Here is a 115343-nt window from a genome sequence, read left to right as displayed (position 1 = left end):
GCGGGAAAGACCGCCATAGCTCTGAACATGGGGGCCACCATCTCCTCGGCCCACCGCGGGATGAAAGTAGCTGCGTTGTCGATTGACCCACTGGGAAATCTCACAGACCGCGTGCGCAAGGTCAGCGATCAGACCCCCGCCTCGGTAATGTCTCTGGCTTCGGACCAAGACCTGAACCGCGCCTCTGATGTGAGCAGCTACCTGCTCACCGACAAGTCCGGGCTACGGGTTCTCGGTGCCAGCACCGCCGACGGTGCGGGGTTCCTGACCGCGGAGAAACTGGAGCGGGCACTGGGCGAACTGTCCAAGTGGTTCGACCTGTCGATTCTCGATTTCGGCCTCAATATCGACTCGCAGGTGTATCACCAGGGCCTGGCTCAGACCGACCAACTGGTGCTGGCAGCATCCACTGCCGCCGACTCGATCGACGAGTTGCACGTTCTGATCGAAACATTGAAGCGGTTCGGTGGGCGGTACGTGGAGCTGCTCAGAGATGCGGTGGTCGTGTTCACTCAGACGCGACCGGGCAAGGGCCACATCGACGTGGCAGCCGAGCGGGACCGGATCCACACCTCCTACCAACTCCCAGTCGTCACCATCCCGTGGGATGAACACATCAGCGAGGGCGGTCCGATGAGCCTGGACCTGCTTGACGAGGACACCCGGCTGCCATTCGTGTGGCTGGCGGCGGAGGTGATGAGCCGACTCCCTGCCGACTAACCGATCCACCCACACCACCACACAGAACCCGAGACCATAGAAGGAGTTTCCCGTGACTGACACCATCAACGAGACCTACGTCGGCACCGACCAGGACGCCGCCGACGCGGCACGACTGGCCGAGGGTCTGCGTACCTTGCGCGAGCTGCGCAGCTTCTACGACCAGTCCACCGCCGACCTCGAGGCCGGACGTGAGGCCGGTCGGGTGCGCGTGGCCGAACTTCAGGCTGAGGTCGACGCCGACATCGCCAAGTTGGCCGACATCGTCAACGAGGCAGCGGTCGAGTTCAACAACGCCGCTTCCGAATTGGTGGAGACCGGCTTCGCCAGCCCGAAGGTGCTCACGGGCAAAGGCCTGGGAACGCTGCGGGTCAAGAAGTCCTGACCGGCGCATGTCCGACCTGGCCACTGCCTTGTCAGCTAGGCCAAGGATGAGCCCGACGCTTTTGAACGCATCCTCGAATCACCTTCCTGGTCACCGTGACTTCGAGAGCGAGCAGCTGTCGGACTAAAGGCCGGTTCCGACGATGCCCCATGGACCCGTGACGGTCTGTGGGGCATCGTCGTTTTCAGAGGCCGGGCGAGGCTCCACACCGGGCCTACATTTTCAACAGCGCCGTGGCTTAAGCGGTTTCGGTGCCGAGGAAACACCCAGCATCGCCACGCGCCGGCCCAGTGTCCTGTGCCGTACCCAACACGATCGCAACAGCGCACTCAGAGGTACGCGGCAAGATTCGGCGGCCGGGCAACCGCGGCCGTGAGCCAACCGACCGCGCTCCCTCTCCCGATAGCTGGTCAACGAACTGCAACTCGTGTTAATCTCTATTTTAGAGATCCAGGAGGATTGAGATGACCGCAGTCGACCTCGCCACCGGCCATGACCCGGTGAATCATCCGTCGCACTACACCAACCATCCAAGCGGTATCGAATGCATCGAGGTCACCCGCCAACTCAGCTTCGACCCGGGAAACGCCGTGAAGTACGTATGGCGTCGCGGCGACAAGGGAAATCCGCTGCAGGACCTGGAGAAGTCGCTCTTCCTCCTCGCCGACGCGCGCAACCACGCACCAAAGTTGCGCCGTGTTCCCCGCAAGGCCGCCAAGTTGCTGCTGCAGGTCGCCGACGCTGAAACCGACGCCGACGCCGCGATGTTCTATCGCGCCGTGGCAGGTCGACGCTGGGCGGACGCAGAGGCGGCGGTGCTTGCACTGCGAGACGCTCTCGCACACGCGCCGGCGCAGATCTGACGAGGAGACACCGTGTCAGACGCCGGAACCGGCAACCTCGCCGTCATCGATATCGAAACCACCGGACTCGACCCGAGACATGACCTCATCCTCGAGCTCGGTGTTGTCATCATCGACAACACACTGCGTGAAGTCGACCATCGCAGCGTGCTCCTAGTGACCGACTCCACCACGGCCTGGGCGTCGCGCATTCAACAGCGCTGGAACAGCTTCATCGTGACTACAGGCGCCGCAGCAGGTTCCGCGACTACCCGTCGCGACGATGCGGGACTCACCATGGCGCAGGCCATGCACCTGGACAACGGATTGATCGCTGACCTCCTGAACCCTTGCGGATTCCTCGCCCCCACGGACCTGTCCAACTCCAACCGGGTCGTGTCGCCCAGCCGACGGAGCGGGGCCCGAGAAATCCGCAAGTTCCTTGACGAACACCAGATCACTCAACCGGTTCCGATGGTCGGCAGCTCCGTCCGTTCGTTGGACGGTCCGTTCCTGGAACGGCATATGCCGAAGTTGTTCTCACGCTTCAACCACCGCACGATCGACGCCTCAGCCCTACTCGAACTGGCGCGGTTCATAGACCCGGACAGGCACGCCGCACTCACCAACGCGGTCGCCCCCTCCATGCACCGCACCGTCAGCGACTGTCGCCGATCCCTTGATTTCATCCGAGCCTTCGCCGTCCAGTACGGGATCGGCGACCTCGCCTCCCCCGAGGCGTAGGCACATGAGCGCCGGCGCCGACGGGATCCGCCCTCTTACCTACGCCACAGGCGGGCCGCCCGGAATGCAGCCAGGCGACGCCCCGAACACGTTCTGGCACAAGACCGAGGTCATCTTTACCGACGGATCACTGACCGTGCTGGTGTGGCCCGACCCAACACCTGCCGGCGATATCGACACCTACCTGCGCACGGTAGCGTGCCGCCTCCCCGCACAGACGCTGATGTTGAGCACCAGCACAGCCGGCCACGGGAAGACGAGGTAATACCGCCATGCCCATCGCACATGGACTGAAGCCCCGCCAGCAACGCATCCTCACCCGTGACGGAACATCACTAGCAGTGTCCCAGTGGGGCAGGCCCGACGCCCACAGCACCGCGGTGTTTCTACATGGACTGTGCCTGGACCGCACCGCGTGGGACGCTCAGATCCACGCGGTGACAAAGCGCTTCGACGGACGAGCACGCGTCATCGGATATGACCATCGTGGTCACGGAGAATCGTCGTCCACCCCCATCCATACCTATAACGTCGACCAGCTCGCCGACGACCTCGACGACCTCCTCATCGCCGTCGACCCCGTTGGACCAGTCACCCTGATTGGCCATTCGCTCGGGGCGATGGTCGCATTGACCTACCTGTCACGCATCTCCCACAGGTGCACCGCCGAAGTACGCGGACTGGTGTTGTGCGCTACTGCATCCGGTCGGATTGCACGACACGGAGTCGGCCAGCTGCTGAACCTTCCGGTCCTCGACGGGCTCGTCGAGATCGCCAGCCACATCCCGCCCCGCGCCGCCGCGGCCGTTACGACACCACTTCGTCTAGTCCTCGACCAGCTCAGCACCCACGGTGGGATCAATCAGCGAGGGCTGAGCTCGGTGGTCTCCAGCGCGCTGGCCAACACATCGCTACGCACTGCGGTCGGATTCCTGCCCAGCCTGCGCGACTTCGATGTTCACACCGCACTGACAGGCATTCGTGCTCACACCACGGTGCTGTCCGGAGGACTAGACGTCCTTACCCCTACGGCACATGCGGAGGAAATGGCCGCCACCATTCCCGGAGCTGTGCATCTACACGTCCCGTGGGCCGGACACATGCTGCCTCAACAGGTTCCGAGCCTTGTCGGCAAGGCGATCATCGATACGATCGCTGCTTCCGAATCCACACTAGAACGCACAGCGCAGGTGTGCTGACCGCGCCAACATCAGGCAGCTTCGCCGCGAATCAACCGTTCAGCTTCAACAACCGGGATGAACCGGCGCCGGCCGATTTTGATGCTGCTCAGCTCACCGGTGCCCATCAGTGTGTAGATCAACGACCGTGACACCCCCAGCCACTCTGCGGCCTCTTCAATGGTCAGCACCGTGTCCGGTTCCGCGGGTTGGCGAGACTCCGCCCGCAACGCCTCAGTCACCGCGGCAACGGTGACATGCAGCTCAGCGTTGTTCATGCGATCCATCGTGGCTGACGGGAACCGATGTAGTCCAGCCACAGGACGAGACACGCCGCTAGTAGCCGTCGCCGGACCCGCAGAATCAGCATGTTCGGTGCCGCTTTCTCACGCTCTCGCGGACGACGGGGCCATAGAGGCCCGCGATGTCGGTAAATCCGCACTTCGGAACAGGTTTTCATTCAGTTGTGGTGCCAGGGTTCGGTATCGGTGCACGGCCACTACTGGGTCGACGACATGCGTGGCGACACTCGCGCGTTCGACATCGGCTGGTTCCACGTCGCGATCCAGGGCGCGATGCTTTTCATCAACGACGCGCTAACGCTGCACCACTGACGTCGAACGCATGTGGGCGCAATGACGGGCGTTTCGCCGGCGAGCAACCCGTCGCTGACTTAACAGCCGGTTTTGAACCAGAAGACAGTCCGTACTCGGCTGACCGCCCGGAGCAATGCGAGAACCGTTAGGTCGATGACGGACGTCGCCGCCGTCATCGGCATCTCAGACTTCAGCTTGCCTCGCCGGCTGCCATGATTCGGTCGATCTCACTCTGGGCGACCCGGCGCGCATTTCCCAGCTTCACGCTGCGAATGTCGCCGGAGCGGATCAGCGAGTAGACGTGTGCTTTGGAGATGCTCAGCTGCTCCGCGGCGTCCTGGACACGCAGCAGTTTCTTCGTCGCCGGCTTGGTCGCCGACTCGCTGGCCACCGCGCGCAGCATCGTCGCCAGCGCCTGCGCCAGGTGGTCGCTGTTGTCGCTGTGGTCACTCATGCACACCATCGTCGGCGGAAAACGCTCCGCGGTCCAGTGGCAGATCTCGACACGCCGCACCACCGCTACGCGGAACGATGCCTTGCATGCAGTACTGGCATATCTACTGGCAACAGCAGCGCGGGTACGTGACAAACAGACGTCAGGCTGGCGAGGGACGCTTGCCCAGGGCCTGGCCGTAAGACGCCATTCCCTGCGCCACAGCGTCATCCTGACTGTGGGCGTAGGTCCGCTGAGTGAACGAAGCATCGGTGTGCCCCAGAACCGCAGCAATTACCGCCATGGGAACTCCGTTGAGGTGCATCAGTGTTGCCGCAGTGTGCCGGGCATCGTGCAGCCGGACATGCGGAAGCCCCGCAGCGGCGAGCACGTCCTTCCAGAGATAGCTCAACGTGGTCGGGTAGTACGCTTTTCCGAGTTCGCCACTGACCACGTAGTCCTCACCCTTCCACTTATTACCGACCGCCTTCTTCTCCGCGGCCGCTCGTTCACGAGCTCGCTTGAGAACCGGGAGGAGGGTCGACGGAAGAGGCAGCGTCCGACGCCCGGCGTCCGTCTTAGTGTCAGCGACCACCGCGCCGGCGTCGCTATGCACCCGCTGTCGGGCCACGGTCAAAGTGGCGGCTTCCAGGTCAATGTCACTCCACTTGAGCCCCGCCAGCTCACCGCGGCGCAGACCTGTTTGTACGGCCAGGTGGTGCAGGTGCTCGAGCCGATCCTGGGTCCTCTCCAGATAGTCGAACAGCTGCTGTACTTGGGCAACAGTCAGGGTGTCCTTGTCGCGATCCCCCCGCGCCGGCGGTTTGACCAACGCCGCGGTGTTGCGCATCACCGTGCCGTCCTCGAGCAGCCGCGCGTAGACCGCCCGCAACCGCGACAACATGTGGCGCACCGAGGCCGCATCCCAGGGGCCGCAGGTGTCGCTGGCGACCTTGGGCATCTTCCCGGATTTGCGCCAATTGCCGGACGGCACCGCTTTGGTTGCGATGTCAGCGACGAGCTTCTCGATCTCGTCGCGGCGCAGTTCCTGCACCGGCCTGTCCCCGAGACGCGCGATCGCCGGCCGCAGCACTGCGGCATAGGCGGTGATCGTGTTGGGTCGCGCCGGCAGCGCATCAAGGTAGGCGTCGGCGGCCTGGCGCAATGTGATGCCATCAGGTGACACCTGCACCCCACGGGCACGGTCGCCGCGCTCGGCGGCATATGCGTCGATTGCGTCTTGCAGTTTTGCGAACCGCTTCTGTTTCTGCTTGCGTTTCCCACCCACGCGACCGACCTCGATGCGCACCTCGTATCGGCGCGTTCCGGAAGGGTAGGTGATCACCTTCACGTAGTCAGGAATGCGGGCCACGAGTGGGAACTCTAAGCGAATAAATGACCTTGAGTGTGAAGTGGTGTGAAGTGGGTTCCGCAAAGGTCCAGCCCCAGATACCAGAAAACCCCCTCCGATGCTGGTCGGAGGGGGTTTTCATGGTCGGGCTGACAGGATTTGAACCTGCGACCACTTGACCCCCAGTCAAGTGCGCTACCAAGCTGCGCCACAGCCCGCTTGCTTCCGGCTTGCACCGGCAGCGAGTCGAAAGCTTACCGTAGAGACTCGCTTTCGCCCCAATCGCTCCCCCGTTGTGTCACCGCGTGGCGGTGTCCGGCTCGTCTGCCAGCTCTTCTTCGGCGGGCTCCTCGGCGTCGAGCTCCTCGGGCAGGTATTCCGGCGCCCGGGAGGTCCGCCAGGCGTACAGCACCAACCCCGCCCATGTGACCGCGATCGTGGCGTAGATGGCCGTCGAGGCCGCCCCGTGAATGCCGAAGTACTTCAGCAGCTTCTGCGCATTGGTCAGCACGATCACGCCGCCCACCGCGGTACCCAACAGCGCAGGGCTGATCTTCGACACCAACCAGGCCGCCAGCGGTGCGGCGATGACGCCGCCTGCCGCCAAGCCCGCCACGATCGGCAGGTTGTGCAGGAAGTCGGCCCGCAGGCCCACCAGGAAGCCCAGCGAGGCCGACACTGCGACGAGGAACTCCGAGGCGCTCACCGAGCCGATCACGGTGCGCGGCGCGGTCTTGCCCTGCGACAGCAGCGTGCTGGTGGTCACCGGACCCCAGCCGCCGCCACCGGAGGCGTCGATGAAGCCGCCGAACAATCCCAGCGGGGTCAGGAACTTCGCGGTGTGCGAAGTGCGGCCCCCACGGAAAACCGGTGGCGATCCCAGTGAAAACCGCAGCAGCACATACACACCGATACCGAGCAGGATCGAAGCCATGAGCGGCGCGGCGTCCTCTGTCGACAGCGAGGACAGCACCGTCGCACCCAGGAACGCGCCGATCGCGCCCGGCACTCCGAGCTTGAGCACGATGCCCCAGTCGATGTTCTTGAACCGCCAGTGCGACAGGCCCGATGCCAGCGTCGTGCCCACCTCGGCCAGATGCACCGCGGCGCTGGCCTGCGCCGAGGCCACCCCGCTGAGCACCAGGAGGGTCGAGGCGGTGACACCGAAGGCCATACCGAGCGCACCATCGACCAACTGGGCCCCGAGGCCGACGAGGGTGAAGATCAGAAGCGAACGCATGGGTTCGGCTGCTTTCGATTGTGGTCGCCGGGCGACCTGATGACTGACGGGCGCGGATCAGATGCGCGCGCGACACCATTCATCGAAAGCCATCAACCGGCGCGACGGCCAGAACGGCTCGAGAGCAGCAAGGGCCGACGGTGCGGTGCGGTATGCGCGTTCGGCCACCGGTCGCCCCTCTCCCTCGTCATTAGACAGACTGAGCAAGCCTACAAGACTGCGGGCCGGATCCCGCGAAAGGGCTCACACAGTGAGCAACCGGTACAGCCCGATCAGGCCGACCACCACGATCACGGCCCGCAACGCATTCGGCGACAACCGGCGGCCGTAGTGGGCACCGAGGAATCCACCGATCAGCGAACCGACCGCGATCAGGCCCGCCGCCTCCCAGCTGATCCGGTCGAACGCGACGATCGTGTAGGCCAGCGCCGCCACGATGTTGACCAACAGCGACAGCAGATTCTTGGCGGCGTTCATCCGCTGCATCGACTCGGGCAACAGTGCACCCATCACCGCGATCAGCAGGATTCCCTGGGCCGCGGTGAAGTAGCCGCCGTAGACACCCACGGCGAACGTGCCGATCACCAGCACCACCATCCGGCCCGAGCTGACATGGTCGGCCGACTGGCCGGACGCCTCGGCTCGCTGCCGCGCCCATGTCTGGATCCGCGGGCCGACGACCACCAGGACCAGCGCCAGGATCAGCAGGATCGGCACCACCGTCACGAACACTTTTTCGGGTAGGTGCAGCAGCAGCCAGGAGCCCAGGCCGGCACCGATCAGCGAGCCCGGGATCTGCCAGCGCAGCCGCTTCCACTGGCCGCGCAGTTCCCGCCGGTAGCCCCAGGTGCCCGAAACCCCGCCCGCGACCAGGCCGACGGCATTCGACATCGTCGACGTGACGGGCGGTATCCCCAGCGCCACCAGCGTCGGGAAGGTGATCAGTGTGCCGGACCCGACGATGGCGTTGATCGCTCCCGCGCCGACGCCGGCCAGAGCGATCAGGATCATGTGGGTGACAGACACTCGGGCCACCCTATCGGCCGGCCCTGTGTACGACGCGTCACGCCGGGCGCCACCCAGCGCGCACGAATCGCTAGCGCTTCTTCGGCGCGCCCCTCTTCTCGCGGACCCGGACGTTGATCCGCACCGGGCTGCCGTCGAAACCGAACTGCTCACGCAGGCGACGCTCCAGGAACCGGCGGTAGCCGGCCTCGAGGAACCCTGAGGTGAACAGCACGAAGGTCGGCGGCCGGGTGGCCGCCTGAGTCGCGAACAGGATCTTGGGCTGCTTGCCGCCACGCACCGGCGGCGGCGTCGCGGAAACGACCTCTTTGAGGAAGTTGTTGAGCTGGCCGGTCGAGATCCGCTTGTCCCAGGACGCCAGGGACGTCTCCAGGGCCGGCACCAGCTTCTGCACCGCCCGCCCGGTCATGGCCGAGATGTTGACCCGCGGCGCCCACTGCACCTGCACCAGTTCCCGGTCGATCTCTTTGTCCAGCAGGTACCGCCGGTCCTCGTCGACCAGGTCCCATTTGTTGAACGCGATGACCAGTGCCCGCCCGGCCTCGATCACCATCGACAGCACCCGCAGGTCCTGCTCGGTCAGCGGCTGGGAGGCATCGATCAGCATGATCGCCACCTCGGCCGCATCGATCGCGCCGTGGGTGCGTACCGAGGCGTAGAACTCGTGCCCGCTGGCCTGCCCGACCTTGCGGCGCAGACCAGCGGTGTCGACGAATCGCCAAGTCTTGCCGCCCAATTCGATCAGCGAGTCAACCGGATCGACCGTGGTGCCTGCGACGTCGTGCACCACCGAGCGCTCGTCGCCGGCCAGCCGGTTCAGCAGCGAACTCTTGCCGACGTTCGGCTTGCCCACCAGCGCCACTCGGCGCGGGCCGCCGCCACCGCTGCCGCCCACCTCCGAGACCTCGGGCAGCTTCTCCATCACCGTGTCGAGCAGATCGGCCACGCCACGACCGTGCATGGCGCTGATCGCGTGCGGCTCACCGATACCCAGCGACCACAGCGCCGCGGCGTCGGACTCGCCGCGCTGCGTGTCGACCTTGTTGGCCGCCAGGAAAACCGGCTTGCCCGACTTGCGGAGCATCCGGGCCGCCGCCTCGTCGGCCGACGTCGCGCCGACGACCGCGTCGACCACCAGGATGATCGCGTCGGCGGTGCGCATCGCCACCAGTGCCTGATCGGCCACCAGCTGCTGCAGGCCCTTGGCGTCGGGTTCCCATCCCCCGGTGTCCTGCACCATGAACCGGCGGTTGAGCCAGTTGGCGTCATAGGACACCCGGTCGCGGGTCACCCCGGGAATGTCCTGCACGACGGCTTCACGCCGTCCCAGGATCCGGTTCACCAGAGTCGATTTCCCGACATTGGGCCGGCCGACGACAGCCACCACCGGAGGCGGCGCGGCGGCCTCCTCCAGAACCTCGGCAACCTCGTCGCTGAACTCCCAGTCACTCTCGTCCGACCAGGTGCCGTCACCATCAGAGTCGCTCATCGGCGCACCCCCGCATGCTGGGTCACCAGGTCGAGAAGGTGTGCCACGACCTGTGTTTGGTCCATATCGCTGGTGTCGACCACCAGCGCATCCTCGGCGGCGCGCAACGGTGAGACGGCCCGCGTGGAATCCAGGTGATCGCGCCGCTGCACGTCGGCGAGCACGGTCTCGTAGTCATCGGCCAATCCGCTCGCGATGTTCTGGGCGTTGCGGCGCCGGGCCCGCTCCTCGGCCGACGCGGTCAGGAAGATCTTGACGTCGGCCTTGGGCAGCACCACAGTGCCGATGTCGCGGCCCTCGACCACGACGCGCCCACCCGAGGTCGCCAGCTCGCGCTGCAGATCGACCAGCCGGGCACGCACCGCAGGCACCGCGGAAACGGCCGACACCGCACGGGTCACCTCGTCGCCACGGATCTCGTCAGAGACGTCCTCGCCGGCCAGGTATGCCCGGTCCTCACCGGGATCCGAACCGACACCGATCACCGCACCTGAGGCCACCGCGTCGATCGCCTCGGCATCGTCCAGGTCGGCCCCGGCCCGCAGCACCGCCAACGTCACGATGCGGTACATCGCGCCCGTGTCCAGGTAACTGGCTCCGAGGGCCTGCGCCAAACCTCTTGAAACCGAAGACTTTCCGGTTCCCGCCGGTCCGTCGACCGCCACCACCAGAGATCCGCTCACATTCCCACCGCCTGATAAAGCTCGCCGACTTCCTTGCGGCTGAGCGCCCTGATACTGCCCGGCCGCTGCTCACCGAGCGTCACCGAACCGATGTCGGTGCGGACCAGTTCCTGCACCGGGAAGTCCACTGCGGCCAGCATCCGCCGCACGATGCGGTTGCGACCCTCATGCAGGGTGACCTTCACCAGGGTCTTGCCCGGCACCGTGTCCACCACCGCGAAGTCGTCGACATGAGCCGGGCCGTCATCGAGTTCGACACCGGCGCGCAGCTTCTTGCCGAGCCCGCGCGGCACCGTGCCGATCACCGTCGCCACATAGGTCTTGGGGATCTCGTAGGACGGGTGCATCAGCCGGTGGGCGAGCTCCCCGTCGTTGGTCAGCAGCAGCAGGCCCTCGGTGTCGGCATCGAGCCGGCCGACGTGGAACAGCTTCTTGTTGCCCCGAACCCGGTGCTCCACCAGGTCTCCGACGCACGGGCGGCCCTTCTCGTCGGACATCGTGGACAGCATGCCGCGCGGCTTGTTGATCGCCAGGTACACCAGGGTGTCGTCGAGCACGACGCGCGAACCGTCCACCCGGATCTCGGAGACCGCCGGATCGACCCGGGTGCCGAGCTCGGTCACCAGCCGGCCGTCCACCTCCACGCGGCCGTCGGTGATCATCCGCTCGGCCACCCGGCGGGAGGCAATTCCGGCCTGGGACAGGACTTTCTGCAGTCGTACGCCTTCTTCAGCCATGTCAGTCCTTGTCCACGTCGAAGGCCATCGGCTGATTGCTGCCGGATGAGCCGCCGTTGAGTTTGGCGAAACGCGGCTCGTCACCGAGGGATTCGCTCAGATCGTCGATCACGTCGACATCGGGAAGCAGCGGCGCGATGTCGGGCAGGTCAGCCAGCGACGTCAGGCCCAGCCGTTCCAGGAACAACTCGGTGGTGGCGAACGCCGCCGCGCCGGAGTCGGGATCCGTCCCGGCCTCGGTGATCAGGCCGCGCGCCACCAGCGTGCGCATCACCGCATCCACGTTGACGCCACGGACCGCACTCACCCGTGCGCGGGTCACCGGCTGCCGGTAGGCCACCACGGCCAGGGTCTCCAGGGCGGCACGGGTCAGCTTGGACCTGGCGCCGTCGAGCAACAGCCGCTCGACATACGGGGCGTAGCGCGCCCGGGTGTACATCCGCCAACCCCCCGCGGCCTCGCGCAGGTCGATGCCGCTGTCCCGGGCGGCGAAGTCCTCGGCCATCAGGCGCAGTTTGGCCATCACCCGATACGCCGGCTGCTCGGTCGCCGACGCCAGGGCGTCGACCGTCACCGGCGTGTCCACCACCAGCAACAATGCCTCCAGGACGGCACCCAGTTCACCGTCTTCGAGCTCGGGAACCGTCGCCACATCGATGCCCAGCTCATCTCCGACCGGGATCACCTCACCCGGGGCATCATCGGACCGCTCTCCGGAATCGGAGATATCGTCAGTCATTGTTCTCGCTATTCTTCCGCATCAGCGGTTGCCAGATGTTCGCTGGTCGGCCGATCTCCGGTCCACGAAACCTGGAGCACTCCAAGCGGTTCTGGTTGCTCGAATGCTACCGCCCTGGCACGGAACAGTTCGAGCAGTGCCAGGAAGCGCCCGACGATCTGCAATCCGTCCGTGCATTCGGCCACCAGTTCGGAGAATGTGGCCCACTCGCCTATCCCGCGCTGTTCGAGCAGGGCGATGATCCGGTGCGCCTGCTCGGGCACCGACACCTTGGGTGCATGAATGTGGTCGATGCCGACCGTCGGCACCGGCCGCGGGGTGAACGCGGCGGCCGCGATCTCGGCGAACTTGCCGGCATCGACGCCGAGCATCACCTCGGGCAGCAGGTCGGAGAACCGGTCCTCCAGCGACACCGCGCGCGGGTAGCTGCGCAGCGCCGCGGCCTCCAGCTCGGCGAACATCAGTGCGACGTGTTTGAACGCCCGGTACTGCAGTAGTCGCGCGAACAACAGGTCGCGGACCTCGAGCAGGGCGAGGTCCTCCTCGTCGTGCACCTCGCCCGACGGCAGCAGCCGGGCCGCCTTCAGGTCGAGCAGCGTGGCCGCGATCACCAGGAATGTCGTGGTCTCGTCGAGTTCGAGACGGGGCCCGATTTCCTTCGTGTAGGCGATGAAATCATCGGTGACCTGGTGTAATGCCACCTCTGTGACGTCGAGACGGTGCGCGAAGATCAGCTGCAGCAGCAGGTCGAACGGTCCCTCGAAGTTGGTCAGCCGGACCTGGAAGCGGTTCTGCTGGTCCTCGGCAGTCGGCTCGTCCCCGACCGCGGCATCGGGTTCGGCACCATCGGTGGTCGGGGTGTTCAGGACATCGTTCACGCGCCGAACCGGTCGATGACTTCGCGCGCCAGCGATCGGTAGGCCACCGCACCTCCGGATTTGGGTGCCCAGGTGGTGATCGGCTCGCCGGCCACGCTGGTCTCCGGGAACCGCACGGTCCGGGTGATCACGGTGTCGAACACCAGGTCGCCGAACCGCTCCACGACGCGAGCCATGACCTCGCGCGCGTTGACCGTGCGCGGGTCGTACCGGGTGACCAGGATGCCGCTGATCGACAGTTTCGGGTTGAGCCGGTCGTGCACCTTGTCCACGGTGTCGGTCAGCAGGGCCAGCCCACGCAGCGAGAAGTACTCGCATTCGGTGGGGATGATCACACCGTCGGCGCAGGCCAGCCCGTTGACCGTGAGCAGACCCAGTGATGGCTGGCAGTCGATCAGCACGTAGTCGTAGCGGTCGAGGATCGGGTACAGGGCCCGGGCCAGTGACTGCTCGCGGCCCACCTCGTTGACCAGCTGGATCTCGGCGGCCGACAGGTCGATGTTGCTGGGCACCAGGTCCATCCCGCTGACCCGGGTCTTGATCACGACGTCGTCGATCGACACCCGCGGTTCGACCAGCAGGTTGTGCACCGTGTGCTCGAGTTCGTAGTGCGGGACCCCGAGGCCCGCCGACAGCGCGCCCTGCGGGTCCAGGTCGACCAGCAGGACCCGGCGGCCGTATTCGGCCAGGCTGGCGCCCAGGTTGATGGTCGAGGTGGTCTTGCCGACCCCGCCCTTCTGATTGCACATGGCGATGACCTTGGCCGGGCCGTGCGTGGAACGGGGCCGCGGTTCGGGAACGTCCCGTGGTGGCCGCCCGGTCAGACCGAGTTCGGGCGAGCTGTGCTCGAAGAGGCCGTCGTGTGCGCTGTCGTCGGTCATACCCCACCACTACTGGTCAGGTATCCCGCAGTCTCGGCGCACATATCCCGGCAAGTTTAACGTCGTCATGCAGCCAGAACGGGCAGACCCGCGGGCAAACAGGCGCATATGGTGTGCGTCATGAGTCTCAAACAGCGGCTGCCGCTGTTGCGGTGGTCGTTCATCCGGATGGGAATCGGCGCCAGACACTTCGCCCGAACCGGGCAGTGGGGCGACGGACGGGAGGCCGCGGCCGCCGATTACGTCGTGGCCAACGCCCGCGCGGGCGACCTCGACGACGTCATCGCCACCATCGACAAGTTCGCCTACGAGAAGTCATTTCTGATCAACGTCGGCGACGAGAAGGGCGCGCTGCTCGACGCCGCCGTCGTGCGGGCCAGCCCGCGGCTGGCGCTGGAGCTGGGCACTTATTGCGGTTACGGCGCTATGCGCATCGCCCGCGCCGCACCCGGCGCCCGGGTGTTCTCGGTCGAGTTCTCCCCCACCAACGCCGACATCGCGCGACGCATCTGGGCACATGCCGGCGTCGCCGACCGGATCACCTGCGTGGTCGGGACCATCGGCGACGGCGGAGCCACGCTCGACGCCCTCGCAGCGGGAGGGTTCGACGCCGGCGGCCTGGATTTCGTGTTCCTCGACCACGACAAGAACGCCTACCTGACCGATCTACAGAGCCTGCTGGAGCGCGGCTGGCTGCACCGGGGCTCGATCGTGGTCGCCGACAACGTGAAACTGCCGGGAGCACCGAAGTACCTGGCCTTCATGAACGACCAGCAGGGCTCCCTCTGGGATACCAGACATCACAAGACGCACGCCGAGTACCAGACCCTGCTGCCGGACCTGGTCCTGGAGTCGGAGTACCTGGGCGGTTGACGCGCCGGTGCCGCGCCGTCAAGGGTGTGGAGACGCGTTTGACGTGGAACTGACGCTGGATTTGTGCGAGAAGCGGTGTGCGTGGATTCAAAGTCAACGGCCGAACTCTGGCCGCACGTCACAATTGCCACACCAACAACACCCTAACTGCGCGGCATTGCGGTCAACGCGCCCGCGGGTGCGCGCCCGCCCAGACCTCACGCAGCGTGTGCACGGTGACCATGGTGTAGATCTGCGTGGTGGTCACCGAGGCGTGCCCCAGCAATTCCTGCACGACGCGCACGTCGGCGCCGCCGTCGAGCAAGTGGGTCGCGAACGAGTGCCGCAACGTGTGCGGTGACACCGCCGACGTGATCCCGGCCCGCTCTGCCGCGTCCTGCAACACCTGCCAGGCGCTCTGCCGGGACAACCGGCCACCGCGGGCGTTGAGGAAGATCCCCGGGGTGCCCCGTCCGCGCCGGGCCAGGTCGGGACGCCCGCGCACCAGGTAGGCGTCGAGGGCGCTGACGGCGGGACGGCCGATGGGCACCAACCGTTGCTTGCCGCCCTTGCCGCGCAGCAGCACCGACCGCGCCTGGGTGTCGATGTCGTCGATGTCGAGTCCCACAGCCTCCGAGATGCGCGCCCCGGTGGAGTAGAGCAGTTCCAGCAGCGCCCGGTTGCGCAGCGTCAGCGGACCGTCGGCCTCACTGTCCCCGCCGGCGGCCTCGAGTAACGCGAGCACCTCGTCGAGGCTGAGACTCTTGGGCAGCCGCCGGCTGGGTGTGGGTGGTTTCACCCCGCGGGCGACATCGAGTGCGGTGATGCCCTCGGCCGTGGCGAACCGGTGCAGGCCACGGACCGCCACCACGGCCCGGGCAGCCGAAACCGCCGACAGCGCAGTCACTCCCGACTCAGGGTCGCCTCGGCGCAGTGCGATCAGGAAGTCGCTGACATCGGCCTCGGCCACCTTGGCCAGATCGTCGATTCCGCGCTGGGTCAGGTGCTCGGCATAGCGGCGCAGGTCGCGGCGGTACGAGCTCAACGTGTTGGCAGCCACGCCCCGCTCGATCGTCAGGTGATCGAGGTAGCCCCGGAACTGGTCGTCGAGGGCCGATCGGAGGGGGGCCGGCGTCGTCATAGCAGCCCTTTGCGCCTTCTGAACGCTGTCGGCCGGTCTGTCCACGGCGCCTCGACCGGCCTCAGGGCATCCGCACCGCTCATCGTGTGTGCCGCCAGAATGCCCGCCACCGCAATGCCGTTCACGATGTCACCGGAGAACACCCGGCGGACGGCTTCCTTCAGGGGCACCCGCTCGACCACCATGTCGGCTTCCTCGTGCTCGGCCTCGGGACGTTCGACCTCGGTCAGCCCGGTGGCCAGGAAGACTCGCACGCTCTCGTCGGAGAAGCCGGGTGTCGAATCGAGATCGACCAACACCCGCCACTGCTCGGCGGCCAGGCCGACCTCTTCGGCGAGTTCGCGGGCCGCGGTCACCTGCGGTGGTTCCCCACCCAGGTCGAGTAGGCCCGCGGGCAGTTCCCAGAGCCGACGGCCCAGCGGGTGCCGGTACTGGTACACCAACACCAAGTTGTCGTCGTCATCGAGCGCGACCACGGCCACCGCACCGTAGTGCTCGACCACCTCGCGCCGGGCCGAACCTCCGCCGGGCATGCTGACCTCATCCGCACGCAGCGCGAAAATGTTTCCGACATAGACGGTTTCGCCGGCCAGGGTCTCGAAGTCGTGTTCAGCCAAGAGAAGCGGCTTCGTCCACCGGACTCGCGCCGTCCTCGACTTCCCCGGCCTCCTCGTCGAAATGTTCGGGAAGGTCCATGCCGGGCAACCGCTCCTCGGCCTTGTAGTCCAGCGCGGCGCCGATGAACGCGGCGAACAGCGGATGCGGCCGCGTCGGCCGGCTCTTGAGCTCCGGGTGGGCCTGGGTGCCGACCAGGAACGGATGGATCTTCGAGTCGTACTCCACGAACTCCACCAGGTGCCCGTCCGGCGAGGTTCCGCTGAACTTCAGTCCGCTCTCGGCGATCCGATCGCGGTAGGCGTTATTGACCTCGTAGCGGTGCCGGTGCCGTTCGGACACCTCGGTGGCCTGATAGGCCTGCGCCACAATCGAACCCGCTTCGAGTACGGCGGGGTACGCGCCCAGCCGCATGGTGCCGCCCAGATCGGCCTCGCCGGCAACGGCGTCCTTCTGATCGGCCATCGTGGAGATCACCGGATCGGGCGTCTTCGGATCGAACTCGGCCGAGTTGGCACCGGCGATGCCGACGGAGCGCGCCGCTTCGATCACGATGCACTGCAGTCCCAGACACAACCCGAGCACCGGCAGGCCGCGCTTGCGCGCGAAGCCGATCGCCCCCAGCTTGCCTTCGATTCCGCGGATGCCGAACCCACCGGGGATGAGGACCCCGTCGACATCGGACAGCGCGGCCGCCGCACCGGCGTCGGTCTCGCAGTCATCGGAGGCCACCCAGCGGATCTCCACCTTGGCGCGGTGTTTGAAGCCGCCGGCGCGCAGCGCCTCGGCCACCGACAGGTAAGCGTCGGACAGGTCGATGTACTTGCCCACCAAGGCGATCCGAACCGTCTCCTGAGGCTCGTGAACCCGGCGCAGCAGGTCGTCCCACTCCGACCAGTCCACATCGCGGAACGGCAGGTTGAGCCGGCGCACCACATACGCGTCGAGTTCCTCGCGGTGCAGCACCTTGGGGATGTCGTAGATCGACGGTGCGTCAGGGGTGGAGATGACGCCGTCGATGTCGACGTCGCACATGAGCGCGATCTTGTTCTTGAGCGGTTCGGGGACGTCACGGTCGCACCGCAGGATCAGGGCGTCGGGGGTGATGCCGATGCTGCGCAATGCGGCCACCGAGTGCTGCGTCGGCTTGGTCTTGAGCTCACCGGACGGGGCGAGATAGGGAACCAGCGACACGTGCAGGAAGAAGCAGTTGTCCCTGCCGACTTCATGGCGCACCTGACGGGCGGCCTCCAGGAACGGCAACGACTCGATATCGCCTACCGTGCCGCCGATTTCGGTGATCACCACGTCGGGGCGCTGTCCGGACGAGTCGGGCTCGGCCATGGCCAGGATCCGGCTCTTGATCTCGTCGGTGATGTGGGGAATCACCTGCACGGTGTCGCCCAGGTACTCGCCGCGGCGCTCCTTGGCGATCACCCTGGAGTACACCTGGCCGGTGGTCACGTTGGCCGACTGGGACAGGTTGCGATCCAGGAACCGCTCGTAATGGCCGACGTCGAGGTCGGTCTCGGCGCCGTCCTCGGTGACGAACACCTCACCGTGCTGGAACGGGTTCATGGTGCCCGGATCGACGTTGAGGTAGGGATCGAGCTTCTGCATCGTCACCTGCAACCCTCGCGCGGTCAGCAGTTGACCGAGGCTCGATGCGGTCAACCCCTTACCGAGCGATGACGCCACACCACCGGTGACGAAGAGGTGTTTGGTGGCGGTGTGCGGGTGCTTGCGTAAGGCGGGCAAAAGCATCCTCCGTGACGACGGGCAGGGAATCGAGAAACTGCTGTGGCCTGCCGACCCACGGAATCTCACCTTAACACCGACGCCGACAAGCCGTGGCTGGCGCGCCGAGCAGTTGAGAGGTCGAGCCGCGTTACTGCGGGATGGTCACCGACGTGGCGCCCTGCCCGGTTCCGTACTTGCCGGGCTTGCCGCCACTGACGAGATCACCAAGCGCCAGCACGGCGGTGATCTGACCTGCGCTGGAATCGGCGTCGTCCACTGTGCTCACCATCGCGGCCAAACCGGCATCTGACCTGGTCACGGCCACCGAACCGGTTCCAGAAGCCGACCCCGAGCGGCCGGCGAGCACGGTGCCGGTGCCGTGCGGCGCCAACCCCGCGGCGAACCGGGCCATGGTTGCGCCCCGATTGCCGCCGTCCTCGCCGAGCCCGCCTCCGGTCACGATCAGCGCAGTGTTGGCCGCGCCGATGTGCGGATCGTCATAGGTCAGGAACCCGGTGTCACGCAGCGCGGCGAGCACTGTCTGACGCTGGGTGTCGTCCACAGGTGCGGCGGCCGGGTTCTTGTCGATCAGCAGCGTGATGCCCAACAGGTCACCGGCTTGCGACCCCTGGTCCACCGCCGCGGTGCTCAGCTGTTTACCGGCAGGCACGATCGGCGAGTTGACCACCGACAGCAGCTTGTCGGCCGAATTCGCCTCGACGAATTCCTGGGAGAGCGCGACCTTGCCGGTCACGGTGCCGCCCGCGTCGCGGACGAACCGTGACATGGCGTCGACGTCAGCGTCGACGGCGTCCGGCGTCCGGAACACCACGACCGACTTGTCCTTCAATGCGTCGCGCACCATTCGAGGCGCCATCTGTGCATCGAATTCGCCTGCGGCATTGAGCTTTTCGTTCAGCGCGTTCTTACCGTCGGTCAGGGTGTCGATCTGGTGCTGCAGTTCCTTCTTGTCGTCACGAAGACCCGAAAGCACGGTGTTCGACAACAGCCCCGAACCCAGGGCCACCCCGATGGCCAGCGCCAGGAACACCGCCGCCAGGGAAATCGCGTGCGCACGTAGCGTGATCACAGCTCACCGACCTGTTCAGCTGACGAGACCCTGTACCCAGAGCGTGAATCGGTTCCAGTAGTCGACCGCCCAGTCGAGCACGGCACCGTCGGCCCGGGACACCCACAGCGCGACGACCACCGCCACCAGCATGGCCAGCACCAGCAGTGCGATCGCCCCGCCGGACACCCGGCTGCGGTAAAGCGTCGCCACCGCCTTGGCGTCGACGAGCTTCTCCCCGACCTTCAACCGGGTCAGGAACGTCGACGGGTTGCTGCGCTGGCGGGAACGGTCGAAGAACTCCTCGATCGAGGCCGTGTGACCGGCCGTGACGATCAGCGACGCCCCGTGGTGGTCGCACAGCAGCAGGGCCAGGTCCGCTGCCGATCCGGCGGCCGGGAAGGTCATCGCGCCGACTCCGAGATCCTGGATGCGCTCCAGACCGGCGGCATGGCCGTCGGCGTCTGCGGGCAGCACCACCTGGGCGCCGCAGCGCAGTACCTCGACGCTCATCTTGTCGGGGTCGCCGACGATCAGCGCGGGCCGGTATCCGGCCTTGCGCAGCACGTCCGCGCCGGCCCCGACGCCGACCAGCACGGGCTGGTACTCCTTGATGAACGGCTTGAGCGCCTTGAGGTCCTCGGCGGCGTCGGGCTCCTCGGCGACGATCACGACGTGCCTGCGGTGCAGGTCGACGTCGACGTTGGGGATTCCGATGCCGTCGATCAGCAGCGGGCTCTCGCTGCGGATGAACTCGATGGTGTTGCCGGCGAATGCTTCGAGGTGCGCCACCAGACCGCTCTTGGCGTCATGCATCAACTCGTGGATCTCTTGGTCGTTGCGCTCGGTGCCCACCGCGATGCGCCGGTCACCGGAGTAGACCCCGCCGTTGTTCAGCCGGATCCGCGCCCCGTCCTTGATCTTCTTGAAGACATCCGGCCCGGCCTCGTCGATGAGCACCACACCGTTGGCGACGAGCACTTCTGGTCCCAGGTTCGGGTAACGCCCCGAGATGGACGGAGAGGCATTGACGACGCCTGCGATCTGGGCTTCCACCAGTGCATCTGCGGTGATCCGGTCCAGATCCTGGGCGTCGAGAACCACGATGTCACCAGGGCCGACGCGGCGCAGCAGCCGATCGATGTCGCGGTCCACTCGAGCAGTGCCGGTCACTCCCGGACGTGTGCTGGCATTGCGGGTGAGCAGCGTGGCCATCTTCATGCGCCGATTCTGTCGGGCATCGCCGGTCAGTCGGCGGAGGCGCGCCGTAACACCAGCCTCACAAGTTGGCTTTCGTCACATCAGTAACACGCTTAGGGTCTCAATCCCGCTTCGCCGCATAGTGCCGCGCAGCCTTCGCACGATTGCCACAGGTGGCCATCGAGTGCCAGCGCCTGGCCCCGTTTTTCGAGGTGTCGTGGAACCAGAGGATGCAGTGCGGATGGGCGCACTGCTTGATCCGTTCGGGCGCCTCACCCAGCAACCGCAGCAAGTCGTCCGCGGCCAGCCAGCCGGCGAGCCATTCGGGCTGCGACACCTCGGCGTTCTGGGCGGGTCCCGCAGCCGTGAGCGTGCGCCGGATCCGGCCGCGTTCCAGCACCTCATTCAGCCCATCGGCAGACCCGGTCTGCAGGGCTTCAAGGATGGCCTCGCGGGCCGAGACCAGGGCCCTGCGCGCCTTCTCGTCCGCTTCGCAGCGGTCCTCCAGACCGTTGGCCAGCAACCAGCACCGCAGACCCTCGACGTCCGCGAGAAGATCCTGTGGGCCATCTGCCGACATCCACCGGGTGTTCAGCAGATCCAGCGCAAGGGGTTCGCCGACATGCGGGCGCGGATCACGCATACCTGAGGGTAACCACGGGCCGCCGACGGCAAGAGTCACCCGCCGAACTAACCATCGAAATATCGTTAGATGGTTGACGAACCCTCCATCACCGTTCTAACCTTTCTAAGCAAGTACATCGGTTAGCCATACAGGAGGACTGCATGACCGGGACCATCACGCCCCAGCTCGCCGCCGGACACGTCGGCATCAACGTCACCGATCTGGACCGCTCCGTCGCCTTCTACCGAAACGCGCTGGGTTTCGAGCCGCTGGCCGTCAACGGCGAGGGCGAACACCGGTATGCCTTCCTCGGCACGAACGGGACGCTGCGGCTGACCCTGTGGCAGCAGAGCAACGGCCGGTTCTCCACAGAAACACCCGGCCTGCATCACCTTTCGTTCGAGGCGGCCAGCATCGACGAGGTGCGGACCGTCGAGGCGGCGCTGAAGGCACTGGGCACCGCGTTCGCGCACGACGGCGTCGTCGCCCACGGCGAGGGGGCCGCATCGGGCGGCATCTTCTTCACCGACCCGGACGGGACCCGGCTCGAGGTGTACGCCCCGAACGGTGCGCAGACCGCTCCCGCACCAAACGGAGCGGCCCCCACCTGCGGATTCTTCTGAGCCGGGCAGGTGACCATGTATCACTCGGGTGAGTTGGCAGTGCAGCGGCGGATGGGACAGGAGGCCATCGCCACCCGCGTCGGTCGCATGATCCGCACCGAAGTTCCGGCGGCCGCTGCCGAGTTCCTCGCCGAGCAGCCGATGATCGTGATCGCCGCAGCCGACGACGACGGCCGGGTGTGGACCAGCTTGATCGCTGGTCCACCCGGCTTCGTCCACGCCGACGATCCGCGCACGATCCTGCTCGACGCGCTGCCCGCGCCGGACGATCCGGTCCGCGATGCGCTGCTAGGCCGACAGCAGATCGGGATGATCGCCATCGAACCGCAGACCCGGCGCCGGATGCGGGTCAACGGCTCCACCGAGCCGGCGGGGACGGGCCTGCGGATCCACACCGACCAGGTGTATTCGAACTGCCCGAAATACATCTCGCGCAGGGACATCACCGAGGTGCGGTCCAGCACGGAGCCGCCCGGCGTTCACCGTGGCGAGTCACTGACCCCGCGGCAGCAGGAGATCATCGCCACTGCCGACGCCTTCTTCATCGGGTCAGCGGATGCGACCGGCAATGCCGACGCGTCCCACCGCGGCGGCAATCCGGGCTTCCTGCAGGTGCTTTCACCCCGGCAGCTGCGCTGGCCGGACTACCGCGGCAACTCGATGTTCATGACGCTGGGCAACATCGAGGCGAACCCGCGGTGTGGCCTGTTGGTGGTCGACTGGTCTTCCGGATCGACGCTCCAGCTCACCGGAACCGCTGAAATCAACTGGAATGAAGCCGATTCGAGCGCCGGCGCCCAATGTGCCGTCGACTTCACCGTCGATGAGGTGGTGGAGCTGACCCACGTCAGCCCACTGCGGTGGAGCACCGCCGAGCTCTCGCCGGCCAACCCGGGCCCGGCCTAGGGCGCGCTGCGCTCCTGCTGCGCGGCCTCGAGCAGCTCCCTGGCGTGGGCCCGGCCGCTGTCGGACTCCCCCAACCCCGCCAGCATCCGGGCCAATTCGGCGACCCGGTCCTCGTCGTCGATCCGGCGCACACCGCTGGACTTGGCTCGGCCATTGCCGCTGTCGACCACCAGGTGGGCGTCGGCGAAGGCCGCGACCTGAGGCAGGTGGGTCACCACGATGACCTGGTGGGTGCGGGCCAGCCGGGCCAAGCGGCGGCCGATCTGCACCGCCGCCCGGCCGCCGACTCCGGCATCGACCTCGTCGAACACCATCGTCGTACCCGCCGTCGACGCCGACAGCACCACCTCCAGGGCCAGCATCACGCGGGACAGCTCACCGCCGGAGGCGCTCTTGGCCAGCGGCAGCACGTCGGCGCCGCGGTGCGCGGTGAACCCGAACTCGACGGCGTCCACGCCGTCGTGACCGGCGTGCAGCATCTCGCCGTCGGGCATGGTCACCGGCGCGGAGTCGTCGGCGCGCGCAGGCATCGGAGCCACGCCGATGGTGAACACCGCATTGGCCATGGCCAGCCCGGCCAGTTCCGCGGTCACCGCCTTGGCCAGCCCTTTGGCCGCTTTGGACCGGGCCTTGGTGAGTTCGCCTGCCGCCGCGACCAGTTGGCCCTCCAGCTCGGCGACCTTACGGTCCAGGGCAGCCAGGCTCTCCTCGGACACGTCGAGCTGCGCCAACCGTTCGGCAGCCTCGCGCGACCACGCCAGCACCCCGTCGATGTCGGCGGCATATTTGCGGGTGAGGGTGCGCAGCTCGGCCTGCCGCGCCAGTTTGGTCTCCAAAGTGCTCGCGTCGCTGGGCAATTCGGACAGATAGTCGCCGAGCTCGCCGGACACGTCACCGATCACCGCCATCGCCTCGGCCAGCCGACCCCCCAGCGCCTGCAGCGCCGAGTCGTCGGTGGACTCCAGCGCCGCCTGCGCGCGGCCAACACCGTCGGCGGCCGACGTGGACTCCGGCGTGGGTTCGTCGAGCTCGCCGGCCAACGCGAAGCGGGCGGTCTGCGCGGCTTCACGCAGCGCATCGAGTTCCGACAACCGGCGGATGTCGGCGACGATCGCCTCGTCCTCACCGGGTTCCGGTGCGACCGCGTCGATCTCGTGGATTCCGAAACTGAGCCGGTCGGCCTCCTGGGCCAGTTCCCGGGCCCGCCTGCGACGGTCGGTCAGGTCGCGACGCGCCGCCAGCCACTCGTCACGGATGCTGCGGTAGCGGGCCAGCGGCTTGTCGACTTCGGCGAACCGGTCCAGTGCGGCCCGCTGCTCGTCAGGACGCATCAACCGCAGCTGGTCGTTCTGGCCGTGCAGGGTCAGCACCTCGGCGGTGAAGCTGCTCAGCGATTTGGCCGGCACACTGCGCCCACCCAGATACGCCCGCGACGGCCCGGCCCGACTGACCGAGCGGGCCGCGATCACGCTGCCGTCGTCGTCACGTTCGGCTCCGGAGGAATACAGGATCTCCTCGACTCGCCCGGTCACGTCCTCACCGAGTTCGATTGTGCTGAACCGGCCTTCCACCACGGCGCGGTCGGAACCCGAACGCACCCTGGTCGCGTCCGCCCGCGCCCCGCCGAGCAGGTGCAGGCTGGTCACCACCATGGTCTTACCGGTACCGGTCTCCCCGGTCAGCACCGTCAGTCCCCGGTCGAACTCCGCGGTGGCAGCGCTGATCGCGCCCAACGACTCGATACGAATCTCTGACAGCACAGGTATCTACTGTCCCCGCCATCCGGTGACCGGCAACCGGAACTTGCGTACCAGCCGATCGGTGAACGGCGCCGAGTCCAGCCGTACCCACTTCAACGGGGTGCCGCAGCGTTCGACTTCCAACCGACCACCGGCGGGCACCACCATCTCCCGGCGACCGTCGCAGAACACCAGGGCATCGTTGCCGGATGCCTCGATCTCGATGGCGATACTGGCCAGCGGGCTAGTCACCATGGGCCGGGCGAACAAGGCGTGGGCGTTGTTGGGTACCACCAGGATCGCCTCGAGGTCCGGCCACAGCACCGGGCCACCCGCCGAGAACGCGTAGGCGGTGGAGCCCGTCGGGGTCGACACCAGCACCCCGTCGCAGCCGAACGACGAGACCGGCCGGCCGTCGACCTCCAACACCACGCCGAGCACTCCCAGCCGCGGCCCCTTCTCCAGGCTGGCCTCGTTGAGCGCCCACCCGCGGTTCACCACGTCGGATCCCACCCGCACCGCGATGTCGAGGGTCATGCGTTCCTCGACGCGGTAGTCGCGCTCGATGACGCGCTCGAGCACGTGGTCGATGGCTTCGGCCTCCGCCTCGGCAAGGAAGCCGATTCGGCCGAGATTGACTCCCAGCACTGGGATCTCGACGTTGCGCGCGAGCTCGGCGGCCCTCAGGAACGTGCCGTCCCCGCCGAGCACCAGCACTAGTTCGCAACCTTCGGCCGCGCGCTCCTCGGCATCGACCACCTGGATGTCGACCCCGAGTGCGCGCATGTCATCCGGCGCCAGGTGCAGCGGTCCGCGGTCCACGGCCTCCGCAGAGAGAACCTTCAGACCAATGCCGTTGTCGCCGAGCACCTTTTCCACTCGACGGGCAACTTCGGTCGCCTCATCCCTGCCCGTGTGCACCACCAGCAGAATCGTGCGTTCAGCCGTCATTGCGGCCCCTCCTCGACGGCCCGTCGCACTGCCTGCTCCAGCGACTCGCCATCCAAGGGCCGGTCGCTCTGGGCACGCAGGTGCAGGAAGTACTCGACATTGCCCGATGGTCCCGGGAGCGGGCTGGCCGTCACATCGACAGCATGCCACTGCAACGCGGCTGCCCTGCGGGCGACCGTGCACACCGCGTCGATGCGCAACTCGGGATCGGATACCACGCCGCCCGCGCCCACCCGGTCCTTGCCGACCTCGAACTGCGGTTTCACCATCGGAACGATATCGGCGTCGGCCGATGCACAGGTCGTCAGCGCCGGCAGGACGGTGGCCAGTGAAATGAACGAGAGATCCGCCACGATCAGCTGCACCGGCCCGCCGATCGCCTCCGGGGTCAACTCACGCACATTGGTGCGTTCCAGCACGTGTACCCGTTCGTCGGACCTCAACGGCCACGCCAACTGGCCGTAACCCACGTCGGCGGCCACCACCTCGGCCGCACCGCGGTCGAGCAGGACCTCGGTGAAGCCCCCGGTCGAGGCACCGGCGTCGAGGCAGCGACGGCCCTCGACGACGACGTCGAACGCGTCGAGCGCACCGATCAGCTTGTGCGCACCCCGCGAGACCCACGCGCGTTCCGCGGAGGCGATCACCGTGATGTTGGTGTCCGGCGCGACCGCAGTCGCCGGTTTGGCGGCGGGCATGCCATCGATCCGGACGCGGCCGGCCTCGATCAGTTCGGCCGCCTGCTGACGTGACCGGGCCAGGCCCCGCCGCACCAGCTCGGCATCAACGCGAGCGCGCCGCGCCACCGGCGCTCACCTTTCGGTCGCCTGCGGTCCGCCCGGCTGCCCCCTGTCGACGGATTCAAGGGCCTGCACGAGCAGATCGTGGGCCTGCTCGAGCCGGGCAGCCACCACGTCGATGTCCATGCCGTCGAGTGCGGAGGGGTCCACCGCCGGGTCCGGCACGTCTGCCAGCACTGCAGCGACCTGCGCACGCAGTTGGTCGGGATCGGTAGTCATAGCGACACTCACGCTAGTCGATGGGTGCCGACAGCAACGACCACCGTTGCAGCGCATGGCGCGCTGTGTCGTCGCCGGCGGAGACCGTCAGGGCGTCGTGCCCCAGGTCCGCGCCCCACACCGCGTGCGCCGTGGCCCGCACCACCGACAAGTCGTCTTGGGGATCCTGCCCGGTCGCGTGTACGACCACCGTGTCGGTGTCGACGTCGATCCGCCAGGCCGAGTGGGGTCCGATACGGAGCGTGTCGGCGTCGGCATGCAATCCCCGCAGATCCGCGGCGAGGTATCCGGGACGCTCCGCGGCCACGGCATGTACCGCCTCGCTCGCGGTGCTGACGCCGGTGAGCACCATCAGGCTGGGCAGCCCGGCGGCAACGGCCCCCGCGATGTCGGTGTCGAGCCGGTCCCCCACGACCAGCGGGGTTGTGAACGTCCCCCGACTCAGCGCGTCGTTCATCAGCGTCGGTTGGGGCTTGCCGGCCACTAAGGGCGCCTGCTCGGTCGCCGCACGCAACGCGGCCACCATCGAGCCGTTGCCCGGCAACAGCCCACGTTCAGAAGGCAACGTCAGATCGACGTTCGCGGCGACCCACAACGCCCCGGCCCGGATGGCGAGCGCAGCCTCGGCCAGATTTGGCCATGCGGTCTCCGGCGAGTGGCCCTGCACCACCGCGACCGGATCCTCGTCGAAGGTGCGGACGGGACGCAGGCCGACAATGCTGACCTCGTCGGCAAGCGCGTCAGTTCCCACGACCAGAACCGGTGCACCGGGCGACAGATGATCGGCCAGCAGGTGCGCCGCGCTCTGCGCGCTGGTCACCACATCGTCGGAGGCGGCGGTGAACCCGAGTTCACGCAAGTGCTCGGCGACCTGCTCAGGTGCCCGAGACGCGTTGTTGGTGACATACAGCACCCGGGCGTCCAGACCGGCCAGGCTCTCGATCGCACCGACTGTGGGCTCGTGCCCGCGAAACACCGTGCCGTCGAGATCGAGCAGCAGGCAATCATGTTGCCGCGCAAGCGTCGTCACGTCAGGAAAGCTCCGTGATCCGGTCTTCCGCGTCGGTGATGCCGTCGATGTCCGCCTGCTCCGCGTGGACGAACCACTGCAGGGCCTCCTCGGTACGACCGAGCGCCAGCAAGGTGTCGGCGTACACGTAGAACAGCCGAGCGGCCGTCTGGCCCACGCTGGTCGGGTCGAGCTGCGGCGTGGACAGGATCGCCAATGCCTGCTCGAACTGCCCGAGATCCGAACGTGCGCCGGCCGTGACGATGCGCAACTCGTCGGCATCCTCACCGGTGAGCGCGGCAGCCTCGTCGCTGCGGGCCAGTTCCAATGCCCGCTCGGGCCGTCCGACACCGCGTTCGCAGTCGGCGATCATCGGCAGCAACGCGGACTTGCTGCCCATCCGCCGGGCCGCGCGCAATTCGGCGAGAGCCTGTGCCCAGTCACCGCTGTGATAGGCAGCGATGCCGACGGCCTCACGTACCACCGCGATCCGGCCGGCCCGATTGCGGGCGGCGCGGGCGTGGGCGAGCGCAGCGTCGGGATCTTCATCGAGCAGCTTGCCGGCCATCACGAGATGACGGGCAACGAAATCCGCCGTGGTCTTGTCCAGCGTCACCAGTTCCCGACGCACGTCAGGGGCCAGTTCCTTGGCTTCGACATCGGCCGGCAGCCTCGGGCCGTCGGGCCTGGTATCGCCATCTGCACTCGGCTGCGCCGGACGAGCCCGGCCCGGCCCGGAAGTCCTGGGCGCGCCGGAACGTTGATCCCGCCCGCGCTGGTCGTAGTGCCGCCGAGGACCCGAATTGTTGCTCGATGTGCGGTCGTTGGATGCACGCCGCGGGCGCCGCTCTGCGTCGCCTTGTCTGTCTCCGACCACGTGTGCCTTTCTACCCGCCCTTCCCGCAAAGGATACTGGCAGCAGCCACAGCCGACATAATTATGTGAGCGCCGACGCAGCGGATAATCGCTCGAATTTCAATGGAATTCGAGGAATGAAATCGACAATGAAAAGCGAATCGCCCCCCACGTAAAACGTGGGGGGCGATTCTTAATTTGTGTTCGGCGGTGTCCTACTTTTCCACCCGAGAGGGTAGTATCATCGGCGCTGGCAGGCTTAGCTTCCGGGTTCGGGATGGGACCGGGCGTTTCCCTGCCGCTATGGACCGCCGTAACTCTATTCACTCGTTTTTGAGTGTAAACCTGTGTGTTTTGGTGGTGGGGTGCGGTGTGCACGCCCGACACAAGTGTCGTGTGTGTTTGTGGTGTGGTTGCGTAGCAGATGTGTGTCTTACTGAAACTCATCAAACATTTGGTGTTTGTTGGTTGTTGTAAGTTTTCGGCCGGTTAGTGCCAGTTCCCTGCACCTATTACTAGGCTTCCAGGTCTGGTCTATCAATCCCGTGGTCTGCGGGGGGCCTTATCCCTCTAAAAGGGTGAGAAGCCTGGTCTTGGAGGGGGTTTCCCGCTTAGATGCTTTCAGCGGTTATCCTGTCCGAACGTGGCTATCCAGCGGTGCTCCTGGTGGAACAACTGGTATACCAGAGGTTCGTCCGTCCCGGTCCTCTCGTACTAGGGACAGATTTCCTCAAGCTTCTGACGCGCGCGGCGGATAGAGACCGAACTGTCTCACGACGTTCTAAACCCAGCTCGCGTGCCGCTTTAATGGGCGAACAGCCCAACCCTTGGGACCTGCTCCAGCCCCAGGATGCGACGAGCCGACATCGAGGTGCCAAACCATCCCGTCGATATGGACTCTTGGGGAAGATCAGCCTGTTATCCCCGGGGTACCTTTTATCCGTTGAGCGACACCCCTTCCACTCAGAGGTGCCGGATCACTAGTCCCGACTTTCGTCCCTGCTCGACATGTACGTCTCGCAGTCAAGCTCCCTTGTGCACTTACACTCAACACCTGATTGCCGTCCAGGTTGAGGGAACCTTTGGGCGCCTCCGTTACATTTTGGGAGGCAACCGCCCCAGTTAAACTACCCACCAGGCACTGTCCCTGAACCGGATATACGGTCCGAGGTTAGAGGCCCAATACGATCAGAGTGGTATTTCAACAACGACTCCACCCACACTGGCGTGTGAATTTCACAGTCTCCCACCTATCCTACACAAACCGTATCGAGCACCAATACCAAGTTGTAGTGAAGGTCCCGGGGTCTTTTCGTCCTGCCGCGCGTAACGAGCATCTTTACTCGTAGTGCAATTTCGCCGAGTCTATGGTTGAGACAGTTGAGAAGTCGTTACGCCATTCGTGCAGGTCGGAACTTACCCGACAAGGAATTTCGCTACCTTAGGATGGTTATAGTTACCACCGCCGTTTACTGGGGCTTAAATTCTCTGCTTCACCCCGAAGGGTTAACAGGTCCTCTTAACCTTCCAGCACCGGGCAGGCGTCAGTCCGTATACATCGTCTTGCGACTTCGCACGGACCTGTGTTTTTAGTAAACAGTCGCTTCTCACTGGTTTGTGCCACCCCCTCCCGCTGCCGGCCGCAAGAGCCTTGACGATATGGGGGTCCCCCTTCTCCCGAAGTTACGGGGGCATTTTGCCGAGTTCCTTAACCATAGTTCACTCGTACGCCTTAGTATTCTCTACCTGACCACCTGTGTTGGTTTGGGGTACGGGCCGTGTATGTCCTCGCTAGAGGCTTTTCTTGGCAGCATAGGATCACCGAATTCGCCTCAAACGGCTATGCATCACCTCTCAGGAATATGAAACGCGGATTTGCCTACGTTTCTCCCTACCGGCTTACCCCAGTACAACCACTGACTGGTACGGCTACCTTCCTGCGTCACCCCATCGCTTGACTACTACCCACCGGGGTCCCACGCAGCCCCGTCAACGCCTCACCCCGAAGGGATCGGTCACGACGGTTTTGGATGGTTAGCACAATGGATTCATCATGGACGCACATACACGGGTACGGGAATATCAACCCGTTGTCCATCGACTACGCCTGTCGGCCTCGCCTTAGGTCCCGACTCACCCTGGGAGGACTGGCCTGGCCCAGGAACCCTTGGTCTTTCGGCGGGCAAGGTTCTCACTTGCCTATTCGCTACTCATGCCTGCATTCTCACTCCCACACCCTCCACAGCTAGATCACTCTGCTGCTTCACCGGATGCAGGACGCTCCCCTACCCAACGATAAATCGTTGCCGCGGCTTCGGCGGTGTACTTGAGCCCCGCTACATTATCGGCGCACAATCACTTGACCAGTGAGCTATTACGCACTCTTTCAAGGGTGGCTGCTTCTAAGCCAACCTCCTGGTTGTCTTCGCGACTGCACATCCTTTTCCACTTAGTACACGCTTAGGGGCCTTAGCCGGCGATCTGGGCTGTTTCCCTCTCGACGCACGGAGCTTATCCCCCGCCGTCTCACTGCCACATTCTTGGACTTGTCGGCATTCGGAGTTTGGCTGACGTCAGTAACCCTGTGGGGCCCATCGGCCATCCAGTAGCTCTACCTCCAACAAGAAACATGTGACGCTGCACCTAAATGCATTTCGGGGAGAACCAGCTATCACGGAGTTTGATTGGCCTTTCACCCCTACCCACAGCTCATCCCCTCAGTCTTCAACCTAAGTGGGTTCGGGCCTCCACGCGGTCTTACCCGCGCTTCACCCTGGCCATGGGTAGATCACTCCGCTTCGGGTCCAGAACACACCACTACACCACACACTGTTGTGTGGATACGCCCTATTCAGACTCGCTTTCGCTGCGGCTACCCCACACGGGTTAACCTCGCGACATGTCCCTGACTCGCAGGCTCATTCTTCAAAAGGCACGCCATCACCCCACCACAAAGTGGAGGGCTCTGACGGATTGTAAGCGCACGGTTTCAGGTACTATTTCACTCCCCTCCCGGGGTACTTTTCACCATTCCCTCACGGTACTAATCCGCTATCGGTCACTGGGAAGTATTCAGGCTTACCGGGTGGTCCCGGCAGATTCACAGCAGATTTCACGGGCCCGCTGCTACTCGGGAACACCATTAAGGTAGATGTCAGGTTTTCACGTACCGGGCTCTCACCGTCTACGGCAGGTCATCCCAAACCATTTCCGTTAACCACAACATTTTCTCACTACCCTCCAGTCAGGTAGAACTGGAAAAATAGGTCCCACAACCCCGCACACACAACCCCTACCCGGTATCACATGCATACGGTTTAGCCATCCTCCGCTTTCGCTCGCCACTACTCACGGAATCACTTTTGTTTTCTCTTCCTACGGGTACTGAGATGTTTCACTTCCCCGCGTTCCCTCCTGCACCCTATGTATTCAGATACAGGTAACACGACATCACTCGTGCTGGGTTTCCCCATTCGGACATCCTCGGATCAACGCTCGGTTGGCAGCTCCCCGAGGCATATCGCAGCCTCCAACGTCCTTCATCGGCTCCCAGTGCCAAGGCATCCACCATGCGCCCTTAAACACTTACAACACAAAAACCAAAAAATGAGTTTCAAAAGAAATTGCACATCAACACACAAAAAAGCGACACCCACCCGAAGGCCGGCGCCACACTCCTGCGTGCTAGATGCTCGCAACCACTATCCACAAATCAAACACCACACCCCACCACCAAAGTGAGGCAACAACACACCCCCTGCCCCCAACGGGACAGGACTGCGGGCCTGTTGTCTCAAAGCCCAATAGTGTGTCTGGCAGTTTCAGAAGTTTGTTGTGCACCAAGCCGGCGCCACTACAGCGCTCCAGCTCCTCACGGCTACATCCCCACCAATTGGAGATGTTTATCGTGGTGCTCCTTAGAAAGGAGGTGATCCAGCCGCACCTTCCGGTACGGCTACCTTGTTACGACTTCGTCCCAATCGCCGATCCCACCTTCGACGGCTCCCTCCACAAGGGTTAGGCCACCGGCTTCGGGTGTTACCGACTTTCATGACGTGACGGGCGGTGTGTACAAGGCCCGGGAACGTATTCACCGCAGCGTTGCTGATCTGCGATTACTAGCGACTCCGACTTCACGGGGTCGAGTTGCAGACCCCGATCCGAACTGAGACCGGCTTTGAAAGGATTCGCTCCACCTCACGGCATCGCAGCCCTTTGTACCGGCCATTGTAGCATGTGTGAAGCCCTGGACATAAGGGGCATGATGACTTGACGTCATCCCCACCTTCCTCCGAGTTGACCCCGGCAGTCTCTCACGAGTCCCCACCATTACGTGCTGGCAACATGAGACAAGGGTTGCGCTCGTTGCGGGACTTAACCCAACATCTCACGACACGAGCTGACGACAGCCATGCACCACCTGCACACAGGCCACAAGGGAACCAATATCTCTACTGGCGTCCTGTGCATGTCAAACCCAGGTAAGGTTCTTCGCGTTGCATCGAATTAATCCACATGCTCCGCCGCTTGTGCGGGCCCCCGTCAATTCCTTTGAGTTTTAGCCTTGCGGCCGTACTCCCCAGGCGGGGTACTTAATGCGTTAGCTACGGCACGGATCCCAAGGAAGGAAACCCACACCTAGTACCCACCGTTTACGGCGTGGACTACCAGGGTATCTAATCCTGTTCGCTCCCCACGCTTTCGCTCCTCAGCGTCAGTTACTGCCCAGAGACCCGCCTTCGCCACCGGTGTTCCTCCTGATATCTGCGCATTCCACCGCTACACCAGGAATTCCAGTCTCCCCTGCAGTACTCTAGTCTGCCCGTATCGCCCGCACGCCCACAGTTAAGCTGTGAGTTTTCACGAACAACGCGACAAACCACCTACGAGCTCTTTACGCCCAGTAATTCCGGACAACGCTCGGACCCTACGTATTACCGCGGCTGCTGGCACGTAGTTGGCCGGTCCTTCTTCTATAGGTACCGTCACTTGCGCTTCGTCCCTATTGAAAGAGGTTTACAACCCGAAGGCCGTCATCCCTCACGCGGCGTCGCTGCATCAGGCTTGCGCCCATTGTGCAATATTCCCCACTGCTGCCTCCCGTAGGAGTCTGGGCCGTATCTCAGTCCCAGTGTGGCCGGTCACCCTCTCAGGCCGGCTACCCGTCGTCGCCTTGGTAGGCCATTACCCCACCAACAAGCTGATAGGCCGCGGGCCCATCCCACACCGCAAAAGCTTTCCACCACACCCCATGAAGAGCGCGGTCCTATTCGGTATTAGACCCAGTTTCCCAGGCTTATCCCAAAGTGCAGGGCAGATCACCCACGTGTTACTCACCCGTTCGCCACTCGAGTACCCCGAAGGGCCTTTCCGTTCGACTTGCATGTGTTAAGCACGCCGCCAGCGTTCGTCCTGAGCCAGGATCAAACTCTCCAAACAAAACTCCCCATCCAAAGACGAGGCAGAATTCAATCAGAAAAATCCGATCACAAACAAAAGACACCAACAATCTGGCATCAAAAAAACAGCCACCCATTATGATCGGAAGACGGGGAGTCCCCCAAAATGAGTGGCAAAAAACAACAAACAAAAACCACCAAACACACTATTGAGTTCTCAAACAACACGCCCGAGTTTGTCGCGCAGAAATCCCGCGGCTAAAAGCCGCTGAACTTTACTGCGGGCAGTGAGAATACCCACCGTAATGGGTGTCTCTCTCGGATTTTGTCTTCGCTCTCCGGCGCTTGTCCGTGTCGCTCTGACCTGGAATAAGTTACGTGAGCGCTAACAGCGAGTCAAATCGCCTGGTCGCTCCGACGTTTTCCCAGGTCAGAGCCCGCACGCCGGATGGCCTAGGCGCCCACGCGCTCCACCCCGGCAATGTGCCGCTTGCCACGTCGCAACACGAGCCAACGCTCGTGCAGAAAATCGGAATGCTGTGGTATCCACTCGTCACTTTCGATGCGAATGTTGTTCACGTACACGCCGCCCTCCGCGACGTTGCGGCGTGCGGCTCCCTTACTCGCCGCCAATCCCGTGTTGACCAACAAATCGACGATCGAATCCGGGCCGCCCGGCTTCAGCTCGGCCACCTGCCCATTGCTGGCCTCGCGCAATGCCGCGCCGAGGGTCGATTCGTCCAGGTCGGTCAGCTCGGCCCGGCCGAACAACGCCTGACTGGCCAGCTCGACCGCCGTCGTCGCGCCTTCCCCGTGCACCAGCGTGGTGAGTTCACGCGCCAACCGCTTCTGCGCGGCGCGTTCATGGGCGCGGTTCTGCGTGGCGTCCTCCAGGTCGGCGATCTCGTCGGGCGACAGGAAGGTGAACCAGCGCAGGTAGCCGATCACGTCGGCGTCGCCGGTGTTCACGAAGTACTGGTACCAGGCGTACGGACTGGTCATCTCGGGATCGAGCCACACATTGCCGCCGCCGGTCGACTTGCCGAACTTCTTGCCCTCGGAGTCGGTGACCAGCGGTGTTGTCATGGCGTGGACGGTGGCGCCCAGCTTCTGACGGACCAGTCGGGCGCCGGCCACGATGTTGCCCCACTGGTCCGAGCCACCGATCTGCAGCGCGCAGCCGTGGCGCTGGTGCAGCTCCACGAAGTCATTGGCCTGAAGCAGCATGTAGCTGAACTCGGTGTAGGAGATGCCGTCGCCCTCCAGCCGGCGGCGGACCGTCTCCCGGTCGAGCATCACGTTGACCGAGAAGTATTTGCCCAGGTCACGCAGGAATTCGATGGCGGACAGCTGAGCGGTCCAGTTCAGGTTGTTCTCAACGATGGCGCCGGTGGGGCTGTCGTCGAATTCGACGAAGCGCTCCAGCTGGCCCCGGATACGCCCGGCCCAGTCGGCGACGGTGTCGGCGGTGTTGAGCGTGCGTTCGCCGGTGTCGCGCGGGTCCCCGATCATTCCGGTCGCCCCGCCGGCGAGCACGATCGGCCGGTGCCCGGCCTGCTGGAACCGCCGCAGTGTGAGCAGCGGTACCAGGTGCCCGGCGTGCAGACTGGGCGCGGTCGGGTCGAAGCCTGAGTAGACGGTCATCGGTCCCGTGGCCAGGTCGTTCGCCAGTGCATCGCGGTCGGTCGACTGCGCGATCAGGCCACGCCAGTCCAGCTCATCGAGGATTCCCATCGCTCCAGAAGTCATGCGATCAATCATCGCGTTTCAATCACTGGCGCCGGGCGCCGGGGCACGCGGGCTGCGCCGGTAGGCCGACACCTCTCCCCTGTCCGCCAGCCACAACCGCCATCTACGGTCGGCGGCCTTGCTCACGCCGACCCGTGGGCCGTCGAGCACCGCGCCCGGGTCACCCAACCTCAAGCGGACCGGACTCTCGGCATCGAAAAGGTCAATTCCGTTGTCCTCCATGGTGATTCCCAGGGCAGAACAGAGGTTTCCCGGTCCCCGCGCCAGCGCGGCCGGCCGGATCGCCGGTCCACGGCGGGCGCCGGCAACGTCGGCGCCCTCGCACACCGCGGCCGCCCGCAGCAGTACCGCTCCCGCGACCCCGTCGAATCCGCAGACGACATTCGCGCACACGTGAATGCCATGGCTGCGATAGGTGTACAGGTGCCCGGGCGGGCCGAACATCACGAGGTTGCGTCCGCCCGCACCGCGAAACGAATGCGAGGCGGCGTCGGGCCAGGGCCCGTCGGGCGGGCCGCCGTACGCCTCCACCTCGACGACGACGGCACCGACCCCGCGGCCAGTCAGCTCTGCTCCCAGCAGCCGGCGGGCCGCGAGCAAGGGGTCACCAGTCAACAGCTCGGTGCCCATCTGCAAGCCCACCCGAGCGATTCTGCACTTCTCGACATCCACCGTTGACACCGGCCGCACTTGGGCGCAGTATTCACCACATGATGACTTCATCGGTCGATGAATTCTCCATCGGATTCCCGGTAGGGGCTGCTCCCCCGGCCGTCGACATCGCCGGACTGCAGGTCAACCGTGGTGGCCGGCCCGCGATCCGCGACCTCACGGTGCAGATCGGCGCCGGCACCATCACCGGTCTGCTGGGTCCATCGGGCTGCGGCAAGTCCACCCTGATGCGCAGCATCGTGGGCACCCAGATCGTCGCGGCGGGCACCGTCACGGTGCTCGGACACGCCGCCGGTTCCGCACCGCTGCGCCACCGGGTCGGGTATGTCACCCAGGATCCGACGATCTACGACGACCTGCGGGTGATCGACAACGTGCGGTACTTCGCCGCGCTGTACGGAACGTCGGCGGACTCGGCGACCGAGGCCATCCGATCGGTCGGCCTCGACGACCACCGCACCGCATACTGCGGCAATCTCTCCGGCGGCCAGCGCACCCGGGTATCGCTGGCGTGCGCCCTGGTGTCCGAGCCCGAACTCCTGGTGCTCGACGAACCCACCGTCGGCCTCGACCCGGTGCTGCGCGTGGACCTGTGGCAGCAGTTCAACGAACTGTCCCGCCGTGGCACCACGCTGCTGGTCTCCAGTCACGTGATGGACGAGGCCGATCACTGCGCAGACCTGCTGCTCATGCGTGAGGGCCGACTGCTCGCCCACACCACCCCGGACCAGCTACGGAAGGACACGGAATGTACGTCCCTGGAGGAAGCGTTTCTCACCGTCATCCGACGCAGCGACTCGGGCGCGATCAACCGAGCCGACTGAGCCCGGCGGCCTATCTGGCCACGACCGGCCGGATCCTGCGGCAACTGGCCGCCGACCATCGCAGCGTCGCGATGATCCTGGTGGTCCCCAGTCTGATCATCACCCTGATGTACTTCATGTTCCAGAATGCGCCGCACCAGCCGGGACATCCGACGCCGTTCAACAACGCATGCCTGATCATGCTCGGCGTCTTCCCGCTGATCGTGATGTTCCTGATCACCTCGATCACCATGCAGCGCGAACGTGTCTCGGGAACCCTCGAGCGCATCCTGACCACACCGCTGCGCCGATTCGACCTGCTGGCGGCATACGGCACCGCGTTCTCGATCGCCGCCGCCGCCCAGGCCACCCTGGCCTGCATCGTCTCGTTCTGGTTCCTCGGCCTCGACACCGCGGGCAGCCCGATCTTGGTGTTCCTGATCGCGATCATCAACGCGGTACTGGGCGTGGGGCTGGGCCTGTTGTGCAGCGCGTTCGCCCGGACCGAGTTCCAGGCGGTGCAGTTCATGCCCGTGGTGATCGCACCGCAGCTGCTGTTGTGCGGCATCATCGTGCCGCGCGCCGCGCTACCGGAATGGCTGCAATGGATCAGCAACGTGTTGCCTGCCAGCTACGCGCTGGAAGCCCTCCAGCAGGTCGGCGCGCATCCCGAGCTCACCGCTGTCGCAGCCCGTGACATCGCGATCGTGGTGGGATTCGCCGTGCTGGCGCTAGGTCTGGCCGCTGCCACCCTGCGCCGCCGAACACCCTAGGAAGCCGTGAGTACCGAGATCGATTCCGACCGAGAGCGCAAGCGCCCGGGCCGCCCCGCCGGTCCGTCGGACAGACGAGAGCGCATCCTTGCCAGTGCGCGGGAGCTGTTCTCCCGCAACGGAATAGACAAGACCTCGATTCGCGCCATCGCGGCCGACGCCGGAGTGGACGCGGCCCTGGTTCATCACTACTTCGGCACCAAGACCCAACTGTTCGCCGCCGCGATCCACATCCCCATCGACCCGATGACCGTGATCGGAAAGCTGAAGGAGGTGCCGGTCGAGCAGATCGGGCACACCCTGCCGTCAATCCTGTTGCCGCTGTGGGATTCCGAGATCGGCAAGGGTTTCGTCGCGACGCTGCGCTCCATCCTGGCGGGCAACGACGTATCGCTGGTGCGGTCGTTCCTCCAGGAGATCATCATCGGAGAGATCGGGCCCCGGGTGGACAACCCGCCCGGCAGTTCCCGGGTGCGCATCCAGTTCGTCGCATCGCAACTGGTCGGGGTCGCGATGGCGCGCTACATCCTCGAGCTCGAGCCCTTCGCCACGCTGCCTGCGGATCAGATCGCCGAGACGATCGCCCCCACCCTGCAGCGCTACCTCACCGGTGACCTACCCGGACTCTCCTGAACCGGCCAGATCCAGCAGCCGGCGATGCTCGGCATCGTCCTCGATGGCCACGGCCTCGTCGACCAGGAGAACCGGGATGCCGTCCTCGATCCGGTAGGCCCGCCGCAGCCGGGGGTTGTACAGCCAGTCCGTTCCCGCGAGCAGCAGCGGCCCGCGGTCCTGCGGGCACACCAGGATGCTCAAAAGCTTGTCGTCGACCACCACGTGAAGCTAGCCCAGCGGGATCTGGATGCCGCCACTGGGCTGACCGGTGCCTCCACCCGGAATCGGCGCAATGCCGCCCGGGAACTGGCCCACCCCGGGGTTCAGCCCACTCTGCTGCGGAATCTGAGCCTGGGACTGTGCCTGCAACTTGCGCTGGTACGACAGCGTGCTCTTGAGGGCGTCGATCAACGGCACCTGGTTGGGCCGCTTGTCGAGCGCCTTCGTGATGGCCTCACGGTTGGCGTTCGACGGCTTGTACCCCTGTTGGCGCAGCTTCAGGATGTCGTGGATCAGCGTCGAGACCTGCCCGCCACCCTCGCCGGTGTCGTAGTCCTTGGCGATGATGGACAGCGCTTCGTCGGCGGTCATCTGCCGCGGGGCCGCCGGGGCGTCGGCCGCCGGCGCGTCCGCCTGGGGTGTCGGCTCCGCGGGATCGGCGGCCGCGATGGGCGCACCCACGCCCGCCAGCAGCCCCAGGACCAGCGCGCCACCCGTCACCGCTCCGGTGACAACCCGACGCCAGCTGCTCACATCCGGTCCCGATGTCATCGATCCTCCAGTCGTTCGGCCGTCTGCCGGAGCGTAACAGCGCATTCGTACCGCAGCACGGCGTCGGCTAGTCGGACGCCGGCTCGTCGTCGTGGGCTCCGGCGAGGAGTTCGGCACGGCTGGCCGCTGTCAGCTTCTTGTACGTACCTGTATCGGCATCGAAGTACCAGCAGTTACGCCGGCCGGGCTTCGGGATACCCGCCGCCCGCAGCGGACCGATGAGCGGGCGGTATGACGCGCCGAGCTCCATCTCGGCCGCCACGTGCACCACGTCGGGCGGGTTGCCCGCGGCCAGATCGTCCAGCGCGTGGGTGAGGTCGGCGGTCGGGACGCTGCCGCCCGGACGCAGCGCCAGGGCCGTCACCGCCAGTTGCCGGCCCCCCTCCTCCACGCCGTAGGTGACCGACATGTCGACCGCGTCCAGGCGACCGACCGCGTCGTTGACGCTCGTCGCGAACACCGGCCCCCGATCGGTCCTGATCACCGCACCACGGTTGTCGACCAGCCAGTAGTCGCCGTCCTCGTCACGGCGGAACAGGAACTCGGTAGACACCCAGGTGTCGGCCGGCGCGAACACGCCCCTCTTGACCACGGCCGTCGGATCGACCGGGCCGCGCGGGTGAGCCAGGAGCACACCGACCTCGTTGGCCTCGGCCTTGCGCACGAAGCCCTGCTCGTCCTCCAGGATCAGGTCGTCGTCGGCGTCATAGGCGGCGAGTTCGACGGTGCCGCTGCCCGGCAGCGGACGTCCCTTGCTGCCGATCTTGGCGCCCGAGACGTTGGCCAGCACGGCCTGCCCGTCGGTGGTGGCGAAGAACTCCACGACGTGGGCCGGCTCGAACACGTCGACCACGCGCTTCCACAGCCCGGCGGGCATGCCCGAGCCGATGAACAACCGGACCGGGTGGCTGCCCGTGAGCGAGAACGACGGATCGTCGATGACCTCGCGCAGCATGGCCCAGGTGTAGGACACCACCGTGACGCCGTACTGCCGGATCTCCTGCAGGAACCGATCGGGCTGCAGCCCGCGGGACAGTGCGATGCGCGAGCCGCCGACCACCGCGCCGCCCAGGCTGACCAGCAGCCCGGACTGGTGGTGCAGCGGGGTCAGGCAGTAGACCGTGTCGCCTCGGCCGAGATTGGCCGCCGACGCGGTGCCGAACGCTGACAGCGCCCACCGGAAGTTGGTGATCTGACGGGCCACCTTCTCGCCACCGACCTCACTGAAGGCGACGAAGGCCAGGTCGCGCGCGAGGCCCGGGTTGGGCCGGTACCAGCCGGGCAGCTCGACCACGTCGGGGTCGATCTTCTCCATGTCGACGATCGAGTCGACGTCGTCGTACTTCTCCAGATGCAGATCGCGACTTTCGCCGCCGCCGAGAACCAGCACCCGCGAGTCGAGCTCGCGGGCCACGTCGAGGTGACTCGGATCGGCGATGATCTCGGCCACGCCACCGAGGCGCGCGGCCTCGGCCAGATCCGCCTCGGGCAGCAGCACGGCCACCGCCCCCAACCGGGACAACGCCGCGATCGCGACCAGCGCACTCGGGCGGGTGTCCATCAGGACGCCGACGCGGGCGCCCTGACGCACCCCGACGTCGATCAGGCCGCGCACCACGTTGTTGATCCGGCGGTCCACCGCCTCGTAGGTGTGCACCCGGCCGTCGAACAGCAGCGCTTCACCGTTGGGCGCGCTGCGCGCCTGTTCGCTCATGATCCGGCCCAGCGAGATCCGGGTGTGGTCGTTGACCTGTCCCAGCCGGGCCAGGCGCGGTAGCGTGCGGGCCGTCTCGATCACCAGGGTCCTGGCGTTCTTGTTCGCCGCCACCAACGCGTCGGCAGCCGAACGGGCCACCCCGAACGCCATCTCGGTGGCCGCCGTCGCGCCGTGGGTGACCCGGGTGGAGAACGACACACCACCCTCGGGATGATCGGCCGACTGCAGCCCCATCGGAACCACGCCTTCCGGCATCTGCTCTCCACCAAGCCATTTCACCCACTGGGCCACGGTCGGCCAGGTCTGGGTGGAGGCCTTCGAGCCCACGACCAACCCGAAATGTCCTGCCCTGATCAGATATTCGTAAACATCCGCATCGGGTGCAGCCCGCTTGATACCGCGGACCGCGGCCGGCTGGCCGATATCGTCGACCTCACCGACCACCGCGAGGATCGGGCAGTCGATGTCGGACAGCGTGACCAGGTCACCGTGGACGGAGAAGCCTCCCGTCATCATCCGGTTGTGTGCGATGAACTGTTTGAGCAGTTCGGCGATCGCGGGCCCGGACCACGCGATCCAGCCGTCCGACGACAGGAATCGGCGCTGCTGCTCCCGCGGCAACAGCGCCTCGCGATCGTGCAGCTGACGCAGGAACTCCAGCCGCGACTGCGCGGTCTTGATCGGGTCCAGCATCTGAAATCCGGTGCGGGCCAACCAGCCCGGGATGTCGATGCGGCTGAACACGTGGTCGGCCATGAAATCCGCCGCGCCCGCGGCGACCCCGGCCGGAAGGTTCATCGGCAATGCGGCCAGGGTGTCCACCGGGGACCCGAAGGCGATGATGCTGGCCAGGTCCTTGGACCGCCGGTAGGCCGCGGCCTGGTAGGCGAACATTCCGCCCTGCGAATAGCCGGCCAGGTGCACATCGCGGCCGGTGACCTCTTTGACGATGTCGATGGCCTCGGACAGGGCCACCACGTGGTCGGCGAGGTTGCGCTGCATACCGCCCTCGACCTTGTCCGGTGAGCCGAAGTCGATCACCCACGGATCGATGCCCGCGGCGTGCAGGATGCCGACCGCGCCGTCGTCACGCGTCACGTCCCACATGTCGGCCGACATCATCATCGGATGCACCATCAGCACCGGCGGACGCGGATTCTGGGCACCGGGGCGGACATCCGGCGGGAAGTACCGCCGCAGCCGGTACATCGGCACGCTCTGGATGATCTGGAACGGCGACGGGACCGAGCCGGTCTCCAGTCCCCCGTAGCGCAGCACCTCCAGACCGTTCTGCGCGGTCGCCAGCAACCGCTCGACGGGTCTGGTCACTGCCGAGAAATCCACCAGCTTGCTCCCCACATCGCAACTCGCCCCGACCCCCGATTGTCGAGGTCATCATGGCACAACAGCAACCGATCACCGACTTGATCACCCGGACCTCGGCAGTGGCCCCATGCGATGCCACTGTCACGGCCACCGGCAGATAGGGTCGGCGGCGATGGCACACCTTCTCGGGGGCGAAACCCTGCATCTGGAATACCCCGCCGGGGTGGTGTTCGACTCGGTCACCGTCGGTGTCAGCGAAGGCGACAGGATCGGCATCGTCGGCCGCAACGGTGACGGCAAATCCAGCCTGCTGGCCATGCTGGCCGGACGGCTCGAACCTGATTCCGGACGGGTCACCGTGCGCGGTGGCGTGCGGGTCGGCGTACTCGATCAGGCCGACACCCTCGACGACGCCGACACGGTCGGCCACGCCGTGGTCGGCGATGTGCCCGAACACGAATGGGCCGGCGATCCCCGTGGGCGCGACGTCATTTCCGGCCTGCTCGGCGACCTGCCTTGGGACGCGGAGCTCCGCACGCTGTCGGGCGGACAGCGGCGCCGGGTCGCCCTGGCCAAGCTGCTGGCCGGGGATCACGACGTGCTGGCGCTCGACGAGCCGACCAACCACCTCGACGTGGAGGCGATCACCTGGCTCGCCGGGCACCTCAAGAAGCGCTGGTCCGCGTCGTCCGGTGGGCTGCTGGTGGTGACGCACGACCGCTGGTTTCTCGACGAGGTCTGCACGACCACATGGGAAGTGCACGACCGCATCGTCGAACCGTTCGACGGCGGCTACGCCGCCTACATCCTGCAGCGCGTGGAACGCGACCGGCAGGCGGCCACGATCGAGGCACGCAGACAGAACCTTGCCCGCAAGGAACTGGCCTGGCTGCGCCGCGGCGCCCCGGCCCGCACGTCCAAACCCAAATTCCGCATCGACGCGGCCAACGCCCTGATCGCCGACGTACCGGAGATCCGGGACAAGGTCGCACTGCAGTCCCTCGCGGTGTCACGGTTGGGCAAGCAGGTCGTCGACCTGCTCGATGTGTCGGTGAGCTACGGCGACCGCGAGGTGCTGCACCAGGTCGAGTGGCGGATCGCCCCGGGTGAGCGCACCGGGATCCTCGGCGTCAACGGCGCCGGAAAGTCGACGCTGCTGGGCCTCATCGACGGTTCGGTGCAACCGACCGCCGGCCGGGTCAAACACGGTAAGACGCTGCAGGTGGCGACCCTCAGACAGAGCGTGGACGAGCTTGCGCCCCACCTCGACGATCCCGTGCGGGTGGTACTCGCCAATCTGCGCACCACGTATGTGTTCGGCACCGGATCAAAGGCCCAGGAACTCACGCCCGGACAGTTGCTGGAGCGCCTCGGGTTCTCCAGCGCCCAGTTGTCGACACCGGTCAAGGACCTCTCCGGCGGGCAGCAACGTCGCCTGCAACTGTTGTTGATCCTGCTCGCGCAGCCCAACGTGCTGATCCTCGACGAGCCGACCAACGACCTGGACACCGACATGCTCTCGGCCATGGAGGATCTGCTCGACTCGTGGCCCGGCACGCTCATCGTGGTGAGCCACGACCGGTATTTTCTGGAGCGCGTCACCGACCAGCAGTACGGCATCCTCGGTGGACGTCTGCGACATCTGCCGGGCGGAGTGGACGAGTACCTGCGGTTGCGCGCCGCACACGCGTCGGCGACCGGCCCGGCACCGGAAGGCAGCACTGCAGCGGAAGGGCTGTCCGGCGCCGACTTGCGGGCAGCGCAGAAGGAAGTGTCCGCGCTGGAACGCCGGCTGGAGAAACTGCAGGAACAGATCGACCGCTCCCGGACGGCGATGGCAGACCACGACCAGTCAGATTTCGAGGGACTCGCGGCCAAGGTGGCCGCCATCCGCGCGCTTGAGAACGAAGTCACCGAGGTCGAGGAGCGCTGGTTCGAACTCGGCGAGCAGATCGGCTAAGGGCGCAGCCTGATTCGTAAGTCCTCCGCGGTCTTACGAACCACGCCCAGCTGCTTGGCGACCTGGACCGGCGCGGTGCCGCCCCGTGCGCTGCGCGCGTTCACCGAACCCTCGACGGTCAGCACCTCACGCACCTGCGCGGTGAGCGCGGGGTTGATCGCGGCGAACTCGTCATCGGTGAGCTCGTCGAGCCCGACGCCACGACCCTCGGCGGTCTGCACCGCGCCGCCCGCGGCCTCATGGGCGACCCGGAACGGAACACCTTGGCGCACCAGCCATTCGGCGATGTCGGTGGCCAGCGTGTATCCGGCCGGCGCCAGCGCGGCCATTCGGGCCTCGTCGAAGGTCAGCGTGCCGACGAGGCCGGCCATCGCCGGCAGGAGCAGCTCCAGCTGCGCCACCGAGTCGAAGACCGGTTCCTTGTCCTCCTGCAGGTCCCGGTTGTAGGCCAGGGGCTGCGCCTTGAGCGTGGCCAGCAGACCGGTGAGGTTGCCGATCAGCCGTCCGGACTTGCCGCGGGCCAACTCGGCGATGTCGGGGTTCTTCTTCTGCGGCATGATCGAGCTGCCCGTCGACCAGGAGTCGTGCAGCGTGACGTACCCGAATTCGGTTGTGCTCCAGAGGATGATGTCCTCGGCGAGCCGGGACAGGTCGACCCCGATCTGGGCGAAGATGAACGCCGCCTCGGCGGCGAAGTCCCGCGCCGCGGTGGCGTCGACGGAATTGTCTGCCGCCGAAGCGAATCCGAGGTCTTCGGCGATCGCGTCGGGATCCAGACCGAGCGACGAGCCGGCCAGTGCCCCCGAGCCGTAGGGCGAGACCGCGGTGCGGTCGTCGAAATCGGCGAGCCGGTCGACGTTGCGCAACAGCGGATGAGCGTGCGCCAGCAGATGGTGCGCGAGCAGGATCGGCTGGGCGGCCTGCAGGTGGGTCTTGCCGGGCATGATCGCCGTCGGATGCGCGGCGGCCTGCACGGCCAGCGCGTTGACCACCTCGAGCACGCCGTCGGCGACCCGTCGGACGGCGTCACGCAGCCACATCCGGAACAGGGTGGCCACCTGGTCGTTGCGGGAGCGTCCGGCACGCAGCCGGCCACCCAGATCGGGCCCGACCCGGTCGATCAGGCCGCGTTCGAGCGCACCATGCACGTCCTCGTCGGTGACCAGTGGCTCGAAGCTACCGTCGGCGACGTCGGAACCCAAGCTGTCCAGGCCCGCGAGCAACCCGTCCCGCTGCTCGTCGGTGAGCAGGCCGGCCCGATGCAACACGCGGGCGTGGGCCTTGGACGCCGTGACGTCGTACGGCGCCAGCACCCAGTCGAAATGGGTCGACTTGCTCAGGGCGGCAAGGGCGGCCGAGGGACCGTCGGCGAACCGCCCGCCCCACAGCGAGCCCTCGTTGGTGGTTCCGTCGTTGGTGCTCATGTCACCCTCACTGCTCGGCGAGCGTGCGCGTTTGCGCATCTTTTGCGGCGTGCCGCACAGCAGACACGCACGCTCGCGGTGCTTACTGCTTACAGGCCCAGGTCGCGCTTGGCCGAGATCTTGGAGCTCAGGCCGTGCAGCTGCACGAAGCCCTTGGCCGCGCTCTGGTCGAAGCTGTCGCCCTCGTCGTAGGTGGCCAGGTTGAAGTCGTACAGCGACTCACCCGAACGACGGCCGTTGACGATGATCGCCCCGGCGTGCAGAACCAGCCGGATGTCTCCGGAGACGTGCTGCTGGGTGTGCTCGACGAACGCCTCCAGCGAGCGCTTCAGCGGGCTGAACCACAGACCGTCGTAGGTGAGCTCGCCCCACTTCTGGTCCACACCGCGCTTGTACCGGCCCAGCTCGCGCTCCAGCGTCACGTGCTCGAGCTCGGTGTGCGCGGTGATCAGCACCATCGCGCCCGGTGCCTCGTAGATCTCGCGGCTCTTGATGCCGACCAGCCGGTCCTCGACCACGTCGAGCCGGCCCACGCCCTGGGCGCCGGCGCGGGTGTTGAGCTCCTGGATGATCTCCAGCACGGACAGCGGGCGACCGTCGATCGCGACCGGACGGCCCTTGTCGAAGCTGATGATCAGCTCGTCGGGGGCGTTGAAGTTGACCGTCGGGTCCTGGGTGTAGTCGTAGACGTCCTTGGTCGGCGCGTTCCACAGATCCTCGAGGAACCCGGTCTCCACCGCGCGGCCCCACACGTTCTGGTCGATCGAGAACGGCGAGCGCTTGGTGACGTTGATCGGGATGGCGTTCTCCTCGGCGAACGCAATGGCCTTCTCGCGGGTCCAGGCGTAGTCGCGAACCGGCGCGATGACGTCGAGTTCGGGTGCCAGGGAGGCGAATCCGACCTCGAACCGCACCTGGTCGTTGCCCTTGCCGGTGCAGCCGTGCGCGACGACGGTGCCGCCATGGCTGCGTGCCGCGTCGACCAGGTGCTTGACGATCAGCGGGCGGCTGATGGCCGACACCAGCGGGTAGCGATCCATGTAGAGCGCGTTCGCCTTGATGGTGGGCAGGCAGTATTCGTCGGCGAACTCGTCGCGGGCGTCGACCACGACCGCCTCGACCGCACCGCAGTCCAGGGCGCGCTGGCGCACGACGTCCATGTCCTCGCCGCCCTGGCCGAGATCGATGGCGACGGCGACGACCTCTTTGCCGGTCTCCTTGCCGATCCAGCTGATCGCGACCGAGGTGTCCAGACCTCCGGAGTACGCCAGGATGACGCGTTCGGACATGAGCAATCTCCTTGTTTTGAGCTCTACTTCAAGTTCTCGATGGTGTTGGCAAGTTCGGCCCCGGTCATCGGTTCGCGCGCCACCACCAGGATGGTGTCGTCACCGGCGATGGTGCCGACCACATACGGCAGGGCGGCGCGGTCGATCGCGCTGGCCAGGTAATGCGCCGCCCCGGGCGGGGTGCGCAGCACGGCAAGGTTAGCGCTGGCGTCCGTCGATACCAGCAACTCCCCCAGCAAGCGGGTCATCCGCTCGGTGCCACCGGACACACCCCGCACCGGGCTGCCGTCCTCGGGCACCACGTACACGCCGACGCCGCCGTCGGCGCCGCGCAGTTTCACCGCGCCGAGTTCCTCCAGGTCGCGCGACAGCGTCGCCTGGGTGACCTCGATGCCCTCCTGCCCCAGCAGGGCGGCCAGCTCGGTCTGGCTGCTCACCTGTCTGGACGACAGCAGGGCGATGATGCGGGCCTGACGGCCGGCACGCGTCGGTGCACTCATGCGTTGGTCACCGGTTCTCCAGCAACCAGACCAGCAGAGCCTTCTGGGCGTGCAACCGGTTCTCGGCCTCGTCGAACACCGCGCTCTGCGGCCCGTCGATCACCTCGTCGGTGATCTCGTGACCGCGGTGCGCCGGAAGGCAGTGCAGCACAATGGCTTCCGGGTCGGCGCGGTTGAGAAGCTCTGCATTGACCTGGAACGGGCGGAAGGGGCGCACCCGGTCGAGCCCGTCGTTCTCCTGCCCCATCGAGGTCCAGGTGTCGGTGACCAGTACGTCGACCCCGTCGACCCCGGCCTGTGCGTCATCGGTGACGGACACGGTTGCTCCGGTTTCACTGGCGCGGCGCTTGGCGGCGTCGACGAAGTGCGGGTCCGGTTCGAATCCGGCGGGTGCGGCGATGGTGACGTGGATGCCCGCGGTGACGCCGCCCAGCATCAGCGAGTGCGCCATGTTGTTGGCGCCGTCACCCAGATACGTCATCCTCAACCCTTTGAGGCCCTCGGCCCCTCCCCGGCGCTCGGCCAATGTCTGCAGATCGGCCAGCACCTGGCAGGGGTGGAATTCGTCGGACAGCGCATTGACGATCGGCACGCTCGATCCGGACGCCATGGCGGTCAGCCGCTCCTGGGCGAAGGTCCGCCACACGATGGCGTCGACGTAGCGGGACAACACCGCACCGGTGTCCTCGAGGGTCTCCTCGCGGCCCAACTGGGTGCTGCGGCCGTCGACGACGACGGCATGCCCGCCCAGCTGCGCGATGCCCATCTCGAAGGAGAACCGGGTGCGGGTCGAGTTCTTCTCGAAGATCACCGCGACGCCGCGGGGTCCCTCGAGCGGGCGCCGCGAGAACGGTGCCTTCTTCAGCTCGGCGGCCAGGGCGAGCACCTCGGCCTGCTCGTCGGGCGACAGGTCGTCGTCGCGCAGGAAATGGCGGATCATGAGTCAGCCTCCACAGCGGTGTCGAGAACGGCGGGCAGAGCGGACAGGAAGGTCTCGATCTGCGGTTCGGTGATGATCAACGGCGGCGCCAGCCGGATGACGTCGGCGGCCGCGGCATTGACCAGGAAGCCGGCGTCGCGGGCCGCGGCCTCCACGGCCTTGGCGCTCGGCGCGGTCAGCACCACACCCTGCAGCAGCCCCTTGCCGCGCACGTGGCCGACGAGTGGATGGCCCAGCTCCTCGATGCCGTGGCTCAGGGTCTTGCCGAGTACCCCGGCACGTGCGATCAGGTCCCCGTCGGCGAGTGCCTTCAGTACGCCCAGCGCGGCCGCGGTGCACACCGGGTTGCCGCCGAAGGTGCTGCCGTGCAGGCCGGGGGTGAGCAGGTCACCGGCCGCGCCGATGGCCAGGCAGGCACCGATGGGCAGTCCGCCGCCCAGTCCCTTGGCCAGGGTCACCACGTCGGGAGTGATGCCGTCGTGCTGATGGGCGTAGAACGCACCGGTACGCCCCACGCCGGTCTGCACCTCGTCGAGGATCAGGAGCGCGCCGTTCTTGGTGGTGATGTCGCGGGCGGCAGCCAGATACCCAGCGGGCGGGACGACGACGCCGCCCTCCCCCATGATCGGTTCCAGGAACACCGCGGCGGTGTCCGAATCGACCGCGGCGGCAAGGGCTTCCACGTCGCCGTAAGGCACGTGGGTGACGTTGCCCGGCAACGGCTCGAACGGTGCCTGCTTAGTGGGCTGTCCGGTCAGTGCCAGGGATCCCATGGTGCGGCCGTGGAAGGCGCCTTGGGCGGCAACGATGTTCGTCTTGCCGGTGAGCCGGGTGATCTTGAAGGCCACCTCGTTGGCCTCGGTGCCCGAGTTGCAGAAGAAGACCCGTGCCTGGGTCCCCAGATGCCCCACCAGCGCCTCGGCCAGCGCGATGCCAGGCTCCGTGGCGTACAGATTGGAGGTGTGGCCCAGCGTGTTGAGCTGGGCGGTGACGGCCTCGATGACGGCCGGGTGGCGGTGCCCGAGCAGGTTGACCGCGATACCGCCGAGCAGGTCCAGGTAGGACTTCCCGTCGGTGTCGGTGACCACGACGCCTTCTCCACTGGCCAGGGCCAACGGCGGGGTGCCGTAGTTGTTCATCATCACCGCTTCCCAGCGGTCCTGGAGGGTCATGCCGATACCACCTTGGTTCCGGTTCCTTCATCGGTGAAAAGCTCGACGAGCACACAGTGTTCGACACGGCCGTCGATCACGTGAGCGCTCGGCACGCCACCGGCCACCGCCCGCAGACACGCCTCGATCTTGGGCACCATGCCAGATTCGAGCCTGGGCAGCAGTTGGGTCAGTGCCGCGGTGTCGATCTCGCTGACCAGCGAGGAGCGATCGGGCCAGTCGGTGTAGAGGCCCTCCACATCGGTGAGCATGATCAGCTTCTCGGCCCCCAGCGCCTCGGCGAGCGCGGCGGCCGCGGTGTCGGCGTTGATGTTGTGCACCACGCCGTCGGCGTCAGGGCCGATGGTCGAGACCACCGGGATCCGGCCAGCGGCAATGAGATCCAGCAATGATTCGGCGTTGACGTGTTCGACGTCGCCGACCAGCCCGATGTCGGTGGCCACCCCGTCGACGGTGACGCTGCGCCGCACCGCGGTGAACAGGTGCGCGTCCTCACCGGTGAGGCCCACCGCGTACGGCCCGTGGGCGTTGATCAGGTTGACCAGCTCGCGGCCCACCTGACCGAACAGGACCATCCGCGCCACGTCGAGGACCTCGGGGGTGGTGACCCGGAAGCCGCCCTTGAAATCGCCTGCGATGCCGAGCTTCTTGAGCATGGCACTGATCTGCGGGCCGCCGCCGTGCACCACGACGGGTTTGATACCGCAGTTGCGCAGGAACACCATGTCGGCGGCGAAGGCCGCCTTGAGGGTGTCGTCGGTCATCGCGTTGCCGCCGTATTTGACGACGACGATCTTGCCGTGCAGCTGTTTGAGCCACGGCAGTGCCGAGGCGAGCACCTGGGCCTTGACGCCGCGCTCGATGGCTTGGCTCATGAGCTGTAGGCCGAGTTCTCTTCGACGTAGGCGTGCGAAAGGTCGGTGGTCCTGATGGAAGCACTGCTGCTTCCCGAGGCCAGGTCCACGACGACGACGATGTCCTCGCCGGACAGGTCGACCTCGCGGGCGCCCGGGGCACCGGCCCCGTCGACGCACACCGGAGAACCGTTGAACGACACGCTGATCCGTTCCGGATCGAGCTTGACCGGGGCGATGCCGACCGCGGCCAGGACCCGGCCCCAGTTTGGGTCGGAACCGAACAGTGCGGTCTTGACCAGGCTGTCGCGGGCGATGACGCGCGCCGCGACCAGCGCGTCGTCCTCGGTGTCGGCGCCGGTCACGGTGATGACGACCCGCTTGGTGACGCCTTCGGCGTCGGCCTGCAGCTGCGCGCACAGGTCGTCGCAGACCCGCAGCACGGCCTCGTTCAGATCGTCCTGGCTCGGAGCGATCTCGCTCGCGCCCGACGCGAGCAGCAGCACGGTGTCGTTGGTCGAGCAGCTGCCGTCGACGTCGAGGCGGTCGAAGGTCAGCGCCGCGGCCCGTTTCAGGGCGGTGTCGAGCGCCGCGGCGTCCGCGACGGCGTCGGTGGTCAGCACCACCAGCATGGTCGCCAGTGAGGGTGCCAGCATGCCGGCACCCTTGGCCATCCCGCCGAGGGTCCAGTTCTCCCCCGAATCCACCGAATGGTGCAGCGCAACCTGTTTCGGCACGGTGTCGGTGGTCATGATGGCCCGCGCGGCGTCGTCCCCACCGGTCAGCCCGCCGGCGATCTCGTGCACGATCTCGGTGACGCCGGCCAGCACCTTGTCCATCGGCAGCCGGTCACCGATCAGACCCGTCGAGCACACCGCGACCTCGATGGCGCCGGTCTCGGTGCCCCAGTCGCTCAGCGCGGTGGCCACGGCCTCGGCGGTGGCGTGGGTGTCCTGGAAACCCAGCGGGCCGGTGCACGCGTTGGCGCCGCCCGAGTTCAGGACCACCGCACGCAGCCGGCCGGTGGTCAGCACCTGCTGAGACCACTGCACGGGCGCGGCCTTGATCTTGTTGCGGGTGAACACCCCCGCTGCCGCATAGTCCGGTCCCTCGTTGAACACCAGCGCCAGGTCCGGTGCGCCGGATGCCTTGATGCCTGCGGCGATTCCCGCGGCCCGGAAGCCGGCAGGCGCGGTGACGCCCTGGGTGCGGATCAGCTTGGCAGCCTTGTTCGTTCCGGTTTGCGTCGACTCGGTCAAGGTGCCACTCCCACGATCGAAAGTCCTTCGGTTTCGGGCCAGCCCAGCGCCAGGTTCATCGACTGCACCGCGGCGCCGCCGGTGCCTTTGGTCAGGTTGTCGATGGCGGCGATGGCCACCAGCGTCTTCGCCTGCTCATCGACGGCGACCGCAAGTTGCGCGGCGTTGCTGCCGATCACCGAACCGGTCTTGGGCAGCTGCCCCTCGGGCAACAGGTGGATGAACGGCTCTGCGTCGTAAGCCTTTTCGTAGGCAGCCCGAACCTCGGCCTCCGAGGCCTCGGTGTGGGCGGTGCAGGTGGCCAGTATGCCCCGCGAGGTGGGGATCAGCACCGGGGTGAACGAGACGGTGACGTCCTTGTCGGTGACCGACCGCAGCCCCTGCGCGATCTCCGGGGTGTGCCGGTGCTTGCCTGCGATGTTGTAGGCGCGGGCCGATCCGATCACCTCGGAGCCCAGCAGGTCGACCTTGGCGGACTTGCCCGCGCCCGAGGTGCCGCTGACGGCGACGACGGTGACGGCCGGCTCGACGAGGTCGGCGGCCACGGCGGGAAGCAGCGCCAGCAGTGCGGCAGTGGGATAGCAGCCCGGGACAGCGATCCGCTTGGTGCCCTTGAGCCGGTCCCTGGCGCCGGGCAGCTCAGGCAGCCCGTAGGGCCAGCTGCCTGCGTGCGCTGAACCGTAGAACTTCTCCCAATCGGCGGCGTCGGTCAGCCGGAAGTCGGCACCGCAGTCGATGATCAGGGTGTCGGGGCCGAGCTGCTCGGCCAGCGCCGCGGAATGACCGTGCGGCAGACCCAGGAACACCACGTCGTGACCGGCCAGCACCTCGGCGTCGGTGGGCTCCAGGACGCGCGAGGCCAGCGGCAGCAGGTGCGGGTGATGCTCGGCCATCGTCGTCCCGGCACTGGAGGCCGCGGTCAGCGCCCCGATGGTCAACCGGCCGTCAGCGTAGGCCGGATGCCCGAGCAGCAACCGCAGGATCTCTCCGCCGGCGTAGCCGCTGGCGCCGGCCACCGCTATCGAAGTCATGCGGCAATTCTGCATTGTTATGCATGCAGATGCAAATTCATTAACTGCGCAGATGGCGAGCGTGGCGCCGGCGCACGCAAACCGGCAGAAATGCGTGCACAGCCGCCACGTTCGTGCCGAGAATCTAGCCGCGCAGGACGGCGCCGACCCGCTCGCCGGCCACCGCGACGGCAGCGTCACGGGCGGCGCTGGCCTCGTCCTCGGTCAGGGTCCGGTCGGCAGCCCGGAACCGCAGTGCCAGGGTCAGCGACTTGCGCCCCTCCCCGATCTGCGGACCGGTGTAGACGTCGAACAGCTTGACGTCCTCAAGCAGCTCGCCGGCCCCGTCGCGGACGGCGTCGACAACGGCGGCCGCGGCCACCTCGTCACCGACCACCACGCTGATGTCCTGGAACACCGCCGGGAACGGTGACACCGACGGCGCGGGCAGCGCCTCGACGATCGGCACGGCATCGAGATCGAGTTCGACCGCACAGGCGCCCTTGGGCAGGCCGGTCCGCTCGATGACTGCCGGATGCAGCTGTCCGGCGTAGCCGACGATCGTGTCGCCGACCAGCACCTCGGCGCAGCGGCCCGGATGCCACGGCAGTTCCTGCGCCGCGCGCAGGGTGAAGTCCACCCCGGCCGCACGCCCGATCACGCGCACCGCCTCGAACGCATCGGCGGCCTCCACCGGCCGTCCCTGCCCCCACGGCCCGGCAGGCTCGCGCAGTCCGGCCAGCACCGCCGCCACGTGCTGCGGCTGATGTGGCAACGAGGAATCCAGCCCGGCGATCTCCTCGTCGGTGGGCCGACGGTCGTTCGGGATGCGCTCGACGGACCGGGTCTCGGCCGTCGCATGCACCACCTGCTGGATCGCGAACAGCGCGACATCGGCAGTGCCACGGGAAACGTTGCGGCCCAGGGCTTCCAGCAACCCGGGCAGCAATGTGGTGGCCAGCTGGGGCCGGTCGGCCTCCAGCGGGTTGAGCACGGTGACGACGCGTCGCCTGGAATCTTCAGGCCCCAGGCCCCACGCGTCGAACACCCCGGCAGGCAGGAACGGCGTCGGCAGGATCTCGACGAATCCGGCCAGGGCCAGCGACTTTCCGATCGCGCGGCGACGCTTCTGGACCGCGGTCAGGCCACGTCCGGCCGGCGCCGTCGGCAGCACCGACGGGATGGACTCCAACCCCTCCAGCCGCAGCACCTCCTCGACGAGGTCGGCACGCTGACGCATGTCGGGCCGCCAGCTCGGCGGGGTGACGGTCAATGAAGCGGGACCGCCGGCTTCGACAACAACGGCGCCGATCTGGGTGAGCCGGCGTGCGGTGGTGCCCGCGGCGTATTCGACACCCGCGGTGCGGTCGGGCAGGTCGGCCGGGATCTCGATGGCCGGCTGCGACCAGTCGGTGCGTCCGTCCGCACGCCAATCGGTCAGCGTCGGCGCGACGGTGCCGCCGGCGATCTCGGCGAGCAGGGTCGCGCAACGGTCCAGGGCGGCAACCGAAATGGCCGGGTCCACCGATCGCTCGTAGCGGCGGCCGGCCTCGCTGGCCAGGTGCAGACGGCGCTGGGTCCGCGATACCGCCGCCGGATCCCACACCGCGGCTTCCAGCAACACATCGGTGGTGGAATCCCGAACCTCGGTGGTGCCTGCGCCCATCACGCCGCCGATCGCGGCGGTCGCGACATCGTCGACGATCAGGACGTCGGCGGAGTTCAGGGTGCGCTCGACATCGTCGAGCGTGACCACCTTTTCGCCGTCGCGGGCGAAGCGCACCGTGAACCCACCGGTGATCAGGCTGCTGTCGTGCGCGTGCATCGGGTGGCCGAGCTCGAGCATGACGTAGTTGGTCACGTCGACAGCAGGCGAGATGGCACGGATACCACTGAGCATCAGCCGCCGCTGCAGCCACCACGGCGACACCGCAGCCGGATCGATACCGGTGACGGGGCGTAACCCGAAGCGCTGCACGCCCGTTCCGGGCTCCACGGTCAGCGGCCAGGCCTCCCCCTCTGCGGGCAGCGGCGCCACGTCTGCCAGATCGACGAAATCCAGATCGTGGGCGCACGCGATCTCGCGGGCCAAGCCGCGCACCGACAGGCAGTAACCGCGATCAGGCGTGATCGCCAGGTGGAACACCACGTCGTCCAGCCCGAGGAGTTCGGCGGCCGGGGTGCCGGGTTCGGCGGTGCCCTCGGGCAGCACGAGGATGCCCGATTGGTCGACACCGAGGTGCATCTCCGATGCCGAGCAGATCATGCCGTCGGAAACCCGGCCGTAAGTCTTGCGCGTGGCGATGGTGAAGTCGCCCGGCAAGACGGTCCCCGGGAGTGCGACCACGACCAGGTCGCCTACCGCGAAATTCGTCGCCCCGCACACGATGTCGCGAGGCGCGCCGTCGACATTCTGGATACCGACATCGACCTTGCAGGCGCGGATCGGTTTCTTGAACTCGGTGAGTTCCTCGATCTCGGCGACCCGGCCGACGGTCAGCGGACCGCTCACCGGTCCGGTCGGGATGATCTCCTCGACCTCGTGTCCGATCCGGATGAACGTCTGCTCGAGTTCCTCGACCGAGGCGTCCCAGTCCGGCGCGCCGGCCCGAACGGCCTCACGCAGCCAGCTGAAGGGAATCCGCATCAGGCACCGACCCCGAACGGCAGCGAGAACCGGACGTCGCCCTCGACCATGTCGCGCATGTCAGGAATTCCGTTGCGGAACTGCAGGGTTCGCTCCAATCCCATGCCGAAGGCAAATCCGGAGTAGACGTCGGGGTCGATACCGCAGGCGCGCAACACATTCGGGTTGACCATGCCGCAGCCACCCCATTCGACCCAGCCCGGGCCGCCCTTCTTGCCGGGGAACCAGATGTCCACCTCGGCGGACGGCTCGGTGAACGGGAAGAAGTGCGGACGGAACCGGGTACGCCCCTCCGGGCCGAACTGAGACCGTGCGAACGCGTCCAGCGTGCCGCGCAGATTCGCCATGGTCAGACCCTTGTCCACCGCCAGCCCCTCCACCTGGTGGAACACCGGCGTGTGGGTGGAATCGAGTTCGTCGGTACGGAAGGTCCGCCCGATCGAAACGACATAGACGGGCAGATCGCGTTCGAGCAATGCGCGGATCTGCACGGGCGACGTGTGGGTGCGCAGCACCTGCCGCGACCCGTCGGGGCCGATCTGGAAGGTGTCCTGCTCGCTGCGGGCCGGGTGGTCCGGCGGGAAGTTGAGGGCGTCGAAGTTGAACTGTTCGGTCTCGACCTCGGGCCCCTCGGCCAGTTCCCAGCCCATCGCGACGAAGGTGTCGGCGACATTCTCGGCCAGGATCGTGATCGGGTGCCGGGCGCCCACCGGCTGCCGCGTCGAGGGCAACGTCACGTCGATGCGTTCGGCGACCAGCACCGCGGCGTCGCGCTCGGCGCGCAGCGCGGCCAGCCGCTCGTCGTATGCACGCTGGGCCTCGCCGCGGGCGACGTTGACGCGTTTGCCGGCGTCGGCGCGGTCGGCCTTCGGCAGCGTCGCCAACGCCTGGCGGGCCAGGGCGATCGGGGCACGATCGCCGAGGTGCTCGGTCTTGGCGCGCGCGAGCGCGTCGAGGTCACCGGCCAGCTCAAAGGCATGCCGGGCCGCGCTGACGGCTTTGGTCAGGGCTTCTTCTGAGAGGTCACTGGGCTGCTGAGCCACCCGGCGATCATAGGCGATCGGCTCGTGGCTCCTCGAACGCCTTTACCCTCAGCTACCGGTCCGGGCGTCCCGTCAGTACTCACGGAGTCGGCAACTGCCCCGACGTTTTCACCCGGTACATCACCAGATCGTCGGGCACGCCTTCGGGCTTGGTCGAGAACATCTGTCGTCGTTGACGTTTGACACTCACCCCGAGTTCGGCCAGGTCCTCTTCGGAGATGCCCTCCAGCGTGGTGTGGGACACAACGAGGCCGCCGGTGGCGGCGCGTTCCATCACCCGGGCGGTGATGTTCACATCGACGCCGAGCCAGTCCGACCCGATGCGCTGCGGACGGCCGGTATGGATACCGACCCGCATGCGCGGCGAGTAGCCGTCCATGTCGATGGCTTTCACCCCGTCGAGCGCGATGAGCATCGCGCTCAGGGCGGTACCCGGGTCGGAGAACACGGCCATCATGCCGTCGCCCATGCGTTTGACGATGTGGCCGCGGGCTTCGAGCACCGGCGGCTCGATCACCTGGGCCACCCGCCGCAGCAACCGCAATGTGGCGTCATCGCCGGAGCGCAGCGACCACGAAGAGAATCCGACCAGGTCGGTGAACACCAGGGTCACCTCGGGATTGGCCGGGGTTCCCGAAACACGTTCGGTGAGCGCCTGCCAGACCTGCAATGCGCCCAAACTCACCTCGCGCGAGGCCGCGTCCCGGTCGAGCAACCGGTCAGCCACCCGCGCTGCCGCGCGGGGACCGCCCTCACCCGACGCCGAGAGGCGGTCACCGAAATCCGGGTCCCCGGGCAACGACCGCCTGACCCGCCGGACCAGATCGATGACGGCGGGGCTGCGGTTGGTTCGTTGCACCCACCCCAACGGACCCGGCAATCCGGGTGTCCGCACCGGGCGCTGCTGCGGCGCCTGCTCGACATCCCCGACTCGGCCGGACGGGTCATCGAACGGCTCGCCATCCACAGCGCAAGAGTAAGTGGCGCGCGGACCGGGCGGCAATCACGCCGCGAGCGGGTTTGCCCACACTGTCGGGGCACCACGGAACCGGGCTGGTCACAGCCCTGTGGCGCCACGGTAGCCGCCGAATAACAGTGCGCGACGACGCGCCGCGGCGTCGTAGACAACATACGTTGTCACTACTATCGTTGGGCTCAGCTGTGATTCACGTCATGACGAGTCAACGAGGACGCAATGACCACACGAGCCACGACTGCCGGCCGACACGATCCCCTCGGTCCGGATTCACTCACCTGGAAGTACTTCGGCGACCTGCGCACCGGGATGCTGGGCGTCTGGATCGGCGCGATCCAGAACATGTATCCCGAACTCGGCGCCGGCGTCGAGGAGCATTCGATCCTGCTGCGGGAGCCGCTGCAGCGGGTGGCGCGGTCGGTGTACCCGATCATGGGTGTGGTCTACGACGGCGACCGCGCATCGGACACCGGTGCGCAGATCAAGGGGTTTCACACCACCATCAAGGGCGTCGACGGCCAGGGCCGCCGGTATCACGCCCTGAACCCCGAGACGTTCTACTGGGCGCACGCCACGTTCTTCATGCTGATCCTCAAGACCGCGGAGTATTTCTGCGGCGGCCTCACCGAGGCCGAGAAGCGTCAACTGTTCGACGAGCACGTGCAGTGGTACCGCATGTACGGCATGAGCATGCGGCCGGTGCCGGACAGCTGGGAGGAGTTTCAGGAGTACTGGGACGCCAAATGCCGCGACGAGCTCGAGATCAACCGGGCCACCCTCGACATCTTCACCATCCGGATTCCCAAGCCGTGGTTCGTGCTGATGCCGACCCCGGTGTGGGACCAGCTGTTCAGACCCCTGGTGGGGGCGCAGCGCTGGATCGCCGCCGGCCTGTTCGACCCGGCGGTGCGGGAGAAGGCCGGAATGCGCTGGACCCCCGGCGACGAGGTCCTGCTGCGCATCTTCGGAAAGATGGTCGAGCTGGCATTCGTCGCGGTCCCCGACGAGATCAGGCTGCACCCGCGCGCATTGTCGGCCTACCGCCGTGCGGCCGGGAAATTGCCGGCCGACGGCCCGCTGGTCGAAGCGCCGAGCTTCATGGACCCGCCCCGCGACCGACGGGGCCTGCCCATGCATTACCTGCCCCGGCGCAAGACGCTGCTGGACCGCGCCGGAGCCCTGGTGCACACCACGTTTTCGCTACCGGCGTTGCGTCCGCCGTCGCGCCCGGCCCGACGCCCTGCGGCCTGACTTTTGACACGTGTCTAAGCTGTCGAAATGCTTGATTGGTCTGATGTCGACATAGCTGTCCGGGACGCGGTGCGGGAGTTCGTGGACAAGGAGATCCGGCCCCACCTCGACGAGCTGGAGAGCGGCGACATGGAGCCGTATCCGATCGTGCGAAAGCTGTTCGCCACGTTCGGAATTGACGCGCTCGCCAAGGAGTCACTGGACAAGCGGCTGGCGAAGCTGCGCAGTGGCGAGAGCAAGCCGTCCGGCGCCCGGGGCGGAATGTTCGGCGGCGGGTCACCGGGCATGGGTTTCGTCCTGATCAGCGAACTGTGCCGGGTGTCGATGGGCCTGGTCACCGGGCTCGGCGTCAGCCTGGGCCTCACCGTGTCGACCATCCAGAGCCGCGGCACCCTGGCCCAGCAGGAGCGCTGGCTGCCCGGGCTGGTGACCTACGAGAAGATCGGCGCGTGGGCGATCACCGAGCCCGATTCTGGTTCGGACGCGTTCGGCGGCATGAAGTCCTACGTCACCCGGGACGGGGACGACTACATCCTCAACGGCCAGAAGACGTTCATCACCAACGGTCCCGACGCCGATGTCGTGGTCGTCTACGCCAAGCTCGCCGAGGACACGGCAGGTGACTCCGCTTCGGATCCGCGCAACCGCAAGGTGCTGACCTTCGTGCTCGACCGCGGCATGGAGGGCTTCGAGCAGTCGAAGCCGTTCCGCAAGATGGGCATCCACTCCTCGCGCACGGGCGAGCTGTTCTTCAACAACGTCCGGCTGGGACGCGACCGGCTGCTGGGCGAGACGGAGGGAACCGACGGGCCGGACGAAGGTCGAGCCAGCGCGCGGTCCAACTTCTCGGCCGAACGCATCGGCGTGGCCGCGATGGCACTCGGCGTGATCGAGGAATGCCTGCGGCTGAGCGTCGACTACGCCAAGACCCGGACCCTGTGGGGTCAGGAGATCAGCCAGTTCCAGCTGATCCAGCTCAAGCTGGCCAACATGGAAGTCGCCCGGATGAACGTGCGCAACATGCTGTTTCGCGTCATCGAATCCGGTGAGAAGGGTGCTCCCATCTCCCTCGCCGAGGCCTCGGCGATCAAGTGGTACTGCTCGCAGGCCGCCACCGACGTCGCGATGGAAGCCGTGCAGCTGTTCGGCGGCAACGGCTACATGACCGAGTACCGGGTCGAGCAGCTGGCCCGCGATGCCAAGTCGTTGATGATCTACGCCGGCAGCAACGAGGTGCAGATCACCCACGTGGCACGGGGGTTGCTCAGCTAGCGCTATCCCTGGATCATCTCGCGACCCGGGTGCGCGGCACGCCACCCGGCCATCGCGGTATCCCAGTCGGCACCGTCGAGCGCGGTGAGCGCAGCCGGAAAAAGGCCGTCCTCTTCTTTCGCGATGTGCACATAGAGTTCTTCGATCTCGGCGCGAACCCGCTTCTGGTGGTCGGGATCGGACAGGTCGACAACCTCGAGAAATGCGGCCAGCTCGCGGTGTTCGGCCACCAACGGGTCGATGCGCTCGGCGTACAGCTCGTCGTCGTGCATCACCGCGAACAGCCCGTTCTCCTCACCCTGCCAATGGGAACGCAATTCCTCGAACATCGCCGCCAAGAGCCTGCGGGCCACGTCCAGCTCGCCGCGGTCCAGTGCGCGCACCGCCTCGCGGCCGTGGTCGACGGCCCGTTCATGCTCGGCGATGTAATCCCGCAGCAGTGGCATGTCCCGGCATCCGCAGTATTGGCACATGGCTCGTCCTCCGCATCCGACCCTAGCGGAGTGGCCAGTTGTTGCACGCGAATCGCAAATCCGTATGCAACAACTGGCCACTCGGAGTCAGGACCGCGCCTGCGCACTCTGATACAGGCAGATGGCCGCTGCAGCAGCAACATTGAGGCTTTCCGCACTGCCCCGCATGGGGATCGTCACCCGCACATCGGCGGCAGCGGCGACCTCGGGCGACAGACCATGCGCCTCGGAACCGAACAGCCACGCCGTCGGTACCGTGAGATCAGCGGCGGGCAGCGGCGTCTCACCGTCGAGCGTCGTCGCCAGCACCTGCAGGCCTGCGGCCCGCAACGCGGCGATCAACGCGGCAGTGTCAGGTGCCTGCGCCACCGGCAACCCGAAAATACTTCCCGCAGAGGACCGCAGGCATTTGCCGTTGTAGGGGTCGACACTGTTGCCCGACAGGATCATCGCGTCCGCCCCCATGGCATCGGCCAGCCGGATCAGCGTGCCTGCGTTGCCCGGCTCCGAAGTCTCCACTGCGACCGCGATCAACCGGGGTTCAGCAGCCAGCACATCGTCGAGGGATACCTCCGGCAGCCGGCACACCGCCACCAGGCCGACCGGGGTCACGGTGTCCGACAAGGCTTTCGCCGCACGTTCGGTGACCAACTGCACCGGCGCATCGGCGAGCAGGGCACCGAAACGGTCGAGCGCGTCCTCGGTCGCGAACACCTCGGAAACAAGTCCGCGCCGCAACGCGGCCTCGACGAGGTTGGGACCCTCGGCAAGGAAGCGTGCGGCGCGGCGGCGCCCGATGTGGCGCTGCAGTTTGACCGCAGCCGCCACCCGGGCAGAACGCTCGGTGAGCGTCAGGCGGCCTCGTTCGAGGGCGCGTTGACGTCCTCCGGCAGGGCAGCCTTGGCGACCTCGACCAGCGCGGTGAACGCGGCGGCATCGCTGACGGCGATCTCGGCCAGGTTCTTGCGGTCGACCTCGACACCTGCGGCCTTGAGACCCTGGATCAGGCGGTTGTAGGTGATGTCGTTGGCGCGGGCCGCGGCGTTGATACGCGAGATCCACAGCTTGCGGAACTCACCCTTGCGGGCACGGCGGTCCCGGTAGGCGTAGGTCAGCGAGTGGAGCTGCTGCTCCTTCGCCTTGCGGTACAGGCGGGACCGCTGACCGCGGTAGCCCTTCGAGGCCTTGAGGACTGTGCGCCGCTTCTTCTGGGCGTTGAGTGCGCGCTTCACGCGTGCCATGGGATGTTCCTATTCTCGTTCGGTACGGGGAGCGGCAGTTCTAGCCGTTGAGCAACTTGTTGACACGCTTGGTGTCGTTGGCTGCAACCACGGTGCGGCCATCGAGCCGACGGGTGCGCTTGGTGGCCTTGTGCTCCAGCAGGTGGCGGCGGCCAGCCTTCTGGCGCACGATCTTGCCGGTCCCGGTCTTGCGGAAGCGCTTCGATGCTCCGCTGTGGGTCTTCGCCTTGGGCATGAATCCTCAGTTCTGTCTTGAAACTAGTTCTGCGTAACGTCTGGTTCTTCTGGTGCGGCCTGCTGCCCGCCCGGGCGCTCGGCCTGCTCCGCCGCCTTGGCGCGAGTCTTCGCGCCGCGGTGCGGTGCCAGCACCATCGTCATGTTGCGGCCGTCCTGCTTGGCTGAGGTCTCGACGAAGCCGTACTCGGCCACGTCTGCGCCCAACCGCTGCAACAACCGGTACCCGAGTTCGGGCCGGGACTGCTCGCGTCCGCGGAACATGATGGTCACCTTGACCTTGGACCCGGCTTCGAGGAAGCGGACCACATGGCCCTTCTTCGTCTCGTAGTCGTGATCGTCGATCTTGGGACGCAGCTTCTGTTCCTTGACGACGGTCTGCTGCTGGTTCTTGCGAGACTCGCGCTCCTTGAGAGCCGTCTCGTACTTGAACTTGCCGTAGTCCATGATCTTGCAGACCGGCGGCTTGGCGCCTGGCGCAACTTCGACAAGGTCGAGATCGGCATCCGCGGCGACGCGGAGGGCGTCTTCGATGCGCACAATGCCTACCTGCTCGCCACCTGGTCCGATCAGGCGGACTTCTGGTACACGAATGCGCTCGTTGACGCGGGTCTCAGTGCTGATGGGGCCTCCTATGTTGGGTCTGCTGAGGAGACCCGCCCATCTGCACTTCTGCCCCTGAGAACAGAAAAGCCCTGCTAAAAGCAGGGCCCAATGCCGACCGATCACGGCTTGCGCCGCCTGCACCTCCAGTTCTGGAGCACAGAACCGGCGTCCGAGGACACCGGCGACCGGACCGTTGTACCTTGTGGCCAACGGTGGGAGTGGGACTCCACTTGCTGTCCCTGACATGAGCCGGGACGGTCGCGCATGACAGTCTAGCAGGCATGACGGATCCGACCGAAACGCCCGACGAGGCGACCCCGCAGGACTCGGGCAATCTGGACGGCCCAGCCGTTCGCGAACTCGCCGACATCCCCGCAGTGGAAGTCATCACCCGGGCGGCGGTCATGTTGATGAGCGCCGCGGCCGAGAAGATCGGGCTGTCCGCCGAAGACCCCGAGGATAGCCCGCACCGTGATCTCGACGAGGCCCGCCGGCTCATCACCGCGCTCGCCGGGCTCGTGACGGCATCGGCCGAATACCTGGGACCGCACGCGGGTCCCGTCCGCGACGGCCTCAAGAGCCTGCAGTTGGCGTTCCGAGAAGCCAGTGCGGCTCCCGAGGAACCGGGCAAAGGCCCAGGCGAGAAGTACACCGGCCCGGTCTGGTAGACACCTGGGCGGTGTCTGTGCGCGCGATCGACCCAATTGACGGTTTGACCGCCTATTCTCCGGGCGTATGACCGTCATCAACCGCGGCCGCCGCACCGGGGTCCAGCCCGCGTCGAGATTCTCCTGGGTTCCCGCAGCAGCCGGTTGGACCGTCGGGGTGATCGCCACCCTGTCGCTGGTCGCCAGCGTGTCTCAAACGGTGCGCTGGCTGATCCAGGTGCCACGGGAGTTCGTCAACGACTACATCTTCAACTTTCCCGACACCAGCTTCTCGTGGGCCTTCGTGCTGGCGCTGCTGGCCGCGGCGCTGGCCGCCCGCAAGCGGATCGCCTGGTGGATCCTGGTGCTCTACATGGTGGGCGCCATCGGCTGGAACCTCGGCGATCTCGCCACCGGTGGTGACCCGCTGGCCGAGGACGTCGGCGAAGTCATCGGCCTGGCGTTCCACATCGTGGCCATCGTCTGCCTGGTGTTGGCCCGCAACCAGTTCTGGGCCAAGGTCCGCCGGGGCGCGCTGCTCAAATCCGCCGTCGTCCTGGTCGCGGGCATGGCGATCGGCATCCTGGCCGCGTGGGCGCTGCTGGAGCTGTTCCCGGGCACCCTGGCACCGGAGTGGCGGCTGCTGTACGCGGTCAACCGGGTGAGCGGCTTCGCCACCGTCCCGACCGAGGTCTTCGAGGGCTACTCACATCCCTTCCTCAATGCGATCTTCGGTCTGTTCGGCGCACTGGCACTGATGGCCGCCGCGGTCGTGCTGTTTCAGTCGCAACGCGCCTCCAATGCGCTGACCGGCGAGGACGAATCGGCGATCCGCGGATTGTTGGAGGCCTACGGCAAGAACGACTCGCTGGGATATTTCGCCACCCGCCGCGACAAGTCGGTGGTGTTCGCCCCCAACGGACGTGCCGCGATCGCCTATCGCGTGGAGGTGGGCGTGTGCCTGGCCGGCGGCGACCCGGTCGGCGATCCCAAGGCGTGGCCGCAGGCGATCGCCGCCTGGCTGCAGTTGTGCCAGACCTACGGCTGGGCGCCGGGTGTGATGGGTGCCAGTTCGGCTGCGGCCGAGGCGTTCCGGGCAGCCGGACTCAACGCACTGCAACTCGGCGACGAGGCCATCCTGTATCCGGACAACTTCCGGCTGTCCGGGCCCGACATGCGCGCGGTGCGCCAGGCGGTCACCAGGGCCCGGCGGGCCGGGACCTCGGTACGCATCCGGCGCCACCGGGAACTGGACCAGGCCGAGATGGCCGACGTGATCAAGCGCGCCGACGCCTGGCGGGACACCGAGACCGAACGCGGCTTCTCGATGGCGCTCGGCCGGCTCGGCGACCCGGCCGACCGTGACTGCCTGCTCGTCGAGGCCGTGCAGCAGCGCGGCGACAACCCGGAGCCTGAGGTGGTCGCATTGCTGTCGCTGGTGCCGTGGGGCACCAACGGCGTCTCTCTCGACGTCATGCGCCGCTCGCCGCAATCCCCCAACGGGACCATCGAGCTCATGGTCAGCGAACTGTGCATGCAGTCCGAAGCCATTGGGGTCAGCCGTATTTCACTGAACTTCGCCATGTTCCGATCGGCGTTCCAACAGGGCGCGCAACTGGGCGCGGGCCCGGTGGCCCGGCTCTGGCGGGCACTGCTGGTGTTCTTCTCCCGGTGGTGGCAGCTGGAGACGCTGTACCGCTCGAACATGAAGTATCAGCCCGAGTGGGTTCCGCGGTACGCCTGCTACGAGGATGCCCGGTTGATCCCGCGGGTCGGAGTCGCCTCGGTGATCGCCGAGGGATTCCTGGTGCTGCCGTTCTCCCGGCGGAACAAGCAGCACACCGGCGAACACGTCGCGGCCCCTGCCGATCTGGTGGACTCGGGCCGGCTGCACCACGACGGCAGCGCCCCGGACCGCAACGGGCCGCCCGACGATCTGGGTGACGACGACCAACAACGGCTGCCCGAGCAGGTCAGGGTCCGGATGGCCAAGCTGCGCCAGCTGCAGGCCGACGGTGTGGACGCCTACCCCGTGGGCCAGGCCCCCAGCCATACCGTCGCGGCCGCACTGGAATCCGCCGACGGTGACAGCGTCAGCGTGGCCGGGCGGATCCTGCGGGTCCGGGATTACGGCGGCGTGTTGTTCGCCCAACTGCGCGACTGGTCGGGCGAGGTCCAGTTGCTGCTCGACAACACCCGCCTGACGCAGGCCGGCACCGCCGACTTCACCGCGACCATCGACCTGGGTGACCTGATCGAGGTCAGCGGTTCGATGGGGCGCAGCCGCAACGGAACCCACTCGCTGCTGGTCGACAGTTGGCGGCTGATCGGCAAATGCCTGCGCCCGCTGCCGGACAAGTGGAAGGGCCTGACCGACCAGGAGGCCCGGGTACGGGCCCGCTACGTGGATCTGGCCGTCAACACCGAAGCACGGGATTTGATCCGGGCGCGCAGCGGCGCCCTGCACGCCATCCGGGAGACGTTGTACGCCAAAGGTTTCCTCGAGGTGGAGACCCCGATCCTGCAACAGATCCACGGGGGCGCCAATGCCCGGCCGTTCCTGACCCACATCAACGCCTACGACCTCGACCTGTATCTGCGGATCGCACCCGAGCTCTACCTCAAGCGGTTGTGCGTCGGCGGCGTCGAGCGGGTCTTCGAACTGGGCCGGGCATTCCGCAACGAAGGCGTGGATTTCAGCCACAATCCGGAATTCACCCTGCTGGAGGCCTATCAGGCCCACGCCGACTACAACGTGTGGATCGACGGCTGCCGCGAGCTGATCCAGAACGCCGCCCAGGCCGCGAACGGGGCCCAGGTTTTCCAGCGGCCGCGTGCCGACGGGGTCCTCGAACCGGTCGACATCTCGGGCCGGTGGGCGGTCAAGACCGTGCATGACGCGGTGTCGGAAGCCCTGGGCGAGCAGGTCACCGTCGAGACGGATCTGGCCACGCTGCGCCGGCTCTGCGATGCGGCGCACATCCCCTACCTGACCCACTGGGACGCCGGCGCCGTGGTGTTGGAGATGTACGAGCACCTCGTCGAGGACCGCACCGAAGAACCCACGTTCTACAAGGATTTCCCGACGTCGGTGTCGCCGCTGACCCGGCCGCACCGCAGCATTCCCGGGGTCGCCGAACGCTGGGACCTGGTCGCCTGGGGCGTCGAGCTCGGCACCGCCTACAGCGAGCTCACCGACCCCGTCGAACAGCGCCGGCGGCTGCAGGAACAGTCGTTGCTGGCCTCGGGCGGTGATCCCGAGGCGATGGAACTCGACGAGGATTTCCTGCAGGCGATGGAGTACGCGATGCCTCCGACGGGCGGCCTCGGGATGGGTGTGGACCGGGTGGTCATGTTGATAACTGGCCGTAGCATCCGCGAAACACTGCCGTTTCCCCTGGCCAAACCTCGTTAGCAGGTTCCTCACAGCCGATCCCAAGATTGGGCGGCGACGATATTGCTGTGACGTTCACCCACCACCTGTCCTTGATGCACGGCTGGGTCCCGACCAGCATCCAAGTCATCACCGCCGTGGTGTTGATCGCCGCAATCGGATGGCGTACCCGCCGCTGGGCTCTCATCTGGCTGCCGTTCGCTGCCGCGGTGGGCGGCGTCCTGGTCGCGGGCACCAATTGGTACATCGAGTCCGAGGGGCTGGCGGGTAACCCGGCGCCGCGGTCGCTGTGGGTGTGGATCGCGCTCACCGGTGTGGCGATCGTCGTTCTGGCCGCCGGTTGGCGCGGCAGCCGGTGGTGGCGGCGCGGCACCGCGGTCATGGCAGTGCCGATGACCCTGCTCTGCACGGCGCTGGCGCTGAACCTGTGGGTGGGTTACTTCCCGTGGGTGCAGACCGCATGGAATCAGTTGACCGCAGGACCGCTACCTGACCAGACCGACGAGGTCACCGTGGCCGCGATGCAGCGCCAAGGCACCATCCCGGCCAAGGGCAGCGTCGTTCCGGTCGAGATCCCCAACAGCGCTTCGGGTTTCCGGCATCGCGGTGAATACGTATATCTGCCGCCGGCGTGGTTCGCCGCCAATCCCGCGCCGAAGCTGCCGACCGTCATGATGATCGGCGGCGAGTTCAACACCCCGGCCGACTGGATGCGAGCCGGCAACGTGATCAAGACGATGGACGACTTCGCCGCGGCCCACCATGGATACGCGCCGGTGCTGGTGTTCGTCGACCCGGGCGGCACCTTCAACAACGACACCGAGTGCGTCAACGGAAAGCGCGGGAACTCCGCCGACCACCTCACCAAAGACGTTGTGCCCTATATCAACAGCCACTACGGCGTCAAACCGGCCGCCGCCAACTGGGGCATCGTCGGCTGGTCCATGGGCGGCACCTGCGCGGTGGACCTGGCGGTCATGCACCCCGAGTTGTTCAGTGCGTTCGTGGATATCGCCGGCGACATCGGCCCGAATTCGGGTACCAAGGCACAGACCGTCGACCGGCTGTTCGGCGGGAACTCCGCCGCATGGGATGCCTTCGATCCAAGCACCGTCATCAACCGGCGTGGTCAGTACGACCAGACGACCGGCTGGTTCGACGTCAACGACACGTCGACCGCGGGTAAGCCGGCCAACCGCGCCAACGATCAAGCCAAGGCCGCCAACGCGCTGTGTGCACTCGGGTCCAAGCACGGCATCGCCTGCGCGGTGGTGACCCACCAGGGCACCCATGACTGGCCGTTCGCAAGCCACGCATTCACCGCGGCGCTGCCCTGGCTGGCCGGCGTCCTCGAAACCCCGCAGGTGCCCGCGATCGGACTGCCCCAGTCATCGCCCTCGGCCGCCTTCATCCAGACCGCGGCCAAGTAGCGGTCAGTAATCGGATTCGGCGGCGCGTCTTTCGGCCAGGAAGGCATCGATTCCGGGGCTCGCCAGCCGGGCCCGCGCGAACGCGCGCACCCGGTCCCGGTCCGCTGCCGACTCGTCGACGCCGTCCGCGCCGACCCGCACCGAGACGCCCGACCAATCCAGATTCCAGGCCCGGGTCTCGCTGAGCGGCCGCCCATCTGGAGCGCGCAGCGGCAGTACGGTACGGCCGGCGGCGTCGAGGACACCGGAGCCGCCGCAGTCGCTGCCGCGCATCGTCACAGCGATGCCCGCAGGCGAATCCGGTCCCGAGAGCGCCACCTGCACCACCGCGCCGGTTGCCTGCCCGACGGCGGTCACCGACCACTCGACGGTGTTGTCGGCGGCATCGAAGACCCCCGGCGGTACCGCCGACCAGTCCACGGTCGCCACCCCCCGGCCGATCACGCCCGCGTCGCTCGATCCGTCGCCGGCCCCGGCCGCCAGGGCGTAATCCGCCCGCCGGGTCGCTGCGACGACAGTGTCGGGCCACTCCAGCCCGGTCTCGGCGGCCAGTTCCCGGCACTTCCCGACCAGCTCGGCAACATTCGGATCACCTTGACCGGAAAGGAAGTTCAGTGCCTCCAGATGCGGCGCCAGCAGATCCAGCGCGTCGGAATCCAGGGTGTCGTCGGTGAAGAAGTCCTCGGCGGCCACCGTCAGCAGCGCAAGTTCGGCGTCGAGCACAGGGCGTTCCAGTGCCGCGATACCGTCCCGGCCACTGGCCGGCCACCACCGACGAAGCCAATGGCCGATTGCCAGGCGCCGCAACGCATCCGTCGAGCCGGGCAGCAGCTCCACACCGGGCAGGTCGAGTGGCCGGTCCGGTTCCCGGTGCCGCAGTGCGTCCAGAACGGCGACATGGCCGGACTCCCCGATCACGCGCCACAACCAATCTGCACGCTCGGGGTCGGTGAATGCGATGGAAGGTGTTTCGCCGGCGCCTCCATCCACCACCCACGACAGCACGGCGCCGCTGACCTCCAGCACCGCGATCAGCGGCGCGCCGACGTGCAGCGGGGCCGTGCCCCACAGGCCGGCATCAGCACCCAATTTCACTCTGCCACCTGCACTTCCAGCATCGACTTGATCCGTTGCCGATGATCGAGGCTGACCGATCTGGCCACACCTTCCAGCAGGGACCGGACGTCGTCGATGTCCGCGCAGGACTCCTGCCAGACGTCGAAGCCGTGCAGCCGGGCCCACAGCCGGCTCAGATAGGGGCGGGCGAACCCGCCGAGATCGTCGATCACCTGCTGCTGGCGCGGGTGCACGGCGGTGCCTGCCGCCAGGTAGCGGCGGGCATGCAGCACATAGGCCTCCTTGGCCAGCCGGGCCTGGATGCGTGCCGACAGTTGATAGCGCCCCGATGCCGATGCGTCGAGCGGGTGTAGATCGGTGGCCACCTCGATGCCGGTCAGGAGCGCGGCTTGCTTGTCCTCGGCGAGCAGCCCCCACGGCGCGCACGCTCGGTCCACCTCCTCCGCGCACAGCAGCGGGAGGTCGGGCAGCTCGTCGCGGTCCAGTGCCCGGCGCAATGTCGCCCGCACCCGGTCCACCACGCTGCGGTCCAGCGGACGGTCCCCCTCCCCCTGACCGCTGATCGACGGCGGCCGTTGCGGCTGAACCGAACTCAGTCCGATGCCGGCGATCGACCACGGCAGGCCGGCGTCGGCTCGTCGTGCTCCCGCACCCAGGTTGTACGGCGTCGCGTCGGCCACCAGCGCCGACCACACCCGCTGCCGGGCCGCCTCGGCGCGGTGGCTGTCGGCGGGACCGAGCACGGTGGCCAGGCCTGCGAAGAACGGACCGGTGATGGCGTCCGACGGGACCACGTCTTCCCAGCTGTGCTGGAGCTGACGACGCAACCGGTCGATGACCTGCGGATCGGCCACGTAGCCGCTGAGGGCCTCGATCGCCGTGCGGTCACGGCCCTCGTGCAGGCCGGCCAGCACCTCGGCGGCCACCTGCGCGCCGTCCAACGCCGGCGCGCCCCGGGTCACCGCAAGTTCGAAACACACCGGGAAATAGAGTTCCTGGGCGTTGCCCGTGGTGATGCGAAGTCGCCTGCGTTGCTGCTTGAGCTCGCTGAACCAGGCCGCCGCGGCGCGCAGATGCGGCCCGCTGCGCACCATCTGCTCGTGCAGTTCGGCGGCCACCTCCGGGGCCAGCACCGGGGCCGAATAGTGCGTGTTGCTGCGCAGTCTGAGCACGAGCGGGTCGATGATCCGTTTGACGGTTCGGCGCAGCGGCCCGCCGTCGTCACCGCTGAACACCTCGACGCCGGGCCCGAGTGCCCGCCAGGCCCGCTCGATGACGGCGCGGCGCGGCTGGGCCGAATTCACGCCCCAATTGGGGCCCGCCTGCGCCCCGGCCGTATCGGACCCGATGCTCACCGGCACCAGGATAGAGGCGAAGTTGGGTTCGGTAGCCATGGCCCGGCCGGACCCTTGGGTCCATGACCGACGCCGTGCTGATCACCGTCCTGTGCCTGTTCTGCACCGGCGCCGTGTTGACCGCGATCGGCCGGACGCGGTGTGTCTGCCCGAACGATGAGGCCGACGAGCGCCTGGTCACCCTGGGCGAGCTGGTGGCCGAGTTCGACCACATGCTGGTCCGCAAAGGACTGCTGACCGGGACACAGGTCACGTTGATCCGCACCGGAACCCGGTCACGCGGCATCATCACCGGGATGCGCCCGACCGGGGAGGTCCGGGAGGACTACCGCGAGGTCGAACTCGATCTGATCGTCAGCCGCCGCGGGGGCGGCCAGTTCCCGGTTCGTGAGCGCACGATGGTCCCGGCGACGGCCCTGGCGAAGGTGTCACCCGGCAACGTGATCGACACCTACTACCGGCCTGGCGACGAGAGCACCGTCGCCGTCTGTGTGGCGCCTGCCTGATTCAGCGCGCGCCGTCGACGCTGAACGTGGCCACCGCCGCCCAGTGCAGCGGACTGGCCGTGGCGTCACCGTCGCGCCAGCGGCGCATCGTGGCGCGCTGCCAGCGGTTCACCGCCAGGCCCGCGTCGTCGTCGCGATGCGCCAGATCCACCCCCACGATGGTGTCCGCCATGGGATCGGCGTCGGGTGCACTGCCGAACTGCCGGAAGCCCGCGCTGGTCGGCAACGACCACAACGTCGCGGTGACCAACTGCGCGCCACCCAGGATCATGGCGGCGACCAGCCCGGCCGCCTCGTCGAACCGGTAGTCGCCGCCGGATGAACACGCCAGCAATGCCACCCGGGGTGGGAACCGCAGCCTCCCGGCGATCATCTCCCCCGCGGTCAGCGGCCGGTCCTCGGCCAGATGCACAGCCGCACGCTCGGCATGCCCGGCGGTTCCGTCGGCTGCACTGACGTGCCCTACGTAGAGCAGCCGGCTCGGGTCCTGTGCACACGCATCGGCCAACCAGCGCCGGTCGGTATCGGTGCGACGGAACAACTCGACCGCCTCGGCGACCTTCGGCAGCACGGCGTGGCCGGCCACCAGGTCGCCGAAGTGCGCCGACAGCGGCGTGTGCGGCGACGGGCGGCCCAGCACCGAACCCAGGGCCGAATCCGGCCGCTGCCCGGGGATACGCGGATCCAGTACCAGCACCGGTGGCCCGCTGAGCCGGTCCTGCCAACGGGCGGGGGTGCGCTCTGCGTGAACGATGTTGGGCGGCACCGCCATCAGCACGTCCACCAACTCCATCAACCGGAATCCGTCGGGGCCCGGCATCGCCAGCTGGCCCCACGGCACCCGGCCCAACCGCGGGCTCGGCGTCACGAACAGCACCGGCCGGACGTCGGCGACGCAGTCGGCCAGCAGCTGCCAGCCGTCGATCCCGATCAGGTGCGAGCCCAGCAACCGGGCCAGGTCGAGTTCAGCCTCGACGGTGGCGAAGGCGCCCGTGGTGACGGCCCGTTCGATGGCCTGTGCCGGCGTTTCGGTACCGATCGGGTCGGGCAGCGCCGGGTTGAAAACGGCCTCCACCGCCTGCATGTGCGGTTCCTCGATCACCCAGGTCACCGACCGCTGCGGCTCCCCCACCACCCGCAGGCTCGCATACGTCGCGATGCCGACATCGGCGAACCGCAGTACCAGAGTGTCGGTCACGGCCACGTCGTCCATTCCGCGCCGGGCGCGGTGACATCCTGGCCATACCGCTGCAGCGCCAGCTCCCGGTAGTGGCTCATGATCGGGCCCGAACTCGGATCCATCCGTAACGGGGGCAACGGTCCGAGCCTGGTCAGCGCGCCTTCGCAGCCGACCGGCTCTGCGGCGGCCGCGACAGCGAGCTGCGGCGCGAGTTCGGCTTCGACCGGAACCACCGCCGTGGCGGTACCCGCCCAATCCGCGGCCCCACCCGGCTCGACTTCCGGATCTGTCCTGAAAGTTCCTCGCGCGCTGTGGTATTCGACCAGTTCACAGGTCAGCTCGGTATTGTCCGACTCCCACGCCACCGCGAACGCCCCCGCCAGCAGGGGCGCCGACACGCCGCTGGCCCAGCGGGCCCGGGCTCCGGCGTCGGTGATCGTGTAGCGCACCGAATCGACGGCCAGCGCGGCAGGCACCTTCAGATCGGCGGCCCGGTCGAGCTTGACCATTGCGCGCCGGTATTCCGGTGTGCCCGGGGCGCAATCGACCACGCCTAGCCCCGCAGCGTGCCGAGCCTCGATCTGGCTCCAGTCCTGGCCGGGTTCGCCGACGCCCTCAAAACCCATCTCCACGAGCGCGTCGGCCCGCCAGATGTTGCCCAGGTGCGCGTCGAGCCGGGCGTACTGGAGCCAGCTGTGCCGCGGCGACGCATCCAGATACTCGCGGGCCTGCTCCACCAGTTGTATCGCCTCCTCGAAGGCGCCCCGGAAGATCGCGATCCAGCTGCGCTGCAACAGGATCCGGTGGATATGAAGCGGTCTGCCCAGCTCCCGCCAGTGCCGCTCGGCGTGTTCCCAGCACTCGTCGGCTTCCTTCAACCGGCCGATGCCGAGCCGGACCAGCCCGAAATACAACCAGCTGCGGGACACGTCGTGGGCACGGGCATGTTCGGCGATCACCGGGTATGCCGCGGTGACCAGGTCCTGTGTCTCGGAATGACGACCGGCAGACCAGGCCGCAGCCCCTCGCTCGAGCTGGGCGCGGGCCGTGGCGAGTTTCCAGTCGCGGGCCTCAGCGCGCGCGCCGGCCCGGCGCAACCACGGCTCGGCCTCGTCGAGGCGACCCGATTCGATGCAGAACCGGCCGTAGCCCAGCGCCGCAGTGACGAAGAGATGGTCGGTCTCGGCGTCGTCGCCATCGGGCGCGGGATACTTCAGGAAGTCGAGCACCTCGGCCCACACCGGCACCGATGCCGCATACAGATCGTCGTCGCACAAGCCGTTCGCGATCAGAATCCTGGTGCGACAGATCAGGTTACGGTACTCGGTTGCCAAATCCGGGTAATATCCACGGGTTTCGACCAGCGCCTCCAGATGCACTCTGGCACTGTCATGCTCACCGCGAGCCGCGGCGAGGCCGGCATCGAGGAACTCGACGCGCCGGGTATAGCGGCAGATCATGTGATCGATGTCGTGGCCGGACATGGTGGTCTGCGCGGCGAGGTCGGGGCGCTGCCCCGAACGGATCGCGACGTAGATCGCCAGACAGTCGCGGATGCGGGAAATACTCTCCACCACACCCTCATACGCGGTCCGTACCAGGTAGATCTCACCGAGCTGGGCGAACACCTCCAGCGCGTGGTCATCGCGGTCGGCCTGCTCGATCAGGGGCAGCTGCGAGACCAGCAGGTCGCGGGCAGCGATCTCGTCGGCAGCCAGCGTCAGGCGACGGGCGCGGTCGAGATCGCCGACGATGGTCACCTCTGCACCATATAAAAGCGGCGGGCGTACCCGGCAGAAGGTCTGCCGGGCACGCCCGCCATGTCGGGAGATCAGCTGCAGGACACCGTGATGGTGAACGGCTTGTTGATCATCCCGGCCATCGGGTTCTTCATGTCGGCACCCGACGCTTCGCCGGAGATGGTGTAGGTGTCCCCGTCGACCTTGACCTCGGCCGAGCCGACCTTTACGCCCATCGCCTCACTCACCGCCAGTGCGCTGCCGTCATAGACCAGGCCGAGCGACTCGACCTTCGGCGTGGCCTCGTCGGTCATCACCACGCCCAGGCCCTGCTGGCCGCCGATCGCGGCGCTGGCCACGTTGATCTTGCCGCCCTGCTTGACGCAGGTGACCGAGTTCAGGTCGAGGCCGGCCAGGTCCGACCCGTCAACCTTGACCTGGGTGTTGCTTCCGGAGCTCACCTTGGTGTCGGTCGCCGACGCGGCCGGCTTGTCCGCGGGCTTGTCGGCGGGCTTGTCGTTCGAGCAGCCCACCAGCACCGCACCCGTCGCGAGCAGTCCCATGGCGCCTGCGATAACTCGATTCACGGTCATTACGTCTTCCCCTTCGTTCCGCGTTGCCCCGATGGCTCCGTCGTGTCCTGAAGTCTTGGCGGGGCCAAGTGCTACCGATCCCAAAAAATGTCGGTTCCCGCAGGTAACGTGGGTTTCGTGACGAAGGACCCAGAGCAGCAGGATCAACCCGACGACGCCGCGACAGCCGAGGAGCCCGCTGTGGTGGAAGGCGAGATCGTTCCCGCAGCCCCGGCCTCGCGCCCGCAGCCCGGGTCGGTCCCGGGGCCGGTTTCCGAGCCGGCCGACACCGGCTACACCGCGGCCGGGGTGCCGACGTTCGATGCGGTCCGGGAGAAGATCGAGACCCGCTACGGCACCGCCATCGGAGCCTCGGAGCTGGCAGCCGAGACGCCTGAGGGCCGCTCTGTCGAGGAGCAGTACGAAAAGCGCCAGCAGGCGGCGGCCGAGCGCCTGCAGCAGATCCGTGAGTCCATGCACAAGTCGGACGACGCCTGATCCGTGCGGACGTTCACACTCGCCGAGCGCCGCGCTCGGCTGGCCCGGCGTCACTTCCTGAGTCGGCCGGCGTCCTCGGTCTCCGATACCACGGGGGCCTTCGTCGGCCTGCACGCGACCGACCCGTCCACCCCGTACCTGTCCCTGTTCGCGCGGCTGCCCGGTTTCACCATCGATGATCTGGACCGCGAGCTGTACGCGCAGCGCACTGTGCTCAAACACCTCGCGATGCGCCGCACACTGTGGATCGTGCGCGCCGGGGACCTGCCGCTGGTGCAGGCCGGGGCCAGCGACCGGGTCGCCGGCAACGAGCAGCGGAAGCTCATCGGCGATGTGGAGAAGGCCGGTGTGGCCGCCGACGGTGCTCAGTGGCTGGCCACCGCGTGTCGGGCGGTGCTGGACCATCTCCACGAGCACGGGCCGACGCCCGCGGCACAACTGCGCGCCGCGCTACCCGAACTCGCCGGCAGTTTCGACCCGGCGCCGGGAAAGCGCTGGGGTGGTGAGACTCCGCTTTCCCCAAGGGTTTTGACGGTGCTCGGCGTGCGCGGCGAGATCGTGCGCGGCCCCAACGAGAGCGGGTGGAACAACTCACGACCGCGATGGACGGTCACCTCTGACTGGCTCGGGACACCGGTGCCGACGGCCGAGCCGGATCACGCCCGCGCCGAGCTGGTGCGGACCTGGCTGCGAACATTCGGCCCGGCCACGGTCACCGACGTCAAATGGTGGTTCGGCAACACCCTGACCTGGGCCCGGCACGCGCTGCGCGATATCGGCGCGGTCGAGGTGGATCTGTCCGGCGTAACCGGTTATGTCCTGCCCGACGACCTCGAGGTCGAGCCGGACGCCGAGCCGTGGGCAGCGCTGCTCCCCGGCCTCGACGTCACCACGATGGGCTGGTTCGACCGTGACTGGTACCTCGGCGATCATCGTTCCCAGGTGTTCGACACCAACGGCAACGGCGGGCCGACGGCGTGGTGGAACGGCCGGATCGTGGGCGGCTGGGGCCAGGATCCCGACGGCCGCGTCCAGTTGCACCTGCTCGAGGAGGCCGGACGTGACGGCACCCGCGCGTTGCAGCAGCGCGCCGACGCGCTGACCGAATGGCTGGCCGGAGCTCGGGCCAATCCCCGCTTCCCTTCACCGCTGTCCAAGCGCTGACGGACGAAACTACGGTTTCTGATGGAAATCAGCCGGATTCCATCAGAAACCGTAGTCTCGGCGCGAAACTCGAACCCTAGGCACTGACCTTGCGCCGCTTGGGTTTCGGAGCGGGCACGTCGATCAGCTCGGCGAGGAACTGGCCGGTGTAGCTGTCCGGGTTCGCCGCCACATCCTCGGGCGTACCCTGCGCGACGACCGTGCCGCCGCCGGCCCCACCCTCAGGTCCCATGTCCACGATCCAGTCCGAGGTCTTGATCACGTCGAGGTTGTGCTCGATGACGATCACCGTATTGCCTTTGTCGACAAGGCCGTTGATCACCTTGAGCAACTTGCGGATGTCCTCGAAATGCAGACCGGTGGTCGGCTCGTCGAGGATGTAGACCGTGCGACCCGTCGAGCGCTTCTGCAGTTCGGCGGCCAACTTGACGCGTTGCGCCTCGCCGCCGGACAGCGTCGGCGCCGGCTGCCCCAACCGCACGTAACCCAGACCGACGTCGACGAGGGTCTTGAGGTAGCGGTGGATCGAGCTGATCGGCTCGAAGAACTCGGCGGCCTCCTCGATCGACAGATCCAGCACCTCGGCGATGGTCTTGCCCTTGTAGTGCACCTCAAGGGTTTCCCGGTTGTACCGGGCGCCCTGGCAGACCTCGCACGGCACATAGACGTCGGGCAGGAAGTTCATCTCGATCTTGATGGTGCCGTCACCCGAGCAGGCCTCGCACCGGCCGCCCTTGACGTTGAACGAGAACCGGCCCGGTTGGTAGCCGCGGACCTTGGCCTCGGTGGTGGCGGCGAACAGTGACCGGATCTTGTCGAACACCCCGGTGTAGGTGGCGGGGTTGGACCGCGGGGTGCGACCGATCGGCGACTGGTCGACGCGAACCAGCTTGTCCAGCTGGTCGAGCCCGTTGACGCGGGTGTGCCTGCCGGGCACCTGCCGGGCGCCGTTGAGCTTGTTGGCCATCACCGAAGCCAGGATGTCGTTGACCAGTGTCGACTTGCCCGAACCGGACACCCCGGTGATCGAGGTGAGCACGCCGAGCGGGAATGCGACGTCGATCTCCTTGAGGTTGTTCTCCCGCGCGCCGATCACGGTGACCTGACGACGCTTGTCGGTGGGTCGCCGGATGGCGGGGACCTCGATGCTCTCCTTACCGGAAAGGTAAGCGCCGGTGATGGATTCGGGGTTGGTCAGCAGATCCTGATACGTGCCGCTGTGCACGATCCGACCGCCGTGCTCACCGGCCGCCGGGCCGATGTCGACGACCCAGTCGGCGTGCGCGATGGTGTCCAGGTCGTGTTCGACGACGATCAGCGTGTTGCCCAGGTCGCGTAGCCGGACCAGGGTGTCGATCAGTCTGCGGTTGTCCCGCTGGTGCAGGCCGATGGACGGCTCGTCGAGCACGTAGAGCACGCCGACCAGTCCGGAGCCGATCTGGGTGGCCAGCCGGATGCGCTGTGCCTCACCACCGGACAACGTGGCGGCCGCCCGTGACAGCGACAGGTAGTCCAGCCCGACGTCGAGCAGGAACCCGAGCCGCGACTGGATCTCCTTGAGCACCTGCCCGGCGATGGCCTGCTCACGCGTGCCCAGGGTCAGGTCGTTCAGGAAATCGGCGCAATCGGCGATCGACAGCTCGGCCACTTCGGCGATGGACTTCGCGCCGTGGTCGCCCGCGGTCATCGTCACGGCGAGGATTTCGGGCTTGAGCCGCGTGCCGTTGCACTCCGGGCACGGGATGTCGCGCATGAAGCCCTCGTAGCGTTCCTTCATCTGCTCCGAGTCGGTCTGCTCCATGCGGCGCTGCAGGAACGCCATCACGCCCTCGAAATCGGCGTAGTACGACCGGGTACGGCCGTAGCGGTTCTTGTACCGGACGTGGACCTGGTGGTCGGAGCCTTCCAGAATTGCCTTGCGCGCCTTGGCCGGCAGCTTCTTCCACGGGGTGTCGATGTCGAACCCGAGCTGATCGCCCAGCCCGGACAGCATCCGGGTGAAGTACTCGGCGCTCTGCCCGACCGCCCACGGCGCGATGGCGCCGCCGGCCAGGGTCAGGTCCGGGTCGGGCACCACCAGTTCGGGGTCGACCTCCTTGCGGATGCCCAGCCCCGTGCACTCCGGGCAGGCACCGTAGGGAGAGTTGAACGAGAACGACCGGGGTTCAAGATCATCGACGGCCAGCGGGTGGCCGTTGGGGCAGGCCAGCTTCTCGGAGAAGCGCTGCTCACGGTGCGGATGGTCGTCCTCGCGGTCGACGAACTCCAGCACCACGATGCCGTCGGCGAGGTTCAGCGCGGTCTCCACCGAGTCGGTGAGCCGCTGCTTGGAGCTGGCCTTGACCGTCAACCGGTCGACGACCACCTCGATGTCGTGCTTTTCCTGTTTCTTGAGCTTGGGCGGATCGGTGAGGGAATGCACGACGCCGTCCACCCGCACCCGGCTGTAGCCCTGGCTGTTGAGCTTCTCGAACAGGTCGACGAACTCGCCCTTGCGGGTGCGGACCACCGGGGCCAGCACCTGGAAGCGCAGGCCCTCGTCCATGGCCAGCACCTGGTCCACGATCTGCTGCGGGGTCTGGCGGGCGATGCGCTCACCACAGACCGGGCAGTGCGGGGTGCCCGCGCGGGCGTACAGCAGACGCAGGTAGTCGTAGACCTCGGTGATGGTGCCCACGGTCGAGCGGGGGTTGCGGTTGGTCGACTTCTGATCGATCGACACCGCCGGCGACAAACCCTCGATGAAGTCGACATCGGGCTTGTCCATCTGTCCGAGAAACTGCCGGGCATAGGCCGACAGCGACTCGACATAGCGGCGCTGCCCCTCGGCGAAGATGGTGTCGAAGGCCAGCGAGGATTTGCCGGACCCGGACAGGCCGGTGAACACGATCAGCGCGTCACGCGGCAGATCGAGGTCGACTCCTCGCAGATTGTGCTCGCGGGCACCCTTCACGATCAGGCGGTCAGCCACGCGTTTCCTTTCCAACGACAGACTTCAGCCCCATGCTATGTGCGGCCACCGACAAGCCCGATACGGTGGCGCTATGACCAGCCCTCACATCGCGGTTGCCGACACCTACACCGGTCATCAGGAGCCGGGGACCGCCGCCCGGCGCACCCTGCCGAACGCCTCGATCGTCAAGGTGTCGGTCGGCCCCATGGACAACAACGCCTACCTGGTGACCTGCAATTCCACCGGCGAAACGCTGCTCATCGACGCCGCCAACGACGCCGAGGTGCTGCTGGACGTGATCAAACAGCAGGCGCCCAAACTGTCTCTGATCGTCACCAGTCACCAGCATTTCGACCACTGGCAGGCGCTGGAGTCTGTGGCAGAGGTCACCGGGGCACCGACGGCCGCGCATGCCCTCGACGCCGAACCTTTGCCGGTCACCCCGGACCGGATCCTGGCCGACGGGGACACCGTCCCTATCGGCGACCTCACGTTCGACGTGATCCACCTGCAGGGGCACACCGAGGGCTCGGTCGCGCTGGCGATGAAAGCACCCGACGGGGTGACACACCTGTTCACCGGCGACTGCCTGTTCCCCGGCGGGGTCGGCAAGACCTGGCAGCCCGGCGACTTCGAGCGGCTACTGGGTGATGTGAGCGCCAAGGTGTTCGACGTCTACGACGACCGCACCGTCGTGTATCCCGGCCATGGAGACGACACCACGCTCGGCGCCGAACGTCCTCATCTCGGGGAGTGGCGCGAGCGCGGTTGGTAGTCGATCAGGCCCGTAGGGCTCAGCTGGTGTGAACGATGAGCACGTCGGTCTTCGACCGGCGTGCCACATTCGCGGGCACAGAGCCCAGCAGGCGGCCTGCGATCGTGCTCAGGCCGACGTTGCCGACCACCAGGAGGTCCGCCTGGACGTCCTCGGCCAGTTCGACGAGCGCGTCGACGGGTGCGCCGACGACCGGCCGCTCCTCGATGTCGGTGGCGCCTGCGGCCTTCGCACGGTCGGTCGCCTCGCGGAGGATGGCGTAGATCGGCGCATTGCCGGCCATCTTGTAGCCCTCGTCCTTCAGCACATCGGCGGCACGCTGGTCTTCGCTCTGGGGGAAGTACGCGGTTGCCACGATCAGCTTGGCATTCGAGCCGGCGGCAATCTGACCGGCGCGGTCGACTGCACGCAACGACGAATCAGATCCGTCCGTGCCGACCACCACGGTTCGATACGCGCTCATCAATACCCTCCCACTTTCAGTTGCAACGCCACCCGAGACAGTAACCCGTTGCCCACTGACCAGGGGTGCGAATCACGACACCCGCACGGCCAACCGACAACTGGACCCACTATTCGGTCCCGAACGGCGAATCGGCACTGATGTTAACCCTCAGGACCGGAAAATCGGTGCTGACCGTGACGTAGTCGACGCCGTTCGAATCCGGGTTGTCGCCAGGACGATTCGCGGCCCGAGTGATCCAGCTCATCTACCTGCGACCGGCCGCCACGCTCGGCAATAGCACTGTCGGAGAGAGCGAGTCGGGTGGTTCAGGTTAATCTTTGCCATCGGTTGAGGGGGTGACACGGTCGCTGACGTGGATCTATCGCTGAATGAGCGTGCCGATGGCGCGGACCGGCGGATCGATCGAGAAACCCGATTCGACGCGCTGGCGGTGGCCGCATTCGCCATTGTGCTGTCCGCGGCCGGGGCCGCCCGGCCTTCGCTGTGGTTCGACGAGGCCGCCACCATATCGGCAGCCACCCGATCGGTATCCCAGCTGTGGGACCTGATCGGCCACATCGACGCCGTGCACGGGCTCTATTACCTGGGCATGCACGGCTGGTTCACCATTTTCCCGGCGACCGAGTTCTGGTCCCGGTTCTCCAGCTGCCTGGCCGTCGGTGGCGCCGCGGCCGGCGTCGTGGTCCTCGGCCGGCAATTCTGCAGCCGGACGGTATCGGTCTGTGCGGGAGTTCTTTTCGCGATACTGCCCAGGATCACCTGGGCGGGCATCGAGGCCCGTTCCTATTCGTGGTCGACGCTGGCGGCAGTATGGCTGACCGTTCTGCTCATCGCCGCCATCCGCCGCGACCGCGTAGCGCTGTGGGTGTCATACGGTGCGCTGCTTGTGGTTTCGATGGTGCTGAACATCTTCGTGGTGCTGATGGTGGTTCCGCACGCCGTCGCCGTGGTGATGCTCGGCACCCGGCGGGCCCGAGCCAGGTGGGCAGCGGTCACCACGGCCGCGGTGTTGGTCATGATTCCCTTCTATCAGTGGTGCAGAGCGCAGAGCTTCCAGGTCGGCTGGATCTCACCGCCGGGGCTGCACACGGTCACCGAAGTCGTCCTGGAGCAGTATTTCGACCACAGCGTGGCTTTCGCGCTGCTGGGAGCCGGGGTGCTCTGCGCACCACTGCTGGTCCGACGGCTGCGGCCCACCGATGACGACACCCGGCGACTGGTGGCCATTGCGGCTGTGTGGGTGATTGCCCCGACCGCGGTGCTCCTGGTGTATTCGGCTGCTGCCCAACCGCTTTACTATCCGCGTTATCTGTGTTTCACGACACCGGCGATGGCCCTCCTGCTCGCCGTGTGTGTGGTGGCTGTGGCCCGAAGCCGGGAGTGGATCACCGCGGCCCTGGCGGTGTTCGCGTTGGCCGCGACACCGAACTACATCACCGTGCAACGCGGCCCATACGCCAAGGAGGGCATGGATTTCAGCCAGGTCGCCGACGTCATCTCCGTGCACTCATCCCCCGGCGACTGCGTGATCTTCGACAACACCACCTCGTGGAAGCCGGGCCCTATCCGTCCCATCACTGCCGCCAGGCCGGCCGCGTACGCCGACCTCGTCGACCCCGGCCGAGGTAAGCCCGCCTGGCAACGAAATCGGTTGTGGGATGCGCACCTCGGGATCTGGGGCGTGGCAGACCAGGTCCGCAAGTGCACGGTCTTGTGGACCGTGTCCGAACGAGACCCTTCGGTGCCCAGCCGACAGAGCGGACAACGGCTACAGCCCGGCCCCCGACTGGACCGCGCCCCGGCCTATCAGGTGCCTGAAAGCATGGGTTTCCACATCGTCGAGCGCTGGCAGTTCAACTTCGCCCAGGTGGTCAAGTCGATCCGGTGACTCAGTCTCGACGGCGGCCGAAGTACATCTCCTGGGTCGCCGAGCACACCAGTTGCCCGGCGCGGTTGTAGACGGTCGCACTGGCCAGGCCGCGCCCGTTGATCCCGCTCGGTGAAACCTGGTCGGACAACACCCAATCCGTCAGATCGGCGGGGCGGTGGAACCAGATGGCGAGGTCGATCAGGGCCGAGAAGACGGTGACCTGGGTGGCACGCCGCATCGTCACCGTGGTGTCCAGCAACGCGGTGCCCGAAAAATATGTCAGCAGACAGCTGTTGACGATGGGATCGTCGGCGACGGGCTCGGCGGGGCGCCACCACATCCGCGTGCGCGCCGGCGGTTCCGGCAGATCGATCGCCAGCCGTGGAGGCGGATCGATGTAGCGCCGCTCGATCCACTGCGGGTTCACCCAGTAGCCGCCGGCCTCGTCGGCGAAGGACTGCAGCTGTTCTTCGACCGGGGTCAGGGTTTCGGGATCCGGCACCGCGGGGCGGGGTTGCTGGTAATCGGCGGCGTCCATGTCGACGCTGAACGAGACCAGCGCTTCCAGCAACACCTCGTCACCTTGGCGGCCGATGACCCGGCGGGTGGACAACGATCCGCCGTCACGCAGGTTGGTCACTTCCATCTGCACCGGATACCGGGCATCGCCGGCGCGCAGCAGGTAAACGTGCAGGCTGTGCGGCAATCGGCCGGGGACGGTGCGACTGGCCGCCATCAGCGCCTGGGCCGCGATATGACCGCCAACGATGTGGTGGCTGGCGTTGTCCCGCTGCTCCGCGACGAAAGTGCCGTCACCCGACTCCGTCAGATCGAGCGTGGACAGGACGTCGGCAAGGGGCAGCATGGGCACGGCAGCATTATTGGATGTGGCGGGTCGCGGTTTGCGACTGGGTGCTGTGTTGCTTGTCGAGTCGACCACGAGAGGCGGAAGTCCCGACGTGAGGTTGCGTTACGAATTGCAGAAGTTCGGCTGGGCGGAGGCATCGCTGGAGTGTGAAGGCCAAGTCGTCGCGATGACTGTTTCCTACTTGCACGATTCCCTGCTGGAGCTCGCCACGGCCGCACGGACGTTGGTTGAGGAAGATGCCGAGGCTCGGGTGATCTTCATGGATGAGCCAGGCGAGCACGAGCTCATCCTGCGACGTCGGGACGACGACAGGGTCGACGCGGAAGTGCGTTGGTATCAGGACTGGAAAAGCTGGGGACACCGGTGCGGAGACGGCGAGATGCTGCTGACGTGCACCACCACTACAGGCGAACTGCGCGATCAGGTTCTGTCAGAGCTACACCGGCTGTTTCGAACCCACGGCGAGGACGGTTATCGCCGGTTGTGGCTCGAGCACGACTTTCCCACGACGGAGATGCGACGCCTGGAGCAAGCTGCGACCGCGACTGGAACTCCGCCCATGCTGTGAATCACCAGGCCGGTCCGAGGGACCGACCTGGTGATTCATCCGAGCGAGTGACGGGACTCGAACCCGTGTAAACGGCTTTGCAGGCCGGTGCCTAACCACTCAGCCACACCCGCATCGATTGGTTACTGTGCCAGTCGCTTCAACGCCCGCCCATAGTTTCGATCTCAATGATCACTAACCGTCGCAGTCCCCTACCGGCCTGCCGACAACTGGTCCGCCCTGCGGCCACCCCGCCGGCGAGTCCTCCCACGGTTCCTGCCGCCCGTACGGCGTGAGGTCGAGGAACGGGTAACCCACCGAGGTGTGGTCGAGGCCGCGGGCAAAAGTCGAGTAGGTGTGGAACACCTCGTCGCCGCGGCGCAGGAAGACACTGGCTCCCGGCCAGTCGCCCCGCAGGTCGTCGTCGCCGAAACCGTCGGCACGCAACTCATCAGCGGACTTGTAGTTGTATTCGATTGGGGCACGGGCCGGGTCGAGCGTCACGTGGTAGTCGTAGGTGAAGTCGCCATCGCGCGACGAGTACCACGGAAACGTCCAACCGTGCGCGTCCCGGTACGTCGCGATACTGGCATATGGCGCACGGGACACACAGGCGAACGTGACATCCTTGCCGTGCAACAGATCTCGGTCCTGTGCGGTGAACGTCAGATCGGCCGCGGCCGTGCAACTCGGGCAGCCCTGATCGATCGCGTCGATCCACATGAAATGGTGGATGTAGAGCTGGCTGCGGCCTTCGAACAGGTCGACCAGTCGCACTTCGCCGTCCGGCCCCTCGAACGTGTAGTCCTTCTCCACCTTCACCATCGGCAGCCGGCGTCGTTGGGCGTTGACCTCGTCGCGCAAGTGCGTCACCTCGCGTTCGGCGGCCAGCAGCTTCTTGCGCGACTCCAGCCACTCGTCCCGGGTGACGACGTCTGGGTAGGCATTGAGCGTCAGCGGCATCGAAATCACTCCTCGGATCGGTCCTATACGAGTGAGACCCGTGCCGTCGGCGAAACTCATCGCGCGCGAGCGTGCGCAAAGTGTTGGTGTTACGCGGCGTGTCCAGGAGCAGACACGCACACTCGCGGTGCAACTACCGGGTGCGGCGGCCGGACCGGAACGAGGCGAACGCCCCGAGCACGGCGAGCACCGCGAATGCGGCAAAGAGCCAACGTGCCGCAGCCGCGTCCGCCGTTGCGCTCAGATTGACGACGACCCCGGCGAGCCCCGCACCGAACGCACCGCAGATCAGTTGCACGGTGTTGATCGCCGCCGCCGCGGCGGGACCCTCCGCCGGATCGTCCACGCTGCTCATCGCCCACGCGGACAGGTGGGGCCAGGCGATACCGATACCGGCGCCGGTGACCGCGAGCGCCGCTGCCCACATGAGCACCTGCCACGGCGCCATGCCGTCGCGGATCAACAACGCGCCCGCCAGCAGACCGGCTGCCATCACGATCGGCGCGAATGCCACCGTGCGCACGATCACCCGTCGGTTCTGCAGCGACGCACTGACGATCTCCCCCGCCGTCCACCCGACCGACAGCACCGCGGCGAAGAACCCGGCCATCACCGGCGTCAGATGCGCCAGGCGTTGGCCGAACAACGGCACGTACATGTCGACCATGGTGGCGGCCATCAGCACACCGAGGCTCAGATAGATCCACTTGAGCGGACCCGGACCGAACGTGCTGGGCGGCAGCACGGATGCGCCGGCGCGACGGTCGACCACCAGGAACACCGCGACCAGCGCCACCCCGAGGCCGAGCAGTGCCGCGGTGGCCCGCCAGTCGTGCGGGATGCCGGCGACACTCACCGCCATGGCTGCGCCGCCCAGCACCGTCAGTGACCGCACCGGAATGCCGGGGGCCGGAGTGGATGTCGCGCCGTCACGGCCGGGCAGTGCGACCGGCACCAGCGCGGCCATCGCGATGGTCAGCACGACGAGCACGCCGAAGGCCCACCGCCAATGCCCGAACTGCGCGAACAGCCCGCCCGAGGCCGGACCGATCACCGTGCCGACTCCCCACATCGCCGAAACCAGCGCAGAGGCCTTGGTCCACAACGTATTCGGCAGCGCGGTGTTGATCACGGCGTACCCCAGGCCGGCCAACAGTCCCCCGGCGAAACCCTGCACGGTACGCCCGGCGAGCAGGATCTCCATGCTCGGCGCCAGCGCGCAGCCCAGGCTTCCGGCACCGAACACCGTGAGCCCCAACAGGTATGCCTGTCGCGGCCCCAGCCGCATCAGCGTCGAGTGAACCGTGGTGGCGGCGACCACCGAGGCAACCAGGTACACCGTCGTCACCCAGGCGTAGAACCGCTGGCCACCGATCTCGGCCACCGCACTGGGCAGCAGGCTGATGGTCAGGAACTCGTTGGTGGCATACAGCAGCACGCCGCCGGCCAACACGGTGGACGCGCCCAGGTGTCGGCCACCCAACAACTGGCGCCAGGTCCCGGTATCGGGCGTCACGGTGTCGGTCACATCGATGACGCTAGAAGCTGAACCCCCGTTGAGGTCAACACCGGCTACTTCAGGCCGGCCGCGTCCATCCCTCGCAGCTCCTTCTTCAGGTCCTGGATCTCGTCGCGGATGCGCGCCGCCAGCTCGAACTGCAGATCCCGCGCCGCGGTCATCATCTGCTCGGTCAGATCCTTGATCAGGTCCGCCAGTTCGGCGCGCGGCATGTTCGTGGTGTCGCGGCCTTCCACGATGCCGGCACTGACCGCCCGTCCGGGTTCACCCTGAGCCCGACGGCCGCGCGATGCGTTGCGCCCCGAACCGCCGACCTCGACCGACTCGGTGTCGTCCGCCTCACGGTACACCTGATCGAGGATGTCGGCGATCTTCTTGCGCAGCGGCTGCGGGTCGATCCCGTTGGCCTCGTTGTAGGCGATCTGCTTGGCCCGGCGGCGTTCGGTCTCGTCGATCGCCTCCCGCATCGAGTCGGTGATCTTGTCGGCGTACATGTGCACCTCGCCGGACACATTGCGCGCCGCGCGGCCGATGGTCTGGATCAGGCTGCGTGTGGAGCGCAGGAAGCCCTCCTTGTCGGCGTCGAGGATCGCGACCAGCGACACCTCGGGAAGATCGAGGCCCTCACGCAGCAGGTTGATGCCGACCAGCACGTCGTACTCGCCGAGGCGCAGCTGGCGCAGCAGCTCGACCCGCCGCAGGGTGTCGACCTCGGAATGCAGGTACCGGACCTTGATGCCGAGCTCCAAGAGATAGTCGGTCAGGTCCTCGGCCATCTTCTTGGTCAGCGTGGTGACCAGCACGCGCTCATCGCGCTCGGTGCGGGCCCTGATCTCGCCGATCAGATCGTCGATCTGGCCCTTGGTCGGCTTCACCACCACCTTGGGGTCGACCAGCCCGGTCGGGCGGATCACCTGTTCGACGAACTCGCCGCCGGCCTGGCTGATCTCGTACGCGCCCGGGGTCGCCGACAGGTACACCGTCTGCCCGATCCGGTCGGCGAATTCCTCCCAGGTCAGCGGCCGGTTGTCGACGGCCGAGGGCAGCCGGAAGCCGAAGTCCACCAGGTTGCGCTTGCGCGACATGTCGCCCTCGTACATGCCGCCGATCTGGGGCACGGTGACGTGGGATTCGTCGATGACGAGCAGGAAGTCCTCGGGGAAATAGTCCAGGAGTGTCGCGGGGGCCGAACCCGCCGGACGGCCGTCGATGTGGCGCGAATAGTTCTCGATGCCCGAGCAGAACCCGACCTGCTTCATCATCTCGACGTCGTAGTTGGTGCGCATCCGCAGCCGCTGGGCCTCCAGCAGCTTGCCCTGCCCCTCCAACTCGGCCAGCCGCGCCTCAAGTTCGGCCTCGATGGTCGCGATGGCGTGCTCCATGCGCTCCGGCCCCGCCACGTAGTGGGTGGCCGGGAAGATCCGCAGCGAGTCGACCTGCCGGACGATGTCGCCGGTCAGCGGGTGCAGGTAGTACAGCGCCTCGATCTCGTCACCGAAGAACTCGATCCGGACCGCGAGCTCCTCGTAGGACGGGATGATCTCGACGGTGTCACCGCGCACCCGGAACGTGCCGCGGGTGAACGCCATGTCGTTGCGGTTGTACTGGACGTCGACAAGCAACCGCAGCAGCCCGTCGCGCGGGACCTCCTGACCGACCTCCAGCTCCACCGAACGGTCCAGGTAGGACTGCGGTGTGCCCAGGCCGTAGATGCACGACACCGAGGCCACCACCACCACATCGCGCCGCGACAGCAGACTCGAGGTCGCCGAGTGCCGTAGGCGCTCGACATCGTCGTTGATCGAGCTGTCCTTCTCGATGTAGGTGTCGGTCTGGGCGATGTACGCCTCGGGCTGGTAGTAGTCGTAGTACGAGACGAAGTACTCAACGGCGTTGTGCGGCAACATCTCCCGCAGTTCATTGGCCAGCTGCGCGGCCAGTGTCTTGTTGGGCGCCATCACCAGGGTGGGCCGCTGAAGCCGCTCGATCAGCCACGCCGTGGTGGCCGACTTTCCGGTTCCGGTGGCACCCAGCAGCACGACGTCACGCTCGCCGGACGTGATCCGGCGCTCCAGCTCGTCGATGGCGGCCGGCTGGTCACCGGCCGGGTCGTACTCACTGACCACCTCGAACCGGGCGCCGGTGCGGACGATCTCATCGACAGCCCGGTACTCCGAATGCGCGAGCACGGGGTGTTCGGTCGCGAAGGCCATGCTCACCAGCGTAGAACTGTGCACCGACAACTTCCTCCTGCGTTCGCTCCCCGCGTAGGCTTGCCCCATCCACCCGCCCAAGCACGAGACATTCGACCTGGTGGCCCGCACGAACACCGACCCCAAGGGCATCGTGCGGGCCGTCGACGTCTACACCGTCGAGCCCTGGGGCCTGTACATGGCCCGCCCGACGCCCGGCCGGGCCCAGTTCCATTACCTCGAATCGTGGCTGCTCCCCTCGCTCGGGCTGCGGGCCAGCGTGTTCCATTTCAGCCCCGGCCACGAGCGTGACCAGGACTTCTACCTCGACGTCGGCAGCTACACCGCCGGCCCGGACATCTGGCAGTCCGAGGACCACTACCTGGATCTGGTGATCCGCACCGGACGCGGAGTCGAACTGTGCGATGTCGACGAGTTGTTGACCGCGGTCCGGCACGGCCTGTTGAGCCCAGAGGTCGGCGAACAGGCGGTGCAAACCGCCGCCACCGCCATCGAGGGCCTGGCGAGCTGCGGCTATGAGCTTGATCAGTGGTTGGCCGGCAACGGAATGGCCCTCACGTGGCGGGGAGCGTAAGGTCAGGATTCATGAGCTCAGCTAAGTACGCCTGGGGAGCCCTCCCCGCGCTGGCAGGACTGCTCACCGGCGCGCTGTTGATTCCCGCTGCGGCACAAGCCGACCCCGAGGCGCCGCCTCAGGTGGAACCGCTGCCCGATCAGCAACTCCACAACGTCACGTACCGGGCCAGGATCGACGGGGTGTCGCGCAACGCGACCATCGCCTACAAGATCGACGACCAGAACATCAACACCGCCGACCCGTCCATGCTGCCGGGCCGGATCTTCGAAGCCACCGGTGTGGTGTCGAATCCGGAGACCGCGGGCATGGCGGTCCGCATCGACTGGCCGTACTCGGCCAACCTGCATTGCGAGATCTTGGTGGACGACCAGATCGTCGCCCAGGCCGACACCTTCGTCGGCCCGCGGCTGACCCGGCCCAAGGACGATCCGAACTACGGCAGCCTGCCCTGCGGCGCCCCGCTGAGCACCCCGGTGCCGGGCACCACCACCGACACCTCCCAGACGGGCGCCGAGCCGGCGCTCACGCCGGCTGACCCCGCGGTCCCACCGCCCGCGGAACCCGAGCCACCGGCCGCGTAGCTCTCAGCGCTTCAGCCAGGACTCGACCGTGTGCCGGGTGTCGTTGATGTGCGCCGCCATCAGAGCGGCCGCCAGCTCCGGATCACGGTTCTCGATCGCTGCGAGGATCGATTCGTGATAGTCGTTGGCGTTGGGCTCCAGACGTCCGAAGATCGCACCGACCGGCAGGAACATCCTCCGACGGGCGTCGGCCACCGCGTCCAGCAGCCGGCCGTTCTGCGAAGCCTGGGCGATGCCGAGATGAAACGCGGAGTCCAGGGTCTGGAAGTCGGTGGTGTGCCGAGCCGACTGGTCGTTCATCGCGGTCTGCAGCGCAGATTCCATTCCTTTGAGCAGCTTGCGCAGCTCGGTCACATCGGTGGCACGGCGTCGCTCGGCCGCCAGCCGGGTGGCCCCGGTTTCCACGATGACGCGGTAGTCGAAGGCATCGCGGATCTCGCGCTTGTTGCGGCGCAACTCCCGGCGCATCGCGGCCGGGTCATACTGCGGCGCCTGGACGGTGAACCCACCGCCACGACCGCGCCGCACGGTGATCAACCCCTCCCCCTCCAGAACCGCCACGGCGGCCCGCACGGTGGTGCGGGAAACGTCGAGCATGTCGGAGAGTTCGCGCTCGGTGGGCAGCCGGTCACCGGGCCGGAACTGACCGAGTTCCAAGGCCCGCCGCATCTGGTCGACCACCAGCTCATGGGCGGCGATCTGGCGAACCGGAACCAATGCCGGCTTGGCAGTTGACATGCGTCCCCCCTTCGGACGATCCAAACGCTACCGCACGGTCGAGACCGACGGCCCGAACAATTGACCGTCAGGTCAGTGGAAGCGAAACCTGTTGTGGCCCAGTGACCTAGGGCCGCCAGTCCGTCGCGTCGGCCCACTTCCAGGCGCGGCGGTAGGCATCAAGGAACCACGGTTCCTTGGCCACGGCATAGTCGGGCGTGGCCAGTGCGGCACGCTTGGCGGCCAGGTAGTCGGCCTGCACGCTGGGGTTGGCCCGCAGCCAGTCGACGAACATCAGGGCGAACCGCTGGTTGGGCCTGCCGTCCACCCGAATGTGCACATTGGTCGGCCGGCCCGGATCCGCCGAGGCATGGAAGCGCTTGTGCCACAATGCCGGATCGTCATCGTGCCGGGTGTCTGCGGTGACACCCGGCACCACCGGATAACCCGCCGCCAACAGCGCGTCGGCCAGTTCGTCGGCGACCGCGAGAGACTCGACCGTCACCTGTACATCGATGACATCCTTGGCATCCATCCCGGGCACCGCGGTCGACCCGATGTGGTCGATACGCACCGCGCGGTGTCCGCAGGCGGTGTTCAGCCGGGCCACGATCCGGCGGGCCTGATCCGGCCACGTCGGGTCATAGGGCACCACGGCGGCGTCGCGACGGGCCGGCTGCCGGATCGTCAGGTTGTGCGCGAACGGCAGGATCCGCTCGTGCCACAGGGCGCGGGCCTGCTCGACGACGGCGCCGGGGCTGCCCGAGTTGTCCAGCCAGACATCGGCGACGGCGCGACGCTGCTCCTCGGTGGCCTGCGCGGCGATACGGGCGCGGGCATCTTCCTCGCTGAATCCGCGGTACTCGATGAGCCGCTTGACGCGCAGTTCCGGGTCGGCGTTGACCACGATGACCAACGGGAACATCGGTGCCATCTGGGACTCCACCAACAGCGGGATGTCCTCGACGATCACCGCATCCTCGTGAGCCGCGGCGATGAGCTCCGACCGGCGGTGCGCCACCAGCGGATGCACGATGCCGTTCAAGGTGGCGCGCTTCTCGTCGTCACTGAAGGCGACCGCCGCCAGAGCGGGACGGTTCAACGCCCCCTCGGGTAACAGGATCCCGTCGCCGAACGCCTCGACCAGCTTGGCCAGTCCCTCGGTTCCGGGTTCGACCACCTCACGCGCGATGACATCACCGTCGACGATGATGCCGCCGAGATCGCTGAATGTAGCCGACACTGTTGACTTCCCGGCGCCGATACCGCCGGTTAACCCGATGCGAAGCACGCCCAACAGTCTGTCAGGCCCCGCAAACGACGAACGCCCCGACCCAAAGGGCCGGGGCGTTCGTTGCTGTACTACTTATGCGTTGCCTGCGAGCTTCTCGCGCAGGGCAGCCAGCTGTGCGTCGCTGGCCAGCGTGCCACCAGTGGACTCCTCCGACCGCGAGGAACCGTTGGACACCGGACGGGCAGCTTCCTCGGCCTCGGCCGCGGCGAACTTCTCCATCTGAGTGGTGTGCATCTTGTGCCGGCGCTCGGCCTCGGCGTAGCGGGCCTCCCACTCCTCCCGCTGCTTGTCGAAGCCTTCGAGCCATTCGTTGGTCTCGGCGTCGAAGCCCTCGGGGAAGATGTAGTTGCCCTGCTCGTCGTAGCTGTCGGCCATGCCGTACTTCGACGGGTCGAACTCCTCGGTGTAGTCCTCGTTGGCCTGCTTGAGGCTCAGCGAGATCCGGCGACGCTCCAGGTCGATGTCGATGACCTTGACCATCGCGTCGTCGCCGACCTGGACCACCTGGTCCGGGACCTCGACGTGGCGCTCGGACAGCTCCGAGATGTGCACCAGGCCCTCGATGCCCTCCTCGACGCGGACGAACGCACCGAACGGCACCAGCTTGGTGACCTTGCCCGGGACGATCTGACCGATCGCGTGGGTGCGGGCGAAGTGGCGCCACGGGTCTTCCTGAGTCGCCTTGAGCGACAGCGAAACCCGCTCGCGATCCATGTCGACGTCGAGCACCTCGACGGTGACCTCGTCGCCCACCTGAACCACCTCGGACGGGTGATCGATGTGCTTCCAGGACAGCTCGGAGACGTGCACCAGGCCGTCGACGCCGCCAAGATCGACGAAGGCGCCGAAGTTGACGATCGACGAGACGACACCCTTGCGGATGGCGCCCTTCTGCAGCTGGTTGAGGAACTCGCTGCGGACCTCGGACTGGGTCTGCTCCAGCCAGGCGCGGCGGCTCAGCACCACGTTGTTGCGGTTCTTGTCGAGCTCGATGATCTTGGCCTCGATCTCCTTGCCGATGTACGGCTGCAGATCGCGGACACGACGCATCTCGACCAGCGATGCGGGCAGGAAGCCACGAAGACCGATGTCGAGGATCAGGCCGCCCTTGACGACCTCGATGACGGTGCCCTTGACGGCCTCGTCCTTCTCCTTGAGCTCCTCGATGGTGCCCCAGGCACGCTCGTACTGAGCGCGCTTCTTGGACAGGATCAGGCGGCCTTCCTTGTCCTCCTTGGTGAGAACGAGGGCCTCGACCTCATCGCCCACGGAAACGACCTCGTTGGGGTCGACGTCGTGCTTGATGGAGAGTTCGCGGGAAGGAATGACACCTTCGGTCTTGTAACCGATGTCGAGCAGGACCTCGTCACGGTCAACCTTGACGATGGTTCCCTCGACGATGTCGCCATCGTTGAAGTATTTGATGGTTTTGTCGATGGCGGCGAGAAAGTCCTCAGCCGAGCCGATGTCGTTGACGGCTACTTGCGGCGAGGTGACGGAGGGAGAGGGCATGTGGTGGGTTGCTCCGGACAGGTTTACTAGTAGGGACATTGATATTGCTGGTATTGCTGTAGTGCGTTCGTACTCATCCGTGGCAGTGACCAGACGGTGTCAAGCTGTGCACACAGATACGTAACGAGGGTACTCGACCAGGCACACGCAGGACAAACCGCCCCCGCGACGGGGGTACCGGCAGCCCGCCGCACCGTCGTCCGAATTTGTGCCGGGCACGCAGCCTACCCACGGCTACGCTTCTGCAGGTGGCGTACTCCCCGACCCCAGGCCCGGTCCACCGGCCGTGGTTTCCGATCACCGCACCAATGCCCAGACCGGTCCGCAAGGTCGGCGCCCCGCTGGCCGCGATCATCGCCTGCGGCGTCGTCATCGGCGCCCTGGTGCTGCTGTTCACCGCGCTCAACCCGGTCGGCGCGATCATCGGCTTCACGCTGTCCAGCATCGTGATGACCGGCGCGGTGTTCGCCTATCTGTGGCTGGACCGCTGGGAACCGGAACCGCCCCGCCTGCTCCTTCTGGCCTTCGGCTGGGGCGCCGCGGTCGCCGTGGTGCTGTCCCTCGTGCTGAGCCTGTTCACCGATGCGCTGCTGGCACCCGGTGTGGACTCGGCCGAATCGGCACACAGTTTCGCCTCGGTGGCGATCCGGGCACCGTTCATCGAAGAGGCCGCCAAGGGCCTGTTCCTGCTGATCATGATGACCGGGCGGCGCCGCAACGAGCTCAACTCACTGACCGACTGCCTGGTGTACGCCGGCCTGGTCGGCCTCGGTTTCGCCTGGCTCGAAGACATCATGTACATCTCCAGCGCCGATTCGCTGGCCGGATCGCTCGTCACCGCGGCGATGCGCCTCATCATGGCGCCGTTCGCCCACTCGCTGTTCACCACGATGACCGCGATCGGCGTGTACTTCGCGCTGCAGCGGCGCAGCACCGGCGCCAAACTGCTCTGTGTCCTCGCCGGCTACCTGGGTGCGGTGTTCATGCACGGGCTGTGGAACGGTTCGTCGCTGGTGGGCGCCGGCACCTATTTCATCGTCTACGCGGTCTGGATGGTGCCGATCTTCGTCATCATGATCGTGGTGGCGGTCACCAGCCGCCGCCGCGAGCAGCATGTGGTGGCCGCCAAACTGCCCGGCATGGTCGCCGCCGGGCTGATCACCCCCAACGAAGCCACCTGGCTCGGGTCGTTGAAGACCCGCCATGCCGCGATCAGGCAGGCCACGCTGGCCGGCGGACGTCCCGCGGGCAAGGCCGTCGCGGCATTCGCCGCCGCCGTCGTCGAACTGGCCTTCGTCCGCGACCGCATCGACCGCGGCTTCGGCGACGCGCAGGTGTACGCATTGCAGCAGGAAGAGGTGTACTCGGTGGCCGCCACGCGGTCGGCCGCACCGATCCTGCACTGGATGTCCAACTACAGCGCCCCGGTGGCCATGCCGCCGCATCCGGGGCCGCCGCGATTCGGCTGAGCCCGGTGGTGCTCCCTCAGTTTCTGCCCACCAGCGGGCCCGTGCTGCCGACGCTGTTCGTGCTCGCCGACGATCGTGCGCGAAACATTCTCAACCGCACGCATATTCGCAGCCGAATCGAACGGGCGATGGCGGTTGCGCTGGTCGTGCTGGGCCTGGGGCTGGGCGCCGACGCACGCTAGTGAGCGGCCCCAGCCCATGCGCCGCTAGTGAGCGGCGGCGTCCCAGCTGGGGCCGTACCCCACCGACACCTCCAACGGCACATCCAGCGGGTAGGCGTTGCCCATGTGCTCGCGCACCAGCGCTTCCAGGGTGTCCCGCTCCCCCTCCGCCACCTCGAACAGCAGCTCGTCGTGGACCTGCAGCAGCATCCGTGACGTCAGCCCGGCTTCCTTGATCGCCGCGTCGACGTTGATCATCGCCACCTTGATGATGTCGGCGGCGCTGCCCTGGATCGGCGCGTTGAGGGCGGCCCGCTCAGCTGCCTCACGCACATTGCGGTTGCTGCTGTCGAGTTCAGGCAGGTAGCGACGACGGCCCAGCACGGTCGAGGTGAAACCGTCCTTGCGGGCCTGGTCGACCACGTCACGCAGGTAGTCACGCACCCCGCCGAACCGGTCGAAGTACTGCTCCATCTGCACCTTGGCCTCTTCGGTGGAGATCTTGAGCTGGCTGGCCAGCCCGTAGGCGCTCAGCCCGTAGGCCAGGCCGTACGACATCGCCTTGACCCGTCGCCGCAGCTCCGGGGTTACCTCGTCGATCGGCACCGAGAACGCCCGCGACGCCACGAACGAGTGCAGGTCCTCACCGGTGTTGAACGCCTCGATCAGGCCTTCGTCGCGGGACAGGTGCGCCATGATCCGCATCTCGATCTGGCTGTAGTCGGCGGTCATCAACTCGGAGTACGGCCCGTCAGGGCGACCTCCAACGACGAACGCGTCGCGGATGCGGCGGCCCGCCTCGGTGCGGATCGGGATGTTCTGCAGGTTCGGCTCGGTCGACGAGAGCCGCCCGGTCGCCGCGATGGTCTGGTTGAACGTGGTGTGGATCCGGCCGTCGGACGCGACCGCGTTGAGCAAGCCGTCGACGGTGACCTTGAGCCGGGTGGCGTCCCGGTGCGCCAGCAGATGCTGCAGGAACGGATGTCCGGTCTTGTCGAAGAGTGACTGCAGCGCATCGGCGTCGGTGGTGTAGCCGGTCTTGGTGCGCTTGGTTTTGGGCATCTCGAGCTCGTCGAACAACACCGCCTGCAACTGCTTGGGCGAGCCGAGGTTGATCTGCTTGCCGATCACCGCGTAGGCGGCCTCGGCGGCGTCGCGGATCTGGTCGGCGAACTCGCTCTGCAACTCCTGCAGTTTGTCCAGGTCGACGGCGATGCCGATCGACTCCATCTCGGCCAGCGCCCGCTGCACCGGCAGCTCCATCCGGCCCAGCAGGGACGACGAGTCGATCCGGGCCAGTTCCTCGTCCAACGCATCGGCGAGGTCGAGCACCGCGCAGGCCCGCAGGATCAGTGTCTGCACTGCCTGCTCGTCCACCCCTTCAGAGTCATCCAGCAGTGAAAGCTGTTGCTGCTCAGGAGTTTCGGCGCGGAGTTCGCGCCGCAGATAGCGCACGGCCAGGTCGTCGAGGGCGAAGCTGCGCTGCCCCGGGCGCACCAGGTACGCGGCCAGTGCGGTGTCGGAGGTGACCCCGCGCAGCGTCCAGCCGCGCCCGGCCAGATCGTGTATGGCCAGCTTGGCCTCGTGCAGCGCCTTGGGCGGGCCGGGGTCGCCCAGCCAGCGCGCCAGCGCCTCCTCGTCCTCGGGTGTCAGCGTGGCGGTGTCTATGTAGCGCCCGTCGCCGTCGGCCGCCACGATGGCCAGTGCGGTGGCGTCGGCGTCGTAGGCCAGGTGCGTGCCGACCACGGCGAGCCCGAACCGGTTACCCAGGCTGTGCTCGGCGAGCCAGGCCGCCAGCTCACCGGGCTCCAACGCCCGGCCACGCACATCGAACCCGTGCTCGACCTCGGGCTCGGAGGCGACCAGCGTCTCGAACAGCCGGTCACGCAGGACCCGGAACTCCAGGTCGTCGAACAGCCGGTGGATCTGGTCGCGGTTCCAGGGCTGCATCCGCAGCGTGTCCGGCGTCTGGGCCAACGGGACATCGCGGACCAGGTCGGTCAGCTCACGGTTGAGCACCACGCTCGACAGGTTGGCCCGCAGCGAGTCACCTACCTTGCCCTTGACCTTCTCGACGTTGTCGACCAGGGCCTGCAGTGAGCCGTACTCGACGATCCACTTGGTGGCGGTCTTCTCGCCGACCCCGGGGATGCCCGGCAGGTTGTCGCTCGGGTCCCCGCGCAGCGCGGCGAAATCCGGATACTGCGTCGGCGTCAGCCCGTACTTCTCCACCACCGCGTCCGGGGTGAACCGGGTCAGCTCGCTGACCCCCTTGCGCGGGTAGAGCACGGTGACGTTGTCGGTCACCAACTGCAGTGAGTCACGGTCGCCGGTGACCACCAGCACCCGGTAGCCCTCCTGCTCGGCCTGGGTGGCCAGGGTGGCGATGATGTCGTCGGCCTCGAAGCCGGGTTCGGCCATCGCCGTGATGCCCAGCGCGCCGAGTACCTCTTTGGTGATGTCGATCTGGCCGCGGAACTCGTCGGGCGTCGCAGACCGGCCTTCCTTGTATTCCGGGTACTTGTCCTTGCGAAACGTCTGCCGCGACACGTCGAACGCAGCCGCCACATGGCTGGGCTGCTCGTCACGCAGCAGGTTGATCAGCATCGAGGTGAACCCGTAGACCGCATTGGTGGTCAGCCCGCCCTGCGTCTTGAAATTCTCGGCGGGCAACGCGTAGAACGCCCGGAAAGCCAGCGAATTGCCATCCAGCAGCATCAGTGTGGGCTTGTCGTCAGCGGTGGGGTTCGGTGCGTTCTTCGTCTCGGTCTTCGCGGGGCTCACGGCCCTCACTCTATGCGGGGCCACCGACGCGCAGACGGCGACGAGCCATCTCGATCAAGACCCTGGCGGCCGGGCTCATCGGGCCCTGCGCGCGCCACGCGAACACCAACCGGCCGCGCAGCTCGGGTGTGATGGGCAGCGGGTGCAGCGCGGCCCGTGCGACGGCCACCGCTTCCGGCAACACCGCGACCCCGAGCCCACGCTCGGCCAGCTCGGCCAACGCGTGCGGGGTGCTGGCCTCGAACGCGACCCGTGCCGACATCCCGGCCGCGCGGCAGGCCCGGTCGAACTGGTGGCGGATGCCTGCGCCGATCGGCAGTGCGATGACCGGCTGGTCCGCGAGATCGCGCAGCCCGACCCTGCGGCGTCGATGCCACGGGTGGTCACCTGCCACCGCTGCGACGATGCGCTGATCGGTGACCACCTCGGCGGCCAGCCCGGCGGGCAGTTCGTCGCCCACCGACACGATGGCCGCGTCGAGTCGCCCCGAGTGCAGCCCGTCCATCAGCGCGTCGGATTCGTCGGTGGTCAGCGTGATGTCGACCAGCGGGTGTGCCGCATGGAACTCGGCGAGCAGGCCCGGCATGTCGAAGTCGTGGGCCGTGACGGTGCCAACCACCACCGAGCCCCGCACCAGCTCACCGAGTTCCTCGACCGCGGTCCGGGCTGCGGCGACGGCGGCCAGTGCCGCCCGGGCGTGCGGCAACACGGCTTCGCCGGCGGCGGTCAGCCGAACCGCGCGCCTGCTGCGGTCGAACAGTTGCTGGCCGAATTCACGTTCCAGGTGACGGATCTGGGCGCTGACCGCCGGTTGCGCAACGTGCACCCGCTCGGCCGCACGGGTGAAGTTGGCCTCCTCGGCCACTGCGACGAAGTATTCGAACTGCCGCAATTCCATAAGTAATGACAATAGTTTATGGATGAACTATGTATTGGACTTATCGATTGGCGCTGACGACGCTGGAGACATGTCCACAGCACCGATCGTCATCGCCGGAGCCGGTATCGGCGGGCTCACCGCCGCTCTCACCCTGCACGCCAGGGGCTTTCAGGTCACGGTCCTCGAAAGCGCCCGCGAGCTACGCGCCCTCGGCGTGGGCATCAACCTGCTGCCCCACGCGGTACGGGAACTGACCGACCTCGGCCTCGGCGAGGACCTGCTGGCCATCTCCGCGACCCCGGCCGCCATCGATTTCTACCGCCCCGACGGCGCGTTGCTGTTCCGCGAGCCTCGCGGACTCGAAGGCGGCTACGGCCACCCGCAGTGCTCGGTGCACCGCGGCCGGCTACAGATGTTGCTGCTCGACGCGGTCCGGTCCCGGCTGGGCCCCGACGCGGTGCGCACCGGGGCTGCCGTCACCGATTTCGACGAAACCGACGACCACGTGCGCGTGACCACCCACATCGGCCCGTTCACCGCCGAGGTGCTCGTCGGCGCCGACGGGGTGCACTCGAAGGTCCGCCGGCAGTTGCATCCGGGCACCGACCCACTCGCGTGGTCCGGCGTTCGGATGTTCCGTGGCGCCAGCGGTATTCGGCCGTTCCTCGACGGTCGCACGATGGCCATCGTCAAGGGGGACGACGGGGTCGAGCTGGTCACCTACCCGATCGGCGGCAATCAGGTGAACTGGGTACTGCAGGTCGCCGAGACCACGCCGGGTCCGCTTCCCGGGGACGCGAACTGGAACACCCGGGTCGATCCCGCGGCAGTGGCGGCGCGCATGTCGGGCTGGCGCCTGGACTGGCTGAACCCGGCCGAGCTGGTAGCCCGTTCCGAGGCGGTATTCGAGTACCCGATGGTCGACCGGGAGCCGTTGTCCCGCTGGGGCACTCGACACGTCACACTGCTGGGCGACGCAGCCCACCCGATGTATCCCGTCGGCGCCAACGGCGGTTCACAGGCCATCCTCGATGCCCGCGCCCTCGCCGACGAACTGGCCGCCGGCCGTGGCATCGCAGGCTACGAGGCCCGTCCTATCCCGGAGACCACGGCCGTCGTCCACGCCAATCGCCGGATGCATGCGGGCGATCCGCAGGATCTGGCCCGCGTCACCGCCGACTACCGGCGAAACACCCTCGCGGACAGGAGCTCCCGATGACCACATATGTACTGATACCCGGGGCGTGCCACGGCGGCTGGTGCTTCGACGACCTCGCCGCCGAACTGCGCACCGACGGCCACCGGGTGCTGACGCCAACACTGACCGGGGTGGCCGAGCGCGCTCACCTGGCCCATGCCGGGGTCAACCTGGAGACCCATGTCGCCGACGTGATCGCAGAGATGCGCGCGCACCAGGTGACCGATGCGGTTCTCGCCGGGCACAGCTACGGCGGCATGGTGATCACCGCTGTGGCCGACCGCATCCCGGACCGGATACGCGCGCTGGTCTACCTGGACGCATTCGTCCCGCAGGACGGCGACTCCTGCTGGACCCTGACCAACGACGAGCAGCGCCGGTGGTACCTGGCGGTGGACGCGACCGGCTACGGCGTACCGCCGCTGCCGTTCTTCGATGAGCGCGCGACCGCGCACCCCCTCGCGTCCCTGCTGCAGCCGATCCAGCTGCGGGACGACCTGTCACGCTTTCGGCTCGCGTACGTCTACGCCACGAAATGGGAGGGTGAATCGCCGTTCACCGCGACCTTCGAGCGGGTGCGCGACGACCCGGAGTGGACCACACATGCACTCGACGGGGCGCACAACCTCATGCGCGACAACCACAATGATCTCGTCCGGATCCTGCAGGACGCCGCCGGCCGGTAGCCGCTAACCTTCCCTCGTGCCGTCGCCAACTCCGATCGTGATCGGTCAGGTGACGTCGCTGACCGGTTCCAACTACATGGGTCTGGAGAACCGGGACGGCGCAGAGCTCGCGGTCCGGCAGCTCAACGACACCGGCGGTGTCCTCGGCCGCCGTGTGGTGCTCACCGTCGAAGACGACGCGAGTCTTCCCGCGGGGGCGGTGGCCGCGTACCACCGGCTGACCGACCGGGGTGTCGCTGCCGTCGTCGGCACATCGTTCTCCAACGCGAGTGTGGCGGTGCTGCCCCACACCGATGAACGCAAGGTGGTGTACGTATCGACGGGAGCCGCGCACACCCAGGTCGAGCCCGTCCGTCCATATGTGTTCATGACACCGCCGAACGGGCGTCTGGTCGCCGCGCAGCTGCTCAGGTACTTCCGCGAGCACGGCATGACCAGAATTGCGGTTGCCTTCGATTCCGACAGCGTGTTCAACCGTGAGGCGTGGACGACCCAGGAATCCATGTTGGGCCGGTTCGGAATCGAGGCCGTCGCTGTCGAATCCGTGAAGGTCGACACCCTGGACTTCGGGCCAGTTGTCGCGGCGATCGCCGCGAGCGGTGCACAGGCCTTGATGGCGTGGGTCACCGGTCCCCCTGCGACCGGATTGGCGCTGGCATTCCGGGCGGCCGGCCCGAGCATTCCAATGGTCGCGGGAATCGGCGCCGCGAGCCCGGCATTCGTGGACGAGGTCGGTGCGGGCGCCGAGGGCATCATCGTGGCGACGTCGCTGGTGGCCGTCGAGCGGGACCTGCCACCGTCGGCGACCCGCGCCGTCATCGCCGGGCTGACCGAACCGTTCCAGCGGCTCCACGGTGCGCCGCCGTCGCAGTTCGCGGTGGATGGATACACCGCCGTCAGGCTGATCGCGGGAGCCGTCGACGCGGCCGGCGAGGACGCCCCTCACGCTGTCCAGCGGGCCATGGACTCACTGACCTGCCTCACCCCTGAAGGCGAATACAACTTCTCTCCCACCGACCACGCGGGCCTGAATGCGAGCGACGTCGCCGTCGCCGTCATTCACGACGGCCGGTTCCGCCTGACGCCATGGTCCCACGATCAGCTGCGCCGTCACCTCGAATAGGATCGGACCTCGCTCACTCCCGCCCCGCGGGACAAAACTGCAACACGTTTCAGTTTGACGGTCTTGATCGTTTAGGCTGGCCTCGTGCCAGCAGCATCTTCGCAACCCGCGATCGACGGATGGTTCGCCACCGACGACGCCGGTGCCACCCACCTGATCGGCGGCAAGTGCACTAAGTGCGCGACCTTCGTGTTCCCGCCGCGCGAGAACAACTGCCCCAACCCGGCCTGCGACAGCGACACCCTTGACCTGGTTCCGCTGTCCCGCCGCGGGAAGGTGTGGAGCTACACCGAGAACCGGTACCTCCCGCCGTCGCCGTACCCCAAGACCGACCCGTTCGAGCCGTTCGCGATCGCCGCGGTGGAGCTGGCCGACGAGGGCCTGATCGTGCTCGGCAAGGTCGTCGAGGGCACCCTCGCGGCCGACCTCAAGGTCGGCATGGAGATGGAGCTGACCACCATGACGCTCTACACCGACGACGAGGGCGTCGAGCGCACCACCCACGCCTGGAGGATCGCATGAGCACGCCGGAGCCCTTGTACATCCTCGGCGCGGGCATGCACCCGTGGGGCAAGTGGGGACGCGACTTCACCGAGTACGGCGTCGTCGCCGCCCGAGCGGCCCTGGCCGAGGCCGGGCTGGACGCGCAGCAGATCCAGTTCATCGCCGGCGCGGACACCATCCGCAACGGCTACCCGGGCTTCATCGCCGGGTCGACGTTCGCCCAGAAGCTCGGCTGGAACGGCGTGCCGGTGTCGTCTTCGTATGCGGCGTGTGCATCGGGCTCGCAGGCGCTGCAGAGCGCCCGCGCCCAGATCCTGGCCGGGTTCTGCGACGTCGCGCTGGTGATCGGCGCCGACACCACACCCAAGGGTGCCTTCGCGCCCGTCGGCGGCGAGCGCAAGAACGATCCCGACTGGCAGCGCTTCCACCTGCTCGGCGCGATGAACCCGGTGTACTTCGCCCTGCTGGCCCGGCGCCGGATGGACCTCTACGGTGCCACCGCCGAGGACTTCGCCCAGGTGAAGGTGAAGAACTCCCGTCACGGTCTGCAGAACCCGAATGCGCGGTACCGCAAGGAATCCGCCATCGAGGACGTGCTGGCCAGCCCGGTGGTCTCCGACCCGCTGCGTCAACTCGACATCTGCGCCACCTCCGACGGCGCCGCCGCACTGATCGTGGCTTCGAAGTCGTTCGCGGAGAAGCACCTGGGCTCGCTGGAAGGTGTGCCGTCGGTCCGCGCGATCTCGACGGTGACCCCGCGCTACCCGCAGCACCTGCCCGAACTGCCGGACATCGCAACGGATTCCACCGCGGTCGTGGCAGCGCCCGAGCGGGTGTTCAAGGACCAGATTCTCGACGCGGCCTATGCCGAGGCGGGTATCGGCCCCGAGGATGTCAGCCTGGCCGAGGTCTATGACCTGTCCACCGCGCTGGAGCTCGACTGGTATGAGCACCTGGGCCTGTGCGCCAAGGGTGAAGGCGAGCAGCTGCTCCGTTCCGGTGCGACGACCATCGGCGGCCGCGTCCCGGTGAACGCGTCCGGCGGTCTGGCCTGTTTCGGCGAGGCCATCCCGGCACAGGCCATCGCGCAGGTGTGCGAGTTGACTTGGCAGCTCAAGGGCCAGGCCACCGGCCGGCAGGTCGAGGGCGCCAAGGTCGGCGTGACCGCCAACCAGGGCCTGTTCGGCCACGGCTCCTCGGTGATCGTCGCCCGGTAGTCACCTGGCCCCGCGAGCGTGCGTGTCTGCTCCGCGACACGCCGCCGCGCACCGGCATTTTCCGCACGTTCGCGCAACCATGAAGGTGTGAGCGAAGCCGTCGTCGTCCGCGTCAAACCCGGCAGCCGCAAAGGCCCGCTGGTCGAGGTCGCCGACGACGGCGCGCTCACCATCTACGTTCAGGAACGAGCGGTCGACGGCAAAGCCAATGACGCCGTCACCAAACTGCTTGCCCAGCATCTGGGTGTGCCGCGCAGCCGCGTGGAGTTGATCTCCGGAGCGACTGCGCGGCTCAAGCGCTTTCGCATCACCTGAGCGCCGGCGAGCGTGCACGCAGTGCTGACGAAATACGGCGCGTCGGGCAGCAGACACGCACGCTCGCGGTGCGGTGGCTAGCCCAGGTTGCGGTTCCACTCCAGCCAGCCGATGCCGCTGCGCCCGTCGGCGGTGCGTACCTTCGCCCAGGCGCGGGGGAACTGGCTGATGCGGCCATCGGCAGCCACCAGCAGCACCGGGGCGTGCCCCTGAATGTCGACACTCGCCTCGATGTCACCGGGCTGCAGGGTCAGCGTCGTCGACACCGGCAGATCGTCATCACCCAGCGCGTATTGCGCTGTCACCGACTGCAATTCGACGAGTGGCTCACCCGCGCGTTGCGAGTAGCCGATCCCGATCGGCGGCATCTGCGGGATCCGGATGTCGACGCCGTGCAGATGGGTGCCGTCGTCGAGGTGAATCGCGCTCCACACCCAGTTCATCGACCACCAGTCCCGCACACCCCACGAATGGTCACGCTGGCCGGGGACGGCTTCGACGGTGTGGGTCTGATCGCCGATGATCACCGTTCCCGACACCGTGCACGGGATCTCGTAGCGCGGGGTGATCCGGTACTGGTACGGGGTCCCCACCGTCGTCCACGTCAGGTCCAACGTCACCGAGACGGCCTGGCCCGGCTCGCCCCGCAGTAACGCCGACGGGTCGTCGAACGCCTCGCCGGTGCCCGTGGCGGTCAGGCGATACACCTCGAGCGGCTCGTCGGGGTGCAGGTTCAGTTCCACGCCCTCCCCCTTGACCGACGAGGGTTCGGCCGGCGGCGCGTGAAAGTCGTTGAGCGCCACGGTCGGCATCCCCGGACCGCAGAACAGCACATTGACCCACGCGGTGTCCTGGTTGGGGATCAGCCCCAGGCGCACCCAGCCGCCGAAACCGGCGGCAGCGTCGGCGAAGTCGAAGTACCAGCTCTCGTTCCACAGTTCTTCGTCGGTGGGCGTATGCGCGAGCTCGTCCTCGGCAGCGGGCACCAACGGCTCCGGGACCGCCGGTGGCGCAAGGACATCCAGAGCGTGGGTGTCCAGCACATGGCTGCAGTGCCGCTCCAGCATGGTCATGAACATCTGGTCGCCACGCTCGGTACGTTCCACCAGCATCGAGGAGATGATCGCCATCATCACGCCGAAGAAACTCTGCCGGCGCACCCCCTCGCGCACCTGGCCGAGCGTCAGCGCCGAGTCCGGTCCCAGGGCCTGGTGATACGCCGTCAGCAACTCGTCGTAGTGGGCGCGGCGCTGCTCGACGGGCAGCGCGCAGCCGATGAAGTACGCGACGTCGGTGAACGCGGGCCCTCTGGTCACGGTCTGCCAGTCGACCACGGTCAGCGCCCGGTCCGCTCCCTCGGCGCCGAACAGCATGTTGTCGAGCCGATAGTCCCCGTGTACGAGACCCTGTGGCCGCTGGGGCGCGCCTTCGTCGGCGAGGTAGGCGTCGAAGCTCTCGACCAGGCGCTCACAGACCTCACGTTGTTCCGGCGTGATCAGGGCCGCGTAACGGTCGACGAACGCCGCGTAGAGACCGGCGATCAGCGCCTGGTTGACCGGCGCCTCGCGGTTGAGCCACTCGGCCTTGTCCAGCGCTTCGGCTCCGGCCTCCGATCCGTGGATTCGGCCCAACTCGGTGAGCGCCACGGCGGCCTGTTCGGCTGTGGCGCCGCGGATCTCGTCACCGACCACCGCGGGCACCGCGTCGCCGAGCAACAGGTCGAAGGCGCCGGTCTGGGTGTCGATGGCGGCGTGGTAGCACGGCGCCACGGGCCCGGGCGCCAGAGCGGGCGCGATGTCGGTGTAGAACCGCACCTCACGCTCGTAGAGTCCCAGCGCCAGTCCGGTCTGGCGGCTGTTGGGATCGGTGGCGGCCACCTTCAGCACGACCGACGCCGGCCCGTCCGCCGCGCCGTCGTAGCTCAGCGAGACGCGGTAGCACTCGCTCATCTGGCCGGTTCCGATCCGCTCGAAACTGAATTCTCTGACCCGGCCGGCGCCCAGGGCGGCGGTCAGCCAGTCGCAGGTCAGGTCTTCGGGGCGGTCGAGTACGGCTGTCTGAGTCGGTTGCACACACGCAACCTAGCAGTGTTCTCGGTCACATATGACAGGTGTCAACTAATGGTGTGCGGCCTTGGCATGACCGTGGGCGCAGGCGTCCGGCGGGGTAGGCGGCACGTCCAACGCCGGGTTGCGGTCGAAGAACCCGAAAGGCTTCAGCCAGAACGACACCACGTCCACGGGCATCACCGGCCAATCCTCCGGACGGGTGATGTGGTGGATGCCGAACACGTACCAGAGCACCACGTCGGTGTTGTCGATCGACCGGTCGGCCTTGGTCCATTCACCCAGCCCGGTATCGGCCACCGACTGGTTGACGAACTCCCCCGCCGGCCAGCGTTCGTCGGGCTGGTTCGGGGTCACCCACAGCGTGTGGGTGATGACGTTGGCGCGTTGCACCACCGGCGAGGACGGGTCGAACATCGCCGGGATCGCCCCGGTGGGCACGAGCTTGTAGGACGGGTGCGTGCCCAGGCCGTTGACGACGTTGGTGTTGACCACCTTCCACGCCCGCTGGGTGGCGAAGCTGAAGTCCTGCTTACCCTCCTGCTCGGTGCACAACGCCTGGTTGCGCACCACCAGCGACAGACCGTACGGATTGTCCGGCCCCATCGGTTCTGCGTACGACTCGGTCATGTAGGCCGTGTTGTCGGGGCCGTCGACGTCCAGGTCCAACCGGGCGATCAGGAAGTGCTGATGGAACGGCGCATAGGTGCGCTCGTCGACGAGTGTGCCGTTGGGATGCGGCCGGCCCGCCGGAACCGGTGTGGTGACCATGATCCCGGTGGCACGGACCTCGCATTCGATGTTGCCGTCCTGGTAGAGCCGCCAGTACACCAGGTACTCGTAGTTGGCGACGGTGACGTGGAATGACAGTGTCAGCCTGCGCATCCGGCGCACCTCGGCACCGGCGTCGTGGTCGACGTGCTTCCACAGCACGGCGTTGTCTTCCTCATGGATGCAGATCGCGTTGGTGATCGTGTACGGCTCGCCCTTGCTGTCGTGCAGAACCGCGTCCAGGTACCGGATCTCACCGAGGCAGTCGCAGCCCAGCTCCAGCGACGTGGTCATGAACCCCAGACCCCACTCACCGATGTCGAACGCGGTGCGCCGGTAGTGGTCGACCGAGGGATCCCGATACGGCACCACCATCTCGGCGAACGACATCCGATGGGCCACCGAACGATTCACGTCACCATCGCGGTACCGCACGGTGTGCAGCGTCATCCCCTCACGGTGATTGAAGCCGACCCGCAACGACCAGTTCTGCCACTGCAGCAGATTGCCGTCCAGCGTGAACGACGGGCCCTCGGGCTGGGTGATGTCGAGCGGTTTGAGCGGCTCCCTTCGGGATGTTGCACGGATTCGTTCCGGGATGTGGTGCGGGACGTATTCGCCCATCACCTCCGGCATTTCGGAACTGCCGTCATCCTCGACGCGCAGCACCTCCATCGTGTTGACGTCGATGACGCAGTGCAGTCCGCTGACGGGATGCGCGTAGGGATTGGCACCCGGGGCCTGCTTGTACCAGGTGTCCGACCAGCCGATCCGGCGGTCGCGGTATTCGGGTGGTGCGACCGCGTCGCCGTAGGTCCAGGTGTCCATGAACACGTTGTCCAGATCCGTGATGCCGCGTTTGGCGAGCGCGGCGATCACGTCGGGATGCCTGCGCAGTACCTCGTCGCATTCGACGAACTCGTCGACGGTGAAGTTGGCCTGGACACCCGGAACGTGGTCGAAGTTCTCCACCCGGTCATCGGTCAGCGAGACCACGCCCTTGTACGTGGCGTTGGCCGACCGGTCCAGGCAGATGACGGCCGCACGGCGGCCCGGCGCGGTCCCGCCACCGTCGAAGTCGGCCAGTTCGGCCTTGGACGGTTCGACGAGTTCCACCGAGGCAACCCGCCAGCCGTCCCCGACCCCGTGCTCACGCCGCAATATCGCTGCCACCGCACGAAACTCGTCGGCGGACAGCGGATCCAAGGGGTAATCCACGTCAAATACGCAACCACACCGGGGGATTCCGTGCAGGAAATCGCCCAGAGTGCACCCGACGAACTCAGCCGAACTCAGTGCTCGGCGAGCGTGAACCCTTCCCAGGCCCGCCGTCGCACCGCCCGGGGGTCGTACTCGACGCGGGGCCGGCGATCGAACACGAACACCGCACGGTCATCGCTGTCATAGGCCGGCCAGCCCGGGCCCGGGTCACCGCCCCGGCTGAACTCACGCCATCGCCGCTGCACGTCCCGGCTCACCCGCCGGGCCGACGTGCGGTCGCCCACGGCGGTCAGCAGCGCGCCGTATGTCGTGTGGAAGGTGTCGAACACGGCCAGCAGTTCCATCGCGTGCGTCGCACCCAGCCCCGCCCAGTGCAGGGTCCGCGGCGCGTAGTCGTAGCGGTACACGTAGGTGGGCGCGTGCCGGCTGTGCGCCTCGGCGATCTGCCAGGTGGCCGACGCGAACGCGAAGTCACCGCCGAGCCGTATGCAGGCCGCGCTGCTCGGATAGTCCGGGTAGGCCGCGACGATCCGGCGCCGGTCCTCGGGATCGGTACGGGCGAAGAGCTTCTCGATCATCGGCTCATTGGTCGGCAGCAACTGGAGGAACCGCGTGAACAGCCGCCCCTCGTCGGCGTTGTTGCCGACGATCAGCGGAACCCGGTGCGCGCTGCCCTCGGCCATCGCCGTGACCGGATCGACCGGCAGATAGTCGGTATCGAAGGTCGGGCCGACCGGAAACGCGCCGGGCATGTCCGTCTGACCGCGCATGATCTGCTTTTCCAGGGCCCGGCCCAGCTCCGCCGGCCGCGCGGACATCAGCGCCGCGGCCGCCGATCCCCCACCGGGACTGACCAATTCGGCGAGCTGATCCGCGAGCCGGGCCGCGGCATCGGCGGAGCTGACCATCCCGCTGGCCGGGCTCTCCGCGATCACCCGGGCGAACAGCCCTTCGGCATCGGGCACCGCGAGCAGGGTGGCGACAGCATGCGCACCCGCGCTCTCGCCGAAGATCGTCACGTTGTCGGGGTCTCCGCCGAACACCGAGACGTTGTCGCGTACCCAGCGCAGCGCCAGCACCAGATCGCGCAGGAACAGGTTGTCGTCGATCGGATGTTCATGTGTCGACAGCGACGACAGCTCGACACACCCGAGCATGCCGAGCCGGTAGTTGACCGAGACGAACACACAGCCGCGGCGGGCCAGCGCGGCACCGTCATACACGGGCGTGGCCGAGCTGCCCATGATGTAGCCACCGCCATGCACGAAGAACATCACCGGCAGTGGCTCGTTGGACGGTTTCTCCGGCGCCACCACGTTGAGGGTCAGGCAGTCCTCGCTCATCGGCTGGTGCTTGCCGACACCGATGAGCGTGTAGCGACGTTGCTGGGGGGCGCAGTAACCGAACCCGTGGCAGTAACGCACGCCGGGCCACGGCTCGGCCGGCTCGGGTGCCCGCAGACGCAGCCGGCCGACCGGCGGCTTGGCGTAAGGGATGGAACGCCAACGATGTACGCCGTCGGACGTGAATCCCTCGACGATGCCGGTACTGATCTTTGCCCGGACAGTCCGATCGTGCATGGTCCGACCGTATCGAACTACAGCGGTGTAGACGGACACGCGGTGGGCGTGGCAGGCGACCGCTAGCCTTGCGGGTATGCGCACCGTTGTGACTGTTGGGGCTGCTGTGCTTTCGGCGGCCCTCGTGGCGGCCTGCTCGTCGGGAGGGGGGCACGAGTCGCAGCCGAGCTCGAAGCCCCGGATGTCGATGCCCGCCGGCGCCCCACACACCAAGACCACCACGCCCACCACGACGACGACCTCGCCGCTCCCCACCACGGCACCGGCCGCCGGGACCCCGATGAACCGGGTGATCAAGTGGGTCGAAGCGGGTACCCCGGTCGATCCGTCCGGATTCCACACCGCCACGCGCGACGGCCAATCCACGAGCCTGGGCGATGACGTCGCGTTCGTCGTGCCCTCGGGCACCGCGCGCTGCGCGACCGACAAGAACGTCGAAGGCCAACTGGCGTGTCTGATCAAAGCCGACGACCTGCCGTCGAAACCGGCCGACGTCGAGGGTCAGTGGATTCCCGGCTGGGTCGATTTCACCGGGGAAACCGTGGATATCGGCTCGCTGCACGGAGATCCGGGCCGGTTCGGTTACGGCGACGGCGCCCAACTGACCGAGGGCAAGTCACTGGCATTCGGTGACTACCGGTGCCGGGCCGATGACACCTCGCTGGTGTGTGTCAACTACGCGCACCAGTCCGCGGTGCTGCTGAACTCCTCCGGCGTGGAGCCACTGGGCTGTCTGAAGCCGGTCCCGCCGCCGGTGGGCATCGGCCGTCAGCTCAGCTGCCCGCCCGACTAGCGCCAGCCGTCGGCCGCCTTGGCGGCCTCCATCAGCGCTTCGCACAACTGCCGCAGCTCGTCGGTCCCGGCGCCCTCGTCGACCGCGATGGCCACATCCTCGGCCGCGCACCTGACCTGGTACACCCGGTCGGACAGCTGGGCCGCCTCGTCGGCGGTCAGCACCACCGAATCCGGGGCCAGCGACGTGCCCTTCACCATGGCGCGCTGTTCGTAGGCCCGCTGCCGGCAGGACTGCCTGCAGTACTGGCGCCGGCGGCCCATCTGCGCATCGGCGACCTCGCGTCCGCACCACCGACACGGCTGAGGACGGTCCTGTCTGCGGTGGTGGGCCATGGGTCACGACTGTAGACTGCCCGACGCCTCGACCCGCGTATCATCAATGGTCGAGTCGGGAACTTGGCAACGCCGTGCAGCGTTGATACATCCGGACAAAAACGCCAAATAAGGAGTGTTGACGATGGCTGATCGCGTCCTGAGAGGCAGTCGCCTCGGAGCCGTGAGCTACGAGACCGACCGCAACCATGACCTCGCGCCGCGTCAGGTGGCCCGGTACCGCACCGAGAACGGTGAAGAGTTCGACGTCCCGTTCGCCGACGACGCCGAGATCCCCGGCACCTGGCTGTGCCGTAACGGGCTGGAGGGCACCCTGATCGAGGGTGACGTGCCGGAGCCCAAGAAGGTCAAGCCGCCGCGTACCCACTGGGACATGCTGCTGGAGCGTCGTTCCGTCGAGGAGCTCGAGGAGCTTCTCAAAGAGCGTCTCGACCTGATCAAGACCAAGCGCCGCGGCAGCTGAACCGCGCAAAAAAACCGCGATATGCCCCTGGTGGGCATATCGCGGTTTTTTGTGTCGTTAGTTAGCGCACCACGCCCCTGGCGCGATCCAGGCGCCCACGGATACCCCACTCCGCGACCTTGAACATCGCCTCGCGGATGTTGGAACCACTCATCTTGGAGACCCCGAGTTCACGTTCGGTGAACGTGATGGGGACCTCGACGACCTTGAACCCGTTGTTGATGGCACGCCAGGTCAGGTCGATCTGGAAGCAGTAGCCCTTGGAATCGACTGCGGACAGGTCGATCTTCTCCAGTACCTCGCGCCGGTAGGCGCGGTAACCGGCGGTGATGTCGTGGATGCCGACACCCAGCAGCAGCCGGGAGTAGGTGTTGGCGGTCTTCGACAGCACCAACCGGCGCACCGGCCAGTTGCGGACCGTGCCGCCGGAGACATACCGCGAACCGATGGCCAGATCCGCCCCGGAATCGACCGCATCGAGCAGCCGGTTCAGTTCCTCCGGCGCGTGGCTGCCGTCGGCGTCCATCTCGACCAGAACCGAGTACCCACGGCCGAGTCCCCAGGCGAAGCCGGCCAGATAGGCGGCGCCGAGGCCCGCTTTGCTGGTCCGGTGCATCACATGCACCCGGTCCGGGTCGGCCAGGGCCAGCTCGTCGGCCAGCCGGCCGGTACCGTCCGGGCTGCCGTCGTCGACCACGAGGATGTGCACCTCGGGGCTGGCGTGGTGCACACGCCCGACGATCAGCGGCAGGTTCTCCCGCTCGTTGTAGGTGGGAATGATCACCAAGGTGCGCTGACTCGGGCGTTCACCGTCCTGGCGAGGGCTGGATTCCCCCGGCCGCTGCGCTCCGTCACCAGGGACTGTCATGTGGCTCCTTCATCGTCGCGGGCCTTCGCCGGTGCGACGCCTCAACATTCTTTGCACGAACCCTCCATTGTGCAGTATGGAAACGACCAGTACCGCACCAAGTGCTCCGAAACCCACTGTGACCAGCACCACCTGCAACGTCGGCCCCCATTCGGTAGCCGGTGTCACATCTGACTTCAACCTGATCTGACTGTCCAGATAGGCGGGCTGGAAGAACTCGGTACGGGCCAGCTCACGCCCGTCCGGGGCGATCACCGCGCTGATGCCCGTGGTCCCGGCGACCACGAGATACCGGTCATGCTCGACGGCCCGCAGCTTGCCGAACGCCAGCTGCTGGGCGCTCATGTTCTCGTCGAACGTCGCGTTGTTGGTAGGCACCGTCAGCACCTGGGCGCCGCTGAGCACCGATTCGCGCGCGGCCCGGTCGAAGATGACCTCCCAGCAGGTGGTCACCCCGATCGGCACGCCGGCCGCGTGCACGACGCCGTTGCCCTCACCCGGCACGAAATAGCCGGCCCGGTCCGCATACGACGACAGATGCTTGAAGAAGCCGCGCCACGGCAGGTACTCGCCGAACGGTTGCACGATCTTCTTGTCGTGGCGCTCACCCGGCCCGTGCTCGGGATCCCAGACGATCACCGTGTTGGTGGCCACCGGGTTGTCCGCGGTGTAACCGTCGGCCTTGGTGACGGTTCCCACCAGGATCGGTGCCCCGATGGCATCGGCGGCCGCCGTGATCTGCGCGGCGGCGTCGGCATTGGCCAGCGGATCGATGTCGGAGGCGTTCTCGGGCCAGACCACGAACATGGGCTGCGGAGCCCTGCCGGCGCGCACGTCGTCGGCCAGCCGCTGCGTCTCCTTGACGTGGTTGTCGAGCACGGCACGGCGCTGGGCGTTGAACTCCAGTCCGAGCCGGGGCACATTCCCCTGCACGGCGGCCACGGTGACGGTCTGCTCGTCGCCCGCGCCGGTGCCGGAATGACGGACCTGGGGCCACAGCACCGCGGTGGCGAGTAAGACCACCGTGATGCTCAGACCCGGCAGCATGACCGCGGGCGCCGGGAAGCCCGGCTTGTGTCCGTGATGCCACCACTGCACGATCTCCAGGACCAGCAGCGTGGCGCTGAAACCGACCATCGCCACCGCGAACGACAGCAGCGGTGCGCCACCCAACCGCGCGAGGGCCAGCAACGGTCCGTTGGTCTGACCGAATCCGAGGACACCCCAAGGGAATCCGCCGAAAGGCACGGTGGATTTCAGCCACTCCTGGGTAACCCATAGCGCGGCGAACCACAGCGGCCACCCGGGCAATCGCCTGACCACGACCGCCGCCAGCCCGAAGAGCCCGCAGAACAACGCTTCCATGGCAGCCAGGGCCAGCCACGGCACCGCCCCGACCAGACCGCTGATCCACGGCAACAACGGAATGTAGAAGGCCAGGCCGAACAGGAATCCGTAGCCGAAGCCGCCGGCGCGGGTGGTGGAACGCAGGGTCAGCACCCAGCCGATCAACGCCAACCCGACGAACGCCGCCCACCACCAGCCGGTCGGCGGATAGCTCAGGCACAACGCGAGCCCGCCACCGACCGACGCGCTCAACTGCGCCCACCGCACGGCCGCTGCCCGGCCGAACCGCGACGCCCACGAGACCACCACGGACCATCGGTCGGGTGTGCCCGCCGCGGTCAGTCGGTACCCGCGCTCCTCGGGTTCCTCGTCGGGATCGATGTCGGCCACCGGATCGCCGGTGGCATCCTCGTCCAATTCCGCGAAGGCCTCGTCGTCGAGGGCGTCGAGCTCAGCCAGCTCGTCTTCCTCGATGGCGGGGATCACTTCGGTGGTCTCGTTCGGGCCCGGCCGCAGGCGACCGAAACGGTCTGCGTTCGGCGGCCGCGGACGGCCGGATTTGTCTCTGGGACGGTCAGTGCCCATGGATGACGACACCCCGGTGAACGGTCTGACGGCAACGCGGCAGCTCCGCATCGGCGGCCAGCCGCGGCAGTGCGGGCACCCGTGAGCGCGGATCGGTTGACCACCGCTGCACGGCATTGGCCGGGGCACTGACCTCCAGGTCGTCGGCCTCCCACACGGCGTAGCTGGCCGGGGCGCCAGGCGTGAGCGTTCCGGTGACCCCGTCGCGCACCCCGGCGGCACGCCAGCCGCCGCGGGTGGCCGCAGCGAATGCCGCACGCGGAGAGATGGCACCGCCCGGGCTCTGGTGCGAGACCGCCGCACGCACGGTTTGCCAGGGGTTCATGCTGGTGACCGGGGTGTCGGAGCCGAAGGCGAGGGGCACGCCTTCGGATGCTAACAGCGCAAACGGGTTGAGCCGGTGTACTCGATCAAGCCCGAGACGCTGGGCGTACATGCCGTCCTCGCCGCCCCACAGGGCGTCGAAGTTGGGCTGCATGCTGGCCATCACACCCCAGGTCCCCAATTGGGTGGCCTGCTCGGCGTCGACCATCTCCAGATGTTCCAGGCGGTGGCCGCAACGGGCCAGGGCGGGTCCACCCAGCCGCTCGGCCACCGTCGCGAATCCCTCGACGACGGCAGCGACGGCCGCGTCGCCGATCACATGGAACCCCGCCGGGATTCCGGCCTCCGTGCAGGCCTGGACATGTCTGGTGATGACCTCGGCGTCGAGGTAGCGGTTGCCGCAGGTGTCGGGCGCGTCGTGGTACGGCTCGTGCAGCCATGCGGTGCGCGAGCCGAGGGCACCGTCGACGAAAAGGTCACCGGCCAGGCCGCGGGCCCCGGTCTCGGCGATCAGGCGGCGGGCATGCTCGGCGTCGGCGGCCGGCTCACCCCAGTAGCCGACGACCTCCACGCCGTGTTCCAGAGCCCGCAGTTCCTGCCAGTCGATCAGGCCGCCGATCTGCGGACCCGCGCATTCATGCACCGCGGCGATGCCCATCCCGGCGGCATGGTCGAGGGCGGCGACCCGGGCGTCGTGCCGTTGCTGAGGGGTCAGCTGCTCACGCGCGGCCGCGCGCACCAGATGGTGCGCCTCGGCGCTCAGCGGGCGCTCCGGGTGGAACCCGGACGCCTCGGCCAGGGCGGGCACCGACCGGCGCAGTGCGGTGGTCGCGGCGGCCGAATGCACGTCCACCCGGGCCAGGTAGGCCGGCCGGTCCCCCAGCAGCGCGTCCAAGTCGGCGGTGCGCGGTGGGGTTTGGTCGGGCCAGCCCGACTCGTCCCAGCCGTGTCCCCACACCGGGCCGTGCGGGTTCCTGCGCGCGTATTCGTCCACCAGACGCAGGCAATGTGGCAGCGACGTGGCGCCTCGGAGGTCCAGACCGTCCAGATTGAGCCCGGTGGCGGTCACGTGGACGTGACTGTCGACGAATGCTGGGGCGACGAAGCCACCCTCGAGGTCGACGATCTCGGCATCGGGAAACTGCGAGCGCCCGACGTCGTCGGTACCCAGCCACGCCACTACGCCGTCGCGCACGGCGAATGCGGTCGCGTCGGGATAGCTGGGGCTGTGGATGCGCCCGTTGATCAGAAGTGTGGTCAAGTGGTTTCGGGGGCTGTTAGGCCTTGGGAGGCAGGCGGTACGGATCGACGTCGTTGACGTCGATTACTTCGCCGTCAATGTAGTCGCCGGTCCCGTACCGATAACCTGCGGACCCGGTGGGTGCACCGAAACCGGCAGGCGCCGCGACGATGATCGGCATCCGCCGGGCGACCAGCCCCGTCAGCACCGGACGGGCGGCCGCCCGGGTGGGCGGCAGCAGCAACAGAGCGCCGGCGATCGAACTGGCCAAACCGGGGATCACCACCAATACGGTGCCCAGCGCCACCAGCACGCTGTCGGACACCGCGCCCTGCGGGTTGGACAGGCCCCCGGACAGACCCGTGCGCAATCGGCGGATGTGCCGGTTGAGCTGCGAACCCGCCAGCACCAGCCCGATGACGAACGAGGCCAACAGCAACAGCACGGTGTAGCCGAACCCGATGGTGGCCACCAGGGCGACCATCACCGCCATCTCCACGAGGAGGTAGATCAGAAACAGCCGTTTAGCCATGTTCGGTCAACGGTTGGGCGGGCGTTTCGGTTCCTGACCGGGTGCCGGGACGTCGACGGCACGCACCTCGATCGCGCTGTGCACCTTGTCGATGCCGCCGAGCAACAGGGCCCGCGGCACGAAGTACCAGGCGTGGTTCCAGTACCGCTTGACGATCGCCTCGAACACCCGGCGGGTCTGGGTCTTCGGCAGGTTGTGGGCCACCGCCTCCACCGGGTCCCC

The 115343-nt window shown here is 67.1% G+C and carries 106 protein-coding genes, 2 tRNA genes and 3 rRNA genes (2 of these 111 running past the window's edge); 37 read left to right on the top strand and 74 right to left on the bottom strand.

What is annotated here, in order from left to right:
• The 6 genes from ACNQR1_RS17530 to ACNQR1_RS17505 all read left to right on the top strand — a co-directional run.
• Positions 1–720: the 3' portion of a MinD/ParA family ATP-binding protein gene (locus ACNQR1_RS17530; RefSeq protein WP_043367855.1), read on the top strand. Its footprint begins 501 nt before the window's first position; 720 of the gene's 1221 nt are visible here — the last part of the coding sequence; the start codon falls outside the window, past its left edge; its stop codon occupies positions 718–720.
• A 52-nt stretch (positions 721–772) separates the two neighbouring features.
• Positions 773–1105: a hypothetical protein gene (locus ACNQR1_RS17525; protein WP_019343722.1), complete on the top strand. Its 333-nt coding sequence runs from the start codon at positions 773–775 to the stop codon at positions 1103–1105.
• Between the two features lie 464 nt (positions 1106–1569).
• Positions 1570–1968 carry a DUF3310 domain-containing protein gene (locus ACNQR1_RS17520; protein ID WP_019343723.1) on the top strand — a complete coding sequence of 133 codons (399 nt, stop codon included), beginning with the start codon at positions 1570–1572 and terminating at the stop codon, positions 1966–1968.
• 12 nt (positions 1969–1980) lie between these two features.
• Entirely contained in the window at positions 1981–2691 is a 711-nt protein-coding gene (locus tag ACNQR1_RS17515) for an exonuclease domain-containing protein (RefSeq protein ID WP_019343724.1), read from the top strand.
• Between the two features lie 4 nt (positions 2692–2695).
• Complete coding sequence (locus ACNQR1_RS17510) at positions 2696–2956, top strand: hypothetical protein (RefSeq protein WP_019343725.1); 261 nt, start codon at positions 2696–2698, stop codon at positions 2954–2956.
• Between the two features lie 7 nt (positions 2957–2963).
• On the top strand, positions 2964–3890 hold the full coding sequence (locus ACNQR1_RS17505; RefSeq protein WP_047036754.1) for an alpha/beta fold hydrolase: 927 nt from the start codon (positions 2964–2966) through the stop codon (positions 3888–3890).
• 11 nt (positions 3891–3901) lie between these two features.
• On the opposite strand, the gene ACNQR1_RS17500 is transcribed toward ACNQR1_RS17505, so the two are convergent.
• Positions 3902–4147 (bottom strand): helix-turn-helix domain-containing protein, encoded by a 246-nt coding sequence (locus ACNQR1_RS17500; protein WP_100226582.1) that lies wholly within the window; start codon positions 4145–4147, stop codon positions 3902–3904.
• A 210-nt stretch (positions 4148–4357) separates the two neighbouring features.
• On the opposite strand from ACNQR1_RS17500, the gene ACNQR1_RS17495 reads away from it, so the two are divergent.
• A complete protein-coding gene (locus ACNQR1_RS17495) occupies positions 4358–4483 on the top strand; it encodes a hypothetical protein (RefSeq protein WP_019343728.1) in 126 nt (41 codons plus the stop codon).
• A gap of 172 nt (positions 4484–4655) precedes the next feature.
• Here ACNQR1_RS17495 and ACNQR1_RS17490 read toward each other — a convergent pair whose 3' ends face one another.
• From ACNQR1_RS17490 to ACNQR1_RS17440, 11 genes are all read right to left on the bottom strand, one after another.
• Entirely contained in the window at positions 4656–4919 is a 264-nt protein-coding gene (locus ACNQR1_RS17490; protein WP_043367864.1) for a helix-turn-helix domain-containing protein, read from the bottom strand.
• Between the two features lie 142 nt (positions 4920–5061).
• A complete protein-coding gene (locus ACNQR1_RS17485) occupies positions 5062–6270 on the bottom strand; it encodes a tyrosine-type recombinase/integrase (RefSeq protein ID WP_019343730.1) in 1209 nt (402 codons plus the stop codon).
• A 120-nt stretch (positions 6271–6390) separates the two neighbouring features.
• Positions 6391–6467 (bottom strand) — tRNA-Pro (locus ACNQR1_RS17480).
• An 80-nt stretch (positions 6468–6547) separates the two neighbouring features.
• Entirely contained in the window at positions 6548–7489 is a 942-nt protein-coding gene (locus ACNQR1_RS17475) for a sulfite exporter TauE/SafE family protein (RefSeq protein ID WP_418047415.1), read from the bottom strand.
• Between the two features lie 243 nt (positions 7490–7732).
• Complete coding sequence (locus ACNQR1_RS17470; protein ID WP_418050413.1) at positions 7733–8500, bottom strand: sulfite exporter TauE/SafE family protein; 768 nt, start codon at positions 8498–8500, stop codon at positions 7733–7735.
• Positions 8501–8585: 85 nt separating this feature from the next.
• Positions 8586–10004, bottom strand: a complete 1419-nt coding sequence (gene der, locus ACNQR1_RS17465) for a ribosome biogenesis GTPase Der (protein ID WP_418047414.1) — start codon at positions 10002–10004, stop codon at positions 8586–8588.
• Positions 10001–10687: a (d)CMP kinase gene (gene cmk / locus ACNQR1_RS17460; RefSeq protein ID WP_418047413.1), complete on the bottom strand. Its 687-nt coding sequence runs from the start codon at positions 10685–10687 to the stop codon at positions 10001–10003. Before cmk ends, der begins: the two co-directional genes overlap by 4 nt.
• A complete protein-coding gene (locus ACNQR1_RS17455; protein ID WP_418047412.1) occupies positions 10684–11424 on the bottom strand; it encodes a pseudouridine synthase in 741 nt (246 codons plus the stop codon). Before ACNQR1_RS17455 ends, cmk begins: the two co-directional genes overlap by 4 nt.
• Position 11425: 1 nt before the next feature.
• Entirely contained in the window at positions 11426–12163 is a 738-nt protein-coding gene (scpB, locus tag ACNQR1_RS17450; protein ID WP_418047411.1) for an SMC-Scp complex subunit ScpB, read from the bottom strand.
• A gap of 8 nt (positions 12164–12171) precedes the next feature.
• Positions 12172–12936 (bottom strand): segregation/condensation protein A, encoded by a 765-nt coding sequence (locus tag ACNQR1_RS17445; protein WP_418050412.1) that lies wholly within the window; start codon positions 12934–12936, stop codon positions 12172–12174.
• Between the two features lie 101 nt (positions 12937–13037).
• Positions 13038–13922, bottom strand: a complete 885-nt coding sequence (locus tag ACNQR1_RS17440; protein ID WP_418047410.1) for a ParA family protein — start codon at positions 13920–13922, stop codon at positions 13038–13040.
• Between the two features lie 120 nt (positions 13923–14042).
• Between ACNQR1_RS17440 and ACNQR1_RS17435 the strand changes: the two genes are divergently transcribed.
• Positions 14043–14795, top strand: coding sequence for an O-methyltransferase (locus ACNQR1_RS17435; RefSeq protein ID WP_418047409.1), 753 nt, complete (start codon positions 14043–14045; stop codon positions 14793–14795).
• A 163-nt stretch (positions 14796–14958) separates the two neighbouring features.
• Here the strand turns inward: ACNQR1_RS17435 and xerD are convergent, their stop codons facing one another.
• From xerD to ACNQR1_RS17405, 6 genes are all read right to left on the bottom strand, one after another.
• Complete coding sequence (gene xerD / locus ACNQR1_RS17430) at positions 14959–15915, bottom strand: site-specific tyrosine recombinase XerD (RefSeq protein ID WP_418047408.1); 957 nt, start codon at positions 15913–15915, stop codon at positions 14959–14961.
• On the bottom strand, positions 15912–16532 hold the full coding sequence (locus ACNQR1_RS17425; protein ID WP_418047407.1) for an NUDIX domain-containing protein: 621 nt from the start codon (positions 16530–16532) through the stop codon (positions 15912–15914). Before ACNQR1_RS17425 ends, xerD begins: the two co-directional genes overlap by 4 nt.
• Positions 16525–18294, bottom strand: coding sequence for a CTP synthase (locus tag ACNQR1_RS17420; protein WP_418047406.1), 1770 nt, complete (start codon positions 18292–18294; stop codon positions 16525–16527). Before ACNQR1_RS17420 ends, ACNQR1_RS17425 begins: the two co-directional genes overlap by 8 nt.
• 124 nt (positions 18295–18418) lie before the next feature.
• Complete coding sequence (locus tag ACNQR1_RS17415) at positions 18419–19360, bottom strand: copper transporter (protein WP_418047405.1); 942 nt, start codon at positions 19358–19360, stop codon at positions 18419–18421.
• A gap of 15 nt (positions 19361–19375) precedes the next feature.
• Positions 19376–20560, bottom strand: a complete 1185-nt coding sequence (gene steA, locus ACNQR1_RS17410; protein ID WP_418047404.1) for a putative cytokinetic ring protein SteA — start codon at positions 20558–20560, stop codon at positions 19376–19378.
• A 100-nt stretch (positions 20561–20660) separates the two neighbouring features.
• A complete protein-coding gene (locus tag ACNQR1_RS17405) occupies positions 20661–21182 on the bottom strand; it encodes a CGNR zinc finger domain-containing protein (protein WP_418047403.1) in 522 nt (173 codons plus the stop codon).
• 143 nt (positions 21183–21325) lie between these two features.
• Between ACNQR1_RS17405 and ACNQR1_RS17400 the strand changes: the two genes are divergently transcribed.
• Complete coding sequence (locus ACNQR1_RS17400) at positions 21326–21787, top strand: VOC family protein (protein WP_418047402.1); 462 nt, start codon at positions 21326–21328, stop codon at positions 21785–21787.
• Between the two features lie 15 nt (positions 21788–21802).
• Positions 21803–22693 (top strand): pyridoxamine 5'-phosphate oxidase family protein, encoded by an 891-nt coding sequence (locus ACNQR1_RS17395; protein WP_418050411.1) that lies wholly within the window; start codon positions 21803–21805, stop codon positions 22691–22693.
• Here ACNQR1_RS17395 and recN read toward each other — a convergent pair.
• The 11 genes from recN to ACNQR1_RS17340 all read right to left on the bottom strand — a co-directional run bounded on the left by recN (position 22690) and on the right by ACNQR1_RS17340 (position 36044).
• Positions 22690–24453 (bottom strand): DNA repair protein RecN, encoded by a 1764-nt coding sequence (recN, locus tag ACNQR1_RS17390; protein ID WP_418047401.1) that lies wholly within the window; start codon positions 24451–24453, stop codon positions 22690–22692. The genes ACNQR1_RS17395 and recN overlap by 4 nt on opposite strands.
• Before the next feature lie 6 nt (positions 24454–24459).
• A complete protein-coding gene (locus tag ACNQR1_RS17385; protein WP_418047400.1) occupies positions 24460–25383 on the bottom strand; it encodes an NAD kinase in 924 nt (307 codons plus the stop codon).
• Positions 25380–26189: a TlyA family RNA methyltransferase gene (locus ACNQR1_RS17380; RefSeq protein WP_418047399.1), complete on the bottom strand. Its 810-nt coding sequence runs from the start codon at positions 26187–26189 to the stop codon at positions 25380–25382. Before ACNQR1_RS17380 ends, ACNQR1_RS17385 begins: the two co-directional genes overlap by 4 nt.
• Positions 26190–26195: 6 nt before the next feature.
• Entirely contained in the window at positions 26196–26402 is a 207-nt protein-coding gene (locus ACNQR1_RS17375; RefSeq protein WP_418047398.1) for a hypothetical protein, read from the bottom strand.
• A gap of 13 nt (positions 26403–26415) precedes the next feature.
• A complete protein-coding gene (locus ACNQR1_RS17370) occupies positions 26416–27432 on the bottom strand; it encodes an HAD-IIA family hydrolase (protein ID WP_418047397.1) in 1017 nt (338 codons plus the stop codon).
• Between the two features lies 1 nt (position 27433).
• Positions 27434–28288 carry a tetratricopeptide repeat protein gene (locus ACNQR1_RS17365; protein WP_418047396.1) on the bottom strand — a complete coding sequence of 285 codons (855 nt, stop codon included), beginning with the start codon at positions 28286–28288 and terminating at the stop codon, positions 27434–27436.
• Positions 28289–28468: 180 nt separating this feature from the next.
• Positions 28469–28582, bottom strand: a 5S ribosomal RNA gene (rrf, locus tag ACNQR1_RS17360).
• A gap of 153 nt (positions 28583–28735) precedes the next feature.
• Positions 28736–31857 (bottom strand): 23S ribosomal RNA (locus ACNQR1_RS17355).
• 330 nt (positions 31858–32187) lie between these two features.
• Positions 32188–33705 (bottom strand): 16S ribosomal RNA (locus tag ACNQR1_RS17350).
• The 16S, 23S and 5S rRNA genes sit together here, the layout of an rRNA operon.
• Before the next feature lie 413 nt (positions 33706–34118).
• Entirely contained in the window at positions 34119–35399 is a 1281-nt protein-coding gene (tyrS, locus tag ACNQR1_RS17345) for a tyrosine--tRNA ligase (protein ID WP_418050410.1), read from the bottom strand.
• 33 nt (positions 35400–35432) lie between these two features.
• Complete coding sequence (locus ACNQR1_RS17340) at positions 35433–36044, bottom strand: DNA-3-methyladenine glycosylase (RefSeq protein ID WP_418050409.1); 612 nt, start codon at positions 36042–36044, stop codon at positions 35433–35435.
• A gap of 80 nt (positions 36045–36124) precedes the next feature.
• On the opposite strand from ACNQR1_RS17340, the gene ACNQR1_RS17335 reads away from it, so the two are divergent.
• Genes ACNQR1_RS17335 through ACNQR1_RS17325 form a run of 3 tightly spaced genes read left to right on the top strand, consistent with a single transcriptional unit; the run spans position 36125 to position 38295 of the window.
• Entirely contained in the window at positions 36125–36910 is a 786-nt protein-coding gene (locus tag ACNQR1_RS17335) for an ABC transporter ATP-binding protein (protein ID WP_418047395.1), read from the top strand.
• Positions 36835–37662: an ABC transporter permease gene (locus tag ACNQR1_RS17330; RefSeq protein WP_418047394.1), complete on the top strand. Its 828-nt coding sequence runs from the start codon at positions 36835–36837 to the stop codon at positions 37660–37662. Before ACNQR1_RS17335 ends, ACNQR1_RS17330 begins: the two co-directional genes overlap by 76 nt.
• A 6-nt stretch (positions 37663–37668) precedes the next feature.
• Complete coding sequence (locus ACNQR1_RS17325) at positions 37669–38295, top strand: TetR/AcrR family transcriptional regulator (protein WP_418047393.1); 627 nt, start codon at positions 37669–37671, stop codon at positions 38293–38295.
• On the opposite strand, the gene ACNQR1_RS17320 is transcribed toward ACNQR1_RS17325, so the two are convergent.
• The 3 genes from ACNQR1_RS17320 to ACNQR1_RS17310 form a co-directional block, all read right to left on the bottom strand.
• Complete coding sequence (locus ACNQR1_RS17320; protein ID WP_044524090.1) at positions 38278–38496, bottom strand: Trm112 family protein; 219 nt, start codon at positions 38494–38496, stop codon at positions 38278–38280. The genes ACNQR1_RS17325 and ACNQR1_RS17320 overlap by 18 nt on opposite strands.
• 9 nt (positions 38497–38505) lie before the next feature.
• The gene (locus ACNQR1_RS17315) at positions 38506–39048 is read right to left on the bottom strand and encodes a hypothetical protein (RefSeq protein ID WP_418047392.1); all 543 of its coding nucleotides are present in this window, start codon (positions 39046–39048) and stop codon (positions 38506–38508) included.
• Positions 39049–39115: 67 nt separating this feature from the next.
• Positions 39116–42109 carry an acyl-CoA synthetase gene (locus ACNQR1_RS17310; protein WP_418047391.1) on the bottom strand — a complete coding sequence of 998 codons (2994 nt, stop codon included), beginning with the start codon at positions 42107–42109 and terminating at the stop codon, positions 39116–39118.
• A 154-nt stretch (positions 42110–42263) separates the two neighbouring features.
• Here ACNQR1_RS17310 and ACNQR1_RS17305 point away from each other — a divergent pair, with 154 nt between their 5' ends.
• A complete protein-coding gene (locus ACNQR1_RS17305; RefSeq protein WP_418047390.1) occupies positions 42264–44051 on the top strand; it encodes an ABC-F family ATP-binding cassette domain-containing protein in 1788 nt (595 codons plus the stop codon).
• Here ACNQR1_RS17305 and argH read toward each other — a convergent pair.
• The 11 genes from argH to ACNQR1_RS17250 form a co-directional block, all read right to left on the bottom strand.
• Entirely contained in the window at positions 44048–45475 is a 1428-nt protein-coding gene (gene argH, locus ACNQR1_RS17300) for an argininosuccinate lyase (protein WP_418047389.1), read from the bottom strand. The two genes, ACNQR1_RS17305 and argH, sit on opposite strands and share 4 nt — an antisense overlap.
• Positions 45476–45564: 89 nt before the next feature.
• Positions 45565–46764 carry an argininosuccinate synthase gene (locus tag ACNQR1_RS17295; protein WP_064928561.1) on the bottom strand — a complete coding sequence of 400 codons (1200 nt, stop codon included), beginning with the start codon at positions 46762–46764 and terminating at the stop codon, positions 45565–45567.
• Between the two features lie 23 nt (positions 46765–46787).
• On the bottom strand, positions 46788–47264 hold the full coding sequence (locus ACNQR1_RS17290; protein WP_418047388.1) for an arginine repressor: 477 nt from the start codon (positions 47262–47264) through the stop codon (positions 46788–46790).
• Between the two features lie 7 nt (positions 47265–47271).
• Positions 47272–48204: an ornithine carbamoyltransferase gene (argF, locus tag ACNQR1_RS17285; RefSeq protein WP_418047387.1), complete on the bottom strand. Its 933-nt coding sequence runs from the start codon at positions 48202–48204 to the stop codon at positions 47272–47274.
• A complete protein-coding gene (locus ACNQR1_RS17280; RefSeq protein ID WP_418047386.1) occupies positions 48201–49376 on the bottom strand; it encodes an acetylornithine transaminase in 1176 nt (391 codons plus the stop codon). The genes argF and ACNQR1_RS17280 overlap by 4 nt, the downstream gene beginning before the upstream one ends.
• On the bottom strand, positions 49373–50251 hold the full coding sequence (gene argB / locus ACNQR1_RS17275) for an acetylglutamate kinase (RefSeq protein ID WP_418047385.1): 879 nt from the start codon (positions 50249–50251) through the stop codon (positions 49373–49375). The genes ACNQR1_RS17280 and argB overlap by 4 nt, the downstream gene beginning before the upstream one ends.
• Positions 50248–51489 carry a bifunctional glutamate N-acetyltransferase/amino-acid acetyltransferase ArgJ gene (argJ, locus tag ACNQR1_RS17270; protein WP_418047384.1) on the bottom strand — a complete coding sequence of 414 codons (1242 nt, stop codon included), beginning with the start codon at positions 51487–51489 and terminating at the stop codon, positions 50248–50250. The genes argB and argJ overlap by 4 nt, the downstream gene beginning before the upstream one ends.
• Positions 51486–52520 (bottom strand): N-acetyl-gamma-glutamyl-phosphate reductase, encoded by a 1035-nt coding sequence (argC, locus tag ACNQR1_RS17265; protein ID WP_418047383.1) that lies wholly within the window; start codon positions 52518–52520, stop codon positions 51486–51488. Before argC ends, argJ begins: the two co-directional genes overlap by 4 nt.
• A gap of 124 nt (positions 52521–52644) precedes the next feature.
• A complete protein-coding gene (gene pheT, locus ACNQR1_RS17260) occupies positions 52645–55146 on the bottom strand; it encodes a phenylalanine--tRNA ligase subunit beta (RefSeq protein WP_418047382.1) in 2502 nt (833 codons plus the stop codon).
• Positions 55146–56189 carry a phenylalanine--tRNA ligase subunit alpha gene (pheS, locus tag ACNQR1_RS17255; protein WP_418047381.1) on the bottom strand — a complete coding sequence of 348 codons (1044 nt, stop codon included), beginning with the start codon at positions 56187–56189 and terminating at the stop codon, positions 55146–55148. Before pheS ends, pheT begins: the two co-directional genes overlap by 1 nt.
• A 79-nt stretch (positions 56190–56268) precedes the next feature.
• On the bottom strand, positions 56269–57156 hold the full coding sequence (locus tag ACNQR1_RS17250; RefSeq protein ID WP_418047380.1) for an adenylate/guanylate cyclase domain-containing protein: 888 nt from the start codon (positions 57154–57156) through the stop codon (positions 56269–56271).
• Between the two features lie 228 nt (positions 57157–57384).
• On the opposite strand from ACNQR1_RS17250, the gene ACNQR1_RS17245 reads away from it, so the two are divergent.
• A complete protein-coding gene (locus ACNQR1_RS17245; RefSeq protein ID WP_418047379.1) occupies positions 57385–58416 on the top strand; it encodes an oxygenase MpaB family protein in 1032 nt (343 codons plus the stop codon).
• A 27-nt stretch (positions 58417–58443) separates the two neighbouring features.
• Positions 58444–59688, top strand: a complete 1245-nt coding sequence (locus ACNQR1_RS17240; RefSeq protein WP_418047378.1) for an acyl-CoA dehydrogenase family protein — start codon at positions 58444–58446, stop codon at positions 59686–59688.
• Positions 59689–59690: 2 nt separating this feature from the next.
• Here ACNQR1_RS17240 and ACNQR1_RS17235 read toward each other — a convergent pair whose 3' ends face one another.
• The 5 genes from ACNQR1_RS17235 to infC all read right to left on the bottom strand — a co-directional run bounded on the left by ACNQR1_RS17235 (position 59691) and on the right by infC (position 62260).
• On the bottom strand, positions 59691–60134 hold the full coding sequence (locus tag ACNQR1_RS17235; protein WP_418047377.1) for a hemerythrin domain-containing protein: 444 nt from the start codon (positions 60132–60134) through the stop codon (positions 59691–59693).
• 114 nt (positions 60135–60248) lie between these two features.
• A complete protein-coding gene (locus ACNQR1_RS17230; RefSeq protein WP_418047376.1) occupies positions 60249–60989 on the bottom strand; it encodes a TrmH family RNA methyltransferase in 741 nt (246 codons plus the stop codon).
• Between the two features lie 23 nt (positions 60990–61012).
• Entirely contained in the window at positions 61013–61402 is a 390-nt protein-coding gene (gene rplT / locus ACNQR1_RS17225; protein ID WP_135455381.1) for a 50S ribosomal protein L20, read from the bottom strand.
• 40 nt (positions 61403–61442) lie between these two features.
• A complete protein-coding gene (rpmI, locus tag ACNQR1_RS17220; protein ID WP_036449598.1) occupies positions 61443–61637 on the bottom strand; it encodes a 50S ribosomal protein L35 in 195 nt (64 codons plus the stop codon).
• 23 nt (positions 61638–61660) lie between these two features.
• On the bottom strand, positions 61661–62260 hold the full coding sequence (infC, locus tag ACNQR1_RS17215) for a translation initiation factor IF-3 (protein ID WP_418050408.1): 600 nt from the start codon (positions 62258–62260) through the stop codon (positions 61661–61663).
• Positions 62261–62523: 263 nt separating this feature from the next.
• On the opposite strand from infC, the gene ACNQR1_RS17210 reads away from it, so the two are divergent.
• From ACNQR1_RS17210 to ACNQR1_RS17200, 3 genes are all read left to right on the top strand, one after another.
• Complete coding sequence (locus tag ACNQR1_RS17210; RefSeq protein ID WP_418047375.1) at positions 62524–62910, top strand: DUF1844 domain-containing protein; 387 nt, start codon at positions 62524–62526, stop codon at positions 62908–62910.
• Between the two features lie 67 nt (positions 62911–62977).
• Positions 62978–66304, top strand: a complete 3327-nt coding sequence (lysX, locus tag ACNQR1_RS17205) for a bifunctional lysylphosphatidylglycerol synthetase/lysine--tRNA ligase LysX (RefSeq protein ID WP_418047374.1) — start codon at positions 62978–62980, stop codon at positions 66302–66304.
• A gap of 74 nt (positions 66305–66378) precedes the next feature.
• Positions 66379–67713, top strand: a complete 1335-nt coding sequence (locus ACNQR1_RS17200) for an alpha/beta hydrolase (protein WP_418050407.1) — start codon at positions 66379–66381, stop codon at positions 67711–67713.
• Positions 67714–67716: 3 nt separating this feature from the next.
• Here ACNQR1_RS17200 and ACNQR1_RS17195 read toward each other — a convergent pair whose 3' ends face one another.
• Both ACNQR1_RS17195 and ACNQR1_RS17190 read right to left on the bottom strand, forming a co-directional pair.
• Positions 67717–68808: a hypothetical protein gene (locus tag ACNQR1_RS17195; protein ID WP_418047373.1), complete on the bottom strand. Its 1092-nt coding sequence runs from the start codon at positions 68806–68808 to the stop codon at positions 67717–67719.
• Positions 68805–70145 (bottom strand): hypothetical protein, encoded by a 1341-nt coding sequence (locus ACNQR1_RS17190; protein WP_418050406.1) that lies wholly within the window; start codon positions 70143–70145, stop codon positions 68805–68807. Before ACNQR1_RS17190 ends, ACNQR1_RS17195 begins: the two co-directional genes overlap by 4 nt.
• A 62-nt stretch (positions 70146–70207) precedes the next feature.
• Between ACNQR1_RS17190 and ACNQR1_RS17185 the strand changes: the two genes are divergently transcribed.
• On the top strand, positions 70208–70651 hold the full coding sequence (locus ACNQR1_RS17185) for a hypothetical protein (RefSeq protein ID WP_418047372.1): 444 nt from the start codon (positions 70208–70210) through the stop codon (positions 70649–70651).
• Between the two features lies 1 nt (position 70652).
• Here the strand turns inward: ACNQR1_RS17185 and ACNQR1_RS17180 are convergent, their stop codons facing one another.
• The 3 genes from ACNQR1_RS17180 to ACNQR1_RS17170 all read right to left on the bottom strand — a co-directional run bounded on the left by ACNQR1_RS17180 (position 70653) and on the right by ACNQR1_RS17170 (position 74157).
• Positions 70653–71864 carry a CHAT domain-containing protein gene (locus tag ACNQR1_RS17180; RefSeq protein WP_418047371.1) on the bottom strand — a complete coding sequence of 404 codons (1212 nt, stop codon included), beginning with the start codon at positions 71862–71864 and terminating at the stop codon, positions 70653–70655.
• Positions 71846–73591: a tetratricopeptide repeat protein gene (locus ACNQR1_RS17175; RefSeq protein WP_418047370.1), complete on the bottom strand. Its 1746-nt coding sequence runs from the start codon at positions 73589–73591 to the stop codon at positions 71846–71848. The genes ACNQR1_RS17180 and ACNQR1_RS17175 overlap by 19 nt, the downstream gene beginning before the upstream one ends.
• Positions 73592–73662: 71 nt before the next feature.
• The gene (locus ACNQR1_RS17170) at positions 73663–74157 is read right to left on the bottom strand and encodes a lipoprotein LpqH (protein ID WP_418050405.1); all 495 of its coding nucleotides are present in this window, start codon (positions 74155–74157) and stop codon (positions 73663–73665) included.
• Positions 74158–74451: 294 nt separating this feature from the next.
• Here ACNQR1_RS17170 and ACNQR1_RS17165 point away from each other — a divergent pair, with 294 nt between their 5' ends.
• Positions 74452–74640, top strand: coding sequence for a hypothetical protein (locus tag ACNQR1_RS17165; protein WP_418050404.1), 189 nt, complete (start codon positions 74452–74454; stop codon positions 74638–74640).
• Positions 74641–74643: 3 nt separating this feature from the next.
• Positions 74644–75804 (top strand): winged helix DNA-binding domain-containing protein, encoded by a 1161-nt coding sequence (locus tag ACNQR1_RS17160; protein WP_418047369.1) that lies wholly within the window; start codon positions 74644–74646, stop codon positions 75802–75804.
• 76 nt (positions 75805–75880) lie between these two features.
• Here ACNQR1_RS17160 and uvrA read toward each other — a convergent pair whose 3' ends face one another.
• Positions 75881–78775, bottom strand: coding sequence for an excinuclease ABC subunit UvrA (uvrA, locus tag ACNQR1_RS17155; protein ID WP_418047368.1), 2895 nt, complete (start codon positions 78773–78775; stop codon positions 75881–75883).
• A gap of 73 nt (positions 78776–78848) precedes the next feature.
• Between uvrA and ACNQR1_RS17150 the strand changes: the two genes are divergently transcribed.
• On the top strand, positions 78849–79532 hold the full coding sequence (locus ACNQR1_RS17150; RefSeq protein ID WP_418047367.1) for an MBL fold metallo-hydrolase: 684 nt from the start codon (positions 78849–78851) through the stop codon (positions 79530–79532).
• Positions 79533–79551: 19 nt separating this feature from the next.
• On the opposite strand, the gene ACNQR1_RS17145 is transcribed toward ACNQR1_RS17150, so the two are convergent.
• Complete coding sequence (locus tag ACNQR1_RS17145; protein WP_044524035.1) at positions 79552–79995, bottom strand: universal stress protein; 444 nt, start codon at positions 79993–79995, stop codon at positions 79552–79554.
• A gap of 355 nt (positions 79996–80350) precedes the next feature.
• Here ACNQR1_RS17145 and ACNQR1_RS17140 point away from each other — a divergent pair, with 355 nt between their 5' ends.
• Entirely contained in the window at positions 80351–81886 is a 1536-nt protein-coding gene (locus tag ACNQR1_RS17140; protein ID WP_418047366.1) for a glycosyltransferase family 39 protein, read from the top strand.
• 1 nt (position 81887) lies between these two features.
• Here ACNQR1_RS17140 and ACNQR1_RS17135 read toward each other — a convergent pair whose 3' ends face one another.
• Entirely contained in the window at positions 81888–82733 is an 846-nt protein-coding gene (locus tag ACNQR1_RS17135; RefSeq protein ID WP_418050403.1) for an acyl-CoA thioesterase, read from the bottom strand.
• Here ACNQR1_RS17135 and ACNQR1_RS17130 point away from each other — a divergent pair.
• Positions 82732–83304 (top strand): hypothetical protein, encoded by a 573-nt coding sequence (locus tag ACNQR1_RS17130; RefSeq protein ID WP_418047365.1) that lies wholly within the window; start codon positions 82732–82734, stop codon positions 83302–83304. The genes ACNQR1_RS17135 and ACNQR1_RS17130 overlap by 2 nt on opposite strands.
• A gap of 42 nt (positions 83305–83346) precedes the next feature.
• Here ACNQR1_RS17130 and ACNQR1_RS17125 read toward each other — a convergent pair.
• The 4 genes from ACNQR1_RS17125 to uvrB all read right to left on the bottom strand — a co-directional run bounded on the left by ACNQR1_RS17125 (position 83347) and on the right by uvrB (position 87978).
• Positions 83347–83417: transfer RNA gene (locus tag ACNQR1_RS17125), tRNA-Cys, on the bottom strand.
• A gap of 61 nt (positions 83418–83478) precedes the next feature.
• Complete coding sequence (locus ACNQR1_RS17120; RefSeq protein ID WP_418047364.1) at positions 83479–84246, bottom strand: DUF899 domain-containing protein; 768 nt, start codon at positions 84244–84246, stop codon at positions 83479–83481.
• A gap of 133 nt (positions 84247–84379) precedes the next feature.
• Positions 84380–85774 carry an MFS transporter gene (locus ACNQR1_RS17115; RefSeq protein WP_418047363.1) on the bottom strand — a complete coding sequence of 465 codons (1395 nt, stop codon included), beginning with the start codon at positions 85772–85774 and terminating at the stop codon, positions 84380–84382.
• A gap of 44 nt (positions 85775–85818) precedes the next feature.
• Entirely contained in the window at positions 85819–87978 is a 2160-nt protein-coding gene (uvrB, locus tag ACNQR1_RS17110) for an excinuclease ABC subunit UvrB (RefSeq protein ID WP_418047362.1), read from the bottom strand.
• Positions 87979–88045: 67 nt separating this feature from the next.
• On the opposite strand from uvrB, the gene ACNQR1_RS17105 reads away from it, so the two are divergent.
• Both ACNQR1_RS17105 and ACNQR1_RS17100 read left to right on the top strand, forming a co-directional pair.
• Positions 88046–88552, top strand: a complete 507-nt coding sequence (locus ACNQR1_RS17105; protein WP_418050402.1) for a DUF402 domain-containing protein — start codon at positions 88046–88048, stop codon at positions 88550–88552.
• 11 nt (positions 88553–88563) lie between these two features.
• A complete protein-coding gene (locus ACNQR1_RS17100) occupies positions 88564–89136 on the top strand; it encodes a hypothetical protein (RefSeq protein WP_418047361.1) in 573 nt (190 codons plus the stop codon).
• A gap of 3 nt (positions 89137–89139) precedes the next feature.
• On the opposite strand, the gene ACNQR1_RS17095 is transcribed toward ACNQR1_RS17100, so the two are convergent.
• The 3 genes from ACNQR1_RS17095 to rpsA all read right to left on the bottom strand — a co-directional run bounded on the left by ACNQR1_RS17095 (position 89140) and on the right by rpsA (position 92659).
• Positions 89140–89874 (bottom strand): FadR/GntR family transcriptional regulator, encoded by a 735-nt coding sequence (locus tag ACNQR1_RS17095; RefSeq protein ID WP_418047360.1) that lies wholly within the window; start codon positions 89872–89874, stop codon positions 89140–89142.
• A 106-nt stretch (positions 89875–89980) separates the two neighbouring features.
• Positions 89981–91144 (bottom strand): dephospho-CoA kinase, encoded by a 1164-nt coding sequence (coaE, locus tag ACNQR1_RS17090; RefSeq protein WP_418047359.1) that lies wholly within the window; start codon positions 91142–91144, stop codon positions 89981–89983.
• A gap of 75 nt (positions 91145–91219) precedes the next feature.
• Positions 91220–92659, bottom strand: coding sequence for a 30S ribosomal protein S1 (gene rpsA / locus ACNQR1_RS17085; protein WP_003884756.1), 1440 nt, complete (start codon positions 92657–92659; stop codon positions 91220–91222).
• Positions 92660–92907: 248 nt separating this feature from the next.
• Between rpsA and ACNQR1_RS17080 the strand changes: the two genes are divergently transcribed.
• Both ACNQR1_RS17080 and ACNQR1_RS17075 read left to right on the top strand, forming a co-directional pair.
• On the top strand, positions 92908–94128 hold the full coding sequence (locus tag ACNQR1_RS17080) for a PrsW family intramembrane metalloprotease (RefSeq protein ID WP_418047358.1): 1221 nt from the start codon (positions 92908–92910) through the stop codon (positions 94126–94128).
• A gap of 5 nt (positions 94129–94133) precedes the next feature.
• On the top strand, positions 94134–94310 hold the full coding sequence (locus ACNQR1_RS17075; RefSeq protein ID WP_418047357.1) for a hypothetical protein: 177 nt from the start codon (positions 94134–94136) through the stop codon (positions 94308–94310).
• 24 nt (positions 94311–94334) lie between these two features.
• Here ACNQR1_RS17075 and polA read toward each other — a convergent pair whose 3' ends face one another.
• Together polA and ACNQR1_RS17065 are read right to left on the bottom strand one after the other, a co-directional pair.
• On the bottom strand, positions 94335–97007 hold the full coding sequence (polA, locus tag ACNQR1_RS17070) for a DNA polymerase I (RefSeq protein WP_418050401.1): 2673 nt from the start codon (positions 97005–97007) through the stop codon (positions 94335–94337).
• A gap of 76 nt (positions 97008–97083) precedes the next feature.
• Positions 97084–97971 carry a LysR family transcriptional regulator gene (locus ACNQR1_RS17065; protein WP_418047356.1) on the bottom strand — a complete coding sequence of 296 codons (888 nt, stop codon included), beginning with the start codon at positions 97969–97971 and terminating at the stop codon, positions 97084–97086.
• A 70-nt stretch (positions 97972–98041) separates the two neighbouring features.
• Between ACNQR1_RS17065 and ACNQR1_RS17060 the strand changes: the two genes are divergently transcribed.
• From ACNQR1_RS17060 to ACNQR1_RS17035, 6 genes are all read left to right on the top strand, one after another.
• The gene (locus ACNQR1_RS17060) at positions 98042–99172 is read left to right on the top strand and encodes an FAD-dependent monooxygenase (protein ID WP_418047355.1); all 1131 of its coding nucleotides are present in this window, start codon (positions 98042–98044) and stop codon (positions 99170–99172) included.
• Positions 99169–99837: an alpha/beta hydrolase gene (locus ACNQR1_RS17055; protein WP_418047354.1), complete on the top strand. Its 669-nt coding sequence runs from the start codon at positions 99169–99171 to the stop codon at positions 99835–99837. Before ACNQR1_RS17060 ends, ACNQR1_RS17055 begins: the two co-directional genes overlap by 4 nt.
• Before the next feature lie 16 nt (positions 99838–99853).
• Positions 99854–100960 carry an ABC transporter substrate-binding protein gene (locus ACNQR1_RS17050; RefSeq protein WP_418047353.1) on the top strand — a complete coding sequence of 369 codons (1107 nt, stop codon included), beginning with the start codon at positions 99854–99856 and terminating at the stop codon, positions 100958–100960.
• 84 nt (positions 100961–101044) lie between these two features.
• Complete coding sequence (locus tag ACNQR1_RS17045) at positions 101045–101482, top strand: Zn-ribbon domain-containing OB-fold protein (protein ID WP_418047352.1); 438 nt, start codon at positions 101045–101047, stop codon at positions 101480–101482.
• Positions 101479–102681: a lipid-transfer protein gene (locus tag ACNQR1_RS17040; protein ID WP_418047351.1), complete on the top strand. Its 1203-nt coding sequence runs from the start codon at positions 101479–101481 to the stop codon at positions 102679–102681. Before ACNQR1_RS17045 ends, ACNQR1_RS17040 begins: the two co-directional genes overlap by 4 nt.
• Positions 102682–102768: 87 nt before the next feature.
• A complete protein-coding gene (locus ACNQR1_RS17035) occupies positions 102769–102996 on the top strand; it encodes a DUF167 domain-containing protein (protein WP_418047350.1) in 228 nt (75 codons plus the stop codon).
• Between the two features lie 77 nt (positions 102997–103073).
• On the opposite strand, the gene ACNQR1_RS17030 is transcribed toward ACNQR1_RS17035, so the two are convergent.
• The 3 genes from ACNQR1_RS17030 to ACNQR1_RS17020 all read right to left on the bottom strand — a co-directional run bounded on the left by ACNQR1_RS17030 (position 103074) and on the right by ACNQR1_RS17020 (position 108634).
• Positions 103074–105068, bottom strand: a complete 1995-nt coding sequence (locus ACNQR1_RS17030; protein WP_418047349.1) for a phosphotransferase — start codon at positions 105066–105068, stop codon at positions 103074–103076.
• Between the two features lie 45 nt (positions 105069–105113).
• Entirely contained in the window at positions 105114–107051 is a 1938-nt protein-coding gene (locus tag ACNQR1_RS17025) for a primary-amine oxidase (protein WP_418047348.1), read from the bottom strand.
• A gap of 74 nt (positions 107052–107125) precedes the next feature.
• Entirely contained in the window at positions 107126–108634 is a 1509-nt protein-coding gene (locus ACNQR1_RS17020) for a carboxylesterase/lipase family protein (RefSeq protein ID WP_418047347.1), read from the bottom strand.
• A gap of 76 nt (positions 108635–108710) precedes the next feature.
• Here ACNQR1_RS17020 and ACNQR1_RS17015 point away from each other — a divergent pair, with 76 nt between their 5' ends.
• Positions 108711–109427, top strand: a complete 717-nt coding sequence (locus ACNQR1_RS17015) for a hypothetical protein (protein WP_418047346.1) — start codon at positions 108711–108713, stop codon at positions 109425–109427.
• On the opposite strand, the gene ACNQR1_RS17010 is transcribed toward ACNQR1_RS17015, so the two are convergent.
• The gene (locus tag ACNQR1_RS17010; protein ID WP_418047345.1) at positions 109424–109762 is read right to left on the bottom strand and encodes a hypothetical protein; all 339 of its coding nucleotides are present in this window, start codon (positions 109760–109762) and stop codon (positions 109424–109426) included. The two genes, ACNQR1_RS17015 and ACNQR1_RS17010, sit on opposite strands and share 4 nt — an antisense overlap.
• A 124-nt stretch (positions 109763–109886) precedes the next feature.
• On the opposite strand from ACNQR1_RS17010, the gene rbpA reads away from it, so the two are divergent.
• Positions 109887–110225, top strand: coding sequence for an RNA polymerase-binding protein RbpA (gene rbpA, locus ACNQR1_RS17005; protein ID WP_003880369.1), 339 nt, complete (start codon positions 109887–109889; stop codon positions 110223–110225).
• Positions 110226–110286: 61 nt separating this feature from the next.
• Here the strand turns inward: rbpA and ACNQR1_RS17000 are convergent, their stop codons facing one another.
• The 5 genes in view from ACNQR1_RS17000 to ACNQR1_RS16980 are tightly spaced (at most 16 nt apart) and all read right to left on the bottom strand, a layout consistent with a single transcriptional unit that may run on beyond the window.
• Positions 110287–111093 carry a polyprenol monophosphomannose synthase gene (locus ACNQR1_RS17000; protein WP_418047344.1) on the bottom strand — a complete coding sequence of 269 codons (807 nt, stop codon included), beginning with the start codon at positions 111091–111093 and terminating at the stop codon, positions 110287–110289.
• Positions 111094–111102: 9 nt separating this feature from the next.
• Complete coding sequence (gene lnt / locus ACNQR1_RS16995) at positions 111103–113025, bottom strand: apolipoprotein N-acyltransferase (protein WP_418047343.1); 1923 nt, start codon at positions 113023–113025, stop codon at positions 111103–111105.
• Entirely contained in the window at positions 113015–114610 is a 1596-nt protein-coding gene (locus ACNQR1_RS16990; RefSeq protein ID WP_418047342.1) for an amidohydrolase, read from the bottom strand. Before ACNQR1_RS16990 ends, lnt begins: the two co-directional genes overlap by 11 nt.
• 16 nt (positions 114611–114626) lie before the next feature.
• Positions 114627–115121 carry an FxsA family protein gene (locus ACNQR1_RS16985; protein WP_418047341.1) on the bottom strand — a complete coding sequence of 165 codons (495 nt, stop codon included), beginning with the start codon at positions 115119–115121 and terminating at the stop codon, positions 114627–114629.
• A gap of 6 nt (positions 115122–115127) precedes the next feature.
• Positions 115128–115343, bottom strand: the 3' portion of a protein-coding gene (locus ACNQR1_RS16980) for a PPOX class F420-dependent oxidoreductase (protein WP_418047340.1). 213 nt of this gene lie beyond the right edge of the window; only the last 216 of its 429 coding nucleotides appear in the window; the start codon falls outside the window, past its right edge — the gene reads right to left on this strand; the stop codon is at positions 115128–115130.

Origin of the sequence: Mycobacterium sp. 48b (assembly GCF_048282725.1) — a bacterium.
Taxonomy (GTDB): Bacteria; Actinomycetota; Actinomycetes; order Mycobacteriales; family Mycobacteriaceae; genus Mycobacterium.
The sequence above is the reverse complement of the archived record's forward strand: the minus strand, read 5'-3'. Positions and strand labels throughout refer to the sequence as shown.

Bases quoted from the DNA above. Each gene is read 5' to 3' on its own strand.
- ACNQR1_RS17145 (WP_044524035.1), bottom strand. From the start codon at position 79,995: ATGAGCGCGTATCGAACCGTGGTGGTCGGCACGGACGGATCTGATTCG.
- ACNQR1_RS17150 (WP_418047367.1), top strand. From the start codon at position 78,849: ATGACCAGCCCTCACATCGCGGTTGCCGACACCTACACCGGTCATCAG.
- ACNQR1_RS17280 (WP_418047386.1), bottom strand. From the start codon at position 49,376: ATGACCCTCCAGGACCGCTGGGAAGCGGTGATGATGAACAACTACGGC.
- argH (WP_418047389.1), bottom strand. From the start codon at position 45,475: ATGAGCACCAACGACGGAACCACCAACGAGGGCTCGCTGTGGGGCGGG.
- ACNQR1_RS17135 (WP_418050403.1), bottom strand. From the start codon at position 82,733: ATGCTGCCCCTTGCCGACGTCCTGTCCACGCTCGATCTGACGGAGTCG.
- ACNQR1_RS17040 (WP_418047351.1), top strand. From the start codon at position 101,479: ATGAGCACGCCGGAGCCCTTGTACATCCTCGGCGCGGGCATGCACCCG.
- ACNQR1_RS16985 (WP_418047341.1), bottom strand. From the start codon at position 115,121: ATGGCTAAACGGCTGTTTCTGATCTACCTCCTCGTGGAGATGGCGGTG.
- uvrB (WP_418047362.1), bottom strand. From the start codon at position 87,978: ATGGCCTTCGCGACCGAACACCCCGTGCTCGCGCATTCGGAGTACCGG.
- argF (WP_418047387.1), bottom strand. From the start codon at position 48,204: ATGATCCGCCATTTCCTGCGCGACGACGACCTGTCGCCCGACGAGCAG.
- ACNQR1_RS17505 (WP_047036754.1), top strand. From the start codon at position 2,964: ATGCCCATCGCACATGGACTGAAGCCCCGCCAGCAACGCATCCTCACC.
- argC (WP_418047383.1), bottom strand. From the start codon at position 52,520: ATGACTTCGATAGCGGTGGCCGGCGCCAGCGGCTACGCCGGCGGAGAG.
- ACNQR1_RS17335 (WP_418047395.1), top strand. From the start codon at position 36,125: ATGATGACTTCATCGGTCGATGAATTCTCCATCGGATTCCCGGTAGGG.
- ACNQR1_RS17475 (WP_418047415.1), bottom strand. From the start codon at position 7,489: ATGCGTTCGCTTCTGATCTTCACCCTCGTCGGCCTCGGGGCCCAGTTG.
- ACNQR1_RS17435 (WP_418047409.1), top strand. From the start codon at position 14,043: ATGAGTCTCAAACAGCGGCTGCCGCTGTTGCGGTGGTCGTTCATCCGG.
- ACNQR1_RS17180 (WP_418047371.1), bottom strand. From the start codon at position 71,864: ATGGACGACGTGGCCGTGACCGACACTCTGGTACTGCGGTTCGCCGAT.
- polA (WP_418050401.1), bottom strand. From the start codon at position 97,007: ATGCTGCTGGATGGCAATTCGCTGGCTTTCCGGGCGTTCTACGCGTTG.
- ACNQR1_RS17315 (WP_418047392.1), bottom strand. From the start codon at position 39,048: ATGACATCGGGACCGGATGTGAGCAGCTGGCGTCGGGTTGTCACCGGA.
- argB (WP_418047385.1), bottom strand. From the start codon at position 50,251: ATGAGCCAAGCCATCGAGCGCGGCGTCAAGGCCCAGGTGCTCGCCTCG.
- steA (WP_418047404.1), bottom strand. From the start codon at position 20,560: ATGAAGATGGCCACGCTGCTCACCCGCAATGCCAGCACACGTCCGGGA.
- ACNQR1_RS17185 (WP_418047372.1), top strand. From the start codon at position 70,208: ATGACCGACGCCGTGCTGATCACCGTCCTGTGCCTGTTCTGCACCGGC.
- ACNQR1_RS17490 (WP_043367864.1), bottom strand. From the start codon at position 4,919: ATGAGTGACCACAGCGACAACAGCGACCACCTGGCGCAGGCGCTGGCG.
- ACNQR1_RS17520 (WP_019343723.1), top strand. From the start codon at position 1,570: ATGACCGCAGTCGACCTCGCCACCGGCCATGACCCGGTGAATCATCCG.
- ACNQR1_RS17010 (WP_418047345.1), bottom strand. From the start codon at position 109,762: ATGGCCCACCACCGCAGACAGGACCGTCCTCAGCCGTGTCGGTGGTGC.
- tyrS (WP_418050410.1), bottom strand. From the start codon at position 35,399: ATGGGAATCCTCGATGAGCTGGACTGGCGTGGCCTGATCGCGCAGTCG.
- ACNQR1_RS17055 (WP_418047354.1), top strand. From the start codon at position 99,169: ATGACCACATATGTACTGATACCCGGGGCGTGCCACGGCGGCTGGTGC.
- ACNQR1_RS17210 (WP_418047375.1), top strand. From the start codon at position 62,524: ATGACGGATCCGACCGAAACGCCCGACGAGGCGACCCCGCAGGACTCG.
- rplT (WP_135455381.1), bottom strand. From the start codon at position 61,402: ATGGCACGCGTGAAGCGCGCACTCAACGCCCAGAAGAAGCGGCGCACA.
- ACNQR1_RS17340 (WP_418050409.1), bottom strand. From the start codon at position 36,044: ATGGGCACCGAGCTGTTGACTGGTGACCCCTTGCTCGCGGCCCGCCGG.
- der (WP_418047414.1), bottom strand. From the start codon at position 10,004: ATGAGCGACTCTGATGGTGACGGCACCTGGTCGGACGAGAGTGACTGG.
- ACNQR1_RS17200 (WP_418050407.1), top strand. From the start codon at position 66,379: ATGCACGGCTGGGTCCCGACCAGCATCCAAGTCATCACCGCCGTGGTG.
- ACNQR1_RS17065 (WP_418047356.1), bottom strand. From the start codon at position 97,971: ATGGAATTGCGGCAGTTCGAATACTTCGTCGCAGTGGCCGAGGAGGCC.
- rpmI (WP_036449598.1), bottom strand. From the start codon at position 61,637: ATGCCCAAGGCGAAGACCCACAGCGGAGCATCGAAGCGCTTCCGCAAG.
- ACNQR1_RS17510 (WP_019343725.1), top strand. From the start codon at position 2,696: ATGAGCGCCGGCGCCGACGGGATCCGCCCTCTTACCTACGCCACAGGC.
- ACNQR1_RS17130 (WP_418047365.1), top strand. From the start codon at position 82,732: ATGGGCACGGCAGCATTATTGGATGTGGCGGGTCGCGGTTTGCGACTG.
- pheT (WP_418047382.1), bottom strand. From the start codon at position 55,146: ATGCGGATTCCCTTCAGCTGGCTGCGTGAGGCCGTTCGGGCCGGCGCG.
- ACNQR1_RS17290 (WP_418047388.1), bottom strand. From the start codon at position 47,264: ATGAGTGCACCGACGCGTGCCGGCCGTCAGGCCCGCATCATCGCCCTG.
- ACNQR1_RS17000 (WP_418047344.1), bottom strand. From the start codon at position 111,093: ATGACAGTCCCTGGTGACGGAGCGCAGCGGCCGGGGGAATCCAGCCCT.
- ACNQR1_RS17295 (WP_064928561.1), bottom strand. From the start codon at position 46,764: ATGTCCGAACGCGTCATCCTGGCGTACTCCGGAGGTCTGGACACCTCG.
- ACNQR1_RS17235 (WP_418047377.1), bottom strand. From the start codon at position 60,134: ATGCCACTGCTGCGGGATTACATCGCCGAGCATGAACGGGCCGTCGAC.
- ACNQR1_RS17060 (WP_418047355.1), top strand. From the start codon at position 98,042: ATGTCCACAGCACCGATCGTCATCGCCGGAGCCGGTATCGGCGGGCTC.
- ACNQR1_RS17095 (WP_418047360.1), bottom strand. From the start codon at position 89,874: ATGTCAACTGCCAAGCCGGCATTGGTTCCGGTTCGCCAGATCGCCGCC.
- ACNQR1_RS17305 (WP_418047390.1), top strand. From the start codon at position 42,264: ATGGCACACCTTCTCGGGGGCGAAACCCTGCATCTGGAATACCCCGCC.
- ACNQR1_RS17405 (WP_418047403.1), bottom strand. From the start codon at position 21,182: ATGCGTGATCCGCGCCCGCATGTCGGCGAACCCCTTGCGCTGGATCTG.
- lysX (WP_418047374.1), top strand. From the start codon at position 62,978: ATGACCGTCATCAACCGCGGCCGCCGCACCGGGGTCCAGCCCGCGTCG.
- scpB (WP_418047411.1), bottom strand. From the start codon at position 12,163: ATGACTGACGATATCTCCGATTCCGGAGAGCGGTCCGATGATGCCCCG.
- ACNQR1_RS17455 (WP_418047412.1), bottom strand. From the start codon at position 11,424: ATGGCTGAAGAAGGCGTACGACTGCAGAAAGTCCTGTCCCAGGCCGGA.
- ACNQR1_RS17245 (WP_418047379.1), top strand. From the start codon at position 57,385: ATGACCACACGAGCCACGACTGCCGGCCGACACGATCCCCTCGGTCCG.
- ACNQR1_RS17470 (WP_418050413.1), bottom strand. From the start codon at position 8,500: ATGATCCTGATCGCTCTGGCCGGCGTCGGCGCGGGAGCGATCAACGCC.
- ACNQR1_RS17440 (WP_418047410.1), bottom strand. From the start codon at position 13,922: ATGACCGACGACAGCGCACACGACGGCCTCTTCGAGCACAGCTCGCCC.
- ACNQR1_RS17500 (WP_100226582.1), bottom strand. From the start codon at position 4,147: ATGAACAACGCTGAGCTGCATGTCACCGTTGCCGCGGTGACTGAGGCG.
- ACNQR1_RS17420 (WP_418047406.1), bottom strand. From the start codon at position 18,294: ATGCTTTTGCCCGCCTTACGCAAGCACCCGCACACCGCCACCAAACAC.
- ACNQR1_RS17400 (WP_418047402.1), top strand. From the start codon at position 21,326: ATGACCGGGACCATCACGCCCCAGCTCGCCGCCGGACACGTCGGCATC.
- ACNQR1_RS17395 (WP_418050411.1), top strand. From the start codon at position 21,803: ATGTATCACTCGGGTGAGTTGGCAGTGCAGCGGCGGATGGGACAGGAG.
- ACNQR1_RS17375 (WP_418047398.1), bottom strand. From the start codon at position 26,402: ATGACTACCGATCCCGACCAACTGCGTGCGCAGGTCGCTGCAGTGCTG.
- lnt (WP_418047343.1), bottom strand. From the start codon at position 113,025: ATGGGCACTGACCGTCCCAGAGACAAATCCGGCCGTCCGCGGCCGCCG.
- ACNQR1_RS17120 (WP_418047364.1), bottom strand. From the start codon at position 84,246: ATGCCGCTGACGCTCAATGCCTACCCAGACGTCGTCACCCGGGACGAG.
- ACNQR1_RS17385 (WP_418047400.1), bottom strand. From the start codon at position 25,383: ATGACGGCTGAACGCACGATTCTGCTGGTGGTGCACACGGGCAGGGAT.
- ACNQR1_RS17240 (WP_418047378.1), top strand. From the start codon at position 58,444: ATGCTTGATTGGTCTGATGTCGACATAGCTGTCCGGGACGCGGTGCGG.
- ACNQR1_RS17100 (WP_418047361.1), top strand. From the start codon at position 88,564: ATGAGCTCAGCTAAGTACGCCTGGGGAGCCCTCCCCGCGCTGGCAGGA.
- xerD (WP_418047408.1), bottom strand. From the start codon at position 15,915: ATGACGACGCCGGCCCCCCTCCGATCGGCCCTCGACGACCAGTTCCGG.
- rbpA (WP_003880369.1), top strand. From the start codon at position 109,887: ATGGCTGATCGCGTCCTGAGAGGCAGTCGCCTCGGAGCCGTGAGCTAC.
- ACNQR1_RS17020 (WP_418047347.1), bottom strand. From the start codon at position 108,634: ATGCACGATCGGACTGTCCGGGCAAAGATCAGTACCGGCATCGTCGAG.
- ACNQR1_RS17330 (WP_418047394.1), top strand. From the start codon at position 36,835: ATGTACGTCCCTGGAGGAAGCGTTTCTCACCGTCATCCGACGCAGCGA.
- rpsA (WP_003884756.1), bottom strand. From the start codon at position 92,659: ATGCCCTCTCCCTCCGTCACCTCGCCGCAAGTAGCCGTCAACGACATC.
- ACNQR1_RS17015 (WP_418047346.1), top strand. From the start codon at position 108,711: ATGCGCACCGTTGTGACTGTTGGGGCTGCTGTGCTTTCGGCGGCCCTC.